Origin of the sequence: Roseburia sp. AM23-20 (assembly GCF_003470905.1) — a bacterium.
GTDB classification, from domain to species: Bacteria; Bacillota; Clostridia; order Lachnospirales; family Lachnospiraceae; genus Roseburia; species Roseburia rectibacter.
This window is the reverse complement of sequence record NZ_QRHS01000001.1, coordinates 173015-288357: the sequence shown is the minus strand read 5'-3', so window position 1 is coordinate 288357 and position 115343 is coordinate 173015. Positions and strand designations below refer to the sequence as shown.

The following is a 115343-nucleotide window of genomic DNA, read 5'->3' as shown; positions in this document are numbered from 1 at the left end:
TTGGTATTGCGAGAGAAGCAGCAGCTACATTCGGAAAAGAATTTGTTCCTCCGGTTGTGACAGAAACAGGTAACAATGAAGATGTCAACGATTACATCAAAGTATCTGTAAACGATGACAAACTCTGCTCCCGTTACACCGCAAGAGTTGTAAAGAATATCAAGATCGCACCGTCACCGGAATGGATGCAGCGCAGACTGCGTGCACAGGGAATCCGTCCGATCAATAACATTGTAGATATCACAAACTATGTGATGGAAGAGTATGGTCAGCCAATGCATGCCTATGACCTTGACACGATCGAGGACAGAGAGATCGTTGTAAGACGTGCAGCAAAGGGTGAGCAGTTTGTAACTTTAGACGGTCAGGAACGCACTTTAGATGATTCTGTACTGATGATCTGTGATGGAAAGAAAGCCATCGGTATTGCAGGTATCATGGGTGGAGAAAATTCCATGATCACAGACAATGTAAAAACAATGCTGTTTGAGGCTGCATGTTTCGATGGAACAAACATCCGTCTGTCCGGAAGAAAGATCGGACTGCGTACCGATGCCTCCGCAAAATTTGAAAAAGGCTTAGATCCAAACACAGCGATCGAGGCAATGAACCGTGCATGCCAGCTTATAGAGGAGCTTGGTGCCGGAGAAGTTGTCGGCGGCATTGTGGATGTTTACCCGAATGTCAAAGGGGATAAACGTATTCCATTCGAGCCGGAGAAATACAACAAACTTCTTGGAACGGACATTGCAAAAGAGACAATGCTGGCTTATTTCTCAAAGATCGACCTCGGCTATGATCCGGCTTCGAATGAAGTGATCGTTCCATCCTGGAGACAGGACTTAGAGTGTGACGCCGACCTTGCAGAGGAAGTGGCAAGATTCTTCGGTTATGACAAGATTCCGACCACACTGCCAAGCGGTGAAGCTACCACAGGAAAACTTACCTTCAAACTCCGTATTGAGGCAGTAGCAAGAGAGATCGCAGAGTTCTGCGGATTTTCACAGGGGATGACGTATTCCTTTGAGAGCCCGAAAGTATACGATAAATTATTATTGCCACAGGATTCACCGCTCCGCAAAGCGGTTGTGATCAGCAATCCGCTCGGAGAGGATTTCTCTATCATGAGAACGGTTTCCTTAAATGGTATGCTGACATCACTTTCCACAAACTTTAACCGCAGAAATAAGAACGTGCGTCTGTATGAACTTGGAAATATTTACCTGCCAAAACAGGTGCCGGTAACAGAGCTGCCGGAAGAGCGCATGCAGTTTACACTTGGTATGTACGGAGAGGGTGACTTCTTTACCATGAAGGGTGTGATCGAGGAGTTCCTTTACAAAGCAGGAATGAAGCTGAAACCGGAATATGATCCGGAAGCCGGAAAACCATTCTTACATCCGGGACGTCAGGCAAATGTTGTTTATGATGGCACTGTGATCGGTTATCTCGGTGAGGTTCATCCGACGGTTGCTGCAAATTATGCAATCAAAGAGCGCGTTTATGTTGCAGTACTTGATATGCCGGAGATCGTATCCCGCGCATCTTTCGACCACAAGTATGAAGGAATCGCTAAATTCCCGGCTGCAACCAGAGACATTTCCATGGTTGTTCCGAAGAAAGTGCTTGCCGGTGATATTGAGAAGATTTTTGATGAAAAAGGCGGCCAGTTCTTAGAGAAATATGATCTGTTTGATATCTATGAGGGAGCACAGATCAAACCGGGATATAAATCAATCGCATATTCTTTATCTTTCCGTGCAAAGGACAGAAACTTAGAGGATGCCGATATTACCGGTGCAATGGATAGGATTGTAAATGCACTTGAGCGTGTCGGTGCTGAATTAAGAAAATAAAACAAAAAGCATATGCATGTAAGTAGTGCCTGATCCGGTTTTTTGCCGGATCAGGTATTTGTAGTATATTGAATGAGGATTATCATGGATGTAAAAGATTTTTATTATGACCTGCCACAGGAACTGATCGCACAGGACCCGTTAGAGGACCGTTCCAGTTCGCGGCTGATGGTATTGGATAAAAATACCGGTGAAGTGACACATCGTGTTTTTAAGGATATTACAGATTATTTAAGACCGGGAGATTGTCTGGTTATTAATAATACGAAGGTAATACCTGCAAGACTTTATGGAGTAAAAGAGGGCACACAGGCAAAGATCGAGATTCTTTTATTAAAACGTAAAGAGAATGATATCTGGGAAACCCTTGTAAAACCAGGAAAAAAATGTAAAGTTGGAACAAAGATCATTTTTGGCGAAGGACTGCTGACCGGTGAGGTTATTGATATTGTTGAAGAGGGAAACCGGCTGATCCAGTTTCATTATGAAGGGATTTTTGAGGAAATCCTAGACCAGCTTGGACAGATGCCACTGCCGCCTTATATCACACATCAGCTTCAGGATAAAAACCGTTATCAGACGGTATATGCAAAATATGATGGTTCCGCCGCCGCACCGACAGCAGGACTCCATTTTACACCGGAGCTTTTAAATAAAGTACGGGAAATGGGTGTGGAGATTGCAGAAGTAACACTTCATGTAGGACTCGGTACTTTTCGTCCGGTCAAAGAAACAGATGTTCTGAAACATCATATGCATTCTGAATTTTACCGGATCGAGCAGTCACAGGCAGATAAGATCAATCATGCAAAGGAAACCGGGCATCGTGTCATTGCAGTAGGAACTACCAGTACACGTACTTTGGAGGCAGCTTCGGATGAGAATGGTTTCCTGCGTGAGACAAGTGGATGGACAGAGATTTTTATTTATCCGGGGTATCAGTTTAAAGTCATTGATTCGCTGATCACGAATTTCCATCTGCCGGAGTCTACACTTGTGATGTTAGTTTCTGCGTTAGCAGGCAGAGAGCATGTGTTAAGCGCATATGAGATTGCGGTAAAAGAAAAATACCGTTTCTTTAGTTTTGGGGATGCTATGCTGATCACAGATACCACAGTTTAGGTGATTTACAAAAGAGAAGGAGTATTATGGAATGGAAGAAAAAAGACATCATAAGCGTTTAAAGATCGACGTTTCCATCCAGTTAGAACGTCTGACAGAAGATGGAACAACGACATATGATTATACGCAGGTCGAAGTTACGGATGTTTCGCGTGGTGGAATCGGCTTTTTGTCCAACGAACCTTTGGAAGTTGGGAGATATTATAATACTAAGATCCAGATATGGACGAAAGAAGTGTTCGATGCGGTCATCGAAATCGTGCGTAAACAGAAACTGGAGGATGGAACAGACAAATATGGAGCAACTTTTATAGGCATGTCCGACACGGATGCGATAAAAATTGATATTTATCAGGTGTTTCGTGAAGCATAAAAGTATAAGAGATGAAGTATGCTTTTGATGACAGGATAAATGCAAAAAATCGAAGAGAGCCAGATAGGTCACATCCTAAAATAAAGATGATCTGTCTGGCTCTTTTTATGTCTGTCATTCTTCGTCCATAAGTTATCATTTATGAAAGCATAGGTATACGAATAAATTATTTGTAAGTCATAAAATTAATTATGCTTCATAAGAACTTACGGTAATTGTATAATCGCTTGTACCTTCCACATAAGTGGTTCCATCGGTACTTTTGACGGTAACGGTATTGCCGTCCGCGTCAGTGATAGTTCCCTTGCAGGTTAAAGATGAGAGAGTGCTGTCACCATCAACGATCCAGGTGGAACTGCTGTCGACCGTCAGATCTGCATAACCGTCGCCTCCATTTCCGGCATTGCTTTCATCCTGAACAAAACTTCCTGTCCAGGTACTTTTATTTTTAAGAGAAACATCCAGTTGGCTGATACTGTCCCAGATGATCTTTCCTGCCATGGTCTGGGAATCTGCAGTAAATTCGCAGTCAGCACCGTTGGCACCGGAAGAACCCCAGCCTCTGGCATTGCTGTTGCCGGTACATTTTAACAGGAAATCATTGGAATCAGAATAGTTTAAATCCACACCGGATAAATAAAAGGTACTTTCTGTATTTGTTGTATAAAACATACCGCCGTTTTCAGAAATCAGACTGCCGCCTGTCATGGAAAAATTACTGTTTCCGACTTCGGAATCACCGGACATGCTCTGATAGAGAATGACAGTCCAGTTACAGTCATTCTGTTCATTTTCCGGAATATTGCCGGTCAGATCACAGTCTGTTAATTTTAAGGAGTTCAGACCTTCAATACAGACTGCTTCCGATCCGTTTGCTGTTAAAGAAGCATTTGAGATAGAAATATCTGCAGTACAGTAAACAGCCGGAGAACCGGTTCCGTTTGAGGTATAGCTGCCACCGTCTACCGTCATGGTTCCGCCTCCACGGTCACTCCGGATTGCCGCAGAAGATTCGCCGTTCGTTGTCACGGTCAGATTTTTGGCAGTGAGTGTACCACCTCCTGCAACATGAATACCGCCGGATGTATCCTGTGTGGTTGTGATTGTACTGTCAGAAACCGTAACATTTCCGTTACCATAAGAAAAGATGCCTGCACCACCGGCAGAATCTGTCGTGATCGTTGCATTGTCTACAGATACTGTTCCGTCAGTTGCCAAAAGACCGGCACCTACTCCGTAAAAACTGGATGAATCGCCACCGGTACTATCAGAGGAAGTGCGGTCTAATGTGATATTTTTTAAAGTCACATTCGCTCCATTTGATACAAGGATCGCATTTTCATCAGATCCTGTGGAAGAGAAAGAAGCATCCGAAACTTCGGTATCTTCCGTGTATTCTGTTACTGCATTGTAGGATTCCGGCTGGGAGGAAGCGCTGCCTCCCGGTGCGCCGCCGCCTGGAGTGTTACCTCCCGGCTGACCGCCGGCGTTGTCAGAGATCGTTACAGTTGCAGCGTTACCATCATCATCTAAGGTGATCGTTACCATAGTACCTTCTGATAAAGTGGAAAGTGTGGTTTCATTTCCATCTTTGTCATAATAGATGGTAGAGTCGGTCAGATTGATCGTCTCGGTTGACATATTGCCCATATCTGGTGCGCCGCCGTTGTCGGAAGGGGCAGAATTGTTGTCGCCACTTGGCTGATTGTCAGGGGTTTCGGTGGATTCTGTGCCATCAGAGTCAGGTTTGTCAGCCGGAGCAGAGTTATTGTCACTGCCATTGTTGTCACTCGGCGGATTGCCCGGTGCTTTGCCCTGATCGTTGTTATCGGAATCAGGCTTGTCAGCCGGAGCGGAACCATTGTCACCGCCGTTATTATCATCCGGTGGATTACCCTGTGCTTCGCCCTGACCACCGCCCGGCATGGTAGCAACCGTGATCGTGCTGTCGGTAATTTCGGAAATCATTCCCATGATCGCATTTTCATCTGATTTTGTATCGGTATCTTCAGTAGACGCTTCTACGGTACTTTCCACCGAAGAAGAGGTGCCTATGGTATTGTCGGTGTCTGTACTATTGTTTGTACTGCCGCATCCAGAGAAAATCAGTGTTCCTGCCAGTGCGATGCATAGTAATGCTTTTTGATATTTCATAGTGTTTTTCACTCCTTTTTTTGTTGATAGCTGTATTCTACCGATGCAATGTGACGGTTAGATGAAGTGGGATTGGAAGTTATGTGAATTTAAAGAGAAGGTTGTGTGGAAGAGAAGCTGGAATACCTTTTTGAAAGTAAAAAAGTTATTTGAAAATTTTTTTGAATTTTATGAAATTTACTATTGTAGATTTTATAAAAGTGTGCTAAACTATATTTGTATCCATGAACTAGTTTATAATGTAAACAGTTCAACTCAAGAGGCTGTATTCCTGATTAACGTCAGGGATACAGCTTTTTGACTGTTATGGAATCGTTTAAAAGACTGAAGATGTGAAAATTTCAGATAAAATTCAAGTAGTCATTACAACGAAGAAAAGTTGATATTACTACCCGAAATTGATACTATGATTACAGAACAAGCGGTTGTAATAAAAAGTCCTTTGCCATAAGGCGGGGGACTTTTTAAAAAAGAAGGGAAGCAGACATGAGACCATTACCGGTTGGAATTGACAGTTTCGAAAAATTAATTCAGGAAAATTATTACTATATTGATAAAACTCTGCTGATCAAAGAGCTATTAGAGCTGAAAGGCGAGGTAAATCTGTTTACCCGCCCCAGACGTTTTGGCAAGACGCTGAATCTGAGCATGTTACAGTATTTTTTTGAAGATACAGGAGATGCGGAGCAGAATGTGAGAAACCGTGCATTATTTACTGGCTTAAATATTATGAATGCAGGGGAAGAATATATTTCACAGATGGGGTGTTATCCTGTTATTTTTCTTACATTAAAGTCTGCAAAACAAAGGAATTTTAAAGCAGCTTATTTTAAACTGAAAGAAGAAATTTCTGAAGAATTTAAAAGACACGAGAAACAGATAATGAGCGGTAATATCTCAGAAGATGACAGAACTCTGTTTTATGAAATTGCGTCAGGAAAAGCGGACAGGGAGGTATATTCCGGTTCTTTAAAGACATTAAGCAGGCTGCTTTATCAGGTGACCGGGCGAAAAGTGATCATTCTGGTTGATGAATATGATGTACCGTTAGAAAATGCATATTTTTCCGGATTTTATAATGAAATGATTGACTTCACCCGGTCGTTGTTTGAATCTGTGTTAAAAACAAATGCGTATCTTCAGTTTGCAGTCATTACAGGCTGTCTTAGAATATCGAAAGAAAGTATTTTTACCGGTTTGAATCATTTGAACGGTATTTCGATTCTGGATAAACAGTACAGCGAACATTTTGGATTTACAGAGCAGGAAGTAAAGCAGGCAATGATTTCCTATGGTGTGGAAGATCGTTTTGCAGATATGAGAGAGTGGTATGATGGATATACTTTCGGAAACTGGGAAGTATATAACCCGTGGAGTGTCATCAAGTTTTTATATGATCTTGTGGCGGATCAAAATGCATTCACACGTCCGTACTGGGTAAATACCAGTTCAAACGATATTGTAAAAAATCTTGTACTGCGTGCCGACAGGGAAACAAAAGGGCAGATTGAGACGCTTCTGGCAGGAAATACATTGGATATTCCGGTTCATGAGGAAATTACTTACACGGATATTTATGAGAATGATGTGAATTTATGGAATTTTCTGTTTTTTACCGGGTATCTGACTAAAACAGATGAATACATGGATGATGGTATCATTTTTCTGAAAGTCCGGATACCGAATCAGGAAGTGAAAATGATTTATAAGACCACAATACAAAACTGGTTTCGGGAAAAAGTAAAGAAAACAGATTTCCATGATCTGTATCAGGCGATGGAAACGGGAAACGCGGCGCGTATGCAGGAGATTCTGAATGAACAGTTGTTAGTAACAATCAGTTATTATGACAGTGCGGAAAGTTTTTATCATGGTTTTCTTGCCGGGATTCTAAGCCAGAGCAGCAATTATCTTGTTGAGTCGAACCGTGAATCAGGGAAAAGACGATATGATCTGATGGTAAAAAGTCCGTCGCTCAGAGGCAGGGCATTTATTATAGAAGTAAAAGTGTCTTCTGGAATTGATGAATTGGAAAATGATGCAGAGAAAGCGGTGCGTCAGATTTATCAGAAAGGATATAAAGAGGCACTTTTAAAGGAAGGTTATAAGACAATTGACTGTTATGGGATTGCTTTTTACCGGAAGGACTGTGAAGTTTGGTATGATGGAAAATAATATAGAATGTATGCTGCCAGGATGAGATATTTCATTATCATGCGCAGAAAAAATGCCGTACGATCAGCCGACCGTACGGCATTTTCCTATCTTTCGTAAATCGTATAATGATGTTTCTTAAGCAGTGCGACTGCCAGTGCTAACGATTCCCTGTCATACATTTCAAGTCTCAAGACACCGCCTTCAAATTCACGGTTATGAATGATGCCGATGTTTTTTATGCTTAAATTATTGCTTGCAAGGATCGTGGCGACGGTGGCAATCCCACCGGTCTCATCGATCAGATCTAAATATAATTCGTAAATATTCTTTAAAGCGCCTTTTGCCGTAATAGTGATAGAATCACGGTAATCCTTTGCAGCAGTAAAGGCATCTAACAAAGCTGATTCATCTGCATCTGCGATATTGATCCGCATTTTCTCCAAAGTATGAATATAACTGTCCAATAATTTTAAAATCTGTTCCTGGTTGGACAGGCAGATATTTTCCCACATGACAGGAGAGGATGATGCAATTCGCGTGATATCTTTAAATCCTCCGGCTGCAATGGTTTTCATGATCTCATTTTCATCATCTGATTCACGAACCAGATTTACGAGACTGTATGCGATCACGTGCGGCAGATGGCTGATCGCTGCGGTAGCATAATCGTGCTGTTCGTATCCTAAAACAAGTGGAATCGCACCGAGAGAACGCACCAGTTCTGTCAGCTCTTCCACGGCGGGAGCAGGACTTTTTTCGGTTGGTGTGATAATATAGTAAGCATTTTCCAAAAGTGTTTCTGAGGCGTTGGAAAGACCGGTTTTCTCAGATCCCGCCATCGGATGCCCGCCAATAAAGTTAGCTTCAAGACCTAGCTTTTCTACTTCCCTGTGAATCTCTGTCTTGACGCTTCCGACATCTGTGATAATGCAGTCCGGTGAGATCACATCTTTTAACTGCTGCAGATATTCGATATTTTTCCTGGTCGGCGTGCACAGAAAAATATAATCGCAGTCTGAAAAATCTTTCAGTTCACACGGTGTATTGTTTACGATTAAATGTTCTTTATAAGCGTCGTCAACCGTCTCGGTATGATGTGCTGTAGCGATCATTGTGAGTTCCGGATGAAGTGCATGCAGTTTCTTTGCAATGGAACCACCGATGAGTCCGAGCCCGATAAAGCCGATTTTCTGAAGTGACATATATAAAAATCCCCCTGTTAGATGTTAAAATTCTATTCTCATAATTCTTTACCTATCATAGACATAAATCACAAGAAAGTCAACACGTTAAAGTATAAAAGTGCAGATTGCATGAAAAAATAATCAAAATATGGATGAAATGTGAACACTATGTAAACATTCCATGCAAATGGTTATAAATTATTTAAAATGCATACATAATATATAAACAAATTTCGGGTAATATAAAAATAGTTAGTAAATATGAATAAATAAGTTGTAATAAACGTGTAAATTTAGTAAAATATAACCATACAGCGAATGCCGTTTCAGAGGTATCGACTAAAAAATATGTATTGGAGGATTTGCTATGAACGTTTACACAACTGACAAGATTCGTAATGTGGTTCTGCTTGGACATGGTGGATGTGGTAAAACAAGTCTCGCCGAGGCGATGGCTTATCTTGCGGGGATGACAACACGCATGGGAAAAGTTACCGATGGTAACACGATCAGCGATTATGACAAAGAAGAAATCAAACGTCATTTTTCCATCAACACAACTGTGATACCGATTGTCTGGGGTGATACCAAGATCAATATCCTTGATACACCTGGTTATTTTGATTTTGTAGGGGAGGTAGAAGAAGCAGTCAGTGCTGCGGATGCAGCAATTATCGTAGTATCCGGTAAGGCTGGCATTGAAGTCGGCACAAAGAAGGCATGGGAGTTATGTGAGACATACAAACTGCCGCGTATGGTATTTGTTACAGATATGGATATCGATGAGGCAAGTTACCGGCAGGTCGTAGAAGATTTACAGCAGCTATACGGCAAGCGGATCGCACCTTTCCATCTTCCGATCCGTGAAAACGGACAGTTCGTCGGTTATGTCAATGTATTACAACAGCGGGCAAAACGCTGGAAAGATAACGGCGAAGTGGAAAAGGTAGAAGTGCCGGAGTATTCCAAAGAGAATCTTGGTATCTGCAGGGAAGCATTGATGGAGGCTGTTGCGGAGACGAGTGAAGAATTTATGGATCGTTATTTTGGAGGGGAAGAGTTCTCCGAGGATGAGATCCGCCAGGCACTCCGTGTCAATGTATCCGATGGAAGCATCGTTCCGGTGCTGATGGGTTCGAATGTTCTTGCACGCGGCATGTATACACTGATGGTCGACATTGTAAAATATCTTCCGAGTCCGGAAAAACGTTCCTGCACCGGAATCAATGCAAAGTCCAACGAGGTATACAATGCAGACTATGATTTTGCAAAACCAAAATCAGCTTATATTTTCAAAACGATTGCAGACCCGTTTATTGGGAAATATTCATTGATCAAAGTTAATTCGGGAGTTATCAAAACAGATGATCTTCTTTACAACCAGCATAAAGATACAGAGGAAAAAATCGGAAAGATCTATGTACTCTGTGGCAATAAGCCGGAGGAAGTAAAGGAACTGCATGCGGGAGATATCGGAGCGTTAGCGAAGCTGACTAAAGCAGCTACCACAGATTCCCTTTCTACCAAAGCGAACCCGATTCTGTATATAAGAACACAGATCTCCATACCATATACTTATAAACGTTATAAGGCAGTCAACAAAGGAGATGAAGATAAGATCTCGCAGGCATTGCAAAAGCTGATGCTCGAAGATCTTACATTAAAAACAGTCAATGACAGTGAAAATGGCCAGACATTACTTTACGGTATGGGAGACCAGCACCTTGATGTTGTGGCAAGCAAACTGTTAGAGAGATACAAAGTTCAGATTGAACTGAAAAAACCAAAAGTAGCATTCCGGGAGACCATTCGTAAGAAAGCGGATGTGGAATACAAGTACAAAAAACAGTCCGGCGGTCATGGACAGTACGGTCACGTTAAGATGACCTTTGAACCTTCCGGAGACCTTGAAACACCATATGTATTTGAACAATGCGTTGTCGGTGGAGCCGTTCCGAAGAACTTCTTCCCGGCGGTGGAGAAAGGAATCCAGGAAGGCGTGCAAAAAGGACCGATGGCAGCTTATCCGGTGGTAGGAGTAAAAGCAGTTTTATATGATGGCTCTTATCATCCGGTAGACTCTTCTGAAATGGCATTTAAGGTTGCAGCACTTCAGGCATTTAAAAAAGGTTTCATGGAGGCATCACCGATCCTGTTAGAGCCGATCGCATCCTTAAAGGTTGTTGTACCTGACAAATATACAGGTGACATCATGGGAGACTTAAATAAGCGCCGTGGACGCGTACTTGGAATGAATCCGACAGAACACGGTTATCAGGAGATCGTAGCTGATATCCCATATATGGAATTATATGGATACAATACAGATTTACGTTCTATGACCGGTGGAAGCGGAACCTTTTCTTATGAGTTTGCAAGATATGAACAGGCTCCTTCTGATATTCAGGAACAGGAGATCGCAGAAAGAGCAGGCAAACTCGATAACACGGACAATTCATAAAAACTTCTTTGAAAAATAAAAGAAGCAAGTCTTCCCGGAAAGCAGAGCAAAAAACACAGACTGGCTGTAATACCGGCTGGTCTGTGTACAAAAAAGGGAGGAATGGGTATGCAGTTTGGCAGAAAAATTTGCAAAGAATTATTTGTAATTTTATATGTATTTATTTTTCTTGTAAGTGATCCAAAACTGGTTCGTGCCTGCAGTATTATCATACTCCCGAATGCTTCACAGGAGACCATTGCAAGTGATGATATCACATTAGACCTCTTTGCAGGAGAAAATCCATCGGAATATCATATTGTATATGAAGTAAATGGTGGCATTAACAGTAGTAATAATACAAAAAACATCAAAAAGGAAGAACTTCCGTTTACCTTGGATGTACCGGTTAAGATCGGATATAATTTTGCCGGCTGGTATGCAGATTGCAATTATTCCAGAAAAGTTACAACAATCGATGAGGACAGCCCTGCTAATATGGTGCTTTTTGCAAAATGGACAAAAAACATCGATAATCATTATAATGTAGAAATGTATTCTTACCAGACTGGCACGATCCGTGATAGCAGTCAGAAAGAGTTAAAGGAATGTTCTTATACTTTTTTGGATTCTCTTTCGATTCCGGGAATGCCTTCTACCAGAGAAAAAGATTATAAGGACAATTTGATCAGCAGTTCCAGCCAGTGTATGCAGGGACTTTGCTTCACACCGGATTATATTCTTATCACAGCCTATTCAGAAGATCGTAAAAATTTAGGCTCGTTAATGGTATTTGACCGTGAGAGTGGTGAATATCTTGTGACACTTGGCATGAAGAAAGAAAGTCATCTTGGAGGTATTGCTTTTGATGGTGAAAATGTCTGGATCTGCCATTCTAATTCCAATACATTAGAACGCATTTCCTATGAATATATCACAACAATTGCAAATGATGTACCGGGGTATTGTATTGATGCATCCGCTTTGTCAGATGAATATCGTCTGAAAAATACACCATCCTGCATTACCTGCTACGGCGGAAGACTCTGGGTTGCTACACATACCAGATTTTTTGATTCCGAAATGTATTCTTACAGTTACGATAAAGAAGCGGATAAACTGACAGCAGTCAGCAGTTATAATCTTCCAAGCAAGGTGCAGGGCGTGGCTTTTGATGATAATGGCTCTATTTATTTAAGTACCTCTTATGGAAGAAACAATTCTTCTTATTTGAAAGTTTATGCGTCTCTCCTTGCACTGGATAAAAAGCCAAATGATCCAAAGGTAAAAGTTGAGATGCCGCCTTGCTCAGAGGAAGTTGCGATTGCGGATGATACGGTATTTGTTTTATTTGAATCTGCGAGTGCAAAATATTTTGAGGGTACAGACGGTATGGGAAAAAGTCCGGCACCGATTGACAAGTTGTTAGAAGTGAGTGTTGCTTCAATCTGGTAAAACTAAATCAAACAGCAAGCAGATAGAAAAGGGATGGAGTGTTTCCATCCCTTTTGTCAGCTTTGTTTCCGTTCTTTCATAAGACGGATGATCTTATCCGCCTTATCCGCCTCTTCTTTCGACATGTTTTGTTTTAACAGGGCAATTAACATTTCTGTTTCCGGATCAGTAAACTGGATATTGTTTGTCTTTGCCGCATTCATGGTGCCAAGGAGAAATGGCATCATATCTTTAATATTTGTTGGCTTTTCTTTTGAAGCAAAGTTCATTAAAAACTGCAGTTTTTCGGGTGACATATTTTTCAACCCCGGATTATTCCAAAAATCATTTTCCATATTTTTCCCTTTCAAAAGATTTAAGATATTTTATGCAAAAATCGTCTCATATGTTTCCATCATGGAAATCATATTCGTAAGCATATCAAGTGTTTCGAGTTCCTTATCCGTACAGAATTTCCGGAGATCGTTCAGCATAGCAAGCGTGGAATTTTCTTCTTCGCTGACAGAGCACATAGACATGACTTTATCTTCTTGATTAAATACCTGGATGGTATTCTGTAATTCCATATATTTGATCAGAATGGCAAATTGTTTTTTCTGGTCGCCTTTCATATAAGGAATTGCTGTTTTTAACATCTGCAGTTCTCGGGTCTGTGTCATATTATCAAATGGCGTGAATGAATTTTGTTCCATAAAAATCTCCATTCTTGTGTGTGAAAAAAGTTTTTTTCACTCGAATGCCTTTTTCTTTCAGTTTATGAATCAGAAAAATAGATTATGTCAGCTATTATGCAGATTTTAGGATGGGTTTAGTGACGATGTCAGGCAGTCCGGCATAAAATAAACAGGGAGGAATAAAAATATGCTGATTATTGATGGAAATAGTGTTTATGAAATAGATGAGGAGTGTGCCAGGAGAAAGAAAGTCCCGAAAGAATGTGGAATTTATGAGAAGATGATACAACAGCAGAAATGGGAAAAAGATCAGGAATATACAGATAAAAATCAGAAAGAAAAATACTCATAATATCGATGATCTATGAATCAGGAAAGAATCCTGCCCGGAGGGCAAAAAACGTCTCGCCTGTAACGGGCAGAGACGTTTTTGGTATAAACAATAGAATGATACAGGGCGACCGGCAATACCGGCCGCCTGTATGGAATGAATGCTCAGACTAGCAGAAGCATCCTCCGCCATTTCCACCACATCCGCCGCAGCAGAAGAGAAGCAGGATGATCCACAGACAGTCATTACTGCCTCCACAGCCATTATTTCCACCACAGAATCCGCCGTTACCGCCACAGCAGCATAATAAGATGATGATCCAGAGAATGGAATTGCATCCTCCCTCGTTACAGGAACATCCACCACCACAGTTTGTTGCAGCTAAATCACTCATATAAAACCTCCAGAAATTTTTCTTACACTGTATCTTATGTGAAAGCCAGATAAGTGTTACAAATCTGAAAAAATTTTCTGTTAGGTTTAAAGGAATACACAGGATGCATATTTTAACATATTTATAACTGCAAGTTATAGAAAATATAAAATTTTATGCCTTGACAAATAAGAGAAGAAATGTATAGAATATAGAAAAAGTATAATTGTATACAATTATGCATGAAAAAATATTCACTCTAAAAGTAAAAATATGCATTCATGGCATAGGTGTCAATGGCACAAGTGCCATGGCAGAAAGAAGGATTTACGTTATGAGAGAAGTTGTAATGAATAAGAAAACGAATCTGCTGCAGCTTGAAGAGCATTTTTATCAGTTAGCAGATGTGAAAGAACCAAATGTATTCCATAATCTGTTCCCGTATGATGAGATCCCAAAGATCGCATTCAATGACCGAATTGTACCACATAATATGCCTGAAAATATCTGGATCACAGATACGACATTTCGTGATGGACAGCAGTCAAGGGCACCTTATACAACAGAACAGATCGTGACGATCTATGATTATCTGCATCGCCTGGGTGGACCGAAGGGTCTGATACGACAGAGTGAATTCTTTTTATATAGCAAAAAAGACAGAGATGCCGTCTATAAATGTTTAGAGCGCGGTTATAAATTTCCGGAAGTTACAAGCTGGATTCGGGCAAGCAAACAAGACTTCCAGTTAGTAAAAGATATCGGTCTGCGTGAGACAGGTATTCTGGTAAGCTGCTCGGATTATCATATTTTCTATAAAATGAAAATGACAAGAAGAGAGGTCATGAATCTTTACCTGAGTGTCATCCGTGAGTGTTTGGAGACAGGTATCAGTCCACGCTGTCATTTGGAGGATATCACAAGATCTGATATTTACGGTTTTGTAATTCCGTTCTGTGTGGAGCTTATGAAGCTGATGGATGAATATAAGATTCCAATCAAGATCCGTGCCTGCGATACTATGGGATATGGAGTGAATTTCCCTGGTGCTGTGATTCCGCGAAGTGTACCGGGTATCATTTATGGTCTGACCACACATGCAGGTGTACCTTCTGAACTGATCGAATGGCATGGTCATAATGATTTCTATAAAGCAGTTAATAACTCTACGACGGCATGGCTTTATGGAGCCAGTGGTGTCAACTGCTCCCTGTTCGGTATCGGAGAGCGTACCGGTAACACACCGCTTGAGGCTATGGTTTTTGAATATGCACAGTTAAAGGGAACACTCGATGGTATGGATACCACAGTGATCACAGAGCTGGCGGAATATTTTGAAAAAGAGCTTGGATATGTGCAGCCGAGCCGTACACCGTTTGTCGGCAGTAATTTTAACGTTACAAGAGCTGGAATCCATGCGGACGGACTTCTGAAAAATGAGGAGATCTATAATATTTTTGATACCGGAAAATTCTTAAACAGACCGCCATTAGTATCTGTTTCCAACACATCCGGTCTTGCAGGAATTGCTCTCTGGATCAACTCATATTATCATCTTCCGAAAGATAAGAGTGTCGATAAGAACTCAGAACTTGTAAAAAAAGTAAAAGTCTGGGTAGACAAGCAGTATGAGGATGGACGTGTTACGGTACTGACGGATAAGGAATTAGTAGAAGAAATTGAAAAATGCTGTAAGGAATTAAATGTAACAATAGGAGCATGAGGTGTCATATATGGGAGAGGATAATTATTCCTTAAGTTCCCGTGTGTTCCATACGATCCGTGAGAATATTTTATCCGGAAAATATGCGACAGACGAAGAACTGAAGGAAAAAAATATCGGCGAAGAGTTAGGCGTCAGCCGTACTCCGGTGCGTGAGGCGCTCCGCCAGCTTGAACTGGAAGGATTAGTCACCATCATTCCGAATAAGGGTGCTTATGTTGTAGGTATTTCCAAGAAAGATATTCAGGATATTTACGAGATACGGTCACGTTTGGAGGGACTGTGTGCAAAGTGGGCTGCGGACAATATCACAAAAGAGCAGTTAGATGAACTGGATGAAAATATATATCTGTCTGATTTCCATGCAGCAAAAGGAAATTCAGAACAAGTCGTGGAATTAGATAACCGTTTCCATGAGATTTTATATAACGCTTCTGACAGTAAAGAGCTGAAACATGTGCTGCTTGATTTTCATCATTACGTGCAGCGTGTACGTAAAATCACACTTGCAGATCCAAAACGTTCTGTGCAATCGAATCAGGAACACAGACAGATTGTGGAAGCATTAAAAAAACATGATGCCAATCTGGCAGAAAAACTTGCAAATGAGCATATGATGAACACCATTCACAATATGGACAATTACGGATGGGACAATTTATTTCAATAGAAAAGGAGAACATAATGGAAAAAATCAAAATGACAACACCACTGGTAGAGATGGACGGAGATGAGATGACAAGAATCCTCTGGAAAATGATCAAAGATGAATTACTTCTGCCGTTTATTGATTTAAAAACAGAGTATTATGATCTTGGATTAGAGCATCGTAATGAGACAAATGATCAGGTTACCGTTGACTCTGCCAATGCAACAAAGAAATACGGTGTTGCTGTAAAATGTGCAACGATCACACCAAATGCAGCCCGCATGACTGAATATAATTTAAAAGAAATGTGGAAAAGCCCGAATGGTACGATCCGCGCCATGTTAGATGGAACGGTATTCCGTGCACCGATCGTTGTAAAAGGGATCGAGCCATGTGTAAAGAACTGGAAAAAACCGATCACGATCGCGCGTCATGCATATGGCGATGTATATAAAGCAACTGAGATGAAGATTCCTGGAGCAGGCAAATGTGAGCTGGTATATACAGCGGAAGATGGTACAGAGACGAGAGAACTGATCCACAACTTTACCGGAGCAGGCGTTGTTCAGGGACAGCATAACCTTTGCAATTCCATTGAAAGTTTCGCAAAAAGCTGTTTTAATTATGCACTGGATACAAAACAGGATCTGTGGTTTGCAACAAAGGATACGATTTCAAAAAAATACGATCATACCTTTAAAGACATTTTCCAGGAAATCTTTGATGCAGAGTACAAAGAAAAATTTGAAAAAGCAGGTATTACCTATTTTTATACATTGATCGATGATGCAGTTGCACGTGTAATGAAGTCTGAGGGTGGTTATATCTGGGCATGTAAAAATTATGATGGAGATGTCATGAGTGATATGGTTTCAAGTGCATTTGGTTCACTTGCCATGATGACTTCTGTATTAGTTTCCCCGGATGGATATTATGAATATGAAGCTGCACATGGAACGGTACAGCGCCATTATTACAAACACTTAAAAGGTGAGGAGACATCCACAAACTCTGTTGCAACTATTTTTGCATGGACAGGTGCACTTAAGAAACGTGGAGAACTTGATTCTAACCAGGCATTATCTGATTTTGCAGAAAAACTTGAAAAGGCTTGTATAAAGACCATTGAAGATGGTAAAATGACAAAAGACCTTGCGCTGATTACTACAAATCCGAATCCGGTTGTATTAAACAGCGAAAATTTCATCAAGGCAATCAGAACAACATTAGAGGAAAGTTTAAAATGATTTTGTCATGTCAGAGTATCTCAAAGTCTTTTGGAACAGATGAGATCTTAAAAGATGTAAGTTTTCATATTGAAGCAAACGAAAAAGCAGCGATTGTCGGCATCAATGGTGCCGGCAAGTCTACGCTGCTTAAAATTATTATGGGCGAAGAAACGTCCGATACCGGTGAAGTGATCCTTGCAAAAGATAAAACAATCGGTTATCTGGCACAGTATCAGGATGTATCGGGGCACAGAACCATTTATGACGAAGTTCTTAATGCAAGAGCTGACATCCTTGAAATGGAACAGAAACTCCGCAATATGGAGTCAGAAATGAATCAGCAGACCGGTGGGGAACTGGAAAAACTGATGGAGGTTTATCATCGTCTGAGCCACGAATTTGAACTGCAGGGCGGATATGCATACCGGAGTGAAGTAACCGGTATTTTAAAAGGACTTGGTTTTTCGGACGAAGATTTAACAAAACAGATGAATGAATTGTCCGGAGGACAGAAAACCAGGGTTTCGCTTGGCAAACTCTTAGTCACAAAGCCGGATGTATTACTTTTAGATGAGCCGACAAACCATCTGGATATGGAGTCGATCCGCTGGCTTGAGAATTTTCTGCGGGCTTACAAAGGGGCTGTTGTGATCGTAGCACATGACCGTTATTTTCTGGATCGCGTTGTCACAAAAGTTGTAGAGATTTTCCAGCATAAAGCGTATGTATATCAGGGAAATTACTCGGATTTTGCGAAGAAGAAAGCAAAAGTCCGTGAAGATCTGTTAAAACAATATTATAATCAGCAGCGTGAGATCAGACATCAGGAAGAAGTTATCACAAAGTTAAAATCGTTTAACCGTGAAAAATCCATCAAGCGTGCGGAGAGCCGCGAAAAGATGTTAGACAAGATAGAACGTATTGAAAAACCGGTTGAGGACAATACAGACATTAAGATCGTGTTAGAGCCAAATGTGGTCAGCGGAAATGATGTCCTTACGGTGTCAGGTCTTGCAAAATCATATCCGCCGGTTACATTGTTTTCGGATATCTCATTCGAGATTAAACGTGGGGAGCGGGTAGCACTGATCGGCAATAACGGAACCGGGAAAACGACCATCTTAAAGATCATCAATAATCTGATACAGGCAGATGGTGGTACGGTAACACTTGGTTCGAATGTTCACATTGGATATTACGATCAGGAACATCAGCTTTTACATATGGATAAAACCATATTTGAAGAGATCTCAGATGCTTATCCAGAGCTGAATAACACAAAGATCCGCAATGTACTGGCAGCCTTTTTATTTACAAATGATGATGTGTTTAAGCGGATCTCAGATTTAAGCGGTGGTGAAAGAGGCCGTGTCTCCCTGGCAAAACTGATGCTTTCAGATGCTAATTTTCTTATTTTAGATGAGCCGACAAACCATCTGGACATTACATCCAAGGAAATTTTGGAATCTGCATTAAACCAGTATACAGGAACGGTATTTTTTGTTTCACATGACCGCTATTTTATCAATCAGACAGCAACAAGAATCCTGGAGCTGACAGGTGAAACAATTGTAAATTATATCGGAAACTATGATTATTATCTGGAAAAACATGATATTATGACGCAGTTGTATGTGAAACAGCCAGAAACTTCAGATGTGCAGCCTAAGAAACAGGATGATGCCGTTAATAAGCTCGACTGGCAGGCACAAAAAGCAGAGCAGGCAAGGATTCGTAAAATTGAAAACAGTTTAAAAAAAGCCGAGGAAGAGATTGCCGCACTTGAAAGTGAAATAAGCATGATCGATGAAGAATGTGCAAAGCCGGAAAACGCAGTTAATTCCGCAAAATTAAATGAGCTTGCAGCAAGACAGCAGGAGTGCAGGGAACGACTGGAAACTTGCTATGAAACCTGGGAAGAGCTGTCAATGCAGTTAGATGAAACTGATTGATGATATTTCCTGATAAAACAGAAAACATCTTATTGAAAAAAAGATAGTTAAATTTTTCACACATTGACAGACACAGGGGAAATCACTATAATAAACAAGAGAACGTAAGAAAGGTGGAACCTTTTGTGCAGGAAAAAGAAATATCACAGGCAGTTATCCGGAGAATGCCGCGTTATTACCGCTACCTCGGAGAACTCTTAGATGCCGGTGTAGAACGTATATCATCCAATGATCTGAGTAAACGAATGAATGTGACTGCATCCCAGATCAGACAGGATCTGAATAATTTTGGTGGTTTTGGCCAGCAGGGTTATGGTTATAATGTAAAGTTTTTATATGAGGAAATCGGTAAGATATTAGGTTTAAATGAAAGACACAATATTATTGTGGTGGGTGCAGGTAATCTTGGACAGGCACTTACAAACTATGTGAAATTTGAAAAACTTGGTTTTGTGATCATAGGACTGTTTGATGTAAATCCTGCATTGGACGGTGTGACCGTGCGTGGAATCAAAATCCGCATGCTGGATGAATTAGAGAGTTTCTGTGCAGAAAATCAGGTGGATATTGCGGCGCTTACTATGCCAAAGGAAAAGGCTGATGCCATTGCAAACAGACTAGTCGGACTTGGAATCCGCGCAATCTGGAATTTTGCGCATGTAGACCTGGAGCTCATTGATAAAAATGTTGTTGTAGAGAATGTACATCTTTCCGACAGTTTGATGCAGTTATCTTACAACATTGTCAGAAACAAAAAAGCAGAAAAAAACGGTAACTGAAAAGGGTGCCATAAATTCAGGAAGCAATTAGCTGCCGCACAGATCTTTGTGCGGCGTTTTTTGCTTATAACAGGGGGCTTATTATCATGAAGTATCTTGTAAACAGCAGGGAAATGCAAAAATATGACGCAAATACCGTTTCACATTTTAAGGTTCCGGGACTTCTTCTGATGGAGCGTGCAGCAATAACATTTGTAAATGAACTCCATAAGCAAAAAGTCGATCTCTCAGAAGTTCTTATCGTATGCGGCAGCGGAAATAATGGTGGAGATGGTCTTGCGATCGCCCGCCTTTTATTTCTGGAGGGACATACTGTTACAGTTGTTTTTGCTGGAAATAAAGATCATTGCTCGGAGCAAAACAGAATCCAGCAGGATATTTTAAATGCATATGGTGTTCCTGTCTATACGGATTTACCGGAACAGATCAGACCAACAACTGTCATAGATGCACTATTTGGTGTAGGGTTGTCGAGAGACGTGACTGGTACTTATGCAGATATATTATGTTGTATGAATACACTTCCGGGAGAAAAAGTGGCAGTGGATATTGCATCCGGAATTTCTGCAGGTACAGGTGCTGTCCTTGGTATGGCATTTCGTGCAGATATCACGATCACATTCGCATTTGCGAAATTAGGCAGTATTCTCTGGCCGGGAAATGAATATGCCGGCAGAGTGATCGTATGTGATATCGGTATCACGAAAGAAAGCTGGCTGGGAGAGACACCGTCAGTAATGGCATTGGAAACGAAAGATTTATTGCTGCTCCCGGAGAGAAAAAGTCATTCTAATAAAGGAAGCTATGGAAAACTTTTGCTGATCGCAGGAAGTGTCAATATGGCAGGGGCGGCAGTTTTATCTGCAAAAGCTGCTTACGCCACAGGATGCGGTCTGGTGCGTGTGCTGACGCCGGAAGAAAACAGGATTATTTTACAGAGCTGTGTTCCAGAGGCGGTTCTTACTACTTATGATAAAAATGCTGCTCCGGGGAAGGCTGTATTACAGGAGGCTTTTGATTGGGCAGATGCCATTGTGGCAGGTCCCGGGCTTGGGAAAGAAAAAACTGCTGCACAGATATTAAATTTTGTGTTAGAATATGGAACGTCACAGGAAAAGAAAGCAATTCTTTTTGATGCGGATGCGTTAAATCTGATAGCAGAGCAGAATGACTTACCAGAGGCAGATATCTGGAAAAATTTTAAAATCCCGGCAGTGATCACACCTCATCCCGGAGAGATGAGCCGGCTTACCGGAAAAACAGTCAATGAGATCCAGCATCATTTGCTTCAGACTGCTGCGGATTATGCAAAAGAATATCACGTTGTATGTGTCTTAAAAGACGAACATACCGTAACTGCACTGCCGGATGGTAAAAAATACCTGAATCTTTCCGGCAATTCCGGAATGGCAACAGCAGGAAGCGGAGATGTGTTAAGCGGTGTGATCGGTACACTTATGGCACAGAAAATAACACCTTACCAGGCGGCTCCTCTTGGGGTATATCTTCATGGCCTGTCCGGTGATCTTATGATACGCACAACGGGGTTACAGGGGCTTACAGCCTCAGATCTGATCTGTGGTATTAAAAAAGTTCTGAATATTTATACTACAAAGCCGATCGATAATGAACAAAAATTCGTTGAATAAAAAACGGTAAACAAAATAGATGGAGGATCAACATGAACAGATACAGCAGAGTGCATGCGGAAATCGATCTGGATGCAATTCTACACAACATGGATGCGATGCGCGGAAACATTGCAAAAGACACAAAAATTATGGCTGTCATTAAGGCAGATGGCTACGGACATGGTGCCGTAGAGATTGCAGAGACGATTGAAAAACTGGATTATCTTTATGGTTATGCAGTTGCCACGGTTGAGGAAGGACTTATCCTTCGTAATCACGGAATCCAGAAACCGATCCTGATCTTAGGATATGTATTCCCGGACCAGTATGTGGATATGATTAAAGCAGGTATCCGTCCAACCGTATTTACAAAAGAGATGGCAGAAAAACTTTCCGTTGCCGCAGCAAGTATCGGAAGAGACTGCAAGATCCATTTCGCGATCGATACCGGAATGAGCCGGATCGGTTATCAGGTCACAGAAGACGCAGCAGATGAGATGGCACAGCTTTCAAAACTGCCGCATATTATAGTGGAGGGTATTTTTACCCATTTTGCGAAAGCGGATGAAAAAGATAAGGAACCTACCTACCAGCAGATCGGTCTTTTCAAGAAAATGATCGGCATGTTAGAAGACCGTGGCGTAAGTATTCCGATTCATCACTGTTCAAACAGTGCAGGGATTGTCGATATTCCAGATGCAAATATGGATATGGTCCGCGCCGGCATCACATTGTATGGCATGTGGCCGTCAGAGGATGTAGATAAGAATGCGATCAGCCTGAAACCTGCATTGACACTGGTGACACATGTGGCATATGTAAAGGAACTTCCGGCTGGCAGAGCAATCAGTTATGGAGGAACTTATGTCACAACAGAGCCTTGCATAATCGCAACGATTCCGGTTGGTTACGCAGATGGCTATGCAAGAGGCCTTTCAAATAAAGGATTTGTTTTGATCCATGGAAAACGTGCACCGATTCTTGGCCGTGTCTGCATGGATCAGTTTATGGTTGATGTTACCGACATTCCGGATGTTAAAAATGAAGATGAAGTGATTCTCATTGGCAGAGATGGTGATGAGTGTATCACTATGGAAGAAGTCGGTGACCTGTCCGGACGATTCAATTATGAATTCGCCTGTGATCTTGGAAAACGTATTCCACGTGTTTATATCCATGGTGGAAGGATCATTGGCACGAGAGATCATTTTTCAGAATAACAGGAAGAAATGGAATACACCAGTAAAAATTGGCAATACTATCCGTAAAGTAAGAAAAATGGAGTGGAAGTATATGGTAATTAGACGTGGTGATATTTTTTATGCAGATTTAAGACCGGTGATCGGCTCAGAACAGGGCGGTGTAAGACCGGTGCTTATTATACAGAATGATGTTGGAAACAGGCACAGTCCTACCGTGATCTGCGCAGCAATCACATCCCAGATGAATAAGGCGAAGCTGCCAACCCATGTAGAACTGGACAGCAGAAAATATGATCTTGTCAAGGATTCTGTTGTTCTTTTAGAACAGCTTCGCACGATCGATAAAAAACGGTTAAAAGACAAGGTATGTCATTTAGATTCCCAGATTCTGGTGAAAATAGATAAGGCGCTTGAGGTAAGTTTAGAGTTGTATACATAAATAGACTTGCCAGAAAACGGAAATAGTGATAAAATAAAATGTATTTTTGAAGCAATAAACAAGTGAGAAAAGAGGAAGTATTTATGTCAGGACATTCCAAATTTGCGAATATTAAGCACAAAAAAGAAAAAAATGATGCAGCAAAAGGAAAGATTTTTACAATTATCGGACGTGAGATTGCCGTTGCAGTAAAAGATGGCGGTCCGGATCCTGCAAACAACTTTAAACTGGCTCAAATCATTGCAAAAGCAAAAGCAAGCAATATGCCAAACGATACGATTGAGCGTGGTATCAAAAAAGCATCCGGCGAAGGCAACTCTGTCAATTACGAGTATTGCACTTATGAGGGATATGGTCCAAGCGGAACAGCCATCATTGTAAAATGTCTGACCGACAATAAGAACCGTACCGCTGCCAATGTCCGTAACGCATTTACAAAAGGACATGGAAGTATCGGTACACAGGGATGTGTTTCCTATATGTTCGATGAAAAGGGACAGATCATTATCGCAAAAGAAGACTGTGAAATGGATGCGGATGATCTGATGATGATCGCACTTGATGCTGGTGCAGAAGATTTCTCTGAGGAAGAGGACAGCTATGAGATCATTACAAATCCGGCTGATTTTGAAGCAGTACATGCAGCACTTGAAGCAGAAAAGATTCCTATGGCAGAAGCAGAAGTTACAATGATTCCACAGAATTATGTAGAGCTGACAGCAGAAGAGGATTTAACCAATATTAACCGTATTCTTGATCTGCTTGATGATGACGATGATGTACAGGAAGTATATCATAACTGGGATGAATAAATAATATATAAAATACACAGGAAAACGACATGGAGAAGAAGTCTGTGTCGTTTTTTGTATGAAAAAGTTTTTCTGCATTGCAGTAAAAAAGATATGGTATTCTTTTCGGAAATGTTATATGATAATAGAAATAGATGTAGAATAAACACAGGAATGGAGATTGCTATGAAGAAAATACTTTTTGCAGCATCGGAGTGTGTTCCGTTTATTAAAACCGGGGGTTTGGCGGATGTATGTGGAGCATTGCCAAAAGAATTTGATAAGAATGAATGGGATGTCAGGGTTGTAATACCAAATTATAGCTGCATTCCGGATAAGTTCCGCAGCAAATTCGAATATGTAGCTCATTTTTATATGAGCACCGGCAGTTATATTACGAATAAATATGTCGGTATTTTAAAATATGTCATGGATGGCATTACATATTATTTTATTGACAATCAGGAATATTTTAACTGTGCAGTGCCATATGGAGATGTCCGCTATGATATTGAAAAGTTCTGTTTCTTTGACAAAGCTGTATTGTCCATGCTAAAACAGATTGACTTCTGCCCGAATCTGATTCACTGTCATGACTGGCAGACAGGTCTTATTCCGGTATATCTGAAAAATGAATTTCAGGCAGATTCCTTTTACTGGGGAATGAAGAGTATCATGACGATCCACAACCTGAAATTCCAGGGAGTATGGGATATCAAGACTATGCAGGGACTGACCGGATTTTCAGCTTCTCTGTTCACACCGGATAAACTGGAATTTAAAAAGGATGCCAACATGTTAAAAGGCGGACTTGTTTATGCAGATTATATCACGACTGTCAGCGATTCCTATGCGCAGGAGATTCAGACCGAGTACTATGGAGAAGGATTGAACGGTCTGTTATCTGCACGTCATTTTGATATGCAGGGTATTGTAAATGGTATTGATTATAAAGTTTATGATCCGGCAACAGATGGAAAGATCTATACGAATTACACACCATCGGATTTCCGGAAGAAAAAGTACATGAACAAGGTAAAACTTCAGGCAGAGCTTGGACTTGCTGTTGACAAGAAGAAATACATGATCGGGCTGATCTCAAGACTGACAGATCAGAAAGGCTTAGATCTTGTGAACTATGCGATCGACCGGATCGTGGATGATTATACCCAGCTGGTTGTCATAGGTACCGGAGATCCACAGTATGAGAATATGTTCCGCCATTATGCATGGAAATACGGTGATCGTGTATCTGCTAATATCTGTTATTCTGATGAACTTGCACATAAACTTTACGCAGCGGCAGATGCTTTCCTGATGCCATCCCGTTTTGAACCATGCGGGCTGACACAGCTTATTTCTTTCCGTTATGGTACTGTTCCGATTGTCCGTGAGACAGGTGGATTAAGAGATACGGTAAAACCATTTAATGAGTATGAAAATTCAGGAGACGGTTTTTCATTTGCAAATTATAATGGAGATGAAATGCTTTCTGTGATCAATTATTCAAAACATATCTTCTTTGACCGCAAGAAACAGTGGAATCAGATGATCGACCGTGGCATGGCAAATGATTATTCATGGAATAACTCTAAAGGGAAATACGAGGGATTATACAATTATCTGCTCGGATGCTAATTCTGTATGATTATTTTGCAGATTGGATATACTTAAATAAGGATGTCGTATAAAAAACAGGATGTTACAAACATCCTGTTTTTTCATTCATGACAATAGAATATTTAAAGAGCGTACCGTCTATTGTTTTCATATCATATGGAAGGAGTATATCATGGCAGAAAATCAGGAAAAGAAAAATGAAGAGATCAAAGAGTTTGGTCAGATACAAATGAAAAATAAGATTTCATTACTGACGATCATTGGGGAGATTGAGGGACACGACTGTCTTCCGGCAACTACCAAAACCACAAAATATGAGCATGTTCTGCCAAAACTGGCTGAACTTGAAGATAATCCGGATACAGAAGGGCTGTTGCTGCTTTTAAACACGGTTGGTGGTGATGTGGAAAGCGGTCTGGCGATTGCCGAAATGATTGCATCCATCCGGAAACCAACCGTTTCACTGGTTCTTGGCGGCAGTCATTCCATCGGTGTCCCTTTAGCCGTGTCAACAGACTATTCCTTTATTGTGCCATCCGGAACCATGGTGATCCATCCGGTTCGCATGAATGGAACCGTGATTGGCGCAAAACCAACATACGATTACTTTAAACAGATGCAGGACCGGATCGTACACTTTATCAGTACACATTCAAAAGCAACGGAAAAACGTTTGGAAGAGCTTATGATGAACACCGGAATACTCACAAAAGATCTTGGAACAATTCTGGTCGGAAAAGAAGCGGTGGATGAAGGACTGATCAATGAAGTTGGAGGTATTTCCGATGCATTTTCAAAACTGCATCAGATGATAGAAAAAAAATAACCAGTTAATGACAATCTGCCTCAAATATGTTAAGATAAAACATGTATGTAAAAAGTTATTGCAAAAGAACGATTTATTACGGAGATACAAAGAGGAGGCAGATATGTCATTATTACAGGCAATATTGATGGGGATCATACAGGGATTGACAGAATTTTTACCCGTGAGCAGTTCCGGACATCTGGCGATTTTTAAAATATTATTTGGGGTAGATACAGAGACAGGACTTTTATTTGATGTACTTTTGCATATCGGGACTCTGGCAGCTATTTGTGTTGTATACTATAAAGATGTTTTGAAAATGATTGTAGAGGGAATCGGTCTGATCAGGGATTGTATCATTAATTTCGTCCGTTTTATCGGGAATAAAACCGGCAGGACAGATGAGCCATATCTCCGTCTGGTAAACAGCAGCTACCGCAAATTAGTTGTTTTGATCATTGTATCCACGATTCCAACAGGAATCATCGGAGTGGTCGGAAAAGATGTCGTGGAGATGGCATCTGAGATATTACTTATTCCGGGGATTTGTCTGATTCTTACCGCTGTCCTGCTTTTTATTGCGGATCATGCAAAAGATGGAGATAAGCTGCCAAAAGGTGTTACATATACAAATGCATTTGGCGTCGGTATTGCACAGGGAATAGCAACGCTTCCGGGGTTGTCACGTTCCGGAACGACGATTACTGCATGTCTGCTCAGTGGTTTTAACCGTAATTTTGCTGTAAAATACTCATTTTTGATGTCGATACCGGCAATTCTTGGAGCACTGGTACTGGAATTAAAAGATTACACGGCAGCTGCACTTTCTGGTGCGGAAATTGCATACTATGTAGTTGGTATGATCGTAGCTGCTGTAGTAGGTTATGTCTGTATTAAGACAATGCTTATTGTTGTGCGTAGAAAGAAATTTACAGGCTTTGCTATTTACTGCCTGATCGTAGGCGTTATCTCGATCGGCGGATATATCTATATGGCATAAAATTGATTTGGAGGTAATATTTTGGCAACAGGGAATAGGAAGCGTTCTGCTGCCGGTAAAAGAACATCATCCGGCAGGAAAACAAATTCTGGACATAAGAGGACTACAAAAAAACAGCAGGAACGTGAAACAGAATTTACACGTGAAGTGATCTTATGGATCGTAGTAGCTGTTTCACTTTTACTTTTTATCAGTAATTTTGGATTTGGCGGTACCATAGGAGGAACGGTCAGTCGTTTCTTTTTTGGTATATTTGGAATTATTTCATATATATTTCCGATTGTATTGCTGGTTGGTACTTTTTTTGCTGTTTCGAATCAGGGAAACAGAGTTGCGGCTGTAAAATTAGTGGCAGTCATTCTTTTTGTGGCATTTTTGTGCATGTTTTTCGAACTCATTTCCGATGGAACGGATGCGAAAACTGCAATGGATGCCTACCGGTATAGTTTTGATGCAAAAAGTGGCGGCGGACTGATCGGTGGCGTGCTTTCACATATGTTATGTTCCGGTTTTGGAATTATTGGCGCTTATGTGATCGATGTGATCGTACTTATCATTTCACTTGTACTTATTACCGAACGTTCCGCATTCCGTGGTATGCAAAAGGGTGGACGTAAGGTATATGAGTCTGCGAAGATCAGTAATGAGCGGCACAGAGAACGTGCAGAGATGCGAAGGGAAGAACGTGAACAGCGGGAGCAGCAGCGTAGAATGGACAGAAAGGTTGAGGGAGTTGCTATCGATACCAAACTGATCCCGGATACGTCACAGAAACGTTCTCAGGATATCAGCGAGATTTTGCCGGAAGATATGATAGATCTGCCGGAGATCAAAGAGGAAAAACGTGTTACACTGACTGCAGGAAATGCACCACAGAAGATGGCTCCATCTGCATTTTCAGATGAGGCGTTAGAAGCAATGGGACAGGCTCTGACGGAAAAAACAGCGCTTTTTGCAGCGGAGGATGAGCAGGCATCTTTTCCAATCCAGATGGAAGAACCAAAAGTTTCACAGACAGTCGAAGAGGAAGAGATATTCGATATGCCGGGGCGTCCTGATCCTGCAATGGCATTTGGAATAGAGCCTTTTTCAGAGGATACCTCAGATCTATCATCATTTGAGGCTGATTTAGGATCTGATTTATCGGAAGAAGAATCAGTTAATGAAGATATACAGGCGCAGCAGACCGCTGCAGAACAAACCGGACCTGTAAAACGTGAAACTGTATCTCACGAGCCTGTATATATGAAAAATGAAGATGCAGCTGAACTGGTAATGGAAATAGATCTGGAAACTGCACCACCTGAGAAAGCGTATGTATTTCCTCCTGTTACACTTCTGAAACAATCTGAAAACAAGCAGGGAGATACCAGAAAACAGTTACAGGAAACTGCCATGAAGCTGCAACAGACATTAAAGAATTTTGGTGTTAATGTCACGATCACAAATATCAGTTGCGGACCTGCCGTAACAAGATATGAATTACAGCCGGAAATGGGTGTAAAAGTAAGCAAGATCGTTAATTTGGCGGATGATATCAAGTTAAATCTTGCAGCAGCGGATATCCGTATCGAAGCACCGATCCCTGGAAAGGCAGCGATTGGTATTGAAGTTCCAAATAAGGAAAATGTTATGGTGTCGTTCCGCGAGCTGGTGGAATCTGAGGAATTTCAGTCCCATCCATCGAAAATTTCTTTCTGTGTCGGAAAAGATATCGGTGGTAAAGTATCTGTAGCTGATATTGAAAAAATGCCGCATCTTCTGATCGCAGGTGCAACGGGTTCCGGTAAATCTGTCTGCATCAACACGATCATTATGAGTATTTTGTACAAGGCAGATCCGAAGGATGTAAAACTGATCATGGTAGATCCGAAAGTTGTGGAGTTAAGTGTTTACAATGGTATCCCGCATCTTCTGATACCGGTCGTTACTGATCCGAAAAAAGCAGCAGGTGCCTTAAACTGGGCAGTAGCAGAAATGACTGACCGTTATAATAAATTTGCCGAAGCGCATGTCCGGAATTTAAAAGGATACAATGCTAAAATAGACAGTCTTCCGGATGTGGAAGGTGATCCGAAACCGGAAAAAATGCCTCAGATCGTCATTATCGTGGATGAGTTAGCAGATCTGATGATGGTTGCACCGAGTGATGTGGAAGGTGCGATCTGCCGGTTGGCTCAGCTTGCACGTGCAGCCGGGATTCATCTTATCATTGCAACCCAGCGTCCTTCTGTAAATGTAATCACCGGATTGATCAAGGCAAATATGCCAAGCCGTATTGCCTTTGCGGTAACATCCGGTGTTGATTCAAGAACAATTCTTGATATGAACGGTGCAGAAAAACTGCTTGGGAAAGGCGATATGCTTTTCTATCCGCAGGGAATTCCAAAGCCGGTCCGTGTACAGGGAGCATTTGTTTCTGACAAGGAAGTATCAGATGTTGTCAATTACATCAAAGAGGAAAATGGACAGGTTTCATATAGCGCGGCAGTGGAAGAACATATGAATAATATAGAATCTGAAAATACTACTGTGAGCATTGATTCAAATTCGGGAACCGGAGATGGAAGAGATGCATATTTTGCAGATGCCGCAAAACTTTTGATCGATAAAGAAAAAGGGTCTATTGGAATGTTGCAGCGTTATTTTAAAGTTGGTTTTAACCGGGCAGCAAGAATTATGGATCAGCTTGAGGAGGCCGGCATTGTCGGTCCGGAAGAAGGTACAAAACCGCGCCGCGTTTTAATGACGCAGGAGCAGTTTGAACAATACGAAGAAGAATATTTATAAGACACGAGGAGGAATCATTATGAAAACAGACATCGAGATCGCACAGGAAGCAGAAATGCTGCATATCCGTGAAGTAGCCGAAAAACTTGGTATCACAGAGGACGAATTAGAACTTTATGGAAAATATAAAGCAAAGCTCTCTGATGAACTGATGGAACGTGTTAAAGATGAACCAGATGGAAAATTAATCCTTGTAACAGCAATCAATCCAACTCCGGCGGGAGAAGGGAAAACAACGATCAGTGTAGGACTTGGTGAGGCATTTGGACAGCTTGGAAAGAAAGCAGTGATCGCACTCCGTGAACCGTCCCTTGGACCGTGTTTTGGAATTAAAGGCGGTGCTGCCGGAGGCGGTTATGCACAGGTAGTTCCAATGGAAGACTTAAATCTTCATTTTACCGGAGATTTTCATGCGATTACTTCTGCAAACAATCTGCTCGCTGCATTGCTTGATAATCATATCCAGCAGGGAAATGAGCTTGGTATTGATCCAAGACAGGTTGTCTGGAAACGTTGTCTGGATATGAATGACCGTGTCCTTCGAAATATTGTAGTCGGTCTTGGCAGAAAAATGGATGGAATGGTCAGGGAAGATCATTTTGTTATCACCGTTGCATCAGAAATTATGGCTGTATTATGTCTTGCAGATGATATGCATGATTTAAAACGCAGACTCGGAAAGATCATTGTTGCATATACTTATGATGGTAAGCCTGTTACTGCAGATGATATCAAAGCGACCGGCGCAATGGCTGCATTATTAAAAGATGCTTTAAAACCAAACCTGATCCAGACTTTAGAGCACACACCGGCAATCGTTCACGGCGGACCATTTGCAAATATTGCACATGGCTGTAACAGTGTACGTGCTACAAAGACAGCTTTAAAACTGGCGGACTATGTCATCACAGAAGCCGGTTTTGGTGCAGATTTAGGTGCAGAAAAGTTTTTTGATATCAAATCCCGTATGGCAGGGCTCCATCCGGATGCTGTTGTCTTAGTTGCAACGGTAAGAGCATTAAAATACAATGGTGGTGTTGCAAAAGCTGATCTTGGTGAAGAAAACTTAGATGCTTTAAAGAAGGGTATCGTAAATCTTGAAAAACATATCGAGAATTTACAGAAATATGGTGTTCCAGTTGTCGTGACATTAAATTCATTTGTTACAGATACGAAAGCCGAGACCGATTATATTGAACAGTTCTGCCGTGAAAGAGATTGTGAATTTGCACTTGCAGAAGTTTGGGAAAAAGGTGGAAAAGGTGGAGTAGAACTTGCCGAGAAAGTATTAAAAACCTTAGAGACAAAGGAAAGCCATTTCAAACCATTATACCCGGATGATCTTTCACTGGAAGAAAAAATCGAGACGATTGCAAAAGAAATTTATGGAGCTGACGGTGTGACATATGCACCTGCTGCTGCAAAGGAGTTAAAGCGCATTGCTGAGATGGGAATGTCAAATTTCCCTGTATGTATGGCAAAGACACAATATTCCCTGTCTGATGACCAGACGAAACTCGGACGTCCTAGCGGATTTACCATTAATGTGAGAGAAGTTTATGTTTCTGCCGGAGCAGGTTTTGTTGTAGCGGTTACCGGAGCGATCATGACAATGCCTGGACTTCCAAAAAATCCGGCAGCATACGGTATAGATGTTGATGATAACGGTGTGATCACAGGATTATTTTAATAAGTCGAAAGCGAGGATATCCCATGAAATGTGCGAAGTGTGGGGCAGAGTTAAAAAAAGGCTGCCTTTACTGTTCTGTCTGTGGCCACGAAGCACAGATAGTTTCGGATTACAACGTACTTGAGGATGATTATCTGCGTTCACTTCTAAAAGACGGAGAAAGTTCAAAAAATCCGCAAAAGACGGAAGTAGAACCCCAAAAAAACAAAAAGAAAAAAAACAACCATCTGCTGCTGATTCTCTGTTGCTGCTTTATAGTGACAGGTGCGGCAGTTGGTGTTGCTGTAAAACTTTATATAGATAATAAGAATGCAAATTCCTACGATTATCAAATTGAAATGGCTGAAAAAGAACTGGTAGATCATAATTACGAAAATGCACTTCAATATTATAAAACCGCATTGGCATTGCAGCCGGATGATATCAAAGTACGTGAGGCAATGGCAGAAGTCTATACCAGCCAGAAAGAATATGATTCAGCACTCGTTTTATATATGGAAATCCTTCAACTTGACAAAACGAATAAAGAGGCTTATCAGCATCTGATCTCCATTTATGATGAAATGGGGGATTATGACAGCATTCTTTCTTTAAAAGAAGATGTTACGGATGGGAATATACTTGCATTATTCGATGATTATGAGGTTGGTGAACCGATCATATCTCCGCTTAGTGGGCAATATGATGATTATATTACAGTCGTGATCTACTCAATTGCCGGAAATGACATTTATTATACGACGGATGGCACTGTCCCGGATAAAGAAAATGGGATTCCATATCCACAGGGAGGTATTCCGCTAAATCATACTGGAAATTTTGAAATCAATGCTGTATGTTGTAATGAAAAAGGCATCTACAGTGATATCGTAACAGAAGAATACCAGATTCAGTTTAAAAAACCGGATCTGCCATCTGTCTCACCAGATGGAGGAGTTTTCTCTGAGGAGACCACTGTAACAATCACACAGCAGAAAGATTGCACGATTTATTATACATGGGATTCTACAGATCCAACAACAGAATCGGCTGTTTATACAGAACCGATTGTTGTTCCGGAAGGGGATTATGTATTATCTGTCATGGCAGTAAATAACAAGACAGGTTTAGTCAGTGATATCTATCGTGTAAATTTGGGATATCATCCACAATGATATCAGGACTGATACATGTTCCGAAACTCTGTTGGAGTACAATTTTTTATAATTTTAAACATCCGCATAAATGCGGAAATACTATTATAACCGGAGTGAATGGCCACTTCGGTTATATTTATATTGGGATCTAACAGAAGTTTTTCAGCATATGAAATTCGCTGGTTGTTCAGGTATTTATAAAAAGAAATATTTGTAAATTCTTTAAACAATCTGCTGAAATGATATTTTGAAAATCCTGCTAAAGCAGCAACCTGTTCTAAGGTAATATCTTCTGTACAATGCTGGTTGATATATTGACAAATACTGATAAATTTATCAATATACTCTTTTTGTTTTGTTGGTTTTGTGTCAGCAAATTTTGCCGGGGTACTGGCAATCTGTCTGCCAATCAAAACGATAAGCTGTAAAAATTTTGCATAAACAGACGTCTCATATAACGGTGTATCAGAGAGATATTCATCTCTGATTCCAAACATAAGAGACATAGCTTCCTCGTGAATGGCAGGAGCCTCCTCCGGAGTGATCAAAACAGCCGGCTGTAAAAAAGGCAGAAATGCAGTAAACTCTTCAAATGGTTTTCCACTGTTCATATCAACCTGAAAAATAATTCGTCGCCCATGACAGGCTTTCATATGGTGCAGAGTACCCGGAATAATAACAATAATGTCTCCTTTGCGCATATGAAATGGAATCTGATTGCAGTCTACATCATATGTTCCTTCTGTTGGCATGATCAGCTCGATGGGTGTATGCCAATGAACCGGATATTCTTCATAATCAGTATTATCAAAAAGCATAAGGGATGAGTTATTTTCAAATCCAACTGTTTCACGAACACCATCTAAATATTTTATCATTCAAATCTCCTTTTCTATGTAAACTTCCTTAGAATTATTTTTTGCCATGTTCTGCATAAATCAGATTATATGTATTTTTTAAATTGATATAAAAATATAAATTTCATTACGAAATATTGCATTTTATTAATCGAAAATCTATTGCTGTTTCTTAAGATATATATACAATATATCAATTTTAAAAACAATATCATTTTATAAAAAAGGAAATGTGCACAAAAAATATAATAATATTTTGAAAAATACTACCAAATTATGCAATTTGTACTTTGAATTAAATACAAAAAAAGCAAGAATTGATTATGAAAAAGCAATTATTGTATAGAGAATAAAACAAGTAAGAAATAAGATAAGATTGTCAAATAAATCAATTCACACAGTCAGAATATCTGACAGGTGAAAGAAGGGGGTTACATATGAAGTTAAAAAAAGTTTTAGCAACAGGTCTTTCCTTATTGATGGCAATGGGAACGATAGCAGGTTGTGGAGTATCTACTGATACCGGGGTAAACACAAATGCTTCGTCTGAATCAGGAGTTGCAGCTGCTGAAAAAACAGACCAGAAAGAGGAGAGCACTACAAAAACAGACGGGGATGTAGAAGAGATTACCTGGATGTTCTGGGATGACATGGAGGCAACGGAAGATCTTATCACATTGGGTTATAAAGATGTCATCGACAGATTCAACAAAGATTATGAGGGGGTTTATCACTGTAATGTGATCACAACAAATCTGGAAGAATACTATACAAAATTAAATGCATTAGTTGCTTCCAATCAGACACCGGATGTATTTATTGTTTCACCTGGACCAAATCTTACAGATTATGTGGAGCCGGGGGTTGCGGCTGATCTTACAGATTATTTGCATGAAGACGGATGGTACGATACGTTTAACGGTGGTGTATTTGATAAACAGACTTATGACGGAAAAATTTACGCAGTACCTACCAATCTTGCAGCAGCATGTGTATTTTATAACACAGAAATGTTTGCAGATGCCGGTGTAGATGTTCCGGAAACATACGATGATCTTCTTGCAGCATGTGAGACACTTCAGTCAAAAGGTTATACTCCGATTACGATCAGTGCAGGAACAGCATGGTGTTTATCAATGTTGTGTGGATATCTCTGCGACAGAGAAAATGCAGATCTTGATGCAATTGCAGCAGGTAATGCAAGCTGGCTTGATCAGCCGTTCCAGGATGCAGCAAATAAAATGCTTGAGTTATCAAAATATTTCCAGCCAACAGCAGCAGGAGATACAAATGATGTTGCAACTGCAAACTTTTATAATGGTGAGGCTGCGATCTTAATTCAGGGTTCCTGGGCAATCGCACAGATCAATGGTTCTAATCCTGATTTTGAAGAAAAATGCGGTGTATTCCAGTTCCCGGCCATTGAAGGCGGTAACGATCCAAACCGTATCATTGCAAAAACAGACAGCCTTGCAATGAGCTCTACTACGGAGCATCCGGATGCATGTATTGCATTAATGAAATATTTTACTGATGAGACTGCACAGAAATATACAGCAGAGATCGGTGGAAAGATTCCGGTTACCAATGTTGATATTGATTATGATAAAGCTCCAAAGCAGTTAAAGTATGTGATGGATATCTTTGCAAAAGCAACCGGAACATTTGGATTCTATAATGAATCACTTGCTTCCACAGAAGCCGGTTCAACATTTGATGATGCAATGGTTTCTATTTATCTTGGAAACAATTCAGTAGAAGATGGATTACAGATCATTGAAGATTTTTATAAGGAAAATGTCTGGAATAAATAATGTATAGCTGAAGTACCTGAACACGGGATCTGTTATGGATCCCGTGTTCACAAATAGAATGAATGTGTTGATGGGGGAAATTTTATGGATAAACTATTACGGGATAAAAAAGCCATCTGTCTGTTTCTTGCACCGGGAATAATTCTCTTTACCCTGGTATTATTTATACCAATCTGCCAGTCGATTTATTATTCTCTCTGTGATTGGGATGCGTTATCGAAACCCGAATTTATCGGATTTGGAAATTATGTTAAGTTGTTTACGAAAGATACAACAATGCAGATCGCATTGAAAAATTCAATATTTTTTATGATTTTTTCCGTAGTATCACAACTTGTTGTTGGTCTTTTTTTAGCAGCATTACTTACGAATATAAAAAAAGGAAGAAACCTTTTTAAGAATATATATTATCTGCCATGTGTACTTTCATCAGCAGCACTCGGACTGTTATGGATGTTTATTTTTACACCAAAACTTGGTATCAATCAGGTTCTTGCAACATGGGGAATAGAAGGACCACTCTGGCTGATGGATGTCAGCGGATATATTACACTTCCGATGAAAGTGATCGCATTTGTTGCATTGTGGCAGTATGTAGGACAATCTATGATGCTTTATATGGCACAGATATCAGGAATCGATAAATCACTTTATGAAGCTGCCTATATCGACGGAGCAACTAAAACAAAAGCTTTCTGGTATGTTACCATGCCATTGATCCGTCCAATGATGGCGATTGCAATGTCCTTAAACTGCATTGGCGCATTAAAATTCTTTGATCTGATCTTTAACATGACAGAAGCCGGACCAAATCATCAGACGGAAGTTCTTGCAACACATCTTTATACGCAGGGATTTAAATATTTTAAATACGGATATGCAAGTGCGATTGGTGTTGTGCTTTTAATTTTATGTCTGTTGGTTACATTTTTCATTAATAAGTTTGTAAAAGTAGAAAACTATGAAATGTAAGGGGGAAATTTACATGAAAGGAAATAAAAAAGCACTGGCATGGAAAATCGTGATATATATATTCCTTGTATTGATGGCTTTTCTTTATTTAGCACCATTGGTATGGATGTTTTTTGTTTCGCTGAAAACGAATACAGAAATTTTTAAAAGTCCATTTGCATTGCCCGAAGAAATCCAGCTTGGAAACTTTATTTTTGCATGGACTGCCGGAAAACTTGGTATTGCAACCTTAAATTCAGCTATTGTATGTGTTACCGCATTAATTCTTAATATTATCATAGGCTGTATGGCAAGTTTTGCACTCGGAAGACTGCGTTTTAAAATGTCCGGTGCAGTTATGACATATTTCCTGATCGGAATGATGATTCCGATCCACTGTATTTTAATACCATTATTTAAAACATTTTCCAATATGCATTTATATAACAGTCTGCTTGGTTTGATCATACCTTATACCGTAGTATCACTGCCTACAACAATTTTTATTATGACAGGATTTTTCAAAAATATGCCAAATGAAATGTTTGAGGCTGCCTGCATAGATGGATGCTCTATTTATAAAATATTTACATCCATTGCATTGCCATTATCCAAAACAGGTATTTTTGTAACAGCATTGATGGCATTCGTCGGGAACTGGAATGAACTTCTTTTAGCAATGGTATTTATCTCAGATGACGCAAAAAAAACACTGCCGGTAGCATTATCCAAGTTTGTAGGACCTTATAATACAAATTATACACAGATGTTTGCTGCGATTATCATTGCGATTCTGCCGACAATCATTGTTTACTGCTGTTTTAGCAACCAGATCGTAGACGGACTGACTGCGGGAGCTGTAAAAGGCTGATGTTAGCATGATATAAATGATCATAAAAAGATTTGAAGGAGAAAAAGAATGGCAAAACAAAAACAACCACTGGTAAAAAATATTTATACTGCAGATCCATCTGCACATGTATTTGAAGGAAAAATTTATATTTATCCTTCACACGATCTGCAGCATGAATGTGAAGACAATGACAATGGAGACCAGTATAATATGGAAGATTATCACATTCTCTGTATGGATAATGTAGACAGTGAATGTGTTGACTGTGGTGAAGTATTGCATATGGATGAAGTTCCATGGGTATCAAAACAAATGTGGGCACCGGATGCGGCATATAAAAATGGAAAATATTATCTCTTTTTCCCGGCACGTGATAAGGAAGGCATTTTCCGTATCGGTGTTGCAGTATCCGATAAACCTGCCGGAAAATTTATCCCGGAGAAAAACTATATAGAAGGAAGTTTCAGCATAGATCCTGCTGTACTGGTAGATGATGATAATGAGGCATATATTTATTTTGGCGGCTTATGGGGCGGACAACTGGAAAAATGGAAAACCGGAGTATTTGATGAAAATGCCACAGAACCAGATATGGATAAAAATGCAGTCGGACCAAGAGTTGCGAGATTAAGAGATGATATGCTTGGCTTTGCAGAAGATGTAAAAGAAATTGTCATTTTAGATGAAAATGGAGAGCCTTTAAAAGCAGGAGACGAAGACCGGAGATATTTTGAAGGACCATGGATGCACAAATATCAGGGAAAATATTATTTTTCCTATTCGACAGGAACTACACATAAAATTGTTTATGCTGTCGGAGACAATCCTATGGGACCATTTCAGTACAAAGGTGTAATTTTAGAACCGGTACTCGGCTGGACAACACATCATTCCATCGTACAGGTTGGTGAAAAATGGTATCTTTTTTATCATGACTGTGAGTTGTCCGGAGGAGTTAACAGTATGCGCTGTGTGAAATACTGTGAACTTCAATATAATGAGGACGGAACGATTCAGACTATAAAACCATAAGTAGATTCTCTTCTATTTAAATATAGCGGTAAGAAAAAAGCCTGATGGCATATTTTCTTACCGCTATTTATATTTTCTATTATTCTTCCGGAATAAATTCAATCAGATCTTTTCCAAGTTTACTGATGCGGGCGAGAGAGCATACATCAATGCCCTGTTCCATTAATTTTTCGCGTCCCGGCTGGAATGATTTTTCAATCAGGATACCGACTCCGGCGATCGTTGCATGTGCTTTGCGCAGCAGGCGGATTGCTCCTGTTGCAGCTTCGCCGTTTGCAAGAAAATCATCCACGATCAATACATGGTCATTTTCATTGATAAACTGCTGGGATAAGGTCAGTTCATAGCTTGTCCCCTTGGTAAAAGAAGTGACTACTGTCTGAAACAGATTATCATTTAATACCTTAGAAGGCTGTTTCTTCAAAATGATCATTGGAACATTCAGTGCCAGTGCTGTCATAAGAGCCGGAGCAATACCGGAACTTTCGATCGTTACAACTTTTGTTACCCCGCAATCTTTATAATGTTCGGCAAATGCCTCACCGATCTGCTGCATCAAAACAGGATCTACCTGATGGTTTACAAAACTGTCTACCTTTAAAATATCTTCATTGACTGCAATTCCTTCAGAAAGAATCTTCTCTTCAAGTATTTTCACAATAGCCACCTCATATATTCAAATATTTTGTCCATTATAACACATATATCTGACAGAAAAAAGCACTATGCCAAAAATATTTTATCATAAATTGTTTCTATGATGTGATCAATAAGTGAGGCATTCGTCTGCGGATATTTTTCAAGAAGCAATCCCCTCATGATTTCATAACGCAAAAAATAATTCTGCTCTTCAGATTCATCTGAGATACCGGCATCTGCATTGATTTTTTCTGCCGTATATGTATCTAAAAACCACTGACAGATTTCTTCAAACTGCTGTTCCTCACGGTCAGCGGCGTTTGAAAGAGATTTTAATTCCATAAATGAATGTATGCCGACAAAAAGAAAAATAGTAAACATCACACCCATAACAATAAGGATCATTGTTTTAGAGTAAGCAGCACTTTGAAAAGGAAGCAGATCGAGTCCGAATAAGATCAGAAGAATAAATCCAACGACACTTACGATCGTAAATGTATATGCAGTGGATGTGACATCTTCTTTTTTTGTTTTCTTTGATACATATGCGTGAGACGGTGCTAAGTTGCTCTCGGCTGCATTGTTGCTGATATCAAATGGTTCCTGTGACATAATTTTCCTCATTTCCAGATGAATGAACATCTATTGTTTTTCAAGTAGTTTTAGTATAAATTATAATGTAGATGCATGCAAGCGGATTTGCTAGAATAAGGATAAATGAGTTCGCAGCATAATTCCGTGGAGAGCATAAATAAAACTATGTGAGGAACTATGAAAGTTACAATTTTATGTGTAGGAAAGATCAAAGAAAAGTTTTACAGGGATGCAATTGCAGAATACAGCAAACGATTAAGCCGTTACTGTAAATTAGACATCATAGAGGTCGCTGACGAAAAGACACCGGAAAATGCAAGTGATACGGTAGAAAACCAGATCAGAGAAAAAGAAGCAGAGCGTATCCTGACGCGTCTCGATAAAGAAGCAAAAGAGGGTGCATATATCTTTGCCCTTGCAATCGATGGTAAGGAGTTAGATTCCGTGGAGTTATCGAAAAAGATTGAAAATCTCGGAACTTCCGGGATCAGCCAGATCATTTTTCTGATCGGCGGATCGCTCGGTATGTCTGAAAACCTGCTAAAACGTGCTGATTTTAAACTCAGTTTTTCGAAAATGACGTTTCCGCATCAGCTTATGCGTGTGGTCCTGCTAGAGCAGATTTACCGCAGTTACCGGATTATGAATGGCGAACCGTATCATAAATAATGCAGTCAGCGGGAGTGTCTTTGAAATGAGCAGCCTGCCCTAAACTGCTGTCAAAGGAGAGGTAAACATGAAAGTACAAAATCCAGTTGTCCGGGGGTTTTACCCGGATCCAAGCATCTGCAGTGCAAACGGCAAATATTATCTTGCCTGCAGTTCGTTTGAATATTTTCCGGGGGTTCCATTATTTGAAAGCGATGATCTGTTAAACTGGAAACCGATCGGCCATTGCCTTACCAGAAAAAGTCAGGTCAATTTATATCAGGTTCCCGGTTCCGGCGGGGTGTTCGCACCGACGATCCGCTTCCATAACGGACGGTTCTATATGGTTACCAACAACAATACCTATCAGAAAAATTTTTATGTCTATACAGACGATATCTACAGCGAATGGTCGGATCCCGTTTTTGTGGATCAGGGCGGTATTGATCCGTCTTTGTATTTTGAAGGAGACAAAGTTTATTTTATCAGCAATGGAACGGATGAATCAGATGGAAGAGGCTGTATTTTCCAGTGTGAGATCGATATCACAACCGGAAAACGTCTGACAGAAAGCAGACCGATCTGGAAGGGAAGCGGCGGCCGTTATATTGAATCACCGCATATGTATCATTTTGGGGACTGGTATTATCTCATGGTTGCAGAAGGTGGTACGGAATATGGTCATATGGTAACTTATGCAAGGTCAAAAGATCCTTATGGACCATTTGAAGCGTATGCCCAAAATCCGGTACTTACCAACCGGAATCTGGGTGGTAATGAAAATCATATACAGGGAATCGGTCATGGTGATCTCATAGAGACGCCATATGGAGAAAATTTTATGGTATGTCTTGGATTCCGTATCCAGAGTGACTGGATGCCGTTCCATCATTTAGGACGTGAAGTGTTTTTGGTTCCTGTTACCTGGGATAAGAACGGATGGTTTACGGCAGGTGTGGACGGAACAGTGCAGACTGTGATGGATCTGCCATTAAAAGCTTCAGAACAGAAGATAAATGGACGGTATGATGTTTCTTTTGAAACAATAAAAAACGAACCGCAGCGTTTTTGTCATCTCCGTGAATATCATCCGGAATGTTATGAATTTACTGAAAACAGTGTGACACTTTTTGGTAACCGTTTTACACTAAATGATACTGAGTCACCAACATTTTTAGGAGTCCGTCAGTCGGAGTTTGATACAGAACTTACCGTTTCACTTACCGGCAATTCTCCCGAAGCAGGCATCACATTTTATCTGTCAGAGGAACATCATTATGATCTTGCTGTTTTGTGCAAAGAGAAAAAGCGTACATTGATCCTGCGTCTGCGGATCGGAGATGCGGTTATGACAGCAAAAGAAATAGAACTGCCGGAAGATGCACAGATTATTTTAAAAGTGGTATCTGATGCAGCGCAGTATCATTTTTATGGAATCATAAATGAAGAGGAAATTTTGCTTGGAAGTGCGCGTACAAAATACTTATCCTCAGAAGTTGCAGGAGGATTTACCGGAGTTGTGATGGGCATGTATGCAGTCAATCCAAATGAGGATCAGAAACAGAAAGCCCAGTTTACAAATTTATACTGGAAACAGGGAACAGACAGATAATGAAAATAGTCCGAGCTTATTGATGATACTAAAAGCCCGGACTATTTTTTATGAAGATTTCATTATACGCTCTCAAATTCATCAATGATTTCCTGTGAAGGTGGTGCAGTCAAAAGGCTGACAACAACAATCGCAAATGCGGAACATATGAATGCCGGAAGCAGTTCATAAATTCCAAACAGCCCTCCAAGCGGAGCGATCAGGTATTTCCATACGAACACCATAACACCGCCAACGATCATACCTGCAAGTGCGCCATTCCGATTCGTGCGTTTCCAGAATAAGGAAAACAGCATAACGGCACCAAAGGTTGCACCAAATCCAGCCCATGCAAAAGAGACGATACGGAATACCGAACTATCCGGATTTCTTGCAAGGAAAACACCAATAACAGCGATCACGATAACCGTAAGTCTTGCCATGAGCATGGAGGATTTTTTTGACAGCTTTAGACCCATGCAGTCACAGAAAAGGTTTTGTGAAACACATGAGGATGCGGCTAAAAGCTGGGAATCTGATGTTGACATGGTACTTGCAAGGATTCCGGCAAGGATCAGACCAGCCATAATAACAGTCAAAACGCCGTGATCGCTTAAAAGAACAGCTGTCCTTACGATCAGAGTTTCTGACTGTGAGGAAGTTTCAAATAATTCAAGAGCACCTGATTTTGTCATTGCAGAACCGATGATACCGATAAATATAGCCACAAACATGGAAATAACAACCCATACGGATGCAATTCTTCTGGAGGTTTTTAATTTGTTTTCATCTTCGATTCCCATAAAACGAAGCAGAATATGAGGCATACCAAAATATCCAAGTCCCCAGGCAAGCGTGGAAGCGATCGTCAGTCCCTTATATGGCACAGACACACCGGTTGCAGGGTCATAAGAGGAAGTCAGGCTTAAATATCCACTCATGGATTTTGCATTTGTGATAACTGCATCCAGCCCACCGGCTGTGTGAATACCGAAAAATACGACGATCAAAAGTGCGATCGTCATAATAATACTCTGGATCAGGTCAGTCATGCTTGCAGCAAGAAATCCGCCAAGCGTGGTATATAAAACAATAACGATGGCACTGACGATCATTGCCGGAAGATAGGATATCCCAAACAGCGTAGAAAATAATTTTCCACATGCGGCAAATCCGGAAGCAGTGTATGGTACAAAGAAAATAACGATCATAATAGCAGAGATCGCCATCAGTGCATGACTTTTGTCACGGTATCTGTTTTCAAAGAAAGCAGGAAGTGTGATGGAATTATTTGCCTTGTGCGTGTAACGGCGCAGACGTTTTGCAACAATCAGCCAGTTAAGATAAGTACCGATTGCAAGTCCGATCGCTGTCCAGCCTGCTTCGGCACAACCGGAAAGATAGGCAACACCCGGCAGTCCCATCAGAAGCCAGCTGCTCATATCAGAAGCCTCCGCACTCATTGCCGTTACGATCGGTCCTAATTTCCGGCCACCTAAATAAAAGTCAGATACATCATTGTTCTTTTTCGAATAGATCACACCGATCCCCACCATCAGGATCAGATAAATGATCATGACGAGCAGCAGCCCTATCGTTTGTCCTGTCATAACAAAACTCTCCTTTGTCTGTTTGTAAAAATTTTTGCTGGTATATCATGAATAAAACATTACTGCAATACTGTATCACAATAAAGTTGTAATGTAAAACTTTTTTTGTTGACATGCTTTTGTATTCGTAGGATGATAGTGAAAGTTAAATGAAGGGAACAAAATTTATGGAGAAAAAATTACAATCATTTATTTTATTTTTGAAATATGTATCACTTGCCGTTTTGACCGGTGTGCTGGTTGGAATCATTGATGCCGTATTTGGCAGAGGACTGCTTGCAATCTCCGATTTCCGGATGGAGCATTATCTGTTTCTGATACCGTTTCTGCCGCTTGCAGGTCTTTTGATCACCTGGCTTTATTATCGTTTCAGCGAAACAAGTTTAAAGGGAATGACACTCGTTTTTGAAACCGGACAGAAGAAAAGAGAGGATATCCCGCTGGTTCTGATTCCATTGGTCATGTCTGGAACGTGGATCACACATTTATTTGGAGGAAGTGCCGGCCGCGAGGGTGTCGCTGTACAGATCGGTGCAACGTTATCACATGCACTGGGGCACAGATTTCATCTTCCGAAAGACAGCCGGATTATGCTGGTCACTGGTATGGCGGCAGGCTTTGGCGGTTTATTTCAGACGCCGCTTGCCGCAGTATTCTTTTCCATGGAAGTGATCGTTGCAGGAAAAATGCAGTATCATGCACTGCTGCCGGCACTGACAGCATCTTACACAGCAGCATTTACTTCACATATGCTGGGACTGGAAAAATTTTATGTACCACTTCAGGACGCGGTTAAAATATCAGATGGCAGTATCGCAGTCCGGCTTGTTGTACTTGGAATTATTTTCGGACTGACAGGCAGGTTATTTTCGTTTCTTCTTGCACAGTTAAAAAAATTTTTTGGAGAAAATCTGAAGAATCCATATGTCAGGATCGGTGTGATATCGATTCCGTTAGCATTGATTTTGCTATTGCTTTACAATGGGAGATACAGCGGACTGGGGACAAATCTGATCTCTGCTGCATTTTCAGATGGGAATATTTATACTTATGACTGGATCTTAAAATTGCTTCTCACGGTCTTAACTCTTGCAATCGGATTTCAGGGAGGGGAAGTCACACCTTTATTTTCTATCGGTGCATCCCTTGGTATCGTTTTGGGAGAAATCCTTGGACTTTCTCCGGTTCATTGCGCAGCGCTTGGATATGCAGCGGTATTTGCGGGTGCAACAAACACACTTTTTGCGCCGGTTCTGATCGGACTCGAAGTGTTTGGAAGCAATGATATGATTCCATTTTTTATCGTGTGTATGATTGCATATCTGGTAAATGGAAATAAGTCTATTTACGGGGCGCAGGAAGTGAATGGATAAAGTTGTTTAAATGCAGTGTTTTATGATAAAATAAAAGAAGTTTTAACGATAAAAGTGAGGAGCATCATGAGAAAAAAAGAACTTGCCAAAGAAGTGATCGAACGTCTGAAAAAAGAATACCCGGATGCCGGATGCAGTCTTACCTATGATCAGGCGTGGAAACTTTTAGTCAGTGTCCGTTTAGCGGCACAGTGTACCGACGCAAGAGTAAATGTCGTCGTGGAAAAATTATATGAAAAATTTCCGGATGTAAAAGCACTTGCCGATGCACCGGTGGAAGAGATCGAAGAAATTGTAAGACCCTGCGGTCTCGGAAAGAGCAAGGCAAAAGATATCAGTGCCTGTATGAAGATTTTATGGGAGCAGTATGGTGGAAATGTACCAGATGATTTTGACGCACTTTTAAAACTTCCGGGCGTGGGAAGAAAGAGTGCGAACCTGATCATGGGAGATGTATTCGGAAAACCTGCGATCGTAACTGACACGCACTGTATCCGTCTTTCAAACCGCATCGGTCTTGTGGATGGCATCAAAGAACCGAAAAAAGTAGAGATGGAACTCTGGAAGATCATTCCGCCGGAGGAGGGCAGTGATCTGTGCCACCGCTTTGTATATCATGGACGTGAGGTATGTACAGCACGGACAAAACCATTTTGTGACCGTTGCTGCCTGAATGATATCTGCAAAAAGGCGGGAGTAGAGTAAAAATTACCAGAAATGCCAGATGTTACCGGTTGGATACGGTTATGAATTATGATATTCTTCTGCTTGTAACAAAAATGTAATAGTTTTAAAACAAATACGTAACATATCAAACTGTTACATTACATTTATGAAATGACAGCAAAATGGAGGATTATCATGAAGAAACAGATACTATTGGCATTTACAGCAGCACTTGGAATTACACTGAGTGTGTCTGCACCGGTAGAAGCAGCATCCGCAAACCGTGTGAATATCTCGGTTTTTGAAAAAGACTGTGCTGCCGATCAGTGGAATTCTTTTGAGGCAGATTCTGTCAATGACTTATTAAAAAAAATATGCGACCGATTTCCGGCCATCGTCCTGCCGGGAGAATGTACACCGGAAATACCAGAAGACGCCAAAGACGATCAGACACCTGGTACACCAGAAAAGCCGGATACGCCGGAGAAACCTGAAGAAAATCAGCCGGGTGGCAACACATCCGGCGATGAACAGCCAAAAGAGGATCTTGCGGAAATTTCTTACGTAAAACAGGTTTTAAAGCTGGTCAATGCAGAGCGGAAAAAAGCCGGACTAAATGAACTGATTTGGGATGATACGGTAGCAGCAGCCGCAGCAACACGTTCCATAGAGATTGAAAAATCATTTTCCCACACAAGACCGGATGGAAGAACTTTTGCAACAGCGATCACAGATCTTGGCATTACCTACCGCGGAGCCGGAGAAAATATCGCATGGGGGCAGAAAACACCGGAAACTGTTATGAATGCATGGATGAACAGTGAAGGGCACCGCGCAAATATTTTAAACCCGAACTTTAAAAAACTTGGTGTCGGCTACCGTACCAATGGGCAGGGAACACCTTACTGGACGCAACTGTTTACTTATTAAAAGAATGATTGATGAGGTACTGGATATTTCAGTACCTCATTATTTTGTTGTAATCCCGTATTCCTGTTTGACGCAGGTACTTCCGTACAGTATAATATAGGTAGCGTTTTTTTATGCGTACACATAGGAGGAATCAATGTTAACGATCAATGAATACCGTAAGGTAGAAAGTTTAGAAGAAGCATATGAGCTGAATCAGAAAAAAAATAATAAGATTATCGCCGGTGGTGTCTGGATGAAGATCGGTGACCGCAGGATTTCAACAGCGATCGATCTGTCGGGACTTGGACTTGATAAGATCACTGAGACGGAAACAGAGTTTGTCATCGGTGCCATGACATCCTTACGTGAAATAGAAAAACATGTGGGACTTGCCGCATATACCAACGGAGCGATTCGTGAGAGTGTCCGCCATATTGTCGGCGTACAGTTCCGCAACTGTGCAACGGTTGGAGGCAGTATTTTCGGGCGTTTCGGCTTTTCTGATGTGCTGACTGTATTTCTTGCAATGGATACGCAGGTCGAACTGTATCATGCAGGTATGGTTCCCTTAAAAGATTTTGTTGATATGCCATATGACAACGATATTTTAATTGCACTTCATGTGGCAAAAAAGCCGATCCGTATCGCCTATTTAAGCCAGCGTAATACAGCTACTGATTTCCCGGTGATTGCATGTGCGGTGTCTGAATATGATGACACTCTGCATGTGAGTATCGGGGCAAGACCGGTTCATGCCGGATTGATAGAACTGCCACTTAGCTCCGCGAAACCGGATGGTTTTGGAAAACAGTTTCCGAAGGGATTTGAAAAAGATGAGACACTGGTCAAAGAACTTGCCATCTGGTGCGCAGATCAGTTTACCTATGGGAGCAACCGCAGAGCCGGTGCCGATTACAGGAAACATGTTGCAGGTGTGCTGATCCGCAGGGCAATCTGTTCTTTTGGAGAATAAAGACAGGCTCTGGTGTCAAAAAGGTATGAAAGTCTTTGATGATAAAAAGATAATATCAGAAATGGAGAACAAATAATAAGATGAAAATACATGTATGGTTGAATGAGCGTGAGATCACGCGTGAGATCGCAGCAGATCTGCCGCTTTTGGAATTTGTCCGGTCTGAGGGCTGTTACAGCGTAAAAAGAGGCTGTGAATCATCTAACTGTGGTCTGTGTACCGTATGGATTGACCACAAACCGGTGCTTTCCTGTTCCGTATTGGCAGCAAGGGCAGACGGTACACATATCACCACCTTAGAAGGTGTGGAAGAACGCGCAAGAGAATTTGGTACTTACCTTGCAAAACAGGGTGGAGAACAGTGTGGTTTCTGTAATCCGGGATTTATCATGAATGTACTTGCGATGGAGGATGAGTTGGAAAACCCGACGGAGGAGGATATGAAGGAATATCTTGCCGGAAATCTCTGCAGATGCAGCGGATACGAGAGCCAGCTTCGTGCAGTCAAAGAATACCTGAAGTTTAAAATGGAGGGAAAAGCATGAACAGCAGTACGAACTTAAGAAAACCGGGAAAATTTGTCAATGCTCCCGTAATGAAAAAAGATGCAATGGCGCTTGTGACTGGAAAACCAGTTTATATGGATGATGTAGCGCCAAAAGACTGTCTGATCGTAAAGGTACTCAGAAGTCCGCATGCCCACGCACTGATCAAAGAAATCCGCACAGATCTTGCTGAAAAAATAGACGGTATCGTCTGTGTGCTGACCTACAAGGATGTTCCAAAACGTCGTTTTACCATGGCAGGGCAGACATATCCGGAACCAAGTCCATATGACAGATACATATTAGAAGAACGTGTCCGTTTTGTTGGTGATCCGGTTGCGATTGTTGCCGGAGAAACAGAAAAAGCAGTTGATATGGCATTAAAGCGGATCAAAGTGACCTATGAGGTTTTAGATGCTGTTTTAGATTTCCATACGGCAATGGATAATCCTATTTTAGTTCATCCGGAGGATGACTGGAAGTCACTCTGTCCGGTTGGTGCTGACAACAAACGAAATCTCTGCGCATCCGGCGCAGATGGTGAAGGAGATGTGGATGCTGTCATTGCAGACTGTGATATTGTGTTAGACGAAACTTATCATGTCAAAGCCATGCAGCAGAGTATGATGGAAACTTTCCGTACCTGTACATATATGGATACCTATGGACGTCTGATCGTGCTCAGTTCCACACAGATTCCTTTCCATGTAAGAAGGATCGTTGCAAATGCACTTGATATTTCCAAGGCAAAAGTCCGTGTCATCAAACCTCGTATCGGTGGAGGTTTTGGTGCAAAACAGACGGTTGTCACAGAAGTATATCCGGCGATCGTAACCTTAAAGACCGGCAAACCGGCAAAAATGATCTACACCAGAGAAGAATCCATGATCGCATCTTCACCGCGTCATGAGATGGAAGTAAGAGTTCGTCTGGGTGCAATGTCCGATGGAACGATCCGTGCCATTGATATGCATACACTGTCTAATACTGGAGCATTTGGTGAACATGGTCCGACTACCGTAGGATTAAGCGGACATAAATCCATTCCAATGTATCATACAGAAGCATTCCGTTTCCAGTATGAGGTTGTCTATACGAACCGCATGTCTGCAGGAGCTTATCGTGGTTACGGTGCAACACAGGGTATTTTTGCAGTCGAGTCCACGGTCAATAAATTAGCCGATAAACTTTCTATGGACCCGATTGTACTTCGTCAGAAAAACATGATCCATGAAGGGGATGTAATGCCTGCATATTATGGTGAGACCGCAAATAGCTGCCGTTTAGAAGAATGTCTGTTAAAAGCGTCCGATATGATCGGATGGAAAGAAAAAGGCATGCGTACTGTGATGCCGGATGGAAAGATCCGGGCACGCGGAGTTGCAATGGCGATGCAGGGATCTTCCATTTCAAACTGTGATGTAGGTTCTGTCACGGTAAAATTAAGCGATGAGGGAACGTATCATATTACAGTCGGCTGTACTGATATGGGTACCGGATGTGATACGATCATTGCCCAGTTTGCGGCAGATGTGTTAGAAACAACGATCGATAATATATCTGTCTACGGCGTAGATACTGATATTTCCCCATATGATTCCGGTTCTTATGCATCCAGTACAACTTATCTGACCGGAATGGCAGCAGTAAAGGCATGTGAACAGTTGAGAGAACACATTATTGCACTTGCAGCAGCCCGTATGAATAAAGATGCTTCTGCACTTACTTTTGATGGAGAAAATGTCATCGATGAATCAGACGGTTCTAAAATGAGCCTTTTTGACATTGCAACTGCGTCCATGTGCAATAATGAGATATCAATGGAGGTTACTTATTCACACAGCTCCCCGGTATCACCGCCACCATTTATGGCAGCCTGCGCCGAAGTCGAAGTTGACCCGGAAACAGGCGCGATTGAGTTATTAGACTATACCGCCTGTGTTGACTGTGGAACTGTCGTAAACACCAATCTTGCAAGGGTACAGACAGAAGGAGGACTTTTGCAGGGAATCGGCATGACACTGTACGAGGATATCTGGTACGATGAACGCGGGAAAAATCTTTCCAATTCCTTTATGCAGTATAAAGTACCAAGCCGTCTGGATACAGACCGTATCCGTGTGGAATTTGACAGCAGCTATGAACCGACTGGTCCGTTTGGTGCAAAATCCATCGGTGAGATCGTCATCAATACACCGGCCCCGGCGATCGCAGATGCAGTTTATAACGCAACCGGCGTCTGGATCAATGAGCTGCCGATCACTCCGGAGAAAATCTTAAAAGGAATGCAGGTGATCTGATACGGAACAGATAAATCTGATCTATCTTGCTGCCGGATATGCGAGACGTTTCGGCAGCAATAAACTGCTCACGGAATTTCATGGGAAACCATTGTTTTTGCATGGACTGACGGAACTGGTTCGTCTGCAGAAAATGTGTAGTTATCCATGCAGGCTCATTGTTGTGACTGCATATGACAGGATTGAGGAACTGTGTAAGGAAATATTGGGAAACAGCAGAAAAAATACTAAAGACGAACAGGATCATTTGACAAAAAAAGAGCATACTGTACATGGTCAGAATATACCAAAAGATTATATAATTGTACGCAACCAGGGAGAAGAAAATGATGGGATTGCCTCAAGCATCCGAAAAGGGGTAAAGGCAGCGATAGATTCTCCTATGATAAACGAGGGCGATTCATTTTCTTATGATATGTTTTTTCAGGCAGATCAGCCTTATGTAAAGGCTGAAATACTGCTTGATTTTCTAAATGATTTTATAGAAAGTAAAAAAGGAATCGGAGCATTATCCTGTGAGGGCATTTTACGCAGTCCGAATCTTTTTGCTGAAAACTACCGTGCAGAGCTGCTTAGGCTGACCGGAGAATGTGGTGGTAAAAAGATCATCCGTTCCCATCCAGACGATGTTTTCACTTATCCGGTTGAAATGCCGGAATTTTTTGTTGATATTGATACAAGGGAGGATTATGCACATGAGAATGTATGACCTGATTGAAAAGAAAAAACTTGGTATGGAACTGACCACAGAAGAGATCCGTTTTATGATAGAGGGATTTACAGATGGTACAATTCCCGATTATCAGATGTCTGCAATGACAATGGCAATCTGTTTTCAGGGAATGAGTAAACATGAAACAGTTGATCTGACGCTTGCTATGCGTGACAGCGGGGATGTACTTGATCTTTCCTCTATTCCCGGTATCAAAGTTGACAAACACAGTACCGGCGGTGTGGGCGATAAAACATCGCTTGCCCTGACACCGATCGTTGCATCACTTGGAGTTCCGGTTGCAAAAATGTCCGGAAGAGGGCTTGGCCATACCGGCGGAACGATTGACAAGCTTGAGAGTTTTCCGGGATTTACGACTGCGCTCCCGGAAGAAACTTTTTTTAAAAATGTCCGTGAGATCGGTATTGCGATCGCAGGCCAGACTGCAAACCTTGCACCGGCAGATAAAAAGTTGTACGCATTGCGGGATGTCACAGCTACCGTCGATCAGATGTCACTGATCGCAAGTTCCATTATGAGTAAAAAATTAGCCTCCGGCAGTGATGCGATCGTACTTGATGTTAAGACCGGCAATGGTGCATTCATGAAGAAATATGAAGATTCCGTTGCACTTGCAAAAGAGATGGTATCAATCGGAACAATGGCAGGAAAAAAGACAGCAGCAGTCATTACTGATATGGATCAGCCACTTGGAAACGCTATCGGAAATGCCATCGAAGTGATCGAGGCGATCGATACTTTAAAAGGCCATGGACCTTCCGATTTTAAAGAAGTAGTCTTTGCACTTGGAGCGCAGATGCTGCTTTTTGCAGAGCGTGCCGGTTCCCATGAGGAGGCTGTAAAACTCATGCAAGACAGCATTGACAGCGGAGCCGCACTTGATAAACTGACTGAGTTTGTAAAAGCCCAGGGCGGTGATGTATCTTATGTTTACGATACCACAAAATTTCCGGAAACGGCATATTCGATCGACGTCAAAGCAGAATGCAGCGGATATGTGCACCGTATTCTGGCAGAGAATATCGGTATTGCCTGTATGACTCTCGGTGGCGGACGTGAGACAAAGGACAGTAAGATAGATCTTTCCGTCGGTATTTATTTAAAAAAGAAAAATGGCGATCAGGTAAATACCGGTGATACTCTGGCTGTTATCTATGCGAATGACCGTGCAAAAATGAATACTGCTGCCGAAAAAGCACTGCACGCATATGAAATTTCAAATGAACCAAAAGAAATGCAGCCAGTTGTAAAAGAATATATTTACGAATGAGAATAAGATCTTTTTTTCCTTCATACAATCATATATGAAGAAAAATCAGAAAGAAAAAATAATAAACAGTTTAGAACTGCCGAAGGATCTGATGCTTGGTGCGGCGATCGTGACTGCAACCGGGCGGCATGAGGTTCTGATTTCTAATTATAAAGGAATCCTGGAATATGAGGATTCCTTTATCAAAATACAGACAAAAAACTGCAGGATACTGATTTCCGGCTCACATCTTGCAATCGATTATTATACGAATGAGGAAATGAAAATTACCGGTTTTTTAGATACGATCCAATACGAGAACTGACAAATGCTGCTCTCGGTAATTAAATATTTTAAGGGGTACGTGTATGTCCGTCTAAGCGGTTATGCGCCGGAACGTTTCCTTAATTTATGTGGAAGCCGTGACATTCTGATCTGGAATTTAAAATCTATTGCAGATGGATATGAATTCTGTATCAGTGTAGCAGGCTTTAAGCAATTACGTCCGATCTTAAAAAAAACAAGAACACATATACGGATCATAAAAAAATACGGCATGCCGTTTGAATTGTATCATTACCGTAAACGAAAAATGTTTGCCATGGGGATGATCCTTTTTGCAGGACTGCTTTATTACCTTTCCGGTTTTATCTGGAATATTGAGGTCAATGGCAATTCTTATCTGTCCGAAGAAGTCGTACTCTGTTTCCTTTCAGGGGAACATGCTTCTTTTGGTGCAAAGAAAAAAAACATTGACTGTGCAGCTTTAGAAGAAACGTTAAGAAGCCGATATCCGGAAGTTATCTGGACTTCCATTAAGATCTATGGAACAAAAATGACGGTAGACATTCAGGAAAATCTGCTTCCCGAAGAAAATTATAAGAATGATAAAGATAACACTGCACGTGATATTATTGCATCAGATGATGGCGTTATCTCAGATATGATCACAAGAAGCGGTACTCCTGTTGTGACCACGGGCATGGCAGTCAAAAAAGGGGATATACTGGTCAATGGAAGTATTGAGATCCTGAATGATGATGGCGATACAAAAAAATATCTTTACCGTACTGCAGATGCGGATATTACGGCAAAAGTTACATATTCCTATCATGACGAGATACCTGCTGAATATATAAAAAAAATACCGACCGGTGACGAAAAAATAACGTATCAGATCAGGATTTTAGAGCACCTGTTCAAAAATCCCTTCTTTTCACCGGTGGAAGAACCGTATGATGTCATATCGGATGTGTCACAGTTTCATTTCACAGACAACTTTTATCTGCCGGTTTATCTGGTCAGACAGACTTATTCCGGCTATAAAAATGAAAAAAATATATATACAGAAAAAGAGGCAAAACAAATAGCTTCCCGGAATCTTAAGAAATATATTGACGATTTGGAAGAAAAAGGTATTCAAATTACAGAAAAAAATGTTATTATAGAAAGAACAAAGAAAAAATATGTGGTGAAAGGGACGATAGAAACTTTAAAATCCATTGTTTCCTATCAGCCGACAAAAATCATCGAACAATCGAGTGAAGAGAGGCAACCGACAGATGAGTCTGACTGAACTATCATTAAATATACCAACTGATCATGTCGCAAATGTATTTGGTCAATTTGATGCGTACATCAAAAAGATTGAGCGTACGTTAAATGTCACTGTAGTGTTACGCGGTGAAAATATGAAGCTGCTTGGAGAAGAACATAATTTAAAAAAAGCAGAACAGGTGTTTTTACAACTGATCGAGTTATCCAAAAGAGGAAATATTATCACGGAACAGAATGTCAATTATGCTCTTGCGCTTTCGGAGGAGGAAAAAGAATCCGCGATCGTTGAAATTGATAAAGATTGTATCTGTCATACGATCAACGGCAAACCGGTAAAACCAAAGACACTTGGTCAGAAAGCATATGTAGATGCGATCCGCCAGAAAATGATCGTGTTTGGAATGGGTCCTGCCGGGACCGGTAAAACATATCTTGCGATGGCAATGGCAATTACTGCATTTAAAAACGAAGAAGTAGGAAGGATCATCCTGACACGTCCGGCAATCGAAGCCGGAGAAAAATTAGGATTTCTGCCGGGAGATCTGCAAAGCAAAGTTGACCCCTATTTAAGACCACTTTATGATGCATTATATCAGATCATGGGGGCGGAAAGCTTCCAGAAAAATATGGAAAAGGGGCTGATCGAGGTCGCACCGCTTGCATACATGCGAGGACGTACACTTGACAATGCATTTATCATATTAGATGAAGCACAGAATACGACACCGGCGCAGATGAAAATGTTCCTTACCCGAATTGGTTTTGGTTCTAAAGCAGTGATCACGGGTGATGCTACCCAGAAAGATCTTGCACCGGGCACAGCATCCGGTCTTGATGTCGCATTAAAAGTATTAAAAAAAGTGGATGAGATTGGAATTTGTGAGCTGACCAGTAAAGATGTAGTTCGTCATCCGGTCGTACAAAAAATTGTCAAGGCTTACGAAGATTATGAAAACCGCAATAAGAGTACATCAAAAAGAAGACAGGAGACTCGCCAGCGATGAATGACCGCCTTGTAATCAAAAGAGTATGGAACCATGTCTGTATGTTTATCGTTACCATCATGGTGACACTTTTGTTATGTGCAAAACGACAGATTTTGCTGGATCAGTTTTTGGGGATTGTCTGTATTGCTGTGATATGGTTTGTGTTATTTCTTTTTCTCATAGAGCACGACCGTGCAGAAGGACTGATCTGTCATAACCGTGAAACAGATTTTAGAAAAATATTATATGGTTACACATCAGCAGCAATAGTAGTCTTTTTGGCTGCATATTTTCCTGAATTTGTAAAACCTCTGATGCTTGTGCCGCTTCTTATCGTTGCCTTTGGTTCCGAACGTCTTGCACTTATTACCGGAATTTTCTGGGATGCAATGCTATGTCTCGTGTTAGGGCTGCATTCACAGGAATTAGTACTGTACTGTCTGATGACGATTTTTGGAGCAATACTTGCTGGAACGGCTGAAGAGGCAGTGAAACGTGAGAAGACACTTATATGGTATGAAGTACTGTTATTCTGTCTTTCCATTATGCTTCCAATAACTTTTTATTATCTGACTTATCAGGAAGTCCATTTTAAACTTTTATTATGGGGACTTTTTGAAGGTGCCATCAGTGTTTTATGGATGCAGTTTGGCTTTCGTCATTTTTCCCGTTTAAGAGAGCAGGAGGTAAATGATATTCTGACAGATATCATAGATGATACGTATCCGCTTGTCCGTGAGCTTTCCAGTTTCTCGAAACAGGAATATCAGCATGCACGCAGAGTTTCAGAACTTGCCGCAAAATGTGCAAAAGTTGTCGGTGTCGATGAAAAGACATGCGCAGCAGCAGGATTTTATTACCGGATCGGTATTATGGAGGGAGAACCTCTGACACAGAGCGGGATCCGTATTGTGCAGGAACACTGTTTTCCGGAAGATGTCATCCGTATCATCAGTGAGTACGATGGAGAGACAGCACCGCCTTCATCCATAGAGTCAGCAATCGTACATATGGTAAACGGTCTGGTAAAAAAGATAGAGGTGTTTGACAGTTATACAATGGCAAGCGAATGGAACCAGGATATGGTCATTTACCAGACATTAAACGAGTATTCCGCCAGCGGAATTTACGACCAGTCAGGACTTGGCATGAATATGTTTTTGAAGATCAGGGAATATCTTGTAAATGAGGAGAATTTCTTCTTTTAAAAATTACATGAAAAACAAAAGATATAAAAATTGCCGGTAAGGCACAGAAATGAGGAAATTTATGAGTCTTTTTATAGAAAAAGAAACGGAAACAGATTTTTCATTTGATGAGGAGACACTTGCAAAAGAAGTGACAGATTATGCGATCGAGCATGAGGGATTTCCCTTTGAAGCGGAGATCAATCTGACACTCACAGATAATGATGGAATCCACGCCATCAATAAAGAATACCGTGATATAGATGCGCCGACAGATGTTCTGTCATTTCCAATGCTTTCTTATGAGAGTGCAGGAGATTTTTCAAAGTTAGAAGATGATTATGATGATAATTTCAACCCTGACACAGGGGAGATCATGCTTGGGGATATTATTATTTCCGTTGACAAAGTAAAAGAACAGGCGAAAAGTTATGGACACAGTGAAAAACGTGAATATGCGTTTCTGATCCTGCACAGTATGCTTCACTTATTTGGATATGACCATATGACGCCGGAAGACGCTGCCGTTATGGAAGGAAAACAAACTGAGATCTTAAACGAAATGAACATTTTAAGATAACGAGGATTAAGTCACATGGGCAAACAAAGTAAAAAAAGCAGTACAAGTTTCCTTGTGCAGGGTTCTATTCTTGCCATCGCATCTATTGTCAGTCGTATTATTGGTCTGATCTACCGTATCCCGCTGACAAATATTATTGGTGATACAGGAAATGATTACTATGGAACTGCTTTTCAGATTTATAATATTTTATTGATCATTTCATCTTACAGTCTGCCACTTGCAGTTTCAAAGCTGGTATCCGCAAACTATTCACAGGGCAGAAGACACAATGTATACCGCATTCTAAAATGTGCGCTGGTTTTTGGTGCATGTACGGGTACAATCGCGGCACTGATCCTGTTATTTGGAGCAGAGTTTATCACAGGAACACTGATGAAAACACCGATGAGTATTTTTGCAGTACGGGTACTGATTCCGGTGCTTTTGATCGTTGCCGTGCTTGGTGTTATGCGAGGCTTCTTCCAGGGACTTGGAACAATGATGCCAAGTGCAACCTCCCAGATTTTAGAGCAGATCGCAAATGCGATCGTCAGCGTATGGGCTGCGTATGTGCTGGCTGATTATGGTGCGAAAGCAGGTGCACTGCTTGGTGATGCAGATAATTATTCTGCTGCATATGGGGCTGCCGGAGGAACACTTGGCACCGCTATAGGTGCATTAGTCGCATTATTATTCTGTACCTTCGTACTGGTTGTATATCTCCGTGTATTTAAACGCAGCCTGCACAGAGAACGCAGAAATAATGTAGACTCTTATGCATCTATATTTCATTTATTGATTGTAACGATCATTCCTGTTTTACTGAGCAGTACCATTTATAACTGTAATGCAGTTATAGACCAGGCGGTGTATAAACACATCGCAGCATTTCAAGGTTATACAGCAAGCCAGTATGGCTCCTGGAATGGTATTTATACAGGAAAATATACGGTTTTGATCAATGTCCCGATTTCCATTGCATCAGCAATGGCTGCATCCTCTGTTCCTGCACTTACCGCTGCCTATGCAGCTGGAAAAAAAGGTGAGGCAAAGCGGCAGATTAGTGTCGCAACACGTTTTATCATGGTGATCGCATTTCCTTGTGCAGTTGGCATGGGTGTGCTTGCATCTCCGATCTTACAGCTTTTGTTCCGTGATTCATCCGAGACCGCCGCACATATGCTGCAGGTCGGAGCCGTTACAATTTTATTTTTCTCCCTGTCAACGCTTTCGAATGGGCTTTTACAGGGAATGGGGCGTATGAAAGAACCGATCAAAAATGCGATTATTGCACTGGTACTGCATTTGGGACTGTTGGCAGCACTTATGTTCCTGTTTGATTTAAATATTTTTGCGGTTGTTATTGCAAATGCTGCATTCGGTCTTATCATGTGTATCTTAAATGCAAGATCGATCCGGCGATACAGCGGATACCGCCAGGAAGTCCGGAAAACGTTTTTTGTTCCTGCTATTGCGGCGACTGGAATGGGTGTCGTTGTATGGCTCATCTATCACGGTATCTTATATGTACTGCGTATCAATGCGATTGCAACGGTTCTGTCAATTGTAGCCGGAGCAGCAGTATATGCTGTATTACTGCTGTTATTAAAAGGATTAAATGAACAGGAGATCCTGCGTTTCCCGAAAGGACGCATGTTGGCAGACATAGCCAAAAAACTTCATCTATTAAGATAAATAGTTCTTACAAATGAATAAAAAGTAAAATATGGCAAATACTTATCGTAAAAACCGTAATATGGGGTGATGAAATGAAAAAAACGACGGGTATTTGCCTTTTTACCGGCATGATCTTTCTTCTGCTGATCCTGGTAGTATATTTATTATCTATACAGCAAAATACAGGAATAGTAAAAGAAAATCTGACTGCTTCAACCGAGAGTATATCAGATGAAAATGACACGGAACAAATTGTCCGGTCAACAGAAATTATTGCTATCTGTGAACCATACACATATGTAATTAAACAGAAAAACGGGGTGTTAGTTGTATACCAGAGTGATGGTGTTACAGAGTTTTTTGAAACAAATATCCGCATACGTGATCTGGATGCAGATATGGTAAAAAAAATAGAAAACGGTATCTTTTTTTCGGATGACCGGGAATTATATGATTTTCTGGAAAGTTATTCAAGCTGATATTTCCCTTGTATCATAGTATTGATGAATTACCAGCAATAACAATGATTTTCACGGATTGAATGTTTGTTTTTTGTATGCTAAAATATGCTATGGTTTGTTTGGAAAAATATCTAAAAAAGGTTTGAAATATATGACAGAAACAGAAGTTGCAGTCATTGGCGGCGGGGCATCCGGGCTGATGGCTTCCATTATGTCCGCATCGACGGGCGCAGATACGATCATTTTAGAACATATGGATCGGGTAGGAAAAAAAATACTCGCCACAGGAAATGGAAAATGTAATTATACAAACGAAGTGCAGGGATTGTCGTGTTACAGAGGCGAAGACCCTGCTTTTACTGTGCCGGTAATGAAGCAGTTTGACCAGAAAAAAACAGTGGATTTTTTTCGCCGGATCGGCATTGAACCTAAAATAAAAAACGGTTATTATTATCCGGCAAGTGAACAGGCAGCTTCCGTTTTAGACGTACTGCGCATGGAAGCTGCATATACAGGTGTAAAGGAATTTGTCTCCTGCGAGATCAAAGCCATCAGAAAACAGGGCGACTTCTTCCTGATTCAGACAGGCAGAGGCGATTTTCGTGCAAAATCGATCATTTTTGCAACTGGCCTTTTCGCTTCACCAAAAAGCGGAAGTGATGGCAGTGCGCTTCCATATATAGAACATTTTGGCCACCATATCATAGATATTGTACCGGCTTTAGTTCCGCTGCAGGGCAAACAGTCATTCTTTAAAATGCTTGCAGGAATCCGTGCAGAAACTTTGATAAAATTATACATAAACGGTGCAGAAACAACCACAGAACGCGGTGAATTACAGTTGACAGATTATGGGATATCCGGGATTCCGGTTTTCCAGATCAGCCGGTTTGCAACCAAAGCATTAAAGCAAAAGAAACAGGTCTATGTGATAATTGATTTTATGCCTGACAGGTCTTTTGATGAAATTACCGGTCTTTTAAAACTGCGATTTTTAAAACGAGCACATGGAAAAGATGCCGCCCAGGCAATGATCGGACTTTGCAATAAAAAACTCGCAGAAGTGCTTTTGAAAGAAGCGGGGATTGATCTTCACATTCCGGCAGAAAAAGTATCCGAAAAACAGTTCACGCGCCTTACTAAGCTGTTAAAAGGACTTCATGTCGACATTACCGGAAGCAAAGATATCGCGCAGGCACAGGTATGTGCAGGTGGAGTAGATACTCATGAAATTGATGCAGAAAGTATGATGTCAAAATTAGTTTCCGGCTTGTTTTTCGCAGGAGAAGTCGTTGATATTGACGGTACCTGCGGCGGATATAATCTGCAATGGGCATGGTCAAGCGGATATGTGGCAGGAATCCATGCAGCGGAATATGCACGACGTGGGAAAAAAGTACACAAAAAAGAAATGAGGAAGTAATGATTCGTATTAACCAGATCAAGCTGCCGGTAACACACGACACGGCACAGTTAGAGCAAAAGATCAGAAAAGCACTGAAATTTACAGCAGATACGCCATTTAAATACCAGATTGTCAAAAAATCCATCGATGCACGAAAGAAACCGGATCTGTTTTATGTGTACTCTGTAGATGTTGAAATACCAAATGAACAGAAAATCGTCAAAAAAGTTAACGATAATAATATTATGTTAACCAAAGCTAAAAAATATGTTCTTCCAGAAGTAAAAAATCCCTCCCTCACACCTGTGATCGCGGGGGCTGGTCCTGCAGGACTATTTTGTGCCTATGCATTAATGTTAGAAGGTTTCAGACCGGTTGTTGCAGAGCGCGGGAAAAAAATCGATGAAAGGACTGCTGATGTGCAAAAGTTCTGGGAAACCGGTATTTTAAACACAGCTTCTAATGTCCAGTTTGGTGAAGGCGGTGCAGGAACATTTTCTGATGGAAAATTAAATACATTAGTTAAAGATCCCATCGGGCGTAACCGTTTTGTCCTTGAAACATTTGTAAAATTTGGCGCACCGGAACATATTTTATATGAAAATAAGCCGCATATTGGCACCGATATTCTTGCGGATGTAATAAAACGGATGCGTACTTTTATGTCAGAAAATGGTGTGGAGTTTTTATTTGAAACCTGTGTAACCGGTTTTTCCACCGATAAAGACGGCAATTTAAAATCCGTTGAATTAAATCACTCCAGACAGATCAATACCGGTTGTATGGTTCTTGCGATCGGGCACAGTGCAAGAGATACGTTTTCATTGTTACATGAAAAAGGGCTTGATATGCAGGCAAAATCTTTTGCAGTCGGATTCCGTGTTGAGCATCCGCAGAGCGAAGTTAATCTGACACAGTATGGAAGTTTATATGCCGGCAGACTTCCGGCGGCACCTTATAAAGTGACGGCAAATCTTTCATCTGGACGTGGTGTGTATTCCTTTTGCATGTGTCCTGGAGGCTATGTTGTAAACGCTTCCTCAGAAGAACGCCGCATTGCTGTCAACGGTATGAGCTATTCTGACCGTGCCGGCAGCAATGCAAACAGTGCGATCATTGTCTCTGTCACACCGGAAGATTTCAAAGCAGATGCAGTACGCCATGGTGAACTGCCACAGGATGCGGCTGATATGGAAGATGCCTTATCTGGTGTACGTTTTCAGGAGCGTTTAGAGGCACGTGCATGGCAGATCGGAAATGGAAAAATTCCACAGCAGTTATTTGGAGATTATTGTAAAAACCGTGCCTCTGTTTCTTATGGCGCATTTGAGAGCACGACAAAAGGAGAAGCAGTACTTGATAATTTAAGAGGTCTCCTGCCGGAAGAATTAGAGGAGTCTTTCATAGAAGGAATGCACCATTTTTCCCATGCCATCCCGAAATTTGACCGTGACGATGCGATTCTTTCCGGGGTGGAAAGCCGTACATCCTCACCGGTACGTATCGTACGCGATGAAACTTTTCAGTCAAATATCCGTGGCATTTACCCATGTGGGGAAGGTGCGGGATATGCGGGTGGTATCATGTCTGCAGCGATGGACGGATTAAAAGTTGCCGAGGCGATCGGTAAACAATGACTCAAACATAAAATAAATAATTCACAATGATTTAATAAAAGGAAGAACAGAGGTTAAGAACGTGGCAGAATATACACCTATGATGCAGCAATATTTAAAAACCAAAGAAGAATATAAAGATTGCATTTTATTTTACAGACTCGGTGATTTTTATGAGATGTTTTTTGATGATGCGATCGTTGTATCGAAAGAACTTGAACTGACATTGACCGGTAAAAGCTGCGGTACCGAGGAGCGTGCGCCGATGTGTGGAGTACCTTATCATGCAGTGGAAGGGTACTTGAATAAACTGGTTGCAAACGGTCATAAAGTTGCGATCTGTGAGCAGGTGGAAGATCCGAAACTCGCAAAAGGATTAGTAAAACGGGAAGTGATCCGCATCGTTACACCTGGAACAAACACAGACATGCAGGCTCTCGATGAATCTAAGAATAATTACATCATGTGTATCGTTTATCTTGCGGATAAATACGGTATTTCACTGGCTGATATTTCAACTGGAGACTATTTCGTCACAGAGGTAGATTCCGAACGCAAGCTCATTGATGAGATCAATAAATTTACACCGTCAGAAATCATCTGCAATGAAAGTTTTTACATGAGCGGAGTCGATCTTTCTGATATGAAACACCGTCTCGGTATCGCAGTTTATTCACTGGAATCCTGGTATTTCAGTGATGAGACAGCAGAGAATACCTTAAAAGAACATTTTAAAGTACAGAGTCTTGAAGGATTAGGCTTATCTGATTATGCATGCGGTACGATCGCAGCAGGCGCATTGCTCCGTTATCTGTATGAAACACAGAAAAATGACCTTGGTAATCTTTCTTCCATTCATCCGTATTCAACCGGAAAATATATGATCATTGACAGTTCGACCAGACGCAACTTAGAACTGGTAGAGACGCTGCGGGAGAAACAAAAACGTGGTTCACTGTTATGGGTATTAGACAAGACCAAAACTGCAATGGGTGCGAGAACACTCCGCGCTTATGTAGAGCAGCCACTGATCGATAAGGCAGAGATCGAACTGCGTCAGGAAGCTATCGGTGAATTAAATGATCATGTGATCACAAGAGAGGAATTACGCGAATACTTAAATCCTATCTACGATCTCGAACGTCTGATCACCCGTGTGACTTACCGGACAGCCAACCCGCGTGACCTGATCGCATTTAAAAATTCAATCAGCATGCTTCCTCCGATCAAATCTCTGCTTGATGAGTTTGACGGTGCATTGTTAAAAAATATCCAGAATGATATTGATTCCATGGAGGAACTGTGTTCACTCATTGATAATTCAATCATGGAGGAACCTCCTATATCTGTACGGGAGGGTGGTCTGATCAAAGAAGGCTATAACGAAGATGTCGATAAATACCGCAATGCAAAAACAGAAGGCAAGACCTGGCTTGCAGAATTAGAAGCAAAAGAACGTGAAAAAACAGGAATCAAAAATTTAAAGATCAAATACAACAAAGTGTTCGGTTATTATCTGGAAGTAACCAATTCTTACAAAGATCTGGTACCGGATTACTTTACAAGGAAGCAGACACTTGCCAATGCAGAGCGCTACATTACACCGGAATTAAAAGAATTAGAAGATATGATCTTAGGTGCGGAGGACAAACTTGTCAGCTTAGAATATGATCTGTTCTGTGAGGTCCGCAACAAAATTGCAGAAGAAGTTGTCCGTATCCAGCGCACAGCAAAAGCGATCGCAAACCTGGATGTTTTTGTTTCACTTGCAGTTGTTGCCGATCAGAATAATTACTGCAGACCAAAGATGACAGGCAGTGGTGTGATCGATATCAAAGGCGGCAGACATCCGGTTGTCGAAAAAATGATTACCAATGATATGTTTATCGATAACGATACATATTTAGACAACGGAAATAACCGGATAGCCATCATAACCGGACCGAACATGGCTGGTAAATCCACCTATATGAGGCAGGCTGCACTGATCGTTCTGATGGCACAGATCGGAAGTTTTGTTCCTGCTTCATCTGCTAAGATCGGCATTGTTGACCGTATCTTTACACGTGTCGGCGCGTCAGACGACTTAGCGAGCGGCCAGAGCACTTTTATGGTGGAGATGAATGAAGTCGCCAATATTCTGCGTAATGCGACATCAAACTCTCTTCTGGTACTCGATGAGATCGGACGAGGAACAAGTACTTTTGACGGTTTAAGTATTGCATGGGCAGTGGTCGAACATATCAGCAATCCACGCCTGCTCGGCGCAAAAACACTGTTTGCAACACATTATCACGAGCTGACCGAGCTGGAAGGGAAACTGAACAATGTGCACAACTACTGCATTGCCGTAAAAGAAAAAGGCGATGACATTGTATTCTTACGTAAGATCGTGCAGGGCGGTGCAGACAAGAGTTATGGTATCCAGGTTGCAAAACTTGCCGGTGTTCCGGATTCTGTCATTGAACGTGCGAAGGAGATCGTGGAAGAGTTAAGCGCAAACGATATTACATCCGTCACGAAAAACATCACACCCGCAGCATCAGGAAATAAAAAGAAAAAAGAGCGTCTTGACGAAGTTGATTTGACACAGATGTCTTTATTTGATACCGTAAAAGACGACGATATATTAGAAGAATTAAAGACGATCGATGTTGGAAACCTAACACCGATCGAGGCGTTAAACAAACTTTATGAATTACAGAATAAAATAAAAAACCGATGGTAGAAATGGAGAATAAAATTTATGGGCACAATTACAATTTTACCGGAAACCACGAAAAACCCGATCACACTGATGGGACAGCGTGCCGGTGTCTGCTGGGGAGGAAATATAGAAGATCCGGCAAAGAATTATAAGAGAGGTATGGACTGTATCATTTCCGGACATGGAAGGGTCATGGAATATGTAAATGTAGAAATGATCATTTCCGGTTATTCAGCAAGAGTAGAGCGTGAATGGTATACACATATCGGCGGTTCACCAACACGTTTACAGTCAAGCACACGCTACATCAATTATGCCGGACGCGGATTTGACTACATCATCCCGCCGTCAATCAAAAACAACGAAGAAGCATTGGAAAAATATCAGGCATTGATGGCTCATATCAATGAAGAATGCCGTTCTCTTCAGGAAGATTACGGTATTCCAAAGGAAGATGTTGCAAACGGACTGCCGCTTGGTATGACAGCATCTATCGTAGATAAGAGAAATCTGCGCAGTTTAGCGGAGATGAGTCATCAGAGAATGTGTAACCGCGCATACTGGGAATTCCGTCAGCTGTTCGGTGATATCATAAAAGCACTTTCTGAGTATTCCGAGGAATGGCGCTGGATCACCGAGAATTTATTTATGCCAAAATGCGATTATTTCGGATACTGTTCCGAGACAAGACCGTGCGGCAAACCGGTATCCGGTGTTCCGAAAATGCCGAGACCATAAGCACATCTGCAAAAAACACAACAGAAACGATTGATACAACGAGGTGAATCTGTATGCCGGAAATTACACTGCTCAGTCAGGAGACAATTGATAAGATTGCTGCAGGGGAAGTAGTAGAACGCCCTTCCTCTGTGGTAAAGGAACTGGTAGAAAATGCCATTGATGCAAAAGCGACTGCCATTACTGTTGAGGTTAAAGAGGGCGGTATCTCATTTGTCCGCATCACTGACAATGGCTGTGGTATTGAGCGTGCGCAGGTACCGGTGGCGTTTTTGCGCCATTCGACCAGTAAGATCAAAAGCGTGGAAGATCTAATGAGCATCACTTCTTTAGGATTCCGCGGTGAGGCACTTTCCAGTATCGCCGCAGTATCGCAGGTCGAACTGATCACAAAGACCTATGGCGAACTGACAGGTACCCGCTATGTCATTGAGGGATCAAAAGAAAAGGAAAATGAAGAGATCGGTGCACCGGAGGGAACCACCTTTATCGTACGTAACCTTTTTTATAATACCCCGGCAAGACGTAAATTTTTAAAGACCGCACAGACAGAGGGCAATTACATCAACGATCTGATGGAACGGCTTGCTCTGTCACATCCGGATGTTTCCTTTAAATTTATCAATAACGGGCAGACAAAAATGCATACTTCCGGCAATTCCAGGGAAAAAGATATGATCTATCATATCTATGGCAGGGATATCACCTCCGGTCTTTTGGAAATCGATCATAAAAACGAATATTTTCATCTCAAAGGATTTATCGGGAAACCCATAATTTCCCGTGGAAACCGTAATTTTGAAAATTATTTTATCAATGGACGTTATATAAAGAGTGCACTGCTCTCAAAGTCAATTGAAGAAGCCTATAAGGGATTTCTGATGCAGCACCAGTATCCGTTTTGTGTTCTGTACTTTACGATGGATACGGATCTGTTGGATGTCAACGTACACCCGACAAAGATGGAACTTCGTTTTTCAAACAATGAAGCGATTTATAAAACACTGTTTGAAATCATCCGGGGAACATTGACACACAAAGATTTTATCCCGGAAGTGCCGGTGCAGGAAGAAAAGGTACAAAAACGGGAAAACATCAAAGCACCACTGCCGGAGCCATTTGAGCGGCGGGGGGTTGAGACAGTACGGAGTGGGCATAGGTTCCAGCCGCAGGATGTGTATGCGCAGGGGCAGGCGGGAATGCCACGCAAAGGAACTGTGCCGCAGAATGAGCCAGTCCGATCGCAGGCAGCAGTTTCAGTGCAAAATGCAATACCTCAGAAGGAATCAGCACCGCCGGAAAATCTTTCGATTTTTAATTCACTGCTTCCAAAGAAAGAACCGGCCGGTTCTGATAATTCGTCCGATATGCAGCTAAAACGACCTTCTGCAAGTACAGAACATAACCTTGCGCATGAGACTGATGCAGGGCAGTCCGCAGACCGGGTATCGGAAACTAATACATACACCGTTTCCAAACCAGTACCGCAGCTAATGCCAACAGATAAACCAGCCAAAAGCCTGCCAGAAAAGACACCGGCACCTTCCCCAGAGTCAACAGTCACTTACGAGCAGCAGGAACTTGCAGCAGTCTCCGAAGGTTTTCTGACTAAAGATGCCCAAAAGCGCCATAAGATCATCGGACAGCTCTTCGACACCTACTGGATGGTGGAATATGAGGATAAGCTGTTCATCATTGATCAGCATGCGGCACATGAAAAAGTACTTTATGAGAAAACAATGAAAAAAGTTCATGAAAAAACATTTTCATCACAGACGTTAAGTCCGCCGATCATTTTAACATTAAGCCTTGAAGAAATTGAAATGCTTGAAAAATATAAGGCACAGATTGATACATTCGGGTATGAGATCGAGCCGTTTGGCGGAAAAGAATATGCAGTAACTGCCATTCCGGCTGATTTTACAGGAATCGACACAAAAACAATGTTTCTTGAAATGTTAGATGATTTTGCAAATATTAACGGAAATGATTCTCCCAATGCTATTATGGAGAAAGTTGCTTCTATGTCCTGTAAGGCTGCGATCAAGGGAAACCAGCACATCAGCAGACCGGAGGCGGAGCGGCTCATTGATGAACTGTTAGAACTGGAAAATCCATATAACTGCCCACATGGACGCCCGACGATCATTTCCATGACAAAATATGAAATCGAAAAGAAATTTAAAAGGATTGTCTGATATGAATCAAAAACCAATGATTATTCTGACCGGTCCTACCGCGGTGGGAAAAAGTGCCCTCTCGGTAGAACTTGCAAAAAAAATAAACGGAGCGGTCATCTCTGCAGACTCCATGCAGGTCTACCGCCATATGGATATCGGCTCTGCCAAGATTATGCCGGAGGAAATGCAGGGTATTACGCATTATATGATCGATGAATTAGAACCTGACGAAGAATTTCATGTTGTGCGTTTTACAACGATGGCAAAAGAATATTTAAAAGAAATCTATGCGGCGGGGAAAATCCCGATCATAGCCGGCGGCACCGGATTTTATATTCAGGCACTTTTGTACGATATTGATTTTACAGAGCAGCAGTGTGATGAGGCATACCGCAGACAATTAGAGGAACAGGCAAAAGAACACGGAGCCGGATATCTGCATGAAATGCTGCGCAAAGTCGACCCTGCATCTGCGGAGGCGATTCATGCCAATAATGTCAAACGTGTGATCCGGGCTTTGGAATTTTATCATTTATCGGGTCAGAAAATATCTGAACACAATGAAACGGAGCGTCAAAAACAATCTCCTTATAATTTTGCCTATTTTGTTCTTAACGATGAACGCGCAAAATTGTATGAGCGCATTGACAAACGTGTAGATGCGATGATAGAAGCAGGACTGGTAAATGAAGTTCAAAAATTAAAAGATATGGGGTGCAGCCGGGAAATGGTTTCCATGCAGGGACTCGGCTATAAGGAGATACTTGCATATTTAGACGGCGAATACACCTTAGAGGAAGCCGTCTATATCATCAAACGGGAAACCCGTCATTTTGCCAAACGCCAGTTAACGTGGTTTAAAAGAGAGCGCGATGTGATCTGGATCGACAAGCAGACATTTGGCTATGATGATGCAGCAATTTTAACAGATATGATATCAATTTTACAGGAAAAGGAAATAATCAGTCATGAATAAATGGATGGAAGAACAGTATGAAGCTCTTGGTATTTCAAGAGAAGTATATGAATTTGGAGAAAAGATCGAAGCCTCCTTAAAAGAGCGTTTTGAAGCGATTGATGCAACGGCTGAATATAATCAGTTAAAAGTGATCAAAGCTATGCAGGATAACCGTGTAAGTGCAGAATGCTTTAACATGTCCTCCGGATACGGTTATAATGATCTCGGACGTGATACATTAGAAAAAGTATATGCATCCTGCTTTAAAGGAGAAGATGCTTTAGTACGCCCGCAGATCACCTGCGGCACACATGCACTGGCGCTTGCTTTAATGTCTAACCTTCGTCCGGGAGACGAACTGTTGTCCCCGGTCGGAAAACCATATGACACGTTAGAGGAAGTAATCGGTATCCGCCCATCTAAGGGATCGCTGGCAGAATACGGCGTATCCTATCGTCAGGTAGATCTTCTGCCGGACGGAAGTTTCGATTATGACCACATCAAAGAAGCGATTAATGGGCGCACAAAACTCGTAACGATCCAGCGATCCAAAGGATACGCAACAAGACCAACACTTTCTGTGGCACGTATTGGAGAATTGATCTCGTTTATCAAAAAAATTAAGCCGGACGTCATCTGTATGGTAGATAACTGTTACGGTGAATTTGTAGAAGAACGTGAGCCTCTTGAGGTCGGAGCAGATATGATCGTAGGTTCCCTGATCAAAAATCCGGGCGGCGGTCTTGCACCGATCGGCGGTTATATCGTTGGAAAAAAAGAATGTGTTGAAAATGCGGCTTATCGCCTGACTTCTCCGGGACTTGGAAAAGAAGTCGGTGCATCATTAGGCGTTATCCAGTCTTTCTATCAGGGATTTTTCCTTGCACCTACTGTAGTAAGTGGTGCATTAAAGGGAGCGATCTTTGCAGCAAATATCTATGAAAAACTTGGATTCGAAGTTGTTCCAAACGGCAGTGAAAGCCGCCACGATATCATTCAGGCAGTTTCATTCCACAATCCGGATGCACTGATCGCTTTTTGCGAAGGGATTCAGGCGGCTGCTCCGGTTGACAGCTATGTAACACCGGAACCATGGGCAATGCCTGGATATGACAGTGATGTTATTATGGCTGCAGGTGCTTTTGTTCAGGGATCATCCATTGAGCTGAGTGCAGATGGTCCGATCAAGCCTCCATATGCCGTTTATTTTCAGGGCGGACTGACCTGGTACCATGCAAAACTGGGTATTCTGAAATCTTTACAAAAACTTAAGGAACGAAAACTTGTCGACCTTGACTTGTTATGATAAAATATAATGTGATTTATTCATAACAACAAGTTTGCCCATACAATGCGTACAGGCTGTTGTTTATGGTAATAGATCTTTATGCTTCCCGGGAGAGTAGAAAGGGAGCATTCATGAACAAAAATACTACGGTAAAAGAATTGCCGGATTCGGAAAAACCATATGAAAAGTTTCTTACATATGGACCGGAATACCTAAGTGATGCGGAGCTTTTAGCAGTGATCATCCGTTCAGGGACAAGTGGTCTAAAGTCTGTGGAAGTCGCGCAGAATCTGCTAAATGATGGTCAGCGCAATTTATTAAATCTCTATGATATTCCATTTGAAAAGATGCAGAAAATACGTGGAATTGGCCCGGTAAAGGCAATCCAGTTAAAATGCATTGCAGAATTATCAAAACGGATTGCACAGACACGGTCAGCTCCTGATATCTGTATGACGAACCCAAAAACAATCGCAGATTACTATATGGAACATCTGCGTCATGAAAGCAAAGAACATCTGATTATCTGTATGTTCGACAATAAATGTCACATGAAAGGTGATAAACTGCTTTCTATCGGCAGCGCAAATGAAACAATTGTTTCACCACGCGAAGTTTTCGAGACAGCAATCAATTGTCATGCAGCACATCTTATCTTAGTCCATAATCATCCAAGTGGTATACCAGAACCGTCCCATGCAGATGATATTGTCACAAAACGCATTTTAAACTGTGGACAACTGATGGGCATTCCGCTTTCCGACCATGTTATTATCGGGGATCATTCTTACTTTAGTTACAGAGAAAATAACAGGATCGTGGTATAAACCGCGTTCCAAAGGGAGAGAACAATGACAAACAACGTATACGGTATTGATCTTGGAACATGCAATATGAAGATTTACTGCAAATCTTCCAACAAGATCTTAAATGAAAAAAACACGATCGCATTAAAAAATAAAGATGAGATCTACGCTTATGGTAACTCGGCATACGCAATGTATGAAAAGGCTCCGGAGTCTATCCATGTGACATTCCCTGTTACAACAGGTGTCATCGCAGATTTCAACAATCTTCAGTCCATGATACAGCTCTTCTTAGAAACGCATGTTAAAGGGAGCCTGAAGGGTGCAGAATTTATCGTCGCAGTACCAACAAGTATCACGGAAGTGGAGAAAAAAGCGTTCTTTGACATGTTCTATAAGAGCAAGATGAAACCGAAGAGTGTACTTTTATGTGAAAAGCCGATCGCTGATGCCGTTGGGTTGGGATTAGATGTCAATGAACCGACCGGTATCATGGTTGTAGACATCGGTGCAGATACAACGGAGATCTCCGTTATTTCACTTGGCGGACTTGTACTTAGTGATCTGCTTCATTTTGGTGGAAATAAGATTGATGAATCCATCATTACCTATGTAAAACGCAATTACAATCTGGTCATCGGACAGAAAACTGCCCAGAGCATGAAAGAACGCTTAGGTTCCGGTATCCCGGGCAATGAAGACACGATGATCGTTGTCGGAAGAGATGTCGTAAGTGGTCTTCCGATTGAAATGGAAATGTCCGGTACTGTAGTATATGAAGCTATCAAAGATAACCTTGAAAGTATCTGTAATTCCATCAAAATGATCTTAGAGAAAACACCACCGGAACTTGCAAAAGACATTATCCATTCCGGAATCTATATCACAGGCGGAAGTTCCCAGATTCACGATCTGGATAAATTATTTGCAGATATCACAGGCATTGATATCAATACCTGTGAAGAACCGGAAGAGTGTGTTGTACGTGGTCTTGTAAAAATTGTATCTGACAGCAAATACAAACATCTGGCATTCAGCATGAAAAGTAAGATCTTGATTTAGGGGATAGTATGAGACGAAAACCAAAATTTGTTCTTCCCACAAAATATATACTGCTTATCTTAAGCGGTGTATGTATTGTGGCAATATTACTCAGTTTTACACTTGGCATATCCGGCGGACCATTAAATACTGTCGCCGGATATGTATTTATTCCAATGCAGCGCGGTATTAATTCCGTTGGCACCTGGATTGGCGAAAAAGCAGACAATCTAAAAAAATTAAATGACGTCATGGCAGAAAACGAAGACCTGAAACATCAGGTAGATGATCTGACAACCGAATTAAATACGATCAAGTTAGAACAATATGAGCTTGAGAACTTAAGAGAACTCTTAAATCTGGACCAGAAATACCCAAGTTATGACAAAATTGCTGCAAATGTTATCGGAAAAGACGGTGGCAACTGGTTTACCAATTTTACGATCGACAAGGGATCAAACGATGGAATTGAAGTGGATATGAATGTGATTGCAGGAAGTGGTCTTGTGGGAATTGTTACTGATGTAGGACCTAATTATGCAAAAGTATCTTCGATCATCAATGATACCATGAAAGTCAGTGGTATGGTGTCGACCACATCCGACAATCTGATCGTAAATGGCAGTTTACAGGATATGAATGAAAATATGGTCATTGAATTTTCCAATCTCAACGATAAGGATAATGAAGTTGCCATCGGTGATCCTGTCGTTACCTCTTATGTATCAAACCGTTATCAGCAGGGTATTCTGATCGGTTATATCAGTACACTTAGCATGGATTCTAATAATCTTACAAAGTCGGGTACCATCACACCGGCAGTCGATTTTGAGCATATCGAAGAAGTTCTTGTCATTTTAAATAAGAAACAGACAGCAGAATCTTAGAAACAGAGGTTATTTATGAGAAGAAAGATTACCGTATTTATTATTATTGCCGTCTGCTATCTGCTGCAAACGACACTTTTTGATACCCTTTCCTTTGCATCCATATCGCCAAATCTTCTGATCATTGTGACATCGTCCTTTGGTTTTATGCGTGGACGCAAAGAAGGGCTTTTTATCGGCTTTTTCTGCGGACTGATCTTAGATATTTTCGGTGGAGGTGTTCTTGGATTTTACAGCCTTCTATATATGTATATCGGTTATATCAATGGAATGTTCCGCAAACTTTTTTACCCGGAAGATATCAAACTGCCACTCGTTCTGATCGCCGGCAGTGATTTGAGCTGCAACCTTCTGATTTACTTTATTATGTTTCTTTTTCGAAACAGATACGACTTTAACTACTATTTTTTACAATTAATGATACCAGAGTTGGTTTATACCATGGTTATAACAATTTTTTTGTATTTTGTAATTTTAAAGATCAACCAGAAACTGGAAGCTATCGAGAAAAGGAGTGCAAGCAAATTTGTTTGATAATATAAAAGAAGCATGCCGTATGTTTTTTAAATCACGGCTTGTTGTGGCAACAGTTGTAATGATCCTGTTGTTTTCCATTCTTCTCTGGCGTGTTTTTTCTCTTCAGATCGTAAACGGAAAAGAATATCAGGATAATTACACGTTAAAAATCGTCAAAGAGCGTACCTTAAACAGTACACGTGGAAATATATATGACCGTAATGGCAATCTGCTTGCCTACAATGAGCTGGCATATTCCATTACAATCGAGGACAATGGTACTTACAGTTCTAATAAAGCAAAAAACACTGCCCTCAATGAGGAGATCGCGCAGGTTGTGACTGCACTTGAAGCCAATGGCGACTCCATTGTCAACGATTTTAAAATATCTATGGATGACAATGGCAATTACAGCTACAATGTAGAAGAATCCGGTGCAACCTGGAAACGTTTTTTGGCGGATGTATTTGGAGAAACTTCCTTTGAAAACATGCAGGAAGATGAGTCTGATATCATTTCCCGCAATAAACTTGATTTTAAACCAACGGAAGCAACTGCTGCACAGGTTATGCGGTATCTGACAAGCGGCAGCCGCTATGCCATTGGAAGCGAATATGATGAGGCAATGGCATACAAGATTACTGTTGTTCGTTTTTCCATGGCACAGAATGCCTATCAGAAATATATTGCAACCACGATCGCAACGAATGTATCTGAAGAATCAGTCGCTTATATCAGCGAGCACGCAGCCGAATTACAGGGTGTGGAAGTATTAGAAGATACCATTCGAAAATATAACGACAGTGAATATTTTTCTTCCATCATCGGTTATACCGGAAAAATATCCACGGATGAATATAATAAACTTTCAGAAACAGATAATTCTTATACACTAAATGATGTTGTCGGTAAACTTGGTATCGAACAATATATGGACAGCGATTTAAAAGGGGAAAAGGGGCATGAAAAGCTCTATGTGGATTATCTTGGAAAAGCAGTAGATGTTATCGAACACGAAGAACCACAGGCCGGAAATGATGTATATCTGTCCATTGACCGGGATCTGCAGATTGCTGTATACAATCTTTTAGAGCAGGAAATTGCAGGAATCGTATATTCTAACATCGATAATCCGGGATCTGATATCAACATTCCGATCACAGATGTTTATTTTGCACTGATCAACAATAATGTGATTGATTTCTCACATTTTTCCGAAGAAAATGCATCTGCTACGGAAAAGGAAGTACAGCAGATTTTTTCTGCCAGACAGAATGCCGTAACAGATCAGATCCATACCGAACTGACGGGAAATGCCCCGACATCATTTGCATCCATGACAGAAGAGTATCAGGATTATTTTACTTATATTTTAAAAATGCTCCGTGAAAATGGTATTTTGTTAAGAAAAAATATTGATACCACGGATGAAGTCTATCTCCAGTGGCAGAACGGAACCATCGGCCCACAGGAATATTTAAACCATGCGATCGCCAAAGGATGGATCGATATTACAAAATTTTCTGTAAGTGAGAAATATTCCGATTCAACAGAAATATATGATGCACTGTGTGATTATATTCTGAATGATATCAGTACAGATTCAGATTTCGCCAAAATCATATATGAATACCTGATCCAGACAGATGCAATTACAGGAAGACAGCTTTGCCTGATCCTGTTTGATCAGAATGTTCTTGCATTTGATGAAGATGATATTGCAGGCTTATCAGGTGGTACACTTGCACCTGCTGCCTTTATCAAGGAAAAAATCCAGAATCTTGATATTACACCGGCCCAGCTTGCATTAGATCCATGTGCCGGGTCCTGTGTCATCACAGACACACAGACAGGTGAGGTACTCGCATTGGTAAGTTATCCTGGATATGACGGAAACCGGCTTGCAAATACAGTTGATGCTGATTATTTCAACAGTCTGCAGGAGAATAATGCAAGACCTTTATATAATTATGCTACCCAGCAGCGAACGGCACCGGGTTCCACCTTTAAAATGGTATCTGCTACAGCCGGCCTTGCAGAACATGTGATCAGCACAACCGAACAGATCCAGGATCTTGGTGTATATAAAAATGTAAGTAATGAACCGGAATGCTGGATCTACCGTTCATCCCATGGATCACACGGTCTTATAAATGTATCCGAGGCACTCAGGGATTCCTGTAACTACTTTTTCTATGAAGTCGGCTATCGTCTCAGTACCAATAATTACGCTATGAGTTATAACAACGATGCTGCGGAAAATGGTATTGAAAAAATCCAGAAATATGCTTCTCTTTATGGTTTAAACGAAACGACGGGAGTGGAGATTGAAGAGAGCAAACCTCAGGTTGCAGACAGCTTCCCTGTCATGGCTGCTATTGGTCAGAGTAATAACAACTACTCCACGATACAGCTTGCCAGATATGTTACCGCTGTTGCAAATGGTGGTACCGTATATAATTATACACTTTTAAATAAAGTAACAGATTCTGATGGAAATACTTTAAAACAATATGAGCCTGCAGTCCGTAACACGATTGATGTTTTAAGCAGCGGCGACTGGGATGCCATTCATACAGGTATGCGCATGGTGGTGGAAAATACGAAAGAGTTTGACGGATTTCCAATAGAGGCTGCCGGAAAAACAGGTACCGCGCAGGAAGATCTGACCAGACCAAACCATGCATTATTTGTCGGTTATGCTCCATACAGCAATCCGGAAATATCTATTGCAACACGTATTGCAAATGGATATACTTCCCATAATGCAGCAGAAGTTTCCAAAAAGATCCTTGCATACTATTTCAAAGTTGAAGATGCTGATTCTCTGTTAAGTGGACAGGCTGAAAATATCAATGCCATCTCAAATGGCGTAAATGATTAGTATATGGATAATTCCCGCTATTTCAACGGGTTTTATTAATAAATCAAAACAGGAGGTTCCCCTTATGGGTGAAGTGATTACTTTTACCTCAGGAAAAGGCGGCGTTGGCAAGACAACAACCACAGCTAACGTTGGCGCAGGACTTTCACTGTTAGATAAAAAAGTTGTATTGGTAGATACTGATATTGGCTTACGAAATCTTGATGTTGTCATGGGACTTGAAAACCGGATACTTTATAATCTGGTGGATGTGTTAACTGGCAGATGCCGGGTAAAACAGGCAATCATACGTGATAAACGATTCCCGAATCTGTCTGTGATACCGTCATCATGTACAAAAGAAAAATGTCTTCCTGATCCCGTACAGATGAAACATCTGTTTGATGATTTAAGACAGGATTTTGATTATATATTAGTTGACAGTCCCGCAGGTATCGATCAGGGTTTTTTACTTGCCATTACGGGAGCTGACAGAATTGTAGTAGTCACAACACCTCAGATCGCTGCAATTCACGATGCTGACTGTGTACTTCAGATTTTAAAAAAACATTATACAGTAAAAACAGAACTTCTGATCAATGGTTTCCGGAAACATATGGTAAAAGATGGGGATATGTTAAATATCGGTGATATCTGCGAACTTTTAGATGTGCCGTTACTCGGTGTCATTCCAGAAGATGAACAGATCATCATAGCACAAAACCACGGAGAACCATTACTGCATCCGGATGGAAATAAAAAGAATGCTTTACTTTCTGAACTCTGCTATAACAATATTGCACGGCGGATCACAGGTGAGGAAGTGCCTCTGTTAAATTACATAAAACAGGGCAGTATTTTTTCAAAAATATTATTTAAAAAGAAACCTGTGAAAGGAGCATTGAATGTTTAAGACTCATTCCGGAAATGTTGCAAAAGAGCGCTTAAAGCTGATGATGAATGCCGATCATCACAAACTCGATGAGGCTACTATGGAACTTATTCGCCAGGAAATAGGCTGTGTCATCACGAAATATGTTGTCATTGAGCCGGAAAACATTGAGATCAAAGTAATGTTAAAGGATTACAAGAAAAGAGAGTAGGATAATGTCTAAACTTTATAAACTAAAGAATTATAAATTCATACTGGTAATGTATGTTCTGATTTTAAATACCCTGGGGGTCTTTCTGGTTGGAAGTGCAAGCCCCGGGGATCAGAAAAAACAGATCATCGGTATGGTAAGTGGTATTATTATCATGGTGATTTTATCTCTGATCGATTACAGTTTTATTCTCCGTTTTTCCTGGATCATATATCTGTCTGCTGTCGGACTTTTAGCGCTGGTACTTGTTGCAGGTGATTCTTCAAAAGGCGCACAGCGCTGGTTTGAGATCGGCGGTTTCCGTTTTCAGCCATCTGAGCTTGTAAAAATACTTTTGATCATATTTTTTTCATATTATTTTATGAAACACGAAGAAAAGATCAATTCCGTAAAGTTAATCGTTTCTTCCTTTGTATTACTTGCAATCCCTCTGTTTTTAATTTATAAACAGCCAAATCTATCGACTATGATCGTGATTACTTTAGTTTTTGCCGCATTATTGTTTATGGCAGGCTTAAATTATAAACTGGTGGTCGGTGTTCTTATTATCTGTATTCCGGTCGGACTGATCGGTATGACACTGATCATCCAGGATAAGATTCCGTTTATTCATGCTTATCAGCTTGGACGTATTATGGCATGGCTTTATCCGAATGATTATCCTGATCTTGCTTACCAGCAGCAGAATTCCATCATGGCTATTGGTTCCGGTCTTTTATGGGGAAAAGGACTTAATAATACAGATCCTACATCTGTTAAAAATGGTAACTTTATTCTGGAACCACAAAATGACTTTATTTTTGCAGTTGCAGGGGAGGAACTTGGATTTGTGGGCAGTGCAGTGATCATAATTCTCTTGCTTTTCATCACGATTGAGTGTATATTTATTGCTAGAAAAGCAAAAGACACAGCAGGCAGACTGATCTGTTGTGGTGTAGGCGCACTGGTCGGATTTCAAAGTTTTGTTAATATCAGTGTGGCAAGCGGACTTCTGCCAAATACAGGTGTAACTCTTCCGTTTGTCAGTTATGGTCTTACATCATTATGGTCTTTGTATATAGGTATCGGGCTTGTCTTAAATGTCGGGCTTCAGCCGAAAAAATATTAACAACAGGGGGTCCTACAACATGAACATTGGATTAATAGCACACGATTCAAAAAAGAAACTGATGCAGAATTTCTGTATCGCTTATCGGGGTATACTTTGCAAAAATGAGCTTTACGCAACAGGAACAACTGGCAGACTGATTGAAGAAGTTACAAATTTAAACGTTCATAAATATCTGGCAGGGCATTTGGGTGGTGCTCAGCAGTTAGGAGCTCAGATTGAACATAACGAAATAGACCTTGTTATTTTTCTTCGTGATCCGTTAACACCAAAGTCACATGAACCGGATGTCAACAATGTCGTAAAGATCTGTGATACGCACAACATACCACTTGCTACAAATCTTGCTACAGCCGAGCTTCTGATCAAATCCTTAGACAGAGGCGATTTAGAGTGGCGTGAAATGTACAAATAATGAAAACAAATGAAAAATATGTACGCAGGATATACCTTTGTCTGGTGTATCCTGCGTATTTTGTGAAAGGAATTTTAACATGAAACGATTGCTAGCTGTTGTATGTGTGACAACACTTTTACTTGGCAGTATCACAGGCTGCGGGGAAGAAAAAGTCACCTTGGAACAACCTTATGATATTTACGAGACAACTGGAAGCCTTGGTCTTGGATCAACAGTTTCCGCCGGTGCACAGGAATACTTTTCAAATGATCTCTGTGTTGCAGATGATTTTCCTCTTGGAACGGATACAACTGATTCCCAGGTTGCAGAAGGAGCCGGTACTTTTAATCTGGCAACAAATGAAGTTGTTTATGCCAAAAATATCTATGAGAGACTTTATCCGGCAAGCACAACAAAGATCCTAACTGCATATATTGCTTTAAAGTACTGCACAGATTTAAGTCAGACGGTCACGATCAGCGAAAATGCCGCAAATCAGGCTTCCGATTCCTCTGTCTGCGGACTTCATGCAGGAGATGTGATCCGCATGGATGATCTTTTATATGGTATGATGCTGCGAAGTGGTAATGATGCTGCAATTGCGATAGCTGAGTCGATTTCAGGCAGTGTAGAAGAATTTGCAACGCTGATGAACCAGGAAGCGGCAGCACTTGGTGCAACACAGTCTCATTTTGTCAATCCAAACGGTCTTCCGGATGAAAATCATTATACCTCCGTATATGATCTGTATCTGATTTTCCGTGCTGCATTGCAGAACGAAACATTTGTCCAGATTATAGGCACAACATCTTATGATGTAACTTATCAGGCGGCAGATGGTACAACAGAAGAGCATACATGGGAAAATACAAACCAATATCTGAGCGGTCATGCAAAAGCTCCGGACGGTTTTACCATAATCGGTGGAAAAACAGGTACAACCGGTGATGCAGGATACTGTCTTGTCCTTTATTCTATGAATGAACAATCCCAGCCAATTATTTCTATTGTTCTGAAAGCAGACGCAAAAACAAACCTTTATCTGTTAATGAATGAAATGTTATCCGGTTTTGCAAATTAATTGAAAATATCATTGTGTTTTTTGTATTTATATACTATAATTAATTTATAAAACGAACCGTTTTTATTCATTTTCACGAATATGGACGTTGCATCGAAGGATCAGGAGGGAAATGACCATGATAGAGATTATTTCAGGTGAAAAGGGAAAAGGAAAGACAAAGGAACTGCTTAACAAGGTCAATACATCGATCACATCTGCAACTGGCAATATCGTATATCTGGATAAGAGTCAGAAACACATGTATGAGCTGAATAATAAAATACGCTTGATCAATGTAAATGACTTTCTGATTGATAACTGTGATGAGTTCCTCGGTTTTATCTGTGGTGTGATATCACAGGATCACGACCTCGAAGAAATGTATCTTGACAGTTTTCTTACCATTGCATCAATTGATTCTGATGAGCTTTTAAATCATGCGATTCAAAAGCTCGACGTGATCAGTGAAAAATACAATGTAAAATTCATCTTAAGCGTATCGAAAGATGAATCTAAACTGACAGATATTGCAAAAGCAAAAATTGTCATTTCCCTATAATAATGAATATGTAATATCGGTAGTGCACAATATGAACATATCTTTTGTTATGAATGAATATGCGGTATGGAAAGTTCTTTATCCATGCCGCATATTTTTCATAACAATAGAATATCTGCATAGTATGCATTCTGTTGTTTAAGATTCACCTACAGAACGGATTCTTCCGAACAGACTGATCAGATATAATCCACCAATTCCCACAAGTGCATAAATTATTCTTGTAAGCCATGACATGTCCCCGAAAAGAAATGCCACCAGATCAAATCTGAAAAAACCGATCAGTCCCCAGTTAATTGCACCGATAATAACCAATGTAAGCAATGTGTAATCAAGCCAGTTTGTATTCATTTTTTAGCCTCCTTTTGCAGATAGTATGCACATTAAAAAAATTTTTATTCATACAAAACTTTTTGATCCACGTTGTTTTCTATTGAATAAAATGTTAGAATAGAAATGTTGAAAATTTTAAGAGGTGAGTAAATTTTTGAATGAACATAAAAAAATAGTAAAATATCGCAAACCGTTCAACATAAATATTGGCGTAATCATTTTTATTATTATTTTCATATATCTGGTTTTTAATGTCTTTTCTTACATTACAACAACACACATTTCCGTTTATGAAGTGGAACAGGGAACCATGGCAGAAAATAATGTTTACCGTGGTCTGGTTCTTCGCGATGAAACAATTGTTACATCACAATATACCGGTTCGCTGAATTATTATGTACGGGAATCTTCGAGAGTCGGATACGGCGATCTGATCTGTTCCGTTGATGAAAGTGGAAGTGTTTCCCAAAAGATCAATGATGTCAGTACAGATGCTTCTAATCTGGATGCCGAGGGACTCTTAGAAATTGAAAATGATATTTCCGATTATGAAAATTCCTATCAGTCACAGACATTTTATAATACTTATTCATTTAAAGAAAATATTGATTCTGCACTGAATGAAGCATTAAGTATGGAGGCTTTAAACGGATTGGCTGACTATACATCTGCCGGTGGTGGTTCTTCCTTTCATACAGTCACAACTGATACCCCCGGAATCCTTGCTTATTATACGGACGGATTTGAAAACACAACGACAGATAATTTTTCAAAAGAACAGTTTGATGAAGCTGCTTATCAGCGAAATAATTTAAAACAGAATACATCCGTTACCACCGGAGATGCTCTATATAAACTGATCAGTAACGAAGAATGGCAGATTATCGTTCCCATTGCAGATACGCTTGCAAATGAACTTCAGGATGATAATACTCTTAAACTTAAGTTTATAAAGGACGGAAAAACAGCATACGCTACCTATGTGATCACAGAAAAGGGTGGTGAAAAATATCTGATTTTAACACTTCGCAATTCTCTGGTACGTTATGCAAAGGATCGTTTTCTGGAAATTGAGCTGCTGCTTACCGAACAGACCGGACTTAAAATTCCAAATTCTGCTATTACCGAAAAAGAATTCTACACCATACCGATCAGCTACTTTATGAAAGGTGGAGATTCTGATGCCGATGGACTGCTTGTTTCGTCCACAAATAAAAATGGAAAAACAACGACTGAATTTGTTTCCCCAACCGTCTATTATACAACGGATGATTATTACTATATAGACAGTGAAAATGTCACTGCCGGAGACATTCTGGTAAAACCGGATTCAAATGAAACTTACCGGGTCGGATCAGACACTGCAACACTAAAAGGTGTCTATAATGTCAATAAAGGTTACGCTGTCTTCAAACAGATTGATATACTCTATCAGAGTAAAGAATATACCATCGTAAAAACAGGAACTTCCTATGGAATTTCTCTTTACGACCATATAGCCTTAGACGGAGCGAAGATCAATGAAAATGATTTGTTAAAATAATGGAGGAAAAATTAATGTTAAAAGAAAATCTTGCAAATGTAGAGAAAAATATTGAACAGGCTTGTAAAAATGCCGGTCGAAACCGTAATGAAGTAACCCTGATCGCAGTAAGCAAAACAAAGCCTGTCGAGATGTTACAGGAAATCTATGATGAAAATATCCGTGATTTTGGTGAAAATAAAGTCCAGGAGCTCTGCAGTAAAATGGAACAGCTTCCATCGGATATCCGCTGGCATATGATTGGGCATCTTCAGCGCAACAAGGTAAAATATATCGTCGGAAAAGTTGAACTGATTCATTCCGTAGATACATACCGCCTTGCAGAAGAGATTAATATTCAGGCAAAAAAACAGAATGTGATCGTCCCGATTCTTGTCGAAGTCAATATCGCGCATGAAGAGTCTAAATTTGGTATTTCCGCAGAAGATGCCATCCTTCTTGTGGAAGAGATTTCCAGGCTTGAAAACATTCGTATCAAAGGACTTATGACGATTGCACCTTATGTTGAGAACCCAGAGGATAATCGCCTATATTTCAGAAAAATAAAACAATTATCTGTTGACATAACAAATAAAAACATAGATAATGTATCTATGGAAATTCTGTCTATGGGAATGACAGGCGATTACATGGTTGCAATCGAAGAGGGTGCTACCATGGTGCGTGTTGGAACCGGAATTTTCGGTGAAAGAAATTATAAACAGGAGTGAGAACATGGGAGTTCTTGATAAATTTTTAAATGCAATGCGTCTGAATCCGGATGATGATGACGATTTTTACAACGAAGACTATGATTATGATGACGATTATACAGAGGACGAGCCAAAACAGACATTTCATCGTGAAAAAAAACGTGATGCTGTAGAAAAAGATTATGATTCGGAACGTTCAAAAGACACTTCAACAAAATCCACCTCAAAGGTTACGCCGATCCGGCCAGCGAAAAAGCAAGCCGGTCCTGGCGGTATGAAAGTATGTGTGATCAAACCTACTTCCGTGGAGGATGCAAGGGAGATTACAGAGACTTTACTGGAAAACCGTACTGTCGTGCTCAATGTAGAAGGTCTTGACGTTGAGATTGCACAGCGTATTATTGATTTTACATCCGGTTCATGTTTTGCGATCAGTGGTAATCTGCAGAAGATTTCAAATTATATCTTCATTATCACACCGGCATCCGTAGATATTTCCGGGGATTTTTTAAGTTTAATGGATTCATTTGAGACAAGGGGTATTCAGACTGATTTTTAATTATGAATGAGCAGGATCTTTGTAAAAAACGCCTGTTAGATCTTTCAAGACAGGCTGATCGGAAGGGAATCGTTTTATTCAGCGATTTCCTTAATTTAAATGAAATGAATATTTACCACCAGTGCCAATCAGAATTTGTAACAAGGACGGAAAGCTATGGCGGTATACCTTATGCAGAGCGTCAGATAATTGCTTTTATTCCTGATGCTCTTTATTATGAGTGGACATATCCGATTGCGGTATTAAAAGTAGAACCAGCATATCCAAAATTTGCAGAAAAATTAGGACACCGCGATCTGCTGGGATCTATCATGACACTCGGTATAGACCGCGCAAAGATTGGTGATATCCTTATGGGTGATGGCTGTTATTATATTTTATGTGAGGAGAATGTTGCCCCATATTTTATGGAACAGCTCACAAAGGTTCGCCACACACTTGTTCATTTAAGTATTGCAGATGCAGACGAAATCAATTTTCATCAGGAATTAATTGATAAAGACGGCATTATCACCTCAAACAGACTTGACGCCGTCATTGCCTGTGTATACCGTTTATCCAGAAGCCAGTCCCAGGAATTGATTCACGCAGAACGTGTATTTGCAAATGGAAAAATCATTCAGACACCGACCTATATCTGCAAACCTGATGATATTATTTCTGTGCGTGGTCACGGACGGTTCCATTTTATTTCCATCTCAGGAGAAACTAATAAGGGTCGTCTGAAAATCAAATATCAGCTATACCAAAGTTAATAAAACTCATAAACAAACGTATAGGAATGGGAATTACTGTGATGTGCTCATTAGATATGGGCAGAAATGGAGATTATTATGTCAAAAAGCATACCGGTTACAGATGGAACAAATGTGATTTATACCATCGAATTAACAAATGATTTTAAGGATCTTTGTAAAGAACTGTCCCGGCTTGGAATAGATTCTGACCGAAAACTTTGTATTGTCACTGATTCTAACGTAGCTCCTCTATATGCAGAAGAAGTAAAAAAACAGCTGTCTACGTCATTTTCAAATATATTTGTACATATTTTTCCTGCTGGTGAGGCAAGCAAAAACACAGATACAGTCGGTACATTATATCAATTTCTGATAGAAAATCACTTTGACAGAAAAGATATTCTGTTAGCACTTGGTGGTGGTGTAGTCGGTGATCTGACCGGTTTTACAGCAGCAACTTACTTACGTGGAATAGATTTTATCCAGATTCCAACCACATTGCTTTCGCAGGTGGATAGCAGTATTGGCGGTAAAACAGGTGTTGATTTTATGCAGTATAAAAATATGGTTGGAGCATTTTATCAGCCTAAACTGGTCTATATGAACCTTTCCGTACTGCATTCTCTTCCAAGGAAACAGATTGTTTCCGGAATGGGAGAGATTATCAAACACGGATTGATCAAAGATGCTGCCTATTTTGAATGGCTTATCGCACATGAAAAGGATATCTGGGCATTAGATCCGCAAATTTTAGAAGAAATGATCTATGTAAGTTGTAATATTAAACGTGATGTAGTCGAACGTGATCCAAAAGAACAGGGAGAGCGTGCACTTCTTAATTTTGGACACACGATTGGTCATGCCATTGAAAAACTTTCTGATTTTACACTTTATCACGGAGAATGTGTAGGACTTGGTATTGTTGCGGCATCCTATTTATCCATGCAGCTTGGTCATATCTCTGCAGAAGACTTTGCCCGGATTAAAAATGCGTTATCACTCTTTGAACTGCCGTTGCAGATTGATGGATTTGATGCCAGAGAAGTCCTTTTGGCAACAAAATCTGATAAAAAAATGGTTGGAAACCAGGTTAAATTTATTCTATTAAAAGAAATTGGAAACGCTTATATTTATCGGGAACTAAGCGATGAACAGATTCTTGACGGTATCCGTTATGTCTGTCATGAATAAAATTATTTTCAAAGAAACGAGGACTCAATGAATCAGCAATCCAAAACTATTTTAAAAAAAGCTATTATTGGTATTTTATGTTCAGTTATTCTGATATTATTAGACCAGTTTACAAAACATCTTGCAGTAAAGCACCTGAAAGATCAGATGCCTGTTGTTTTATGGAAAAATGTTTTTGAACTCAGTTATTTAGAGAACCGTGGTGCAGCTTTTGGTATCCTTCAGGGAAAACAGTGGCCACTTATCATTTTCACAGTGATTGTTTTAATGATTATCATATATTTATATCTGATGCGTATTCCATCCGAAAAGCATTTCGGATTACTCAATGTAATCGCCATTCTGTTTTTTGGCGGTGCGATCGGTAACTTTATTGACCGGGTCATGCAGGGATATGTTGTTGATTTTTTCTATTTCAGGCTGATCGATTTCCCTGTATTCAACGTTGCAGATATATACGTGACTGTGGCTGCAATACTTTTAATATTATGTCTGTTATTTTATAAAGAAGAAGATTTTGAACGTATTCTTCCGGCAAAAAAGAAAAAATAACAATATCTGCATGCCAGAAATACCGTATCAGACAAGAATGGAGTATTTATGAAACAGGAAACTTTCGAAATAGAGGCAGAATATGAAGGAGAACGCTTAGATAAATATCTAAGCGTTATTTTTGAGCAGTCTGAGAGTACTTCAAATGCACCTTCACGTTCTTTTTTTCAAAAATTAATCAAAGATGGACATGTAACAGTAAATGATTCCCAGGAAAAGGCAAATTATCGTCTGCATATGGATGATCTTGTATGTGTGGAAATTCCCGATGCTGTAGAAACACCGATCCTCCCGGAAAATATTCCTCTTGATATTTTATATGAAGATGATGATCTTCTCGTTGTCAATAAACCGAAAGGAATGGTTGTACATCCATCCGCAGGTCATTATTCAGGTACTTTGGTCAATGCAGTCATGTTTCACTGTAAGGACAGTCTTTCAGGCATTAACGGTGAAATACGTCCGGGAATCGTACACAGGATCGATATGGACACAACCGGTTCACTGATTGTATGCAAAAATGATGAAAGCCACGTTAAAATTGCCGAACAGATCAAAGAACACAGTGTCAACCGCAGATACCGCGGTATTGTATATGGCGTTGTAACGGATGATGAAGGGACGATCAATGCTCCGATCGGCAGACATCCGACCAACCGGAAGAAGATGGCAATCAATGAAAAGAATGGGAAACCTGCGATCACACATTATAAAGTACTGGAACGTTTTTCAAATTATACTTACATGGAATTCAAATTAGAAACTGGCAGAACCCATCAGATCCGCGTACATATGGCAAGTATCGGTCATCCATTGCTTGGAGATACCGTATATTCCAGTGGAAAAAGTCCATTTAAGACGCAGGGTCAGACACTCCATGCCATGACTATTGGTTTTGTACATCCGTGCACGAATGAATACATGGAAATATCGGCTCCACTTCCGGAATATTTTTTGAAAATATTAAAAAGTTTGCATTAAATTTCGAAAAATTATTTTATTTTTCGAGAAAGTGTAGTATAATTATACAAAAGAAAGTGAGGGATTTTTATGTCAAATAAGATATATACCATTGGACGTGAATTTGGAAGCGGAGGTAAAGCAGTCGGTGAGGCGCTTGCTGACAGACTTGGTATCGAATTATACGATAAAGAATTATTACAGCAGGCGGCAAAAGACAGTGGTTTTTGCGAAGAAATTTTTGAAAATCATGATGAAAAACCAACCAGCAGTTTTTTATATTCACTGGTTATGGATACATATTCCGTTGGAAGTTATAATTCTTCACCATTTTTGGATATGCCATTGAACCATAAAGTATTCCTTGCACAGTTTGAAACGATCAAAAAGATTGCAGATCGTGAATCCTGTGTTATCGTCGGCAGATGTGCGGATTATGCACTGGCAGATTATACGGACTGCATCAACATTTTTATTCATGCAGATATGGAGAAACGTATCAAAGCTGTCAGCAAACGTCTGAATATCACAGAGAACAAGGCGAAAGATCTGATCCAGAAAAAGGATAAACAGCGTGCCAGCTATTACAATTATTATTCCAGCAAACGCTGGGGCGATTCCAACAGCTATCATTTGACTCTTGATGCAGGAAAACTTGGTATTGATGGATGTGTCGATATGATTTTAAAATTCCGTGAAATTATGGATGCACAGAAATAAAATACGAAAAAGAATATGCTTAATATAATTTTTATCCTCATCAAAGCCTTTTTACTTTGATGAGGATATTTGATTTTTTAATGTAGAAAAGTGTATGCAGATCATCCGAAATATGTTAAATTTTTAATAGAATTTTTTTATAAAAAACGAAGAAAAGGGAGTAACTACAGATTATGAGACTCATAGTACAGCGTGTAAGCACAGCTACATGTCGGGTAGATGACCGGATAACAGGAACTATTCAGAAAGGTTTTATGGTGTTAATCGGTATATCTGATTCTGACACAAAAGAGATTGCAGATAAAATGATAAAAAAACTAATTGGACTTCGTATTTTTGAAGATTCTGAAGGAAAGACAAATTTATCATTGCAGGATGTTGCAGGAAGCCTGTTATTAATATCACAGTTTACTTTATATGCAAATTGCAAAAAAGGAAACAGACCGTCTTTTATAGGTGCTGGCAAACCAGATATGGCAAAGGAACTTTATAACTACATTATTGATAATTGTAAGAAACAGGTACCAATTGTAGAACAGGGAATTTTTGGGGCAGACATGAAAATTTCTCTTGTAAATGATGGACCTTTTACAATCATTCTTGATTCTGATGAAATCGTTGGGTAAAGATTTATTGTATCAGACACAAATTTCGTATGTATCAGAGTATCAATGTTTTATGTATTGGTAATTTTATATGTTCGCAAAACACAAGTTTAACGAATAGTTGTGTTTGGAATCAGATGATGCAGCTTGTCAACTCAATATACGCTGTGTCGGCAACATTTCTCATCTGCATTTTTACTAAAAATATTGTATAATAAAGAAAGTTCAGGAGGCTTACATATGAAATTACAGCAATTATACAGCTATACCAGAAAAGCAATTGATGAATATCAAATGATCGAATCCGGCGACAGAATCGCCATTGGTATTTCCGGAGGTAAAGATTCTCTCACACTTTTATATGCATTGAGTGGTTTGCGCCGATTTTATCCCAAAAAGTTTGACTTGTTAGCTGTGTCAGTAAATCTCGGTTATGAAGATTTCGACCTCACTGCCGTATCAGACCTATGTCGTGAACTTGATGTTCCATATCATATCGTTAACACAGAAATAGCTAAAATCATCTTCGAAGAACGTGATGAAAAGCCTTCCTGCTCCTTATGTGCGAAAATGCGCAAAGGAGCATTAAATCAGGCTATTAAGGAACTAGGCTGCAATAAAGTGGCATATGCACATCATATGGATGATGTGATCGAAACAGCATTTTTATCCATGATTTATGAAGGACGTTTTTATGTATTTCCTCCAAAAACTTATATGGCTGATTCTGATCTTACGATAATCCGTCCTCTGATCTATGTATCTGAAGCAGAGGTAAAAGGATTCCGAAATAAATATCATCTTCCAGTCGTAAAAAATCCCTGTCCAATGGATGGTAATACCAGACGTGAATATGTAAAACAGCTTATAAGACAGCTTAATTTGGACAATCCAGGTGTAAAAACCAAACTTTTTCATGCTATCTTAACCGGAAATATACCTGGATGGTCAATTATAAACAACGAACAAAATTAAACTTTATACAAAGTTGTATTCTTTACTCTCATACTTATTATGAAAATAAAATTTTTACTGTAAAGTGCGTAGAATGGAGACCTGCTATGAAAGAAAAAGCATATTATGAAACAATAAATGTAAAGAATGAAGTAAAATTACGAAAACTATTAGAGGCATTACCCCCTTTTTGCAAACAATTTTTTATTGGCATCGAAGCAACCAGCTCCTCCAGGACAAAAATTGCATATGCTTACGATATCGGCTGTTTCTTTGATTACCTGCATACAACAAATCCGATCTGTGCCAAAATGAATATTACTGAGTTTCCCATATCTATTTTAAATGAGATTACACCAATGGATATCGAAGAATATCTCTCTTATCTGAAATATTACGAAAAAGACGGAACGGAACATACAAATGATGAGGTTGGACTAAAACGAAAACTTTCTTCTTTACGCTCCTTTTATCATTACTATTATAAAAATGGACTGATTGAAGATGATCCTACAGTTAAAGTAGACATGCCTAAAATACATGAAAAGAATATCATCCGTCTGGATGTTGATGAGGTTGCAAAACTTCTTGATGAAGTAGAATCCGGTGAAAATCTTACTGCAAAGCAGCAACAATATCACGAAAAAACAAAAGTACGGGATCTTGCAATGATGACACTTCTGCTTGGAACAGGTATCCGTGTTTCAGAATGTGTTGGTCTTGATATGGAAGATGTTGATTTTAAAAATAATGGTATTAAGATTCACCGCAAAGGTGGCGCAGAGGTTGTTGTATATTTCGGAGATGAGGTTCGCAAAGCACTTATGGATTACTTTGTGGAACGTCAGAAAGTTACTGCAGCTGACGGAAGTATTAATGCCCTCTTTTTATCGCTTCAGAATAAACGCATGAGTGTGCGAACTGTTGAAAATATGGTAAAAAAATACTCCAAACTGGTAACAACCTTAAAACATATTACACCGCATAAACTCCGCAGTACCTATGGTACGTCACTCTATCGGGAAACCGGTGATATTTATCTGGTTGCGGATGTTCTTGGCCATAAAGACGTCAATACTACCCGCAAACACTATGCTGCTCTTGATGATGAAAGGCGAAGAAGTGCTGCTAAGTATGTCAAGTTAAGGGAAGTTTAACTGATAGAATATACAAGTATATAGATGAATCATGAGAATAAATACGAAAGACATTTTGTAACGCGATTATTATTGAAATGATATGATACAAAAGTGTTATCCGTTCAAGAACTATATAACACTTTTGTACAATATCCAGAATTTTACATCTCCGGCAACAGAATACTGTTGATTTTTTCTTGAATCCTGTGCTGCACCAGTTCTGCAATCTCATGTGTTTTCAAAGAACCGTATTCGTCAAATAAAATAGGTTTCAGATAATGTACCTGTGTTGTAACAGGTCCCAGATTAAAACTGTTAAAAACCTTATAGGAATCGATCAGAGCAACCGGTATGATCGGTGCTTTTGTCTTTAAAGCAATTTTAAAACTTCCTGCTTTAAAATCACATACATTATTACGATTATTAAAATCATATCCCCCTTCCGGGAAAAGAATATAACGTTTGCCCTGTTTGACATCTTCTGAAACTTCATTGATGATCGTAAGTGCCTGTCTTACATCTTTTTTATCAAGACGTTTTCCCTGCAGCAGATCAACAAATTCCCGGACAAGAATTGTATTGGACTTTGCGCGATCCATAACAATGGAACACGGATTTTTATGTGTATAGATAATACCAAGTGCATCATATTTTCCCTGATGATTCGGATACATCATATAACCCCCCTCAGATGGGAGATTCTCCAATCCATATGCTTTTGTTTTAATTCCACCAGTCGTTTTCATAAGGCGGATCACGTGGCGCGCAAGCTCATATCGCTCTTCTTCTGAATATTTTTCAGGATGATCCGCTTCCTTTCGCATCTTTGGAATCATATATGGTGCCCTGAAAAGATTCATAAGAATTACATAAATAAACTTTAACATAACTTCAATGCTATCCTCCGTACCTGACACAGAAACATCCTGAAAAATTCATTCTACCCAGTGATGCTTTTTTGCCGAATGTAACTATTATAGCCTATTTTGAAGAAAAATACAACATTCTTACATATGGCTCCGTCAAGGTCTATTTTAAGTATTCTGCTGAATAATATGGTACCGTCAGATATTCCCCCTCATGGATGTCATCCGGGAAAACATGATTGATCGTACATACTTCTTCTATATACTCTGAAGTATCTTTATAATCATCTGTCATATATATCCCCGCAATGTCACTCAATGTCTGTCCCGGTATGATCTGTATGCTGGTGTAATATTTATAAGTAGTACTCGATTCACCGGCTGCCTGCGCACGGATAGTACCAAAACATGTAAAGCAGATAATTCCAAATAATACCATTGATAATGCGATCAAAAAAACTGGTTTCTGATTCTTCCTATTCTCTCTTATGCTTCTCATAAATAACCTCCATCTAATGCGAACATCTGTTGCGAACAACTGTTTGTATATCTGTATCATAATACACGAACATTTGTTTGTCAATAATAAAATCGAACAAATTTTCGGAATATATGTTTGCATTTCTGTTTGTAATATGATAGAATAAATAATAAACACAGGGCAGAATAATCCCTTTACAAATTGATGAAATATATTTTATCGTATAACAGGAGGCACTTTATGGCATATGGCAAAATCAGCAGTAAGCAGCAAGAAATATTAGAATATATCAAGCAGGAAATTTTAAACAAGGGTTATCCTCCTGCTGTTCGTGAGATCTGTGAAGCAGTTCATCTGAAGTCAACCTCTTCTGTTCATTCACACCTTGAGACACTTGAGAAGAATGGCTATATCCGAAGAGACCCTACAAAACCACGTGCAATCGAGATTATTGATGACAATTTTAATTTAACCAGACGTGAAGTTGTTAATGTTCCTATCCTCGGTCAGGTAGCTGCTGGTCAGCCGTTACTTGCTGTTGAAAATATCGAAAATTACTTTCCGATTCCTACTGAGTTTATGCCGAATGCAGAGACATTTATGCTAAAGGTAAAAGGTGACAGTATGATCAATGCAGGAATATTTAATGGTGATAAGATTCTTGTACAGAAACAGTCTGACGCACAGAATGGAGATATTGTTGTTGCTCTTGTAGATGATTCTGCAACAGTAAAGACTTTTTATAAAGAAAATGGTCACTATCGCCTGCAGCCGGAAAATGACACCATGGATCCAATTATTGTAAACGAATGTTCGATCCTTGGAAAAGTATTCGGTATTATGCGATTTTTAAATTAAAGAGAAAAAGAAAAAATCACCAGCTTTTCATTATGATCTGGTGATTTTTTCTTCATATGAGATTTATATATGCAAAAATAGTTTCTATTTATAATATCTGATTACCTTTATAAAATTTTATCCCTTACAGTTCATCCACACTGATTTCTTTACCATCTTTCCAGATACGTTCCAGATCATAAAACAGTCTGTCTTCCTTTGAAAAAATATGAATAATGATATCATTATAATCCATCAGAATCCATGTAGATGACTGGTTACCTTCTACCTGTCGTACTTTAAGATCTGCTTTATACAAAGCCTCATCGACTGCATCGCGCATTGCCTGGATCTGGTTCTGATTCATTCCATCTGCAATGATAAAAAAATCTGCGATCGGTGAAATCTCACGGATATCAATTACTTTGACATCCTCTGCTTTTTTGTCTTCCAGTGCTTTTACTGCTATTTTACAATATTCTGCTGAAGTCATAAATTTACTCTCCTATTATTCTGTAGATTTTCCGGTACTGTTCACTCACAGTCAGGAATAGATTTAAGTTTCAAAATATTAATTATGATTTTTCCTGTACTGCCGGTAAAAATCATACGTCATCTTTGTCGTTGAATCAATGCTTCCACCACGGCTGGACAAATAAGCAAGCGTATCATGCAGTATTTCCGCCATACAGGCATCTAAATCCTCGAAGGCAATCTTTCTTATATAAGGAAGATTCTCAGCCTTATCGCGCCCAGGCTCAATATAATCTGCAATATAGATGATCTTATCTAAAAGGCTCATATCCGGCTCACCTGTCGTATGAACTTTGATCGCATGCAAAATCTGTGGATCAGACACCTCGTACACAGTTTCAGCCAAAAAGGCTCCTAATTTTGCATGTAAAAGATATGGGCTTTTGTATTCTACCGGATTGATCAGAATATGATTTTGCTCACACATTTCTATTTTCTGGTCATTCGGGATGCATTTTGCACAATCATGAAGTAACCCTGCAAGCATTGCCTTTTCCATGGAATACTCATGTGCCATGGCAAGACATCCTGCCGTATACATAACACCTTTTGTATGTTCGTAACGTCCTTTATCCAGTTCTTTTTTTAATTTTTTTCGAATTTCAATAAGTTCCATGATGCCCTCCATTCCTGCCCGTTTCACAATGAAAATACCATTTTCATCACAGGTCTGTGACATGGCATAAATCCTGTGTGCCTTATCCTCTATTTTTCTTCATATAAATGGCGTTTCTTAATATATGTCATTACTTTAGAAGGAATCAGGGATATATCTGTCTTTCCACATTTTAAAGCTGACCGGATCTCACTCGATGAAATATCTGTTTTTCCACCTGTAATTGGATAAATTTCAGCCGGAAACAATTTTTTCAGGGCAGAAATCTTTTCCTCAACTTCCGACAAATTCATATCATCACGTACCGCAGCCAGAATAACTGCCTTTTCGCAAATAATCTCTGGATGATACCATTTTTCAAGATAATCAAGTGAATCTGCACCCATAATAAAGAAAAATTTCATATCCGGATATATTTCTTCTAATTTTGTGAGCGTCAGATAAGTATAACTTGTCCCTTCCGCATCGACTTCAATTCGCGAAAGTTTAAAATATGGGATATCGCAGATAGCCAGCTCTGTCATTTCTGCCCGGATGTCTGCGGCTGTCATTTTATTTTCATCTTTATTTGGTGAATGACCTGCCGGAATAAACCATACCTCATCTAATGCAAATTCTTCATATGCACTCTGTGCAATATTTAAATGTCCCTTATGAATCGGATCAAAAGAACCGCCTAAGATACCAATTTTCTTTAAGTGCTTTTGTCCGACCCTGCACTCTGCTTCTAACATATCAGCCTGGCAGCTCGTACTTGGTATTTTTCTTTGCCTGACGGAATAAAATGATTTTCTTTCCAATTACTTTTACAACATCAGAATGTGTTCGTTCTGCTGTCATTGCAGCGATTTCCCTCGGATCATCGATACAGTTTTTTAATACAGCTACTTTGATGAGTTCTCTCTTTTCTAAGGCTTCATCCAACGCCGTGATGATCTCCGGCGTAAGGCTTGCTTTTCCGATATGAAAAATCGGATCCATTGTACTTGCACACCCACCAAGGTATGCGCGCTGTTTACTTGTTAATGCCATAACGTTCCTCATTTCCGCACCGTTTCCCAGTGCCATTAATATCACATCAGTTTCTTATTATTTATAATAATCAAATTCAAATCCATACATACGCACAGTATCACCATCTTCGATTCCCTGAGTTTCTAATTCTTTTAGGATGCCCTGTTCTTTCATAAATTTCTGGAAGAATAAAAATCCTTTTTCGGAATCGATATTGGTATAACCAAGCATTTTTTCAATCTTTGGTCCCTCAATCTCAAATGCTCCGTCTGCCGCCTGTGAAATCGTGTAAGGCTCATCCTTAAAGAATCGTAATGCCGGATCAAACTCAGGTTCATAGATCACCGGTTCACTGCTGCAGTGATCAAGCAATTCCTGTACGTGATACAGTAACTCTTTTAAGCCCTTTCCACTGACTGCCGAGATTGGGAATACACGGATTCCGTCTTTTTCAAACTCCTGTCTTAAAGACTGGACGATCTCATTCTCATCACCGTACACGGCATCCATCTTGTTTGCTGCAATCACCTGCGGCTTTTCTAAAAGTTTCGGATCATATGCCTCTAACTCTTTCATGATAGCACGGATATCTGCAATTGGATCACGTCCTTCCGTTCCAGCTGCATCGACCACATGGATCATAACTTTTGTACGCTCAATATGGCGTAAAAACTCAAGTCCAAGTCCGACACCTTCAGACGCACCTTCAATAAGTCCTGGAATATCTGCGATGACAAATCCCTTTGCACCGTCTAAGTCTACAACTCCAAGATTTGGCTGCAGGGTTGTAAAATGGTAATTCGCGATCTTCGGCTGTGCATTGGTGACTCTTGACAATAACGTTGATTTTCCGACATTTGGAAATCCGACCAGCCCGACATCTGCGATTACCTTTAACTCTAGCTTTACTTCAAGTTCGATCGCATCTCCACCAGGCTGCGCATATTTCGGTGCCTGCATGGTAGAAGTTGCAAAATGCTGGTTTCCAAGACCGCCACGGCCACCTTTTAAAATTACCTGCCTGCGGTTATCGCCGGACATATCAGCGATCACTTTTCCGGATTCTGCATCTTTAATTACAGTTCCAGCAGGAACCTTTAAGATCAGATCCTCCCCATTCTTACCATGGCAGTTACGTTTTCCGCCCTCTTCTCCAGGCTGTGCGGCAAATTTTCTTCTGTGACGGTAATCAGTAAGTGTATTTAATCCGTCGTCAACCACGAATACAATATCACCGCCGCGTCCGCCGTCTCCGCCATCCGGACCACCATCCGGTACATATTTTTCCCTGCGGAAACTAACATGACCGTCTCCGCCTTTTCCTGATTTTATAATAATTGTTGCTCTGTCTGCAAACATATTTTTCTACCTCAAATTTAACAAAAACATATACATAAAGCCGTTATCATCATAACCTCTGGTACATGTAAATTATCTGTCACATTCTTAATACAAATAGAACCCGGCTATTACATCCATCTGCGATGGATGTGCCATCTGTGATGGGTGTTCATAGTCGGGTCCACAGTACATTTTATTCAGCTACTGGATAAACGGAAGCCTGTTTTTTATCTCTTCCTTTTCTTTCGAATCTTAAAATACCATCTGTTAAAGCAAATAATGTATCATCTCCACCGATACCTACATTAACACCTGGATGAATCTTTGTTCCACGCTGTCTGTATAAAATGTTTCCAGCTTTTACAAACTGTCCGTCTGCTCTTTTTGCTCCTAATCTCTTAGATTCGGAATCACGACCGTTCTTTGTAGAACCAACTCCCTTTTTATGAGCAAAAAACTGAAGGTTCATATTTAACATGTCTTACACCTCCCTGAATTTTAGAATGATATAATCATTTCCATAAGTGTTTTGTATTCCCTGCAAACCTAAAACCAATGACCTCATAAGTAGATCGGCATCATGTCCTGCCGGGGAAGAAAACGATAAGCTTATCTTTCCTGTCTCCTCATCCGAATCAGTAGAAAAGGCATCTTTCGTATATAAGCCGAGACTGTTTACCGTATTGATGACCAATGCGGAAATCCCTGCACACACAATATCTTCGCCTTCCTCTGCATATCCGGCATGTCCAAGACATTCAAAGCCTAAAAACTCGTTGTCACGGTTTCTGAAAATCGTTATCTTTGTCATAACAACTTTCCCTGTCGATTACGCGTTGATCTTTTCAATCTTAACCTGTGTAAACGCCTGTCTGTGACCGTTTTTCTTGTGATAGCCAGTCTTTCTCTTGTACTTGTAAACGATAACTTTTTTACCTCTGCCCTCTTTTACGACAGAAGCCTCAACAGAAGCGTTTGCTACATCAGAGCCAACTTTGATACCGTTGTCAGATACAGCTAAAACCTGATCAAAAGTTACTTTCTCACCAGCTTCTTTTCCGAGCTTTTCAATGGTAATGATATCGCCTTCGGATACTTTGTACTGTTTACCACCTGTTGCTATAATTGCGTACATATGGCACCTCCTATTATCATTACTCGCCAGTTATGGTGCCTTCTATCTGGTTTTAATACAGAATAGACGGACTTTTAGACCTCACTGTGCGGCATACTTCGTTACTTTAGCATATTTTTTTTATTACGTCAACTGTTTTTTTCATATTTCAAAAATATTTTTAAATAAAAGCAAAATATATTAAAACTAATGCTCCAAGCACAATCCTGTACCAGCCAAATACTTTAAAGTCATGTTTTCTGATATAGGACATCAGGAAACGGATCACAATAATTGAAACAAGGAATGCCACCACTGTTCCAACTCCTAAAATGATAAACTCTGCTCCAGTAAATGCGAATCCGAACTTTAAGAGTTTTAACAGACTCATGCCAAGCATAACCGGAACTGCAAGATAAAATGTAAATTCTGCAACGGCAACACGTGAAACACCGATGATCAGTCCACCGATGATCGTTGCACCGGAACGAGAAGTTCCCGGAATTATGGAAAGCACCTGAAATAATCCGATCATAAACGCTGTCTGATAAGAAATATCAGCCAGTGTCTTTATCTTCGGTTCTCTTGTCTTATTCCAGTTTTCGATCAGAATAAAAGCTACACCATAAAAGATCAGTGCAATGGCAATTACGACCGGAGTATGAAGATGTGCTTCAATATAATCATCAAATAAAATCGTAACAGCCGCTCCCGGAATGCATGCTACAACTACCTTAAACCATAAAGAAAATATATCTTTTCTTATTACCGGCTTTGTTTTATCTTTAAACTGAAACGGAAACATCCGGTTCCAATAAAGAACAACGACTGCAAGGATCGCACCGAGCTGGATAATAATAAAAAACATTTCTTTGAAAGAATCGCTTGCGTTTAACTGCAGAAATTCATCAACTAAAAGCATATGTCCGGTGCTGCTGATCGGCAGCCATTCTGTAATTCCCTCCACGATTCCAAGAAAAATTACTTTTAAAATCTCAATAAAACTTAAATCCATTTTACACTCCATTCCTGTCAGGATAAACTCTCCCGCAATGATTTTTTTATTTTTTTTCTGGTAACCTCTACCAGACCGAGTTTTGTCATCTCGACAATCTGCGTTGGTACCGGATCTTTTTTCAATGCCGCTCCAAAAGCATTCAAAAGTTCCATTTCTGCCTTCTTTGATTCCAGATTAATAAAATCAACGATCACAATTCCCGAAATATTGCGGAGCCTTATCTGCCGTGCAATTTCTTCTGCAGCTTCTATATTCACTTTAAGGAAATTTTCCTGCATTTCTTTTTTTGCAATATTCTTTCCGGTGTTTACATCGATCACCGTCAATGCTTCTGTCGGCTGGATGACAAGGTACGCTCCAGACTTTAGCCATACCCGCTCCCTCAATGCATCATGAAGCTGCGAAGCAATTCCACTAAGGGCAGCTAACGAAATCATTTCGTCATTATAATAACGGATTTTTAATCCATGCCCGGTAAGTACTTCATCTACTCTCGATTTAATACTGCCTCCGGTCACAAGCTGCTCTGTGCCAATGCCATACATGCCACAGATTGATTCATAAATTGTCCGGTCATCTGTCACAACTTCTTCCAGATCTGTTTCATAAAGCCCGTTTAACATCTTCTTCCACGGCTGATCCTCTTTATGAACAAGAGAATAGCAGTTTAAATGTTTTGAACCTGAAATACTTCTTTCGACCTCTTTTTCAAGCTGAATTAATTCAAAAAGCAGTTCATCTTTTGATGCCTGCGCTGCATTCGTACGGATGATCACACCACATTTTAACTGATCTTCCTTTGGCAGAAAACTTTTCACAGTGTTTAACAGTTCTTCTCTTTTTTCATTTCCAAGTTTAGAAGAGACACCGATCTTTCGTTTTCCAGTCGTAAGGATCACATATTTTCCAGTGAAAGTAAGGTTTGTGCTTACGGAAGGATCCTTTGTCTTTAACGCTTCTTTTACTACCTGGACAAGAAGTTCATCTCCTGCACATATCGCCTTTTTTTCGGACTGCTTCTTGGTAAAAACCGGATTTTTCAATTCCTGTAACGGAAGATAACAGTTTTGTCCCGGAGCAATACGGACAAATGCGGCATTCAGATTCTTTACAACATTTTCCACCCTGCCGATATAAATATTTCCAAGTAAAGACGTCCCTGTCAGAGATTCCGGCACCACTTCTATTAATTTTTTCCTGTCATCACAGAGAGCTGCAATGCGGTATTCTTTTTTTTCTATTTCTGTCGTTGTAATGATAAAACGGTTCATCGGATCACTTCACCCATTTTTCCAAGGGAGATAAATCCATCACCTGCAGGATCTATTGCATACACATCCCTGCGGTGAATCTGGATCGCATTCTGGTCATAAGTATAACCCATCGCCTGAAACATTGCTTCAAGTACAAGTTCCGGTTTTAAGTTATCAGTACTTCCGGTGGATACCTTTAAATAAAACACTGGTCTGCCTTCTCTTTCTGATACGTCAAATGCATATACAAGCTGCTTTAAGTCCATGACTTTCTCGCTCTTTTTTGTCTGTTTCGTGACCAGAAATTCTTCTTTTTCTGTAAAATATCTGCGGATACCATCTGCAAAAGCAGGAACATCTGCAGCCGGTTCATAACCATCTTTAAAGTAAAGGTCATAATCTGCAGCAGCTACCATGGACATTGCTGTTTTGGCGTTGTCCGGCAGTTTTACATATTCAGTAACTTCCACACCTTCCACCATAGTATCGTTCAGCGCCTTGATCGATGCTTCACTTGATCTGGTAGAATTTACTTCAATATCAAGATACTCCCCATCACTGGTGATTCCGACACCAAGCGGTGCCGCAAAAGACATGATCTGGTGCGGGGAAAAACCTTCTGAATAACAGATATCAATTTCTGCCCTGCGCATTGCTTTCTGAAAATAACGCATAATATCCAGATGTCCGATAAAACGCATTACTCCGTATTTACGGAATTTAATCCTTATTTTTATCATAATGTCAACCTTACATTAACCCTTTCTTCTTTTACATTAAGTATCTCATGTAAAACATTAAGTATCTGTTCTTAACGCTCTGCCATACAAACTCCAGTTTTAAACCGGGCTGCACCACATCCGGAACAGCGCATCCTGCAGTTTGGAGTTACATTCTCTCCCATAGCATTTTGCCATTCACGTTTTAAGAATTCTTTTGTCACACCCGTATCAATAAAATCCCATGGAAATACTTCGTCGAGGGAACGTTCTCTCTTGGTGTAAAAGTCCATATCTACACCGCATTCATCAAATGCATCTAACCATCTCTGATAATCAAAATATTCGGACCACGCGTCAAATATGCCGTCATGCTCATAAACAGTACGGATCACACTTCCAACTTTACGGTCACCACGTGCTAATACACCCTCTAATACTGTCACGTCTGCTTCATGCCAGTTATATTTGATACTTTTACGGTTTAACTGTTCCTTTACCGTATCATTTACAACCTTCGCACGTGCAATATAATCTTCCGGATCATGCATGGATGCCCACTGGAACGGCGTAAAAGGCTTTGGCACGAAAAATGATGTTGAAATTGTGATCTGGCATTTACCATTCCGCCTGTCCTTCGGGATCTCATAATACCGCACCGCAATATCATTTGCCAGTTCCGGTATTGCTTTCATGTCTTCTTCTGTTTCTGTCGGAAGTCCTAACATAAAGTAAAGTTTTACCTTATTCCAGCCACCCTCGAATGCCATACCGGCACCTTCTAAGATAACCTCTTTTGTAAGTCCTTTATTGATAACATCTCTAAGCCGCTGGGAACCAGCTTCCGGGGCAAATGTCAGGCTGCTTTTTTTGATATCCTGTACTTTTCCCATAACATCTAATGAAAATGCGTCGATACGCAAAGATGGAAGTGAAATATTAACTCCCTTTCCTTTAAATTCTTCAATCAGAAATGTAACAAGTTCCTGCAGCTGTGAATAATCAGAGGAACTTAAAGAACTTAAAGAAATCTCTTCATGTCCGGTTGACTTTAACATCTTGTACGCAAGTTTCTTTAAACGTTCCACATCCTTTTCACGTGTCGGACGGTAAACCATACCAGCCTGACAGAAACGGCAGCCACGGATACATCCCCTTTGGATTTCAAGAACAACACGATCCTGTGTTGCCTTGATAAACGGTACGATCGGTTTTTCCGGGTAAACAGCCTGTGTCATATCGGTAACGATCTGCTTTGTGACTGTATGCGGTATATCCTCAAAAATCGGTTCAAATTCTGCGATCGTGCCATCTTCCTTATAACTTACTTCATATAAAGATGGTACATAAATACCAGGAATCTTTGCCGCCTCATGTAAAAACTCTTTGCGCGAAGCACCGCTCTGTTTCTTTTTTTTGTACAGATCAAGCAGTGTGTCATAGGAAACCTCTCCTTCTCCCATATAAAACAGATCAAAAAATTCTGCGATCGGTTCAGGATTATAAGTACATGGACCTCCACCGATCACGATCGGATCATCCTCTGTACGGTCTGCCGCCTCAATCGGGATCTGACTTAAATCTAAGATCTGTAAAATATTGGTATAGCACATTTCATACTGGATCGTGATTCCTAAGAAATCCGCATTTTTAACCGGCTGCTGTGATTCTAAGGAAAACAGTGGAATCTTCTCATCCTTTAAAATTTTATGCAGATCCGGCCACGGAGAATATACACGCTCACACCAGACATCCTCCCTTTTATTTAACATATCATATAAGATCTGGATACCAAGGTGTGACATTCCTATCTCGTAAACATCTGGAAAGCACATCACGAACCGGATATCAACCGCATCTTTATCTTTTATCACACTATTTAATTCGTTACCTATATAGCGTGCTGGTTTGTCGATCTTCATCAGTATCTCATCGGATAAAGCTAATTTTGTCATTTAAAAAAATCCTTTCTCTTTTCTCTCTTGCGCTCAATGTATCATAACATAATTTTTGAGATTTGTATAATAATGATTATCACAGATCATTTCTGTGACCGTCTGTGTGCTGTAACCACAAATATCCGTATGTGTATACATACAGGCTAAAAAAACTGCAAAAATGCATAAAGAAAGAAAAATACGCAGTTTTAGTGCAGCTGCAAATCCCATTTCCGGTGCAGAATACTCTGATTCTCCTGTCCGCCTTTTTTGCATGCCGTTTTCCTCATAAAAAGAGTCACGGATATTCTGCACATATTCCCTTCGTCTGTCTATTATTTGTCTGTCCATAAAAATCTCCATTCTTGCGTGTGAAAAATGTATTTTTCACACTATCCTCATTTCCAAGCCAGTCTGTCTGTATATAATTATATTACATACAAATGTTTTATATGCGGTATTAGTTTACCATAAAAATATTATGTATACTTATCGTTTTATTTTTTTCTTTCTTGAAAATGGGATCTGAAGCCATTTCAGTAATGTATTATCAAGGATCATTGCACCGAATGCCGAAATAAAAAGTGTCAGGACCATCATAACGATACAGCCACCTGCAATGCCACCGCTCAATACATCAACATGTAGCTTCTGCTTTACCACAAAATGAAGTACACCCCAGTGGATCAGTAAAATAGAATAACTGTACCGGCTGATCCACTGCACAAAAAAACTGTTTTTTGTTTTCTGAACTGCAAGTCTTTTTACCAATATAAAAATAGCTGCTGAAAATGCCATCATTGTCGGTGAATTCTGATAGATATAATCTACATAATTATTTCCGTTCCAGATCCACATACATGTTTCCAAAAAAGCAAGGAAGCCCGCCATCAAAAAAACATTTTCCATTTTTCTGCTGCATTTTTCGGCAAGAAAATATCCAAACAAAAAAGTTCCCGCAAAAGAATCTACAACGATTCCAAACACAGATTTTACCCCAAACAAGGGCAGATAAGTATCCAGCGTGCAGATGATAAATATTACTCCGATCACACCCGACAACACATTATCCGGTATATTGTGTACGATATACCGGATAAACGGTGTCAACACATACAACCAGATAATTACATAAACAAGCCAGAAATGCGGTGCCTCCACCGGGGCACCTGTTAAGATCCGTTTTAACATCAGAAACCAGTGGTCTGGTTTCAGCCAGTCAATCCCCTCTTTTGCAACAACATAGAGGATATAATAGACAACCAGAGGTATCGCTACTTTCGTGAAACGTTTTCGAAAAAAAATACCGGCCGGCTCATTTTTTACCGGAAGCAGCAACGCTCCGCTTAACATTACAAAAAGCAGATTACAGGATAAAAGAATATAATTAAAGATGGTAAGCACCCGAAATGCGATACTTCCGTATTCTGTCATGGACGCAGCAAGTGAAACTGTATGTACCCCGATCACAAATACGGTTGCTATGACACGCAGATCATCAATGTAGATCTTACGATTTTTTATATTCTTATTTCCAATAAATATTTGTTTTATTTTTTCCAGCATAGGATTCTCCCTTTTGCGGCTTTTATGTGATTATGGATTTTCCCTATTACCCAAAAAAACTTTGCCGTACTTTTCAGTATAGCAAAGTTTTTCTATTCCCTCAACCGTTGAATATGTAATTATTATCTCTGGGAAAGTTCCTGAGTAATCTCCTCCCAGGTAACTCCTTTTTCTGCCATTAAAACCATCATGTGATACATAAAATCAGATATCTCGTATTTGATATCTTCCGAATCCGGATTTTTAGCGACAATGATGATCTCTGATGCTTCCTCTCCGATTTTCTTTAAGATCTTATCAAGTCCTTTATCAAACAGATAGTTGGTATAAGAACCTTCTTTTGGATTTGCCTTACGGTCTAAAATGATTGCATAAACATCTTCTAATACCTTAAGCGGATTCTTCTCCATGTATTCTTTTTTAACGATCTCGTTAAAGAAACAGGAACCATTTCCGGTATGACATGCCGCACCGATCTGTGATACTTTTGCTAAAATTGTGTCATAATCGCAGTCAGCAGTCAATGACTTTACATACTGGATATGACCCGATGTCATTCCTTTGATCCATAATTCCTGACGGCTTCTGCTGTAATAGGTCATCTTTCCAATATTAATCGTCGTCTCAAATGCCTCTTCATTCATATATGCAAGCATCAATACTTCATCTGTACGATAATCCTGCACGATAACCGGAACCATACCATCTGAATTTTTCTTTAAATCTGCCCATTTTAATGCAGGTTCAAAGTTGTCCATCTTAATTCCACCTGCGGAAAGCTGGGACTTTATTTCCATGATATCTGTTTCCGGATCATTGATAAAAGAACCGGCGATTCCACGCACATTTTCCCGTTTTAATGTCTCAATAATTTTTTCGTAATCACATTCCTCAAAATATACGACATAAGGAACATCCGTAATATTTTCGATCGCAGTCAGAACACCGGTATTTAAAACCAGAAGCTCATGAAAATGCTCCTGCATTTCCTCCTGATGTTTAAAAACAAAATCAACATTTGCTACTGATACGAGGATGCGTTCTTTTCCAAAACGATCGCTTGCCTCTCTTGCGATATCCATACTGTTAGATTTCGCACCGTTTACAATAACCTGCAGACATCCGGCATAAATAAACTTCTTAACATCTTCAAAACGGCTGATATTCCCGCCGGCACAGACTTTGATCTCAACATTACGATTGATGTTTTTGATCGTTTGAATATTTTTTTCATGTTCTTCATCATCCTCCGATAGATCAAAGATAATGATCTTATCAATACCACTGTCATTATAAAGACGTGCAAGACTGATCACATCCCATCCCATCGGTTCAAAATTATCCATACCTTTTACAGCCTGTCCATTTTTCAGATAAATGGTGGCGACAATGTTTTTATGTTCCATATTATAAAACTCTCCATTCCTGCATTTTCCTGATAAGCGATATACTTTTCTCTTTCATTGATCACAGATTCATTTCTGCAGGAATTGTCAAGTCTCCTACAGACTGCCTTTTGTGGACAGCACATCTGTGATACGCGGGTCATAACCGGTTGCTTCATCTAAAGCTCTCGCAAAAGCTTTAAACATTGCTTCGATCATATGATGATTATTGCCTCCTGACAGTACACGGATATGCAGATTCATACCCGCCGCATAAGAAACGGCATAGAAAAATTCTTTTACCATTTCCGTATCCATATACCCCACCCGTTCTACGGTAAATTCACCGTCAAAAACAAGATACGGTCTGCCGGAAAGATCCACGGCACAAAGCACTAAAGTTTCATCCATCGGCAAAATACAGCTTCCAAAACGTTTGATGCCTTTTTTATTTTTTAGTGCTTTACGGATCGCATTGCCAAGCACGATTCCGGTATCCTCGATCGTATGATGGCAGTCTACCGCAAGATCCCCTTCTACTTTAACATCAAGATCAAAGAAACCATGTCTTGCAAAGCCATCAAGCATATGATCAAAAAAGCCGATTCCGGTATCAATATCTGCTTTACCGGTTCCATCTATGTTCAGATTGATCTTTATATCTGTCTCTTTTGTTTTTCGTATGTACTCTGCTGTTCTTTCCATTTTATCACATTCCTCTCTAGTCTTCAAACCGTACCCGGATTGAATTTGCATGTGCAGTTAACTGCTCACATTCAGCAAACTGTACGATATCTTTATAGATCGGTTCAAGTGCCTCCCTTGAATAAGAGATAATACTTGATTTTTTGATAAAATCATCCACACTAAGCGGCGAGAAAAATTTTGCTGTTCCGTTGGTCGGCAGCACATGATTTGGTCCGGCAAAATAATCACCAAGCGGTTCACTTGAATATTCTCCGACAAAGATTGCTCCTGCATTGCGGATCTTTGTCATTGTCTCAAACGGATTCTTTGTAACAAGTTCAAGATGTTCCGATGCGATCTCATTTACCGTTGCAATGGCTTCATCCATATTTTCTGCTACCAGAATATATCCATAATTATCTAAGGATTTCTGAATGATCTCTTTTCTGGATAACTGCGCCACAAAGCCTTCCACTTCTTTTGATACCTGCTCAGCCAAGGTTCTGCTTGTTGTGACAAGGATCGCAGAAGCCATTTCGTCATGTTCCGCCTGTGAGAGAAGATCTGCCGCAACAAATCGCGGATTTGCTGTCTCATCTGCCAATACCATGATCTCACTCGGTCCTGCGATAGAATCAATACTTACAAAACCAAATACGGCTTTTTTTGCAAGTGCCACGTAAATATTACCAGGACCTACGATCTTGTCTACTTTCGGAATACTTTCCGTACCAAATGCCAGCGCTGCGATTGCCTGTGCCCCACCGACTTTATAAATAGCATCCACACCTGCCTCTTTTGCAGCGACCAAAGTTGCCGGATTGACTTTTCCGTCTTTTCCAGGCGGCGTTGTCATAACGATTTTCTTTACACCTGCAACTTTCGCCGGAACGATATTCATAAGCACAGAAGACGGATAAACCGCCTTTCCCCCCGGTACATAGACACCGACTTTCTCTAAAGCTGTCACTTTCTGACCTAAAATAATTCCGGATTCCTCAGAGTCAAACCAGGAATACTGGCGCTGCTTCTCATGATATTTACGGATATTTACCAATGCTTTACGGATCACTGCAAGCAATTTTTCATCAACTTTCTCATATGCCTCTTTGATCTCGCCCTCTGTGACCAGAATATTTTCTGCGTTAATGTCAGCTCCGTCAAAACGCTTTGTGTAATCAAAAATCGCTGCATCACGGTTCGCTCTCACATTTTCTATGATCTCATTTACTCTGCCTTCAAATTCACCATAAGAATTCGGACTTCTTTTTAAAAGATTTTCCAATATATTTGTTCTTGCTTCTTCTGTCAGTTCTATAATACGCATACTTCTCCTCCATTCCAGAATATCTGCTGCATCTCTTTTATTTCAGATACACTACAGCAGACATTTTATATTATTTAATTACGGTCTTTAAATCAGAAATCAGTTTTGTAATACGCTCATTCTCCATCTTCATGCTCACCTGATTAACTACCATGCGGGCAGAAAGCGGACAGACCTCCTCAAGCACTGACAAACCATTCTCACGCAGTGTTGAACCTGTCTCTACGATATCACAGATAACCTCCGACAATCCAACGATCGGTGCTAATTCGATTGATCCATTCAGTTTGATGATCTCAACTGTCTGGTGTTTCTTATTATAAAAATAATCTTTTGCAATACGAGGATATTTGGTCGCAACACGGATCAGTTCGTGGTGGTTTAACAGTTCTTTGGCGCTTTCCGGTCCGCAGATACACATGCGGCATTTTCCAAATCCAAGATCTAATACCTCATAAATATTTCTGCCTTCCTCTAAGATCGTATCCTTTCCTACGATACCGATATCCGCAGCACCGTATTCCACGTAAGTCGGCACATCCGGTCCCTTTGCAAGGAAAAAACGAAGTTTTAACTCTTCGTTGACGAAAATCAGCTTTCTGGTATCTTTATCCTTCATCTCCTCACAGGTGATCCCGATCTGTTCAAACATCTCTAAGGTTTTCTTTGCAAGTCTGCCCTTTCCAAGTGCAAAGGTTAAATATCTCATATCTTCCATCGTATCTGTCTCCTTACATAAATGTCACATTTACACAATGATTCTGTTCTGCGTAGGCACGATAATCTTCTTCGGTTTTTGAGATATCTCTTGCCATAAGCTCCACATTGCTGCCGCACTTACGCAGCTCCATTGCCTTTTTGACTGCCTCACTGCGCATTTCCTGTCCATAAATAATAAGTTCATTCTGATACTGCACCGGAATCTCAATCTTTTGTCTCGAAAGTGCTGCCATCAACTGGTCAATAACGATCGCAAAACCGATAGATGCAGATTCTTTTCCGAAATAAGTCAGAAGTTCATCATAACGGCCGCCTTTTACGATCGGTTCACCACTTCCAAACGTGTATCCCGCAAAAATGATACCTGTATAGTACTGGTAATTGCTTACGATCCCTAATTCCACGGAAACATATTTATCAATTCCATAAATCTTTAAAACCTGATGTAATTCTTCCAGACGTTCGATTGCATTCAAAATACGGGGATATGCATCGGCATATTTCTTAGCTGTCTGCAGTTCATCTGCACCGGTATAGAGATTACCAAGCATTCCAAACAATGCTTTTAAATCATCGTTTAAGTTCAGGGTCTCTGCAAACTCAGTTACGCCGAAATAATTTTTATTGGAAATAAGATCATGAAGTTCTTCTTCCTGTTCCTCATTCAGACCTGCCGCATCTGTTAAGCCGCGGAAAAATTCTGCATGACCGACAGAAAGCTGAAACTCTTTCAGACCGGCTTTTTTTAAACAGTCAATTACCATGGCAATGATCTCTGCATCTGCATCTACCGTAGAATCCCCTAAAAGTTCTGCACCAAGCTGTGTGCTTTCCTTTAATCTGCCCTGATAACTGTTGTTATTCAAAAATGTATTGCCCATATAACACAGGCGGATCGGCATGTTCTCCTCACCGAAATACATTGCAGCACAGCGTGCGATAGAAGGTGTAATATCCGGACGAAGTACTAACGTATTTCCTTCCCGGTCAAAAAACTTATACAGATCCTTCGAAGGTGTTGTTCCGATCTCTCTGCCAAATGTGTCAAAAAACTCAAATGTCGGTGTCTGAATCGGATGATAACCATATTGTTTCTGCACTTTTAATAATTCATCCTGTAAAATCAGCTTCTTCTCGCATTCGTCATTGTAAATGTCCCTGACACCCTCAGGTGTATGTAATAACTGTCTTTTCATCGCATCTCCATTCCGGGACGTTCTATAACAGGTGCCTCTGTTTTCTATCGTCCCTGCACACATTTTTCTTTCACTTTAGCGTGCTACCTTGTTACCATATGAAACTGTTGTTTATTATATTGGAAAACAAATGGAATGTCAATCCCTTGCCAGTAAATCTTTTTGCAGGGTATCCAGATAGGGAACCAGAACTGCTTTTCCTTTTGGGAGAAAATAATCAGGCTCTAATTCTTCATACCGGAAACTTTTTCTTCCACCCTCTTTGGCTCGGTTCCAGAATTCTAACAGCTTTACAAGACGCAGATAATAAAATTCATCCCTTGCGGTAAAACTGATCAGGAAAAATGAAATTCCTCCCTGTTTTTCATAATTTTCCATAAATGTCACCTGATGTTCATGAATATTCTGAAGAGGAAATGTATCCGTTGCACATTCTTTTGCATCAAAGCAGACCGGAATCCCCTGTACAGCACCAATGTAATCAACCGTACTTTTCTGGTCAAAATATGCCAGGGTGATATGTCTGGTTTCCTTGTCAATGTTGATCGGTGTGATCGGCGTTGGCACTTTCTGGATCAGTGCAAGTCCGTTTGCCAGATAGGTTTCATTGGTACGGTTGATAAATTCTTCTAAGGTAGAACCGCGGAGTCCTCTTGAGTTCCAGGTTGCCATGATAATACTCCATTTCTGCCCATCTTTTGGGCATTCTGCTTTTACATGCAGGTTTTGCATGCAGCTACAAATGATCTACAAGATTTTTTATGATTGATTTTCAATTATTTTCCATGCCCGTTCAAACTCACTGCCACATGGTGCCGTGATCTCTTTTCCATCCTCAAATACAAAACGACTCGCATGGAGAAGCTGGGATGTTATATTCGCATTTTTCTTAAAATATGCGTTAACATTAGAATTTCCATATTTATAATCTCCGATGATCGGATGCCCGGTTGATGCAAGATGCGCACGGACCTGATGCGACCGTCCGGTCATCAGATGTACTTCAAGTTCAGTATAACCACCCCTGCAGCGTATCGGGCGGTACTCCGTTTCGATTGGAAGCCATTCCCCCACAGAAGGCTTTGTTTTTCGGATCAAAACCTGATTTTCCGTTTCATCTTTTTGCAGATATCCTTTCAGATAAGAAGATTCTTTTACCGTTCCCCTTACGATACAACGGTAATATTTCTGTACAGTACGCTCTTTTAGGGCTTTTGCCATATTCTGAAGTCCCTTTAAGGTTTTTCCGGCAGCCAGCAGTCCTGACGTATTACGGTCAAGTCGGTTACAGATGGACGGACGGAATGTCCGGAATGAACTTTCTGTCAGTTCTCCCTTAGCGATCAGATATGCAAGAATATATTCATTTGCCGAAATATCCGCCGGTTTTGCTTTTTGTGAAAGCATCCCCGTTGGTTTATTGATAAAAATAATATCTTTGTCTTCATAAACAACCTGAAGTTTACGTTTTCCTGACGTAAATTCCTTCGAAAGTACATTAAGTGCCTCATATTCCGGGTTAGATGTTGTACTTCCACTGAATTTTTCGAAGGTTTCATCTGAGAAAAACAGTTTTACATCATCATCTTTATTGAGTTTTTCCGTTCCATCTGCCTTTTTCCCATTTAAAGTAATGTTCTTTTTCCGGAGCATTTTGTATATAAAGCTGCCCGGCGCATTGCCAAGCAGCTTTTTTAAATATTTATCGAAACGCTGTCCCGCTTCGTTGTCATTAATTTTAAATTCACGCATTGATTTTTCTTTCTATTTCTTTTTATGAATATTGCGGATCGTCTTTTTCTTCTTTGCACCGGTACTCTGTCTGGCTCTGTTTCCGGCTGTAGCCGTCCGTCTGTCGTTTTTTGCACCATTCCTGCGGAAAGTATTTTCTCCCTGATGTTCTCTTCGCGGACGGATCAGGCAATGTTTATCATATCCGATCAGATCAGTTCTTCCGGCTTTTGTGAGAGCTTCAACCACCAGATCATAATTTTTCGGATTCCGGTACTGGATCAGGGCTCTCTGCATTGCCTTCTCGTGCGGATTGACGGCAACATAAACCGGCTCCATCGTGCGCGGATCTAATCCCGTATAGTACATACAGGTCGAAATTGTTGAAGGCGTCGGATAAAAATCCTGCACCTGTTCCGGCATATACCCAAGATCCCGTAAAAATTCAGCCAGCTCTACTGCTTCTTTTAAAGTAGAACCCGGATGGGAGGACATCAGGTACGGAACCAGATACTGTTTTTTACCCAGTTTTTCATTCATGTCCTTATATGCCTTCACAAATTTCTTGTAGACCTCAACACTCGGTTTTCCCATCTTCTCTAATACAGCATTCGATATATGTTCCGGTGCAACCTTAAGCTGACCGCTGACGTGATGTTCACAGAGTTCACGTAAAAAAGTACGGTCTTCATCATAGATCAGATAATCAAACCGGATACCTGAACGAATAAAAACTTTTTTTACATTTGGAAGCTGTCTTAACTTCCGAAGCAGGGAAAGATAATCTTTGTGGTCTACTTTCAGATTTTTGCACGGCTGCGGAAACAGACACTGCTTATGAGGACAGACACCTTTGGTGAGCTGCTTGTCACATGCCGGTGCACGGAAATTTGCCGTTGGTCCTCCTACATCATGAATGTATCCTTTAAAGTCCGGCTCCCAGACGATCTGGTTTGCCTCCGCTAAAATGGATTCATGGCTCCTGGTTTGAATAATGCGTCCCTGATGGAATGTCAATGCACAGAAACTGCATCCACCATAACAGCCACGGTTGCTGACTAAAGAAAACTTTACTTCTTCAATCGCAGGTACCCCTCCTGCTTCCTCGTAAGACGGATGGTATGTTCTCATATAAGGAAGCGAATATACCTGATCCATCTCACTCTGTGTCAGAGGTTTTGATGGCGGATTCTGTACCACAAACATTTTGCCGTCATAAGTTTCGAACAGACGTTTTGCCACAAACGGGTCTGTATTGCTGTACTGTACATAAAAACTCTTTGCATATTCTTTTTTGTCCGCAAGCAGTGCTTCATAATGAGGCAGTTCGATCGCATCATAGATGTCTTCACGTTTTCTGGTCTTATATACAGTACCATCAATAAATGTAATATCTTTAATGTCAAGACCACTGTCTAGGGCATCTGCAATTTCTATGATACTGTGTTCACCCATACCATAGGAAATGATGTCTGCGCCGGAATCTAAAAGAATTGAACGTTTTAATTTATTCGACCAGTAATCATAATGTGCAAGCCTTCTTAAACTCGCCTCAATCCCACCAATGATGATCGGTTTATGTTTATAGGTCTGCCGGATCAGATTACAATAGACGATTGTTGCATAATCCGGACGTTTTCCCATTACTCCTCCCGGTGTGAAGGCATCATTCTGTCTTCTCTTTTTCGAAACAGAATAATGATTTACCATGGAATCCATATTTCCCGCGGAAACAAGAAATCCAAGCCGGGGTTCACCTAAAATATTGATGGATTCTTTATCATGCCAGTCAGGCTGCGCAATAATTCCGACTTTATAGCCATGCGCCTCTAATAAACGCGATATGATCGCATGTCCAAATGACGGATGATCCACATAAGCATCACCACACACATAAACAAAATCAAGCTGGTCTATGCCGGCTTCTCTCATGTCCTCTTTGCTGATTGGTAAAAAACCGTTTTTCATGTTAATCCTCATTTCTGTATGTTACGTTACAGGCAATTTAAATATCCGATATACCTCTGCCTGTTTTGTCTTTTTTTCTTATCTTACATTACGCAGCCGCTGTAATTCCGGTTCTGTCAATGGACGATATTCACCGGGCGCAAGATCATCCGGCAGAACAAGTGTACCCATTTCCACACGTTTCAGATAAGTAACCTTCTTCCCGACCGCCTCAAACATCCGTTTGACCTGATGAAACTTCCCTTCTGTAATTGTTAACCTGATCTTTGAATTGTCACCCTGATGCAGAATTTCCAGAAGTGCCGGTTTTGTAGGCTTCTCCTCTCCTATGTAAACTCCATTTTCAAAAAGGTTAACATCTTCTTCTGTGACCAGACCGTCAATTTCTGCATAGTAAACCTTCGAAACATGCTTCGTTGGACTAAGCAGATCATGCGCTAATACTCCATCATTTGTGATAAGCAGCAATCCTTCAGTATCAATATCAAGTCTTCCTACCGGAAAAAGATCATGCCTGGCAGTGTCAGTCAGATAGTCCATAACTGTCCGGTGCAGATTATCTTCTGTTGCACTCACACAGCCAGCCGGTTTATGGAATAGATAATATTCATACTCTGTATACGTGAGTGGGTTTCCGCGATAACATATCGTATCATTTTTTTCATCCACCTTTTGCTCCGGTTTCTTTATCACTTCCCCATTTACGGTGACAAGACCGGAACGGATATATTTTTTTACTTCACTTCTGCTCCCTGTTCCAAGTTCGGTCAGCAATTTATCCAGCCGCATGTTTTCTCCATTCTTTCAGATGCATCTGTATAGATCAGCTCTTATTTTCTGTATTTGTGTTATGTTCACAATCATATTGCCTGAAAAATTTATAACTTACCTGAGTACGCCGCCCTGTCTTTCCCATAAATAAGATAGCATTGGATATGAATTGACAGAAAACTCCGTTCCATTTTTATCATTCAGATAAATCCCCATATGAAGGTGAACCACAAAATTCCCAGTTGTTCCCTCCACGTCGCTGTAGCCGGTATCTCCCATAAATCCAAGGAATGTCCCAGCCGATATCTGTTCACCGATCTGAAAATCTTTTGCATACTCTTCCAGATGAGCATAATAAAAATATGCTCCGGACGGACTGCGGATTCCGATCCGGTAGCCGCCAAGACGCAGCCAGCCTATATTTTCCACGACACCGTCCGTCATGCTGTAGACCGGATATATTCCGCGCACATTTTCAGATGCCATAATATCGCATCCTTCGTGACCACGGTCACCGCCAAAAGTCCGGCTCTGCATCCAGCTGTTTTCAAAACCGACCGTATCATCCGGTTTTCCCACAATTTTTCCAACCGGGAAACACAAAAGATCACTCCAGGCACATTTGACATATTCCTTTATTTCTGAAAATTCATCACCACGATATTTTTTTGCATCAGAAAGCTGCTCTTTCAATGTCCGAGGATCTGTTATCTGACATTCTGATGCAAAATACATCGTCAGTAATTCACTGAATTTGTCAATATCTGATTCCGCGGCATCAAAAAAGGTATCGCTCTGATCTTTTGTCAGGTTATGATTCCGCAGATTGTCAAATGCCTTTTCATAAGAAAAACAGTTTCTCCTGTGTGCACTCTCTGATATTTCTTCTGTCAAAAGTACCTGAAGCACTGCCATTCCAAGTAAAAACAGGCACTGCCATAATCTGACTTTTTTCATAAGATCAGCCCGGACTCCCTCATTTTATTTGTGATATTAATTTTTACTATTTACATCTCTTTAAAAATTCCACGATCAGTTTCCATACCTTTTCCGTAGAAGAAATGCTGAGACGTTCTTTTGGTGTATGAATATCAAAATTATCCGGTCCAAAAGAAACACAGTCTAAATCTGCGATCTTGCCAGATAAAATACCACACTCAAGTCCCGCATGAATTGCTTCAAATACCGGCTCTTCATGGAACAATTCTTCATATACCGCACTGATTCCCTCACGGATATCTGACTCGGCACGATATTCCCATGCCGGATAATCTCCGCTTACAGAAATCTCACCACCCAAAAACTCAGCTAAGTATTCTAATTTGTCTTTTAATTCTTCTTTTCTGGTAGAAACGCTGCTTCGTACAGAAGCCGTCAGCTCCAGAGCATCTTTGGTCAGTTTCATGATTCCCGTATTTAAAGATGTTTCAACCAGTCCAGGCATTACCATACTCATATGCTGTACACCATTTGGTACATTGCGCAGATAGAATATCACTTTTGTCATGGAAGAATAAGATAATACATCATATTCGCCTGCTCCATTTTCTTTTACTTCAATGCAGACAGCCGGATCTGAAACAGCATATTCTTTTTTAAAGATATTCTCTAATTCCGAAACATAATCCAGAAATTCTGTCTTTTTTTCCTCCGGGATAACAATTTCTGCTTCACTCTCACGTGGGATTGCATTATCTTTTAATCCGCCTGCAAA

Annotated in this window: 110 protein-coding genes (2 of these 110 running past the window's edge); 73 read left to right on the top strand and 37 right to left on the bottom strand. The window is 40.4% G+C overall.

Annotated elements, in window-relative coordinates:
* From pheT to DW650_RS01305, 3 genes are all read left to right on the top strand, one after another.
* On the top strand, positions 1-1856 hold the 3' portion of the coding sequence (gene pheT, locus DW650_RS01315) for a phenylalanine--tRNA ligase subunit beta (protein WP_118208879.1). 562 nt of this gene lie to the left of the window's left edge; 1856 of the gene's 2418 nt are visible here — the last part of the coding sequence; its start codon lies off the left edge, out of view; it ends in the stop codon at positions 1854-1856.
* 84 nt (positions 1857-1940) lie between these two features.
* Complete coding sequence (gene queA, locus DW650_RS01310) at positions 1941-2978, top strand: tRNA preQ1(34) S-adenosylmethionine ribosyltransferase-isomerase QueA (RefSeq protein ID WP_118208878.1); 1038 nt, start codon at positions 1941-1943, stop codon at positions 2976-2978.
* A gap of 31 nt (positions 2979-3009) precedes the next feature.
* A complete protein-coding gene (locus tag DW650_RS01305) occupies positions 3010-3351 on the top strand; it encodes a PilZ domain-containing protein (RefSeq protein ID WP_118208877.1) in 342 nt (113 codons plus the stop codon).
* Positions 3352-3540: 189 nt separating this feature from the next.
* Here DW650_RS01305 and DW650_RS19890 read toward each other — a convergent pair whose 3' ends face one another.
* Positions 3541-5505 (bottom strand): right-handed parallel beta-helix repeat-containing protein, encoded by a 1965-nt coding sequence (locus DW650_RS19890; protein ID WP_243102833.1) that lies wholly within the window; start codon positions 5503-5505, stop codon positions 3541-3543.
* A 486-nt stretch (positions 5506-5991) separates the two neighbouring features.
* Here DW650_RS19890 and DW650_RS01290 point away from each other — a divergent pair, with 486 nt between their 5' ends.
* Positions 5992-7680 carry an AAA family ATPase gene (locus tag DW650_RS01290; RefSeq protein WP_117920882.1) on the top strand — a complete coding sequence of 563 codons (1689 nt, stop codon included), beginning with the start codon at positions 5992-5994 and terminating at the stop codon, positions 7678-7680.
* Positions 7681-7766: 86 nt separating this feature from the next.
* On the opposite strand, the gene DW650_RS01285 is transcribed toward DW650_RS01290, so the two are convergent.
* A complete protein-coding gene (locus DW650_RS01285) occupies positions 7767-8864 on the bottom strand; it encodes a prephenate dehydrogenase (RefSeq protein ID WP_118208875.1) in 1098 nt (365 codons plus the stop codon).
* A gap of 349 nt (positions 8865-9213) precedes the next feature.
* On the opposite strand from DW650_RS01285, the gene DW650_RS01280 reads away from it, so the two are divergent.
* On the top strand, positions 9214-11307 hold the full coding sequence (locus DW650_RS01280) for an elongation factor G (RefSeq protein WP_117921365.1): 2094 nt from the start codon (positions 9214-9216) through the stop codon (positions 11305-11307).
* A 108-nt stretch (positions 11308-11415) separates the two neighbouring features.
* Positions 11416-12741: an InlB B-repeat-containing protein gene (locus DW650_RS01275; protein WP_241070672.1), complete on the top strand. Its 1326-nt coding sequence runs from the start codon at positions 11416-11418 to the stop codon at positions 12739-12741.
* Positions 12742-12797: 56 nt separating this feature from the next.
* Here the strand turns inward: DW650_RS01275 and DW650_RS01270 are convergent, their stop codons facing one another.
* Together DW650_RS01270 and DW650_RS01265 are read right to left on the bottom strand one after the other, a co-directional pair.
* Positions 12798-13076, bottom strand: a complete 279-nt coding sequence (locus DW650_RS01270; protein ID WP_117921369.1) for a hypothetical protein — start codon at positions 13074-13076, stop codon at positions 12798-12800.
* Positions 13077-13106: 30 nt separating this feature from the next.
* Entirely contained in the window at positions 13107-13433 is a 327-nt protein-coding gene (locus DW650_RS01265; RefSeq protein WP_117921370.1) for a hypothetical protein, read from the bottom strand.
* Positions 13434-13602: 169 nt separating this feature from the next.
* Here DW650_RS01265 and DW650_RS19650 point away from each other — a divergent pair, with 169 nt between their 5' ends.
* Positions 13603-13767, top strand: coding sequence for a hypothetical protein (locus DW650_RS19650; RefSeq protein ID WP_243102832.1), 165 nt, complete (start codon positions 13603-13605; stop codon positions 13765-13767).
* A 148-nt stretch (positions 13768-13915) separates the two neighbouring features.
* On the opposite strand, the gene DW650_RS01260 is transcribed toward DW650_RS19650, so the two are convergent.
* A complete protein-coding gene (locus tag DW650_RS01260; protein WP_117921372.1) occupies positions 13916-14140 on the bottom strand; it encodes a chorion class high-cysteine HCB protein 13 in 225 nt (74 codons plus the stop codon).
* Between the two features lie 313 nt (positions 14141-14453).
* On the opposite strand from DW650_RS01260, the gene DW650_RS01255 reads away from it, so the two are divergent.
* The 15 genes from DW650_RS01255 to DW650_RS01185 all read left to right on the top strand — a co-directional run bounded on the left by DW650_RS01255 (position 14454) and on the right by DW650_RS01185 (position 33576).
* Positions 14454-15842: an isopropylmalate/homocitrate/citramalate synthase gene (locus DW650_RS01255; RefSeq protein WP_015560518.1), complete on the top strand. Its 1389-nt coding sequence runs from the start codon at positions 14454-14456 to the stop codon at positions 15840-15842.
* Between the two features lie 10 nt (positions 15843-15852).
* Positions 15853-16512: a GntR family transcriptional regulator gene (locus tag DW650_RS01250; RefSeq protein ID WP_117921374.1), complete on the top strand. Its 660-nt coding sequence runs from the start codon at positions 15853-15855 to the stop codon at positions 16510-16512.
* A gap of 14 nt (positions 16513-16526) precedes the next feature.
* Positions 16527-17738 (top strand): NADP-dependent isocitrate dehydrogenase, encoded by a 1212-nt coding sequence (locus DW650_RS01245; protein ID WP_117921376.1) that lies wholly within the window; start codon positions 16527-16529, stop codon positions 17736-17738.
* Positions 17735-19672 carry a ribosomal protection-like ABC-F family protein gene (abc-f, locus tag DW650_RS01240; protein ID WP_118208874.1) on the top strand — a complete coding sequence of 646 codons (1938 nt, stop codon included), beginning with the start codon at positions 17735-17737 and terminating at the stop codon, positions 19670-19672. The genes DW650_RS01245 and abc-f overlap by 4 nt, the downstream gene beginning before the upstream one ends.
* A gap of 125 nt (positions 19673-19797) precedes the next feature.
* On the top strand, positions 19798-20451 hold the full coding sequence (locus DW650_RS01235; RefSeq protein ID WP_118209033.1) for a redox-sensing transcriptional repressor Rex: 654 nt from the start codon (positions 19798-19800) through the stop codon (positions 20449-20451).
* Between the two features lie 86 nt (positions 20452-20537).
* Complete coding sequence (locus tag DW650_RS01230; protein WP_118208873.1) at positions 20538-22100, top strand: NAD(P)H-hydrate dehydratase; 1563 nt, start codon at positions 20538-20540, stop codon at positions 22098-22100.
* A gap of 32 nt (positions 22101-22132) precedes the next feature.
* Positions 22133-23302 (top strand): alanine racemase, encoded by a 1170-nt coding sequence (alr, locus tag DW650_RS01225; protein ID WP_117921382.1) that lies wholly within the window; start codon positions 22133-22135, stop codon positions 23300-23302.
* Between the two features lie 73 nt (positions 23303-23375).
* A complete protein-coding gene (locus DW650_RS01220) occupies positions 23376-23723 on the top strand; it encodes a type II toxin-antitoxin system PemK/MazF family toxin (protein ID WP_015560523.1) in 348 nt (115 codons plus the stop codon).
* 83 nt (positions 23724-23806) lie between these two features.
* On the top strand, positions 23807-24535 hold the full coding sequence (locus tag DW650_RS01215; protein ID WP_117921384.1) for a YebC/PmpR family DNA-binding transcriptional regulator: 729 nt from the start codon (positions 23807-23809) through the stop codon (positions 24533-24535).
* 165 nt (positions 24536-24700) lie between these two features.
* Positions 24701-26152, top strand: coding sequence for a glycogen synthase GlgA (gene glgA, locus DW650_RS01210; RefSeq protein ID WP_117921386.1), 1452 nt, complete (start codon positions 24701-24703; stop codon positions 26150-26152).
* Between the two features lie 154 nt (positions 26153-26306).
* Positions 26307-26960: a ClpP family protease gene (locus DW650_RS01205; protein WP_117921388.1), complete on the top strand. Its 654-nt coding sequence runs from the start codon at positions 26307-26309 to the stop codon at positions 26958-26960.
* A gap of 103 nt (positions 26961-27063) precedes the next feature.
* Positions 27064-27942 carry an undecaprenyl-diphosphate phosphatase gene (locus DW650_RS01200; RefSeq protein ID WP_186898800.1) on the top strand — a complete coding sequence of 293 codons (879 nt, stop codon included), beginning with the start codon at positions 27064-27066 and terminating at the stop codon, positions 27940-27942.
* A gap of 21 nt (positions 27943-27963) precedes the next feature.
* Positions 27964-30732, top strand: a complete 2769-nt coding sequence (locus DW650_RS01195; protein WP_118208872.1) for an FtsK/SpoIIIE family DNA translocase — start codon at positions 27964-27966, stop codon at positions 30730-30732.
* 19 nt (positions 30733-30751) lie between these two features.
* Entirely contained in the window at positions 30752-32422 is a 1671-nt protein-coding gene (locus tag DW650_RS01190; protein WP_118208871.1) for a formate--tetrahydrofolate ligase, read from the top strand.
* 23 nt (positions 32423-32445) lie between these two features.
* Positions 32446-33576 (top strand): tetratricopeptide repeat protein, encoded by a 1131-nt coding sequence (locus DW650_RS01185; RefSeq protein ID WP_118208870.1) that lies wholly within the window; start codon positions 32446-32448, stop codon positions 33574-33576.
* A 2-nt stretch (positions 33577-33578) separates the two neighbouring features.
* On the opposite strand, the gene DW650_RS01180 is transcribed toward DW650_RS01185, so the two are convergent.
* Complete coding sequence (locus DW650_RS01180; protein ID WP_117921398.1) at positions 33579-34436, bottom strand: helix-turn-helix transcriptional regulator; 858 nt, start codon at positions 34434-34436, stop codon at positions 33579-33581.
* Positions 34437-34852: 416 nt separating this feature from the next.
* Here DW650_RS01180 and DW650_RS01175 point away from each other — a divergent pair, with 416 nt between their 5' ends.
* The 4 genes from DW650_RS01175 (at position 34853) to DW650_RS01160 (ending at position 39065) form a co-directional block, all read left to right on the top strand.
* On the top strand, positions 34853-36229 hold the full coding sequence (locus DW650_RS01175) for an ABC transporter substrate-binding protein (RefSeq protein WP_117921399.1): 1377 nt from the start codon (positions 34853-34855) through the stop codon (positions 36227-36229).
* Between the two features lie 84 nt (positions 36230-36313).
* Entirely contained in the window at positions 36314-37201 is an 888-nt protein-coding gene (locus tag DW650_RS01170; RefSeq protein ID WP_118208869.1) for a carbohydrate ABC transporter permease, read from the top strand.
* Between the two features lie 13 nt (positions 37202-37214).
* Positions 37215-38051 carry a carbohydrate ABC transporter permease gene (locus DW650_RS01165; protein ID WP_118208868.1) on the top strand — a complete coding sequence of 279 codons (837 nt, stop codon included), beginning with the start codon at positions 37215-37217 and terminating at the stop codon, positions 38049-38051.
* A 48-nt stretch (positions 38052-38099) separates the two neighbouring features.
* Positions 38100-39065, top strand: a complete 966-nt coding sequence (locus tag DW650_RS01160) for a glycoside hydrolase family 43 protein (RefSeq protein WP_118208867.1) — start codon at positions 38100-38102, stop codon at positions 39063-39065.
* Positions 39066-39144: 79 nt separating this feature from the next.
* Here the strand turns inward: DW650_RS01160 and DW650_RS01155 are convergent, their stop codons facing one another.
* A complete protein-coding gene (locus DW650_RS01155) occupies positions 39145-39723 on the bottom strand; it encodes a xanthine phosphoribosyltransferase (protein WP_118208866.1) in 579 nt (192 codons plus the stop codon).
* Positions 39724-39788: 65 nt separating this feature from the next.
* Positions 39789-40316, bottom strand: coding sequence for a hypothetical protein (locus DW650_RS01150; RefSeq protein WP_243102831.1), 528 nt, complete (start codon positions 40314-40316; stop codon positions 39789-39791).
* Between the two features lie 159 nt (positions 40317-40475).
* Here DW650_RS01150 and rlmH point away from each other — a divergent pair, with 159 nt between their 5' ends.
* Positions 40476-40967 (top strand): 23S rRNA (pseudouridine(1915)-N(3))-methyltransferase RlmH, encoded by a 492-nt coding sequence (gene rlmH, locus DW650_RS01145; RefSeq protein WP_118208864.1) that lies wholly within the window; start codon positions 40476-40478, stop codon positions 40965-40967.
* A 67-nt stretch (positions 40968-41034) separates the two neighbouring features.
* Positions 41035-42558 carry a glycoside hydrolase family 43 protein gene (locus DW650_RS01140; protein WP_118208863.1) on the top strand — a complete coding sequence of 508 codons (1524 nt, stop codon included), beginning with the start codon at positions 41035-41037 and terminating at the stop codon, positions 42556-42558.
* A 62-nt stretch (positions 42559-42620) separates the two neighbouring features.
* Here DW650_RS01140 and DW650_RS01135 read toward each other — a convergent pair whose 3' ends face one another.
* Positions 42621-44147 carry a sodium/proline symporter gene (locus tag DW650_RS01135; protein WP_118208862.1) on the bottom strand — a complete coding sequence of 509 codons (1527 nt, stop codon included), beginning with the start codon at positions 44145-44147 and terminating at the stop codon, positions 42621-42623.
* Positions 44148-44314: 167 nt separating this feature from the next.
* On the opposite strand from DW650_RS01135, the gene DW650_RS01130 reads away from it, so the two are divergent.
* The 33 genes from DW650_RS01130 (at position 44315) to DW650_RS00970 (ending at position 80563) form a co-directional block, all read left to right on the top strand.
* The gene (locus DW650_RS01130; protein ID WP_118209032.1) at positions 44315-45520 is read left to right on the top strand and encodes a chloride channel protein; all 1206 of its coding nucleotides are present in this window, start codon (positions 44315-44317) and stop codon (positions 45518-45520) included.
* 66 nt (positions 45521-45586) lie between these two features.
* Complete coding sequence (locus DW650_RS01125; RefSeq protein WP_118208861.1) at positions 45587-46225, top strand: endonuclease III domain-containing protein; 639 nt, start codon at positions 45587-45589, stop codon at positions 46223-46225.
* A gap of 156 nt (positions 46226-46381) precedes the next feature.
* Positions 46382-47116 (top strand): CAP domain-containing protein, encoded by a 735-nt coding sequence (locus DW650_RS01120; RefSeq protein ID WP_199654171.1) that lies wholly within the window; start codon positions 46382-46384, stop codon positions 47114-47116.
* A gap of 136 nt (positions 47117-47252) precedes the next feature.
* Positions 47253-48071 (top strand): FAD binding domain-containing protein, encoded by an 819-nt coding sequence (locus tag DW650_RS01115; protein ID WP_118208859.1) that lies wholly within the window; start codon positions 47253-47255, stop codon positions 48069-48071.
* 80 nt (positions 48072-48151) lie between these two features.
* Complete coding sequence (locus DW650_RS01110; protein ID WP_118208858.1) at positions 48152-48616, top strand: (2Fe-2S)-binding protein; 465 nt, start codon at positions 48152-48154, stop codon at positions 48614-48616.
* Entirely contained in the window at positions 48613-50916 is a 2304-nt protein-coding gene (locus tag DW650_RS01105; protein WP_118208857.1) for a xanthine dehydrogenase family protein molybdopterin-binding subunit, read from the top strand. The genes DW650_RS01110 and DW650_RS01105 overlap by 4 nt, the downstream gene beginning before the upstream one ends.
* A gap of 10 nt (positions 50917-50926) precedes the next feature.
* The gene (locus tag DW650_RS01100; protein WP_118208856.1) at positions 50927-51625 is read left to right on the top strand and encodes a nucleotidyltransferase family protein; all 699 of its coding nucleotides are present in this window, start codon (positions 50927-50929) and stop codon (positions 51623-51625) included.
* A complete protein-coding gene (locus DW650_RS01095) occupies positions 51612-52919 on the top strand; it encodes a pyrimidine-nucleoside phosphorylase (RefSeq protein ID WP_243102830.1) in 1308 nt (435 codons plus the stop codon). Before DW650_RS01100 ends, DW650_RS01095 begins: the two co-directional genes overlap by 14 nt.
* Before the next feature lie 34 nt (positions 52920-52953).
* Complete coding sequence (locus tag DW650_RS01090; RefSeq protein WP_006858311.1) at positions 52954-53223, top strand: YabP/YqfC family sporulation protein; 270 nt, start codon at positions 52954-52956, stop codon at positions 53221-53223.
* Positions 53224-53226: 3 nt separating this feature from the next.
* On the top strand, positions 53227-54474 hold the full coding sequence (locus DW650_RS01085) for a sporulation protein YqfD (RefSeq protein WP_118208855.1): 1248 nt from the start codon (positions 53227-53229) through the stop codon (positions 54472-54474).
* Positions 54461-55459, top strand: coding sequence for a PhoH family protein (locus DW650_RS01080; RefSeq protein WP_117921431.1), 999 nt, complete (start codon positions 54461-54463; stop codon positions 55457-55459). The genes DW650_RS01085 and DW650_RS01080 overlap by 14 nt, the downstream gene beginning before the upstream one ends.
* On the top strand, positions 55456-56649 hold the full coding sequence (locus DW650_RS01075; protein WP_118208854.1) for a hypothetical protein: 1194 nt from the start codon (positions 55456-55458) through the stop codon (positions 56647-56649). The genes DW650_RS01080 and DW650_RS01075 overlap by 4 nt, the downstream gene beginning before the upstream one ends.
* Positions 56650-56710: 61 nt before the next feature.
* Positions 56711-57208 carry an rRNA maturation RNase YbeY gene (gene ybeY / locus DW650_RS01070; RefSeq protein ID WP_199654169.1) on the top strand — a complete coding sequence of 166 codons (498 nt, stop codon included), beginning with the start codon at positions 56711-56713 and terminating at the stop codon, positions 57206-57208.
* A gap of 15 nt (positions 57209-57223) precedes the next feature.
* Complete coding sequence (locus DW650_RS01065) at positions 57224-58885, top strand: putative polysaccharide biosynthesis protein (RefSeq protein WP_118208852.1); 1662 nt, start codon at positions 57224-57226, stop codon at positions 58883-58885.
* A gap of 74 nt (positions 58886-58959) precedes the next feature.
* Complete coding sequence (locus tag DW650_RS01060; protein WP_118208851.1) at positions 58960-59346, top strand: hypothetical protein; 387 nt, start codon at positions 58960-58962, stop codon at positions 59344-59346.
* Between the two features lie 133 nt (positions 59347-59479).
* Entirely contained in the window at positions 59480-60751 is a 1272-nt protein-coding gene (locus DW650_RS01055) for an NAD(P)/FAD-dependent oxidoreductase (RefSeq protein ID WP_118208850.1), read from the top strand.
* The gene (locus DW650_RS01050; RefSeq protein WP_118208849.1) at positions 60751-62370 is read left to right on the top strand and encodes an NAD(P)/FAD-dependent oxidoreductase; all 1620 of its coding nucleotides are present in this window, start codon (positions 60751-60753) and stop codon (positions 62368-62370) included. The genes DW650_RS01055 and DW650_RS01050 overlap by 1 nt, the downstream gene beginning before the upstream one ends.
* Positions 62371-62449: 79 nt before the next feature.
* The gene (mutS, locus tag DW650_RS01045; protein WP_118209030.1) at positions 62450-65077 is read left to right on the top strand and encodes a DNA mismatch repair protein MutS; all 2628 of its coding nucleotides are present in this window, start codon (positions 62450-62452) and stop codon (positions 65075-65077) included.
* A gap of 18 nt (positions 65078-65095) precedes the next feature.
* A complete protein-coding gene (locus DW650_RS01040) occupies positions 65096-65794 on the top strand; it encodes an FAD-dependent thymidylate synthase (RefSeq protein ID WP_117921445.1) in 699 nt (232 codons plus the stop codon).
* Positions 65795-65847: 53 nt separating this feature from the next.
* Positions 65848-67992, top strand: a complete 2145-nt coding sequence (gene mutL, locus DW650_RS01035; RefSeq protein ID WP_118208848.1) for a DNA mismatch repair endonuclease MutL — start codon at positions 65848-65850, stop codon at positions 67990-67992.
* 1 nt (position 67993) lies between these two features.
* Positions 67994-68950: a tRNA (adenosine(37)-N6)-dimethylallyltransferase MiaA gene (miaA, locus tag DW650_RS01030; protein ID WP_118208847.1), complete on the top strand. Its 957-nt coding sequence runs from the start codon at positions 67994-67996 to the stop codon at positions 68948-68950.
* Positions 68943-70238, top strand: a complete 1296-nt coding sequence (locus DW650_RS01025; RefSeq protein WP_118208846.1) for a methionine gamma-lyase family protein — start codon at positions 68943-68945, stop codon at positions 70236-70238. The genes miaA and DW650_RS01025 overlap by 8 nt, the downstream gene beginning before the upstream one ends.
* Before the next feature lie 113 nt (positions 70239-70351).
* Complete coding sequence (gene radC / locus DW650_RS01020; RefSeq protein ID WP_186898776.1) at positions 70352-71047, top strand: RadC family protein; 696 nt, start codon at positions 70352-70354, stop codon at positions 71045-71047.
* Positions 71048-71071: 24 nt separating this feature from the next.
* Positions 71072-72088, top strand: coding sequence for a rod shape-determining protein (locus DW650_RS01015; protein WP_117921455.1), 1017 nt, complete (start codon positions 71072-71074; stop codon positions 72086-72088).
* A gap of 8 nt (positions 72089-72096) precedes the next feature.
* Positions 72097-72954: a rod shape-determining protein MreC gene (gene mreC, locus DW650_RS01010; protein ID WP_118208845.1), complete on the top strand. Its 858-nt coding sequence runs from the start codon at positions 72097-72099 to the stop codon at positions 72952-72954.
* A gap of 15 nt (positions 72955-72969) precedes the next feature.
* Positions 72970-73488: a rod shape-determining protein MreD gene (mreD, locus tag DW650_RS01005; protein ID WP_118208844.1), complete on the top strand. Its 519-nt coding sequence runs from the start codon at positions 72970-72972 to the stop codon at positions 73486-73488.
* A 22-nt stretch (positions 73489-73510) separates the two neighbouring features.
* The gene (locus DW650_RS01000) at positions 73511-76354 is read left to right on the top strand and encodes a penicillin-binding transpeptidase domain-containing protein (protein WP_243102829.1); all 2844 of its coding nucleotides are present in this window, start codon (positions 73511-73513) and stop codon (positions 76352-76354) included.
* Between the two features lie 64 nt (positions 76355-76418).
* The gene (gene minD, locus DW650_RS00995; protein WP_118208842.1) at positions 76419-77246 is read left to right on the top strand and encodes a septum site-determining protein MinD; all 828 of its coding nucleotides are present in this window, start codon (positions 76419-76421) and stop codon (positions 77244-77246) included.
* Positions 77239-77436, top strand: coding sequence for a cell division topological specificity factor MinE (locus DW650_RS00990; protein WP_117921465.1), 198 nt, complete (start codon positions 77239-77241; stop codon positions 77434-77436). Before minD ends, DW650_RS00990 begins: the two co-directional genes overlap by 8 nt.
* 4 nt (positions 77437-77440) lie before the next feature.
* Positions 77441-78544, top strand: coding sequence for an FtsW/RodA/SpoVE family cell cycle protein (locus DW650_RS00985; protein ID WP_118208841.1), 1104 nt, complete (start codon positions 77441-77443; stop codon positions 78542-78544).
* A 19-nt stretch (positions 78545-78563) separates the two neighbouring features.
* A complete protein-coding gene (locus DW650_RS00980; protein WP_006858330.1) occupies positions 78564-78959 on the top strand; it encodes a methylglyoxal synthase in 396 nt (131 codons plus the stop codon).
* Positions 78960-79038: 79 nt separating this feature from the next.
* A complete protein-coding gene (locus DW650_RS00975; protein WP_117921490.1) occupies positions 79039-80022 on the top strand; it encodes a D-alanyl-D-alanine carboxypeptidase family protein in 984 nt (327 codons plus the stop codon).
* Positions 80023-80140: 118 nt separating this feature from the next.
* Positions 80141-80563: a hypothetical protein gene (locus DW650_RS00970; protein ID WP_015560543.1), complete on the top strand. Its 423-nt coding sequence runs from the start codon at positions 80141-80143 to the stop codon at positions 80561-80563.
* Between the two features lie 138 nt (positions 80564-80701).
* Here DW650_RS00970 and DW650_RS00965 read toward each other — a convergent pair whose 3' ends face one another.
* A complete protein-coding gene (locus DW650_RS00965) occupies positions 80702-80914 on the bottom strand; it encodes a DUF378 domain-containing protein (protein ID WP_117921469.1) in 213 nt (70 codons plus the stop codon).
* Positions 80915-81038: 124 nt separating this feature from the next.
* Between DW650_RS00965 and DW650_RS00960 the strand changes: the two genes are divergently transcribed.
* The 11 genes from DW650_RS00960 (at position 81039) to DW650_RS00910 (ending at position 90566) form a co-directional block, all read left to right on the top strand.
* Positions 81039-82439 (top strand): HlyD family efflux transporter periplasmic adaptor subunit, encoded by a 1401-nt coding sequence (locus DW650_RS00960; protein WP_118208840.1) that lies wholly within the window; start codon positions 81039-81041, stop codon positions 82437-82439.
* A gap of 14 nt (positions 82440-82453) precedes the next feature.
* Positions 82454-83149 carry a YggS family pyridoxal phosphate-dependent enzyme gene (locus DW650_RS00955; RefSeq protein ID WP_117921473.1) on the top strand — a complete coding sequence of 232 codons (696 nt, stop codon included), beginning with the start codon at positions 82454-82456 and terminating at the stop codon, positions 83147-83149.
* A gap of 4 nt (positions 83150-83153) precedes the next feature.
* The gene (locus tag DW650_RS00950; protein ID WP_117921475.1) at positions 83154-83690 is read left to right on the top strand and encodes a cell division protein SepF; all 537 of its coding nucleotides are present in this window, start codon (positions 83154-83156) and stop codon (positions 83688-83690) included.
* Between the two features lie 2 nt (positions 83691-83692).
* Positions 83693-84445, top strand: coding sequence for a YlmH family RNA-binding protein (locus tag DW650_RS00945; protein WP_117921477.1), 753 nt, complete (start codon positions 83693-83695; stop codon positions 84443-84445).
* Between the two features lie 78 nt (positions 84446-84523).
* Positions 84524-85618, top strand: a complete 1095-nt coding sequence (aroB, locus tag DW650_RS00940; protein ID WP_118208839.1) for a 3-dehydroquinate synthase — start codon at positions 84524-84526, stop codon at positions 85616-85618.
* Positions 85619-85645: 27 nt separating this feature from the next.
* The gene (gene lspA / locus DW650_RS00935; protein WP_117922138.1) at positions 85646-86170 is read left to right on the top strand and encodes a signal peptidase II; all 525 of its coding nucleotides are present in this window, start codon (positions 85646-85648) and stop codon (positions 86168-86170) included.
* Positions 86171-86218: 48 nt separating this feature from the next.
* Positions 86219-87151 carry an RluA family pseudouridine synthase gene (locus tag DW650_RS00930; RefSeq protein WP_117922139.1) on the top strand — a complete coding sequence of 311 codons (933 nt, stop codon included), beginning with the start codon at positions 86219-86221 and terminating at the stop codon, positions 87149-87151.
* 69 nt (positions 87152-87220) lie between these two features.
* Complete coding sequence (locus DW650_RS00925; RefSeq protein WP_117922140.1) at positions 87221-87850, top strand: cytidylate kinase-like family protein; 630 nt, start codon at positions 87221-87223, stop codon at positions 87848-87850.
* A 173-nt stretch (positions 87851-88023) separates the two neighbouring features.
* Positions 88024-88476, top strand: a complete 453-nt coding sequence (dtd, locus tag DW650_RS00920; RefSeq protein ID WP_117922141.1) for a D-aminoacyl-tRNA deacylase — start codon at positions 88024-88026, stop codon at positions 88474-88476.
* A gap of 219 nt (positions 88477-88695) precedes the next feature.
* The gene (locus DW650_RS00915) at positions 88696-89430 is read left to right on the top strand and encodes a tRNA 2-thiocytidine biosynthesis TtcA family protein (RefSeq protein ID WP_118208838.1); all 735 of its coding nucleotides are present in this window, start codon (positions 88696-88698) and stop codon (positions 89428-89430) included.
* Between the two features lie 86 nt (positions 89431-89516).
* Entirely contained in the window at positions 89517-90566 is a 1050-nt protein-coding gene (locus DW650_RS00910) for a tyrosine-type recombinase/integrase (RefSeq protein WP_117922151.1), read from the top strand.
* A gap of 143 nt (positions 90567-90709) precedes the next feature.
* Here the strand turns inward: DW650_RS00910 and DW650_RS00905 are convergent, their stop codons facing one another.
* Positions 90710-91435 (bottom strand): lysophospholipid acyltransferase family protein, encoded by a 726-nt coding sequence (locus tag DW650_RS00905; RefSeq protein WP_117922152.1) that lies wholly within the window; start codon positions 91433-91435, stop codon positions 90710-90712.
* Between the two features lie 142 nt (positions 91436-91577).
* Complete coding sequence (locus DW650_RS00900) at positions 91578-91913, bottom strand: hypothetical protein (protein ID WP_117922153.1); 336 nt, start codon at positions 91911-91913, stop codon at positions 91578-91580.
* Between the two features lie 222 nt (positions 91914-92135).
* Between DW650_RS00900 and lexA the strand changes: the two genes are divergently transcribed.
* Complete coding sequence (gene lexA / locus DW650_RS00895; protein ID WP_117922154.1) at positions 92136-92753, top strand: transcriptional repressor LexA; 618 nt, start codon at positions 92136-92138, stop codon at positions 92751-92753.
* Between the two features lie 124 nt (positions 92754-92877).
* Here the strand turns inward: lexA and rsfS are convergent, their stop codons facing one another.
* The 25 genes from rsfS to DW650_RS00770 all read right to left on the bottom strand — a co-directional run.
* Positions 92878-93225: a ribosome silencing factor gene (gene rsfS / locus DW650_RS00890; protein ID WP_006856091.1), complete on the bottom strand. Its 348-nt coding sequence runs from the start codon at positions 93223-93225 to the stop codon at positions 92878-92880.
* 78 nt (positions 93226-93303) lie between these two features.
* The gene (gene yqeK, locus DW650_RS00885) at positions 93304-93882 is read right to left on the bottom strand and encodes a bis(5'-nucleosyl)-tetraphosphatase (symmetrical) YqeK (protein WP_117922189.1); all 579 of its coding nucleotides are present in this window, start codon (positions 93880-93882) and stop codon (positions 93304-93306) included.
* Between the two features lie 89 nt (positions 93883-93971).
* Positions 93972-94616 carry a nicotinate-nucleotide adenylyltransferase gene (gene nadD, locus DW650_RS00880; RefSeq protein ID WP_117922155.1) on the bottom strand — a complete coding sequence of 215 codons (645 nt, stop codon included), beginning with the start codon at positions 94614-94616 and terminating at the stop codon, positions 93972-93974.
* A gap of 1 nt (position 94617) precedes the next feature.
* Positions 94618-94914, bottom strand: a complete 297-nt coding sequence (gene yhbY / locus DW650_RS00875) for a ribosome assembly RNA-binding protein YhbY (RefSeq protein WP_117922156.1) — start codon at positions 94912-94914, stop codon at positions 94618-94620.
* A gap of 57 nt (positions 94915-94971) precedes the next feature.
* Positions 94972-96255: a GTPase ObgE gene (obgE, locus tag DW650_RS00870; protein WP_117922157.1), complete on the bottom strand. Its 1284-nt coding sequence runs from the start codon at positions 96253-96255 to the stop codon at positions 94972-94974.
* Between the two features lie 175 nt (positions 96256-96430).
* Positions 96431-96715 carry a 50S ribosomal protein L27 gene (gene rpmA / locus DW650_RS00865; RefSeq protein ID WP_006856086.1) on the bottom strand — a complete coding sequence of 95 codons (285 nt, stop codon included), beginning with the start codon at positions 96713-96715 and terminating at the stop codon, positions 96431-96433.
* 3 nt (positions 96716-96718) lie between these two features.
* Complete coding sequence (locus DW650_RS00860) at positions 96719-97048, bottom strand: ribosomal-processing cysteine protease Prp (protein ID WP_117922158.1); 330 nt, start codon at positions 97046-97048, stop codon at positions 96719-96721.
* Between the two features lie 18 nt (positions 97049-97066).
* Complete coding sequence (gene rplU / locus DW650_RS00855) at positions 97067-97372, bottom strand: 50S ribosomal protein L21 (RefSeq protein WP_006856084.1); 306 nt, start codon at positions 97370-97372, stop codon at positions 97067-97069.
* Positions 97373-97532: 160 nt separating this feature from the next.
* On the bottom strand, positions 97533-98366 hold the full coding sequence (locus DW650_RS00850) for an undecaprenyl-diphosphate phosphatase (RefSeq protein WP_117922190.1): 834 nt from the start codon (positions 98364-98366) through the stop codon (positions 97533-97535).
* Positions 98367-98383: 17 nt separating this feature from the next.
* Positions 98384-99640: a ribonuclease E/G gene (locus DW650_RS00845; RefSeq protein ID WP_117922159.1), complete on the bottom strand. Its 1257-nt coding sequence runs from the start codon at positions 99638-99640 to the stop codon at positions 98384-98386.
* Positions 99637-100362: a TIGR03936 family radical SAM-associated protein gene (locus DW650_RS00840; protein WP_117922160.1), complete on the bottom strand. Its 726-nt coding sequence runs from the start codon at positions 100360-100362 to the stop codon at positions 99637-99639. The genes DW650_RS00845 and DW650_RS00840 overlap by 4 nt, the downstream gene beginning before the upstream one ends.
* A gap of 71 nt (positions 100363-100433) precedes the next feature.
* Entirely contained in the window at positions 100434-102296 is a 1863-nt protein-coding gene (locus DW650_RS00835; protein ID WP_117922161.1) for a TIGR03960 family B12-binding radical SAM protein, read from the bottom strand.
* Between the two features lie 33 nt (positions 102297-102329).
* Positions 102330-102629 (bottom strand): hypothetical protein, encoded by a 300-nt coding sequence (locus DW650_RS00830; RefSeq protein WP_241070675.1) that lies wholly within the window; start codon positions 102627-102629, stop codon positions 102330-102332.
* A gap of 138 nt (positions 102630-102767) precedes the next feature.
* A complete protein-coding gene (locus tag DW650_RS00825; RefSeq protein ID WP_117922162.1) occupies positions 102768-103844 on the bottom strand; it encodes an acyltransferase in 1077 nt (358 codons plus the stop codon).
* Positions 103845-103966: 122 nt separating this feature from the next.
* A complete protein-coding gene (hisIE, locus tag DW650_RS00820; RefSeq protein WP_118208837.1) occupies positions 103967-105250 on the bottom strand; it encodes a bifunctional phosphoribosyl-AMP cyclohydrolase/phosphoribosyl-ATP diphosphatase HisIE in 1284 nt (427 codons plus the stop codon).
* Positions 105251-105346: 96 nt separating this feature from the next.
* Positions 105347-105934 carry an imidazoleglycerol-phosphate dehydratase HisB gene (hisB, locus tag DW650_RS00815; protein ID WP_118208836.1) on the bottom strand — a complete coding sequence of 196 codons (588 nt, stop codon included), beginning with the start codon at positions 105932-105934 and terminating at the stop codon, positions 105347-105349.
* Positions 105935-105950: 16 nt separating this feature from the next.
* A complete protein-coding gene (gene hisD / locus DW650_RS00810; RefSeq protein ID WP_118208835.1) occupies positions 105951-107243 on the bottom strand; it encodes a histidinol dehydrogenase in 1293 nt (430 codons plus the stop codon).
* Positions 107244-107313: 70 nt separating this feature from the next.
* On the bottom strand, positions 107314-107961 hold the full coding sequence (gene hisG / locus DW650_RS00805; protein ID WP_117922166.1) for an ATP phosphoribosyltransferase: 648 nt from the start codon (positions 107959-107961) through the stop codon (positions 107314-107316).
* Positions 107962-107974: 13 nt separating this feature from the next.
* Positions 107975-109159, bottom strand: a complete 1185-nt coding sequence (gene hisZ, locus DW650_RS00800; RefSeq protein WP_118208834.1) for an ATP phosphoribosyltransferase regulatory subunit — start codon at positions 109157-109159, stop codon at positions 107975-107977.
* Between the two features lie 138 nt (positions 109160-109297).
* The gene (locus DW650_RS00795; RefSeq protein WP_117922168.1) at positions 109298-109831 is read right to left on the bottom strand and encodes a Holliday junction resolvase RecU; all 534 of its coding nucleotides are present in this window, start codon (positions 109829-109831) and stop codon (positions 109298-109300) included.
* An 87-nt stretch (positions 109832-109918) separates the two neighbouring features.
* The gene (locus DW650_RS00790) at positions 109919-110911 is read right to left on the bottom strand and encodes an RluA family pseudouridine synthase (RefSeq protein WP_118208833.1); all 993 of its coding nucleotides are present in this window, start codon (positions 110909-110911) and stop codon (positions 109919-109921) included.
* Between the two features lie 12 nt (positions 110912-110923).
* Positions 110924-112858, bottom strand: coding sequence for a YgiQ family radical SAM protein (locus tag DW650_RS00785; protein WP_199536237.1), 1935 nt, complete (start codon positions 112856-112858; stop codon positions 110924-110926).
* A 78-nt stretch (positions 112859-112936) separates the two neighbouring features.
* Positions 112937-113647, bottom strand: coding sequence for a pseudouridine synthase (locus DW650_RS00780; protein WP_118208832.1), 711 nt, complete (start codon positions 113645-113647; stop codon positions 112937-112939).
* A gap of 96 nt (positions 113648-113743) precedes the next feature.
* The gene (locus DW650_RS00775) at positions 113744-114586 is read right to left on the bottom strand and encodes a M23 family metallopeptidase (protein WP_118208831.1); all 843 of its coding nucleotides are present in this window, start codon (positions 114584-114586) and stop codon (positions 113744-113746) included.
* Between the two features lie 46 nt (positions 114587-114632).
* Positions 114633-115343, bottom strand: the final stretch of a protein-coding gene (locus tag DW650_RS00770; RefSeq protein ID WP_118208830.1) for an aminoacyl-histidine dipeptidase. 747 nt of this gene lie beyond the right edge of the window; the window shows 711 of its 1458 coding nt (coding positions 748-1458); the start codon falls outside the window, past its right edge; the stop codon is at positions 114633-114635.

Bases quoted from the DNA above. Each gene is read 5' to 3' on its own strand.
- queA (WP_118208878.1), top strand. From the start codon at position 1,941: ATGGATGTAAAAGATTTTTATTATGACCTGCCACAGGAACTGATCGCA.
- DW650_RS01305 (WP_118208877.1), top strand. From the start codon at position 3,010: ATGGAAGAAAAAAGACATCATAAGCGTTTAAAGATCGACGTTTCCATC.
- DW650_RS19890 (WP_243102833.1), bottom strand. From the start codon at position 5,505: ATGAAATATCAAAAAGCATTACTATGCATCGCACTGGCAGGAACACTG.
- DW650_RS01290 (WP_117920882.1), top strand. From the start codon at position 5,992: ATGAGACCATTACCGGTTGGAATTGACAGTTTCGAAAAATTAATTCAG.
- DW650_RS01285 (WP_118208875.1), bottom strand. From the start codon at position 8,864: ATGTCACTTCAGAAAATCGGCTTTATCGGGCTCGGACTCATCGGTGGT.
- DW650_RS01280 (WP_117921365.1), top strand. From the start codon at position 9,214: ATGAACGTTTACACAACTGACAAGATTCGTAATGTGGTTCTGCTTGGA.
- DW650_RS01275 (WP_241070672.1), top strand. From the start codon at position 11,416: ATGCAGTTTGGCAGAAAAATTTGCAAAGAATTATTTGTAATTTTATAT.
- DW650_RS01270 (WP_117921369.1), bottom strand. From the start codon at position 13,076: ATGGAAAATGATTTTTGGAATAATCCGGGGTTGAAAAATATGTCACCC.
- DW650_RS01265 (WP_117921370.1), bottom strand. From the start codon at position 13,433: ATGGAACAAAATTCATTCACGCCATTTGATAATATGACACAGACCCGA.
- DW650_RS19650 (WP_243102832.1), top strand. From the start codon at position 13,603: ATGCTGATTATTGATGGAAATAGTGTTTATGAAATAGATGAGGAGTGT.
- DW650_RS01260 (WP_117921372.1), bottom strand. From the start codon at position 14,140: ATGAGTGATTTAGCTGCAACAAACTGTGGTGGTGGATGTTCCTGTAAC.
- DW650_RS01255 (WP_015560518.1), top strand. From the start codon at position 14,454: ATGAGAGAAGTTGTAATGAATAAGAAAACGAATCTGCTGCAGCTTGAA.
- DW650_RS01250 (WP_117921374.1), top strand. From the start codon at position 15,853: ATGGGAGAGGATAATTATTCCTTAAGTTCCCGTGTGTTCCATACGATC.
- DW650_RS01245 (WP_117921376.1), top strand. From the start codon at position 16,527: ATGGAAAAAATCAAAATGACAACACCACTGGTAGAGATGGACGGAGAT.
- abc-f (WP_118208874.1), top strand. From the start codon at position 17,735: ATGATTTTGTCATGTCAGAGTATCTCAAAGTCTTTTGGAACAGATGAG.
- DW650_RS01230 (WP_118208873.1), top strand. From the start codon at position 20,538: ATGAAGTATCTTGTAAACAGCAGGGAAATGCAAAAATATGACGCAAAT.
- alr (WP_117921382.1), top strand. From the start codon at position 22,133: ATGAACAGATACAGCAGAGTGCATGCGGAAATCGATCTGGATGCAATT.
- DW650_RS01220 (WP_015560523.1), top strand. From the start codon at position 23,376: ATGGTAATTAGACGTGGTGATATTTTTTATGCAGATTTAAGACCGGTG.
- DW650_RS01215 (WP_117921384.1), top strand. From the start codon at position 23,807: ATGTCAGGACATTCCAAATTTGCGAATATTAAGCACAAAAAAGAAAAA.
- glgA (WP_117921386.1), top strand. From the start codon at position 24,701: ATGAAGAAAATACTTTTTGCAGCATCGGAGTGTGTTCCGTTTATTAAA.
- DW650_RS01205 (WP_117921388.1), top strand. From the start codon at position 26,307: ATGGCAGAAAATCAGGAAAAGAAAAATGAAGAGATCAAAGAGTTTGGT.
- DW650_RS01200 (WP_186898800.1), top strand. From the start codon at position 27,064: ATGTCATTATTACAGGCAATATTGATGGGGATCATACAGGGATTGACA.
- DW650_RS01190 (WP_118208871.1), top strand. From the start codon at position 30,752: ATGAAAACAGACATCGAGATCGCACAGGAAGCAGAAATGCTGCATATC.
- DW650_RS01185 (WP_118208870.1), top strand. From the start codon at position 32,446: ATGAAATGTGCGAAGTGTGGGGCAGAGTTAAAAAAAGGCTGCCTTTAC.
- DW650_RS01180 (WP_117921398.1), bottom strand. From the start codon at position 34,436: ATGATAAAATATTTAGATGGTGTTCGTGAAACAGTTGGATTTGAAAAT.
- DW650_RS01175 (WP_117921399.1), top strand. From the start codon at position 34,853: ATGAAGTTAAAAAAAGTTTTAGCAACAGGTCTTTCCTTATTGATGGCA.
- DW650_RS01170 (WP_118208869.1), top strand. From the start codon at position 36,314: ATGGATAAACTATTACGGGATAAAAAAGCCATCTGTCTGTTTCTTGCA.
- DW650_RS01165 (WP_118208868.1), top strand. From the start codon at position 37,215: ATGAAAGGAAATAAAAAAGCACTGGCATGGAAAATCGTGATATATATA.
- DW650_RS01160 (WP_118208867.1), top strand. From the start codon at position 38,100: ATGGCAAAACAAAAACAACCACTGGTAAAAAATATTTATACTGCAGAT.
- DW650_RS01150 (WP_243102831.1), bottom strand. From the start codon at position 40,316: ATGTCACAGGAACCATTTGATATCAGCAACAATGCAGCCGAGAGCAAC.
- rlmH (WP_118208864.1), top strand. From the start codon at position 40,476: ATGAAAGTTACAATTTTATGTGTAGGAAAGATCAAAGAAAAGTTTTAC.
- DW650_RS01140 (WP_118208863.1), top strand. From the start codon at position 41,035: ATGAAAGTACAAAATCCAGTTGTCCGGGGGTTTTACCCGGATCCAAGC.
- DW650_RS01135 (WP_118208862.1), bottom strand. From the start codon at position 44,147: ATGACAGGACAAACGATAGGGCTGCTGCTCGTCATGATCATTTATCTG.
- DW650_RS01130 (WP_118209032.1), top strand. From the start codon at position 44,315: ATGGAGAAAAAATTACAATCATTTATTTTATTTTTGAAATATGTATCA.
- DW650_RS01125 (WP_118208861.1), top strand. From the start codon at position 45,587: ATGAGAAAAAAAGAACTTGCCAAAGAAGTGATCGAACGTCTGAAAAAA.
- DW650_RS01120 (WP_199654171.1), top strand. From the start codon at position 46,382: ATGAAGAAACAGATACTATTGGCATTTACAGCAGCACTTGGAATTACA.
- DW650_RS01115 (WP_118208859.1), top strand. From the start codon at position 47,253: ATGTTAACGATCAATGAATACCGTAAGGTAGAAAGTTTAGAAGAAGCA.
- DW650_RS01110 (WP_118208858.1), top strand. From the start codon at position 48,152: ATGAAAATACATGTATGGTTGAATGAGCGTGAGATCACGCGTGAGATC.
- DW650_RS01105 (WP_118208857.1), top strand. From the start codon at position 48,613: ATGAACAGCAGTACGAACTTAAGAAAACCGGGAAAATTTGTCAATGCT.
- DW650_RS01095 (WP_243102830.1), top strand. From the start codon at position 51,612: ATGAGAATGTATGACCTGATTGAAAAGAAAAAACTTGGTATGGAACTG.
- DW650_RS01090 (WP_006858311.1), top strand. From the start codon at position 52,954: ATGAAGAAAAATCAGAAAGAAAAAATAATAAACAGTTTAGAACTGCCG.
- DW650_RS01085 (WP_118208855.1), top strand. From the start codon at position 53,227: ATGCTGCTCTCGGTAATTAAATATTTTAAGGGGTACGTGTATGTCCGT.
- DW650_RS01080 (WP_117921431.1), top strand. From the start codon at position 54,461: ATGAGTCTGACTGAACTATCATTAAATATACCAACTGATCATGTCGCA.
- DW650_RS01075 (WP_118208854.1), top strand. From the start codon at position 55,456: ATGAATGACCGCCTTGTAATCAAAAGAGTATGGAACCATGTCTGTATG.
- ybeY (WP_199654169.1), top strand. From the start codon at position 56,711: ATGAGTCTTTTTATAGAAAAAGAAACGGAAACAGATTTTTCATTTGAT.
- DW650_RS01065 (WP_118208852.1), top strand. From the start codon at position 57,224: ATGGGCAAACAAAGTAAAAAAAGCAGTACAAGTTTCCTTGTGCAGGGT.
- DW650_RS01060 (WP_118208851.1), top strand. From the start codon at position 58,960: ATGAAAAAAACGACGGGTATTTGCCTTTTTACCGGCATGATCTTTCTT.
- DW650_RS01055 (WP_118208850.1), top strand. From the start codon at position 59,480: ATGACAGAAACAGAAGTTGCAGTCATTGGCGGCGGGGCATCCGGGCTG.
- DW650_RS01050 (WP_118208849.1), top strand. From the start codon at position 60,751: ATGATTCGTATTAACCAGATCAAGCTGCCGGTAACACACGACACGGCA.
- mutS (WP_118209030.1), top strand. From the start codon at position 62,450: ATGATGCAGCAATATTTAAAAACCAAAGAAGAATATAAAGATTGCATT.
- DW650_RS01040 (WP_117921445.1), top strand. From the start codon at position 65,096: ATGGGCACAATTACAATTTTACCGGAAACCACGAAAAACCCGATCACA.
- mutL (WP_118208848.1), top strand. From the start codon at position 65,848: ATGCCGGAAATTACACTGCTCAGTCAGGAGACAATTGATAAGATTGCT.
- miaA (WP_118208847.1), top strand. From the start codon at position 67,994: ATGAATCAAAAACCAATGATTATTCTGACCGGTCCTACCGCGGTGGGA.
- DW650_RS01025 (WP_118208846.1), top strand. From the start codon at position 68,943: ATGAATAAATGGATGGAAGAACAGTATGAAGCTCTTGGTATTTCAAGA.
- radC (WP_186898776.1), top strand. From the start codon at position 70,352: ATGAACAAAAATACTACGGTAAAAGAATTGCCGGATTCGGAAAAACCA.
- DW650_RS01015 (WP_117921455.1), top strand. From the start codon at position 71,072: ATGACAAACAACGTATACGGTATTGATCTTGGAACATGCAATATGAAG.
- mreC (WP_118208845.1), top strand. From the start codon at position 72,097: ATGAGACGAAAACCAAAATTTGTTCTTCCCACAAAATATATACTGCTT.
- mreD (WP_118208844.1), top strand. From the start codon at position 72,970: ATGAGAAGAAAGATTACCGTATTTATTATTATTGCCGTCTGCTATCTG.
- DW650_RS01000 (WP_243102829.1), top strand. From the start codon at position 73,511: ATGTTTTTTAAATCACGGCTTGTTGTGGCAACAGTTGTAATGATCCTG.
- minD (WP_118208842.1), top strand. From the start codon at position 76,419: ATGGGTGAAGTGATTACTTTTACCTCAGGAAAAGGCGGCGTTGGCAAG.
- DW650_RS00990 (WP_117921465.1), top strand. From the start codon at position 77,239: ATGTTTAAGACTCATTCCGGAAATGTTGCAAAAGAGCGCTTAAAGCTG.
- DW650_RS00985 (WP_118208841.1), top strand. From the start codon at position 77,441: ATGTCTAAACTTTATAAACTAAAGAATTATAAATTCATACTGGTAATG.
- DW650_RS00980 (WP_006858330.1), top strand. From the start codon at position 78,564: ATGAACATTGGATTAATAGCACACGATTCAAAAAAGAAACTGATGCAG.
- DW650_RS00975 (WP_117921490.1), top strand. From the start codon at position 79,039: ATGAAACGATTGCTAGCTGTTGTATGTGTGACAACACTTTTACTTGGC.
- DW650_RS00970 (WP_015560543.1), top strand. From the start codon at position 80,141: ATGATAGAGATTATTTCAGGTGAAAAGGGAAAAGGAAAGACAAAGGAA.
- DW650_RS00965 (WP_117921469.1), bottom strand. From the start codon at position 80,914: ATGAATACAAACTGGCTTGATTACACATTGCTTACATTGGTTATTATC.
- DW650_RS00955 (WP_117921473.1), top strand. From the start codon at position 82,454: ATGTTAAAAGAAAATCTTGCAAATGTAGAGAAAAATATTGAACAGGCT.
- DW650_RS00950 (WP_117921475.1), top strand. From the start codon at position 83,154: ATGGGAGTTCTTGATAAATTTTTAAATGCAATGCGTCTGAATCCGGAT.
- DW650_RS00945 (WP_117921477.1), top strand. From the start codon at position 83,693: ATGAATGAGCAGGATCTTTGTAAAAAACGCCTGTTAGATCTTTCAAGA.
- aroB (WP_118208839.1), top strand. From the start codon at position 84,524: ATGTCAAAAAGCATACCGGTTACAGATGGAACAAATGTGATTTATACC.
- lspA (WP_117922138.1), top strand. From the start codon at position 85,646: ATGAATCAGCAATCCAAAACTATTTTAAAAAAAGCTATTATTGGTATT.
- DW650_RS00930 (WP_117922139.1), top strand. From the start codon at position 86,219: ATGAAACAGGAAACTTTCGAAATAGAGGCAGAATATGAAGGAGAACGC.
- DW650_RS00925 (WP_117922140.1), top strand. From the start codon at position 87,221: ATGTCAAATAAGATATATACCATTGGACGTGAATTTGGAAGCGGAGGT.
- dtd (WP_117922141.1), top strand. From the start codon at position 88,024: ATGAGACTCATAGTACAGCGTGTAAGCACAGCTACATGTCGGGTAGAT.
- DW650_RS00915 (WP_118208838.1), top strand. From the start codon at position 88,696: ATGAAATTACAGCAATTATACAGCTATACCAGAAAAGCAATTGATGAA.
- DW650_RS00910 (WP_117922151.1), top strand. From the start codon at position 89,517: ATGAAAGAAAAAGCATATTATGAAACAATAAATGTAAAGAATGAAGTA.
- DW650_RS00905 (WP_117922152.1), bottom strand. From the start codon at position 91,435: ATGTTAAAGTTTATTTATGTAATTCTTATGAATCTTTTCAGGGCACCA.
- DW650_RS00900 (WP_117922153.1), bottom strand. From the start codon at position 91,913: ATGAGAAGCATAAGAGAGAATAGGAAGAATCAGAAACCAGTTTTTTTG.
- lexA (WP_117922154.1), top strand. From the start codon at position 92,136: ATGGCATATGGCAAAATCAGCAGTAAGCAGCAAGAAATATTAGAATAT.
- rsfS (WP_006856091.1), bottom strand. From the start codon at position 93,225: ATGACTTCAGCAGAATATTGTAAAATAGCAGTAAAAGCACTGGAAGAC.
- yqeK (WP_117922189.1), bottom strand. From the start codon at position 93,882: ATGGAACTTATTGAAATTCGAAAAAAATTAAAAAAAGAACTGGATAAA.
- nadD (WP_117922155.1), bottom strand. From the start codon at position 94,616: ATGTTAGAAGCAGAGTGCAGGGTCGGACAAAAGCACTTAAAGAAAATT.
- yhbY (WP_117922156.1), bottom strand. From the start codon at position 94,914: ATGGCATTAACAAGTAAACAGCGCGCATACCTTGGTGGGTGTGCAAGT.
- obgE (WP_117922157.1), bottom strand. From the start codon at position 96,255: ATGTTTGCAGACAGAGCAACAATTATTATAAAATCAGGAAAAGGCGGA.
- rpmA (WP_006856086.1), bottom strand. From the start codon at position 96,715: ATGTTAAATATGAACCTTCAGTTTTTTGCTCATAAAAAGGGAGTTGGT.
- DW650_RS00860 (WP_117922158.1), bottom strand. From the start codon at position 97,048: ATGACAAAGATAACGATTTTCAGAAACCGTGACAACGAGTTTTTAGGC.
- rplU (WP_006856084.1), bottom strand. From the start codon at position 97,372: ATGTACGCAATTATAGCAACAGGTGGTAAACAGTACAAAGTATCCGAA.
- DW650_RS00850 (WP_117922190.1), bottom strand. From the start codon at position 98,366: ATGGATTTAAGTTTTATTGAGATTTTAAAAGTAATTTTTCTTGGAATC.
- DW650_RS00845 (WP_117922159.1), bottom strand. From the start codon at position 99,640: ATGAACCGTTTTATCATTACAACGACAGAAATAGAAAAAAAAGAATAC.
- DW650_RS00840 (WP_117922160.1), bottom strand. From the start codon at position 100,362: ATGATAAAAATAAGGATTAAATTCCGTAAATACGGAGTAATGCGTTTT.
- DW650_RS00835 (WP_117922161.1), bottom strand. From the start codon at position 102,296: ATGACAAAATTAGCTTTATCCGATGAGATACTGATGAAGATCGACAAA.
- DW650_RS00830 (WP_241070675.1), bottom strand. From the start codon at position 102,629: ATGGACAGACAAATAATAGACAGACGAAGGGAATATGTGCAGAATATC.
- DW650_RS00825 (WP_117922162.1), bottom strand. From the start codon at position 103,844: ATGCTGGAAAAAATAAAACAAATATTTATTGGAAATAAGAATATAAAA.
- hisIE (WP_118208837.1), bottom strand. From the start codon at position 105,250: ATGGAACATAAAAACATTGTCGCCACCATTTATCTGAAAAATGGACAG.
- hisB (WP_118208836.1), bottom strand. From the start codon at position 105,934: ATGGAAAGAACAGCAGAGTACATACGAAAAACAAAAGAGACAGATATA.
- hisD (WP_118208835.1), bottom strand. From the start codon at position 107,243: ATGCGTATTATAGAACTGACAGAAGAAGCAAGAACAAATATATTGGAA.
- hisG (WP_117922166.1), bottom strand. From the start codon at position 107,961: ATGGAAGATATGAGATATTTAACCTTTGCACTTGGAAAGGGCAGACTT.
- hisZ (WP_118208834.1), bottom strand. From the start codon at position 109,159: ATGAAAAGACAGTTATTACATACACCTGAGGGTGTCAGGGACATTTAC.
- DW650_RS00795 (WP_117922168.1), bottom strand. From the start codon at position 109,831: ATGGCAACCTGGAACTCAAGAGGACTCCGCGGTTCTACCTTAGAAGAA.
- DW650_RS00790 (WP_118208833.1), bottom strand. From the start codon at position 110,911: ATGCGTGAATTTAAAATTAATGACAACGAAGCGGGACAGCGTTTCGAT.
- DW650_RS00785 (WP_199536237.1), bottom strand. From the start codon at position 112,858: ATGAAAAACGGTTTTTTACCAATCAGCAAAGAGGACATGAGAGAAGCC.
- DW650_RS00780 (WP_118208832.1), bottom strand. From the start codon at position 113,647: ATGCGGCTGGATAAATTGCTGACCGAACTTGGAACAGGGAGCAGAAGT.
- DW650_RS00775 (WP_118208831.1), bottom strand. From the start codon at position 114,586: ATGAAAAAAGTCAGATTATGGCAGTGCCTGTTTTTACTTGGAATGGCA.